Raw genomic sequence first — 115,343 nt, 5'->3', positions numbered from 1 at the left:
CCGGTGCCTTCGCCGGGACCGGAATCGACAAAGGTGATCGGGTTGCGATCTGGGCGCCCAATTCGGCGGAATGGATCATCGCCGCGTTCGGGCTGCTGACCGCCGGCGGCGTGCTGGTTCCGGTCAACACGCGCTTCAAGGCAGCCGAGGCGGCCGACATCATCGGACGCAGCGGTGTCAAGGCCGTGCTCGTCGAGAAGGGTTTTCTGGGACTGGATTTCGCTGTCCCCAACGCCGTCCCGGTGATCGACGTCAAGTCGGGCTTCCTCAACAGCGGCAAGCCCTTCGAGCGCGCGGTCAGTGGCTCAGACGTCGCCGACATCATCTACACCTCGGGAACCACCGGCCGGCCCAAGGGCGTGATGATGGACCACGCGCAAACGTTGCGGCACTACGCCGAGTGGTGCGACCGCGCCGACCTGCGCCAGGGCGACCGCTATCTGATCGTCAACCCGTTCTTTCATATCTTCGGGTACAAGGCCGGTTGCATCGCGTCGCTGATCCGGGGCGCCACGATCGTCCCGGTACCCGCATTCGACCTCGGCCGGGTGCTGGAATTGATTGAACGGGAACAGATTACGATGCTTCCGGGGCCGCCGGCGCTGTATCATTCGCTACTTGGCGCCCGGGGCGAGCGCGATTTGTCGTCGCTGCGGGCGGGAGTGACCGGAGCCGCCGACATTCCGGTGGAGCTGATCCGGCGGGTGCGCACCGAACTGCCCTTCCAAACCCTCATGACCGGCTACGGCCTGACCGAGGCGGGCACGGTGACGCTGTCCCGGCCCGAGGATTCGCTCGAGGACATCGCGACCACCGCCGGTGTTCCCTGCGACGGGATCGAGGTCGGCATCGCCGGTGACGGCGAGATCCTGGTGCGCGGGTACAACGTGATGAAGGGCTATCTCGACGACCCGGTCGCCACCGCCGAGGCCATCGACGACCAGGGCTGGCTGCACACCGGGGACCTTGGCAGCCTGGACCAGACCGGCCGGCTGCGCGTCGTCGGCCGCAAGAAGGACATGTTCATCGTAGGAGGATTCAACGCCTATCCCGCTGAGATCGAAGGCTTCCTGCTCGAGCACGAGGCGGTCGCTCAGGCCGCCGTGATCGGTGTTTGCGACGACCGGCTCGGGCAGGTGGGCAAGGCGTTCGTCGTTCGCAAAGGTGTTGTCAGCGCTGACGAATTGATCAGCTGGTGCCGAGAGCGCATGGCGGGTTTCAAGGTGCCGCGCTCGGTGCAGTTTGTCGACGCGCTTCCGCTCAATGCCACCGGCAAGGTCGTCAAAGACCGGCTGCGTTGAGCCCGGCGTCAACGGCGAGCCGCGTCGGCGAGTTTCGGCGAGGCTGCGAGCCCGGGCGATGTGCTCAATATGAGAATGCTATTTCCGCTGGATGTAGGATTGTTTGGCCGTGGCTGCGGCGTGACCTCGGGGTGGAAGGTGATGACTTGGCTCTCCACGACCCGGCGATGCCGAGGAGCCGGCGTCAGCACCTGGTCGGTGACCGCAACGTCGGCCCGGGTGCTCGCGTGATGCCGGCTTTGCCTAGTAGGGTTGCCCCACAGCGAGGTCTGGCTACTGGCGGACCAGGGGTAGAGGAGATCCGCGTTGAGTTACCCGAGCAGTTGCCCTGTCGAGCCGGTGGATCATGAGCGCCGGCCGCGACCAAAACGCCGCTGACACGAGATCGGTTCTGGTGAGCGACGACGAAACCGCCAGCACCGCAGCTGAATTGCGGGCATTGGCCGAACAGGCCGAGGCTGAGGCCGCCGAAGCCGAAGCCCTGGCCGCCGCCGCCCGCGCCCGCGCCCGCGCAATTCAGTTGCGCCGTCGGGCCGAAGTCGCCGACGGTGCGGACGAAGGTCCGGTCGCCGAAGAAGATCCAGCCACCGAAGAAGTCCATGCGGAGGTGTCCAAGGGTGAGCCGGATAACTCCGAGACCACCGTGGTGCCCGAAACCATCGAGGCCGAGCGTGGTTCGGACGTCGAGGACGAGGACCGCGACGCCGATGTGTCCGCCGCCGCCGATGAGGCGCTGCCGCGGCGCCGCCGCAGGCCGCGGCTCACCCGGTCCACGGTTGCCGCTGCGCTGGCCGCCATCGTCATTCTGGTTGCCCTGTCGGCCAGCGTGTATATGGTTGTGCAGCATCGCGATGCCATCCGCCACCGTGAGCGAGTGGCCGAGTTCGCCGCGGCGGCGCGACAGGGCGTCGTGACGTTGACATCGCTGGACTTCACCAACGCCAAGCAGGGCGTGCAGCGCATCCTCGACAACTCCACCGGGGCGTTCCGCGACGATATGGCAAAGGTGGCAGCCGATTTCATCAAGGTGGTCGAACAGTCGAAGGTGGTCGAGCAGGGCACCGTCCAGGCCGTCGCCGTCGACGTGGACACCATGACCGACGATTCGGCCGTCGTGCTGGTCGCCTCGACATCCGAAGTCACCAATGCCGCCGGAGCCAAGCAGGATCCTCGCAAGTTCCGGTTGATCGTGACCATCACCCGCGACGGTGATCAGCTCAAGATGTCGAAAGTCGAGTTCGTGCCATGACCGCAGAGGAAACGTCGGTCGAGGAGACTGCGGAGGCCGACTCGGCCTTGCCAAGCGACGATGACCGGCCCGCACGGCAGAAGCGCCGCGCCGGCTGGGTGAACAAGCTGTCGTCGGGCAAGGCGGTCGCTGCTCTGATGGCGTTGCTGGTGGCGGCCTCGGTGGCGCTGCTGGCTGGACTGTATTTCTTCTCCTACCGACCGGATCGCGAAGTCGATGACCAGGCCGCCAAGTCGGCGGTCGCGGCGGCTACCGATGGCACCATCGCCATCCTGTCGTACTCTCCGGATACTCTGGACCGCGATTTCTCTTCCGCGAGATCACATCTGACCGGCGACTTCTTGTCGTATTACGACCAGTTCACCCAACAGATCGTCGCACCGGCCGCCAAGCAGAAGTCGGTCAAGACGCGCGCGGTGGTGCTTCGCGCCGCCGTATCCGAATTGCATCCGGACTCGGCCGTCGTGCTGGTGTTCGTCAACCAAAGCACCCAGAGCGCCGACCGGCCGGAGCCGACGTTGACGTCCAGCAGCGTCATGGTCAAGCTGACCAAAGCCGACGGGAAGTGGCTCATCTCATCGTTCGATCCGGTGTAGATCCTGTGCAGGAGCCTCCGCGGGTGACGGGAATACGACCATGACCAACGACCTCCATTCGATGGTGATCGCGTCCGACTACCGGGTCCCGGATCCGAGCCGAGTGTGGCCGCTGTTGCAGCGCAAGAAGTCGGCGCTGGCCGCTATCGGAGCCCACCATGTTCTGGTCTATACCTCGACCCACGACTTCGGCCGCGTCCTGGTGATGATCGGAGTGCACAGCCGTGAACCGATCGTAGAGCTGCTGCGCTCCCGGGTCTTCTTCGAATGGTTCGACGCGGCGGGCGTCGAGGATATCCCGGCGGTCTTCGCCGGCGAGATCGTGGACAGGTTCATTGCCGATGCTCCGGCCGCGGGGGCCGCCGGCCGGGCACCGGGGGTCGTGGTAGCCGGAATCGCGTCGGTGGACGACGTGTCGACACTGACCGCCGAAGTCGGCCTTGCGATGGCGCGGTTCACCGCCGCCGGTATCCGAAAGACATGGGTTTTCCAGGCTTTCGACGACGAGCACGAGGTCCTGATCTTGCAGGAATTCCCGGACGAAGAGCGCGCCCGGAAGTGGATCGACCATCCCGATGCCGCGGCCCAATGGATGAGCCGCGCCGGAGTGGGCGCCTACCCACCGCTGTTCGTGGGCCGTTTTGCCGAGATGATGCGGATCGAGACGGATTGAGCGGAACGCTCGATGTATGTCTGCCTGTGTAACGGCGTCACCAGCCAGACGGTGGCCGAGGCCGTTGCGGACGGCGCATCGACCACCAAGGATGTCGCGCAGGCCTGCGGAGCAGGCGCCGATTGCGGGCGTTGCCGGCGCACCATTCACGCGATCCTTGGTGCTCGTCGAGGCGGTGCTGCCGCGGAGCGGACATCGCACCGGGACTGAGTCAACGGCGCGCGGTGCCATCCGGCGACGTGGGAGCGACGAGATCGCTGAGCAGGTGCGGGATTTCGAGCTGCGGCAGCACCGCTTCGACGAGCACCAAACGGTCCCGGTGCGCCGCGGCCGCGGTGAGCGCATCATCGAGTTCGCCGTACGTCCGCGCCTGAAACGCCAGGTGGTCGGTCACTCCCAGCGCGCGGGGGATCGCGGTCCAACTCCAGGCGGCGATGTCGTTGTAGGGGGCCGTCTCGCCGTGAATCGCCCGTTCGATGGTGTAGCCGTCGTTGTTGACCACCACGATGACGGGGGACAGGCCCTCACGGGAGAAGTTTCCGAGCTCTTGGACGGTCAATTGGGCAGCCCCGTCGCCGATGAGCAGCACCGTCCTGCGGTCACGATGGGCCACCGCGGCCCCGAGCGCCGCCGGCAGCGTGTAACCGATTGAGCCCCAAAGAGGTTGACCGATGAAGGTGACCCCGTGCGGCAACCGGTGGTCGGCCATGCCGTAGAACGAGGTGCCCTGCTCGGCCAGCACCACATTGCCGGGGGTGAGCGCGTCGTTGACCCGGTCCCATAACATCCGCTGGGTCAGCGGGTCATCGCGCTGCGGAGTCGATACCGGACGGTGGTCACCCAGCGCCGGCACGGGGGGCGAAGTTATCCCGCGCCCGGTCAAGATCTCGGCGAGCGCGCGCAGGGCGGCGCTCATCTCGAGCGGCGCGAACACCCGGCCCGCCACGGTGCTTTGGTACTGGCCGATGTCGATGGTGCGCGCCGGGTCGATCCGCTGGCTGAAGAATCCGCTGACCATGTCGGTGAACACCACCCCGGCCGTCACCAGCACCGGCGCCTGCTCGATCGCCGCGCGGACCCGCGCGCCGCTGGCGGCTCCGGCATAGATGCCCAGGAAGTTGGGAGAGCTCTCATCGAGCAGACTCTTTCCCCACATCAGCGTGGCATGCGGCACCACATCGGCGCCCAGCAACGCCTCCAGCTCGTCGACCGCCCGCAACCGATGGACCAGCAGGTCGGCGAGCACGGTCAGCTGGTGCTGGCCGATCAGTGCGGCGGCGGCCTCGGTGAACAGCGACAGCGCGCGCGGACTGGTGCCGCCGCCGTAAGGGGGTAGCGGGGCGCCGGGCGGTTCGGTGGGGAAGCGGGCCACGTCGGTGGACAGCAGCAGGTATCCGGGCCGCTTCAGCTCCCGCACCTCACACAGCACCCGGTCGATCTCCCGGCATGCCGTTGCCGGCATGAGATTGGCCTGGGCGCAGGTGATTTCGCGGCTGATCCGCAAGAAGTGCTCGAAGTCCCCGTCGCCGAGCGAATGGTGCAGCGCCCGCCGGGTGCCCTGGGCGTCTTTGGAGGGGCCGCCGACGATGTGGACCACCGGCACATGCTCGGCGTAGCTACCCGCGATCGCATTGGCCGCCGAGAGTTCGCCAACGCCGAATGTCGTTACCACAGCTGACATTCCGCGCAACCGGCCGTAGCCGTCGGCGGCATAGCCGGCGTTGAGCTCGTTGGCGTTGCCCACCCACCGAATCACCGGATGGGCGACGATGTGGTCGAGGAATTCCAGGTTGTAGTCCCCGGGTACGCCGAAGATTTCGGACACGCCGAGTTCGGCGAGGCGGTCCAGTAGGTAGTCGCCGACGGTGTATCCGGGTCCCCCGGGGTCAGCTGCACGATCGGTCACGCAGACGACGGTACGCCCGGTCGAAACCATTCCGGCCGAGGCGCGGTCGCGCTATCGTCGGCGCCATGGCAGTCAAGGAATCCCGCGAAGTAGTCATCGAAGCAAGTCCCAAGGAAATCCTCGACGTCGTCGCCGACGTCGAGGCAATGCCCGAGTGGTCCGACATCCATCAGAGCGCAGAAGTGCTCGAACGTCACGAGGATGGCCGACCGCGGCGCGCCCGGATGAAAGTCAAGACCGCCGGGGTCACCGACGAGATCGTGCTCGCCTACACCTGGCGCGACGACGGAGTCACCTGGACGCAGGAAAGCGGGAAGGCGTCGCGCAACCAAGAGGGGGGCTACACGCTGACTTCGGAGGGCGACAAGACACGGACGAAGTTCGACCTGAGCCTGGATCCGCTCGTGCCGCTGCCCGGCTTCGTGATCAAACGCGCCATGAAAGGGGTCATGGAGCTGAATACCGACGGGCTGCGCAAGCGGGTGCTCAAGGTCAAGAAGGGCTAACGGTCGCGGTGACTGGCGGGGGCCCGTTGGCCGGGGTGAAAGTCATTGAACTCGGCGGTATCGGACCCGGCCCGCATGCCGGGATGGTGCTGGCCGACCTCGGCGCCGACGTGGTGCGGGTGCGCCGTCCCGGCGGGCTGACCATGCCGTCCGAGGACCGGGATCTGCTGCACCGCGGCAAGCGGATCGTGGACCTGGACGTCAAGGCCCAGCCGGCTGCGTTGCTGGCGTTGGCCGCCAAGGCCGATGTGCTGCTGGACTGCTTTCGTCCCGGCACCTGCGAGCGGCTCGGCATCGGTCCGGACGACTGCGCGGCGGTCAATCCCCGGCTGATATTCGCGCGCATCACCGGCTGGGGACAGGACGGACCGCTGGCGGCGACGGCCGGCCACGACATCAACTACCTTTCGCAGACCGGTGCGCTCTCGGCGATCGGCTACCGCGACCGGCCGCCGCTGCCGCCGCTGAACCTGGTGGCCGACTTCGGCGGCGGCTCCATGCTGGTGCTGCTGGGCATCGTGGCCGCGCTGTACGAGCGGGAGCGGTCGGGCAAGGGCCAGGTCATCGACGCCGCGATGGTCGACGGGGTCAGCGTGCTGGCCCAGATGATGTGGACCATGAAGGCAATCGGGAGTCTGCGCGACGAACGCGAATCGTTCCTGCTCGACGGCGGCGCCCCGTTCTACGGTTGCTATGAAACCTCCGACGGCAAATACCTGGCGGTGGGTGCCATCGAGCCGCAGTTTTTCGCGGCGTTGCTGGCCGGGCTGGGTCTCACCCCACACGAGGTGCCCAACCAACTCGACGTCAGCTCGTACCCGCGGATGCGCGACATCTTTGCCGCGCGGTTCGCCAGCCGGACCCGCGCGGAATGGACCGAGGTCTTCACCGGCACCGACGCCTGCGTGACGCCGGTGCTGACCTGGAGCGAAGCGGCCGCCAACGCGCACTTGAGAGCCCGGTCGACGGTGATCAATGCCCACGGTGTGGACCAGGCCGCGCCGGCGCCGCGCTTCTCGCGAACCCCGGCCGGACCGGTCGCGCCACCACCGGCAGCGACCACGCCGATCGACGAAATAAATTGGTAGTCACCTATTCTTTCGAATTGTCCCGATCACGTCCGCGCGCAGGGCGGCGTTGCTAGCTTGAGCTTGGTGGCCGTCAAAGCATCGCGAGAGATCATCATCGATGCGCCTCCGGAAGTGGTCATGGAGGCGCTGGCAGATGTGAGCGTGCTGACATCCTGGTCACCGCTGCACAAACAGGTAGAAGTGATCGACTACTACCCCGACGGGCGCCCCCATCATGTGAAAGCCGTGGTCAAAATTCTGGGGCTGGTCGACAAGGAGATCCTGGAATACCACTGGGGCCCGGACTGGATGTGCTGGGATGCCGACCAGACTTTCCAGCAGCACGGCCAGCACATCGAGACCACCGTCAAGCCCGAAGGTGTCGACACGTCACGGGTGCGGTTCGACATCACCGTGGAACCGGCCGGCCCGATTCCCGGCTTCATCGTCAAGCGGGCCAGCGAACACGTACTGGATGCCGCCGCGAAGGGGCTGACCGAACTGATCAGCGGCCGTAACAACCGGGATCGTCTGACCTAGATTCCGTTTCCGCCGCACCGCACGCCGGACCGCGGTTGCTAACTTGGTGGCAGTGGCTGTCCAAGCGTCGAGCGAAATCGTCATTGATGCGCCCCCTGAGGTGATCATGGAGGCGCTGGCCGACATGGACGCGGTGCCGTCGTGGTCTTCGGTGCACAAGCGGGTCGAGGTCGTCGACACCCATCCCGACGGTCGACCGCACCACGTGAAGGTCACCGTCAAAGTGACCGGCATCGTGGACACCCAACTGCTCGAATACCACTGGGGGCCGGACTGGATGGTCTGGGACGCCCACAAGACCGCTCAGCAACACGGGCAGCACGGCGAGTACAACCTGCGCCGCGAGGGGGAAGACAAGACCCGGGTGCGGTTCACCCTCACAGTGGAGCCGTCGGCGCCGCTGCCCGAGTTCTGGATCAAGCGGGCGCGCAAGAAGATCCTGCACGCGGCCCTGGAGGGACTGCGAAGTCACATCATGGGCAAAACCGGGTAGCCCCGTCGCGCAGCGCGGCAAGTCGCCTGATGGCCTCGTCGAGGGTGTCCTCGCGTTTGCAGAAGGCAAAGCGCACCAGGTGATTCCACAGGTCGGCGTGCTGTGCCGCGGGGTCGCAGAACGCCGACATCGGGATAGCGGCCACCCCCGCCTTCTGCGGCAGCGCCGCGCAGAATGCCGCGCTGTCGTGGTAGCCCAGTGGACGCGGGTCGGCGCATACGAAGTAGGTGCCGTAGCTGTCGTGCACGTCGAAACCGATCTCGGTCAGTCCCGAGGCCAGCCGATCGCGTCTGGTCTGCAAAGAACTGCGCAGCGCGGCCACCCAATCGTCCTCGCTGTCCAGCGCAAGAGCCACCGCCGGCTGAAACGGCGCGCCGCCCACATAGCTCAGATACTGTTTGGCCGCACGCACCCCGGCGATGAGTTGCGCAGGGCCGCAAGCCCATCCGATTTTCCAGCCGGTGCAGTTGAACATCTTGGCCGCGCTCGAGATCGTGATCGTCCGTCCGGCCATGCCGTCGAAACCGGCCAGCGGCAGGTGATCGTGGCCGTCGAACACCAAGTGCTCGTATACCTCGTCGGTGATCACCACAAGGTCTGCGGCCACGGCGATCTCCGCGATGGCCGCCAGCTCGGCCCGGCCCAGCACGGCGCCGGTCGGATTGTGCGGAGAGTTGACGATCAACGCCCGGGTGCGCGGCGTCACGGCGCGTCGCAACGCGTCGGTGTCCAGGGCAAAGCCGCGGCCGTAGGCCACCAGCGGTACGGAAACTCGATGCGCGCCGGCCATCGCCACGACCGGCGAGTAGGAGTCGTAGAACGGCTCGATCAGCAGAACCTCCGAGCCGGGTTCGACAAGTCCCAGCACGGACGCGGCAATGGCTTCGGTGGCCCCGACCGTGACCAGCACCTCGGTATCCGGGTCGTACTCGATGCCGAAACGCCGGCGGCGCTGGGCGGCGATGGCCTGCCGCAGGGCCGCGATGCCTATCCCCGGCGGATATTGGTTGACGCCGCCGGCGATGGCGTCTTGCGCGGCCCGCAGCATCGCCGGTGGCCCGTCCTCGTCGGGAAACCCCTGCCCGAGGTTCACCGCCCCGACACGCGCGGCCAGCGCCGACATCTCGGCGAACACCGTGGTCGCGTAGGGCTGCAGCCGCGACACCGTCATGGCGATCGAGCTTAAGCGGGCGATGACGCCGGATGGTCTTTCGCCCGCTGTCCGCCGACCTGCAAAGTCCTGGCCAACCAACAGGTTGGCCGAGCACCCTGTTAGTGTTCCCCTACTGGACCTAGTCTTGAAGACGGATCTAGCCCTCCCTTTCCCCCGAACAGGAAATCGACATGCCCGAAGAAGCGTTTATCTACGAGGCCATCCGCACCCCGCGTGGCAAGCAGAAGAACGGATCGTTGCACGAGGTCAAGCCCTTGAGCCTGGTCGTCGGCCTGATCGAGGAGCTGCGCAAGCGACACCCCGACCTGGACGAGAACGTGATCAGCGACGTCATCCTGGGCTGCGTCTCACCCGTCGGTGACCAGGGTGGTGACATTGCCCGGGCCGCGGTGTTGGCGTCGGGCATGCCGGTCACCTCCGGCGGTGTGCAGCTCAACCGGTTCTGCGCCTCGGGCCTCGAGGCCGTCAACACCGCCGCGCAGAAGGTGCGCTCCGGGTGGGACGATATGGTACTGGCCGGTGGCGTCGAGTCGATGAGCCGCGTTCCGATGGGCTCCGACGGCGGCGCGATGGGGCTGGACCCCGCCACCAACTACGACGTCATGTTTGTTCCGCAGGGCATCGGCGCCGACCTGATCGCCACCATCGAGGGCTTCTCCCGCGAAGACGTCGACCGCTACGCGTTGCGCAGCCAGGAGAAGGCCGCCGCCGCATGGTCGGGCGGTTACTTCGCCAAGTCGGTGGTTCCGGTCCGCGACCAGAACGGCCTGCTGATTCTCGACCACGACGAGCACATGCGGCCCGACACCACCATGGAAGGTCTGGCCAAGCTGAAGCCGGCCTTCGAGGGCCTGGCGGCGATGGGCGGCTTCGACGATGTCGCGCTGCAGAAATACCACTGGGTGGAGAAGATCAACCATGTCCACACCGGCGGCAACAGCTCCGGGATCGTCGACGGTGCGGCCCTGGTGATGATCGGCAGCGAGAAGGCCGGGCAAGCGCAGGGCCTCACCCCGCGGGCCCGCATCGTGGCCACCGCCACCAGCGGGGCCGACCCGGTGATCATGCTGACCGGCCCCACCCCGGCCACCCTCAAGGTGCTCGACCGGTCCGGGCTGACCGTCGACGACATCGATCTGTTCGAGCTCAACGAGGCGTTCGCCTCGGTGGTGCTGAAATTCCAGAAGGATCTGAACATCCCCGACGAGAAACTCAACGTCAACGGTGGCGCCATCGCGATGGGCCACCCGCTGGGCGCCACCGGCGCGATGATCCTGGGCACTATGGTCGACGAACTGGAGCGCCGCAACGCCCGGCGGGCGCTCGTCACGCTATGTATCGGCGGCGGCATGGGCGTCGCGACGGTTATCGAGAGGGTTTAAACGTTATGCCCGACAATACAATCCAGTGGGACAAGGACGCCGACGGCATTGTCACGCTGACCCTGGACGACCCGTCGGGGTCGGCCAACGTGATGAACGAGGCCTACATCGAGTCGATGGGCAAGGCCGTGGATCGCCTTGTCGCCGAAACGGATTCGATCACCGGCGTGGTGATCACCAGCGCGAAGAAGACCTTCTTCGCCGGCGGTGACGTGAAGACCATGGTGCAGGCCAAGCCCGAGGACGCCGGCGATGTATTCGACACCGTCGAGACCGTCAAGAGGCAGCTGCGCACGCTGGAGACGCTGGGCAAGCCGGTAGTGGCGGCGCTCAACGGCGCCGCGCTCGGCGGCGGCCTGGAGATCGCATTGGCCTGTCATCACCGCATCGCGGCGGACGTGAAGGGGTCGCAGTTCGGCTTCCCCGAGGCGACCCTGGGCCTGTTGCCAGGCGCCGGTGGCGTCACCCGCACCGTGCGGATGATGGGCATCCAGAACGCTTTTGTCAACGTGCTGTCACAGGGCACCCGGTTCAAGCCGGCCAAGGCCAAAGAGCTGGGGCTGATCGACGAGGTGCTCCCGACGGTCGAGGAGCTGGTGCCCGCCGCCAAGGCCTGGATCAAGGCCAACCCCGACGCCCACGAACAGCCGTGGGACAAGAAGGGCTACAAGATTCCGGGCGGCACCCCGTCGTCCCCGGGATTGGCGTCCATCCTGCCGTCGTTCCCGGCGTTGCTGCGCAAGCAGATCAAGGGCGCACCGATGCCGGCGCCGAAGGCCATCCTGGCCGCCGCGGTCGAGGGCGCACAGGTGGACTTCGACACCGCCAGCCGCATCGAGAGCCGCTACTTCGCCTCGCTGGTCACCGGCCAGGTCGCCAAGAACATGATCCAGGCGTTCTTCTTCGACCTGCAGGCCATCAATGCCGGCGGGTCGCGTCCCGACGGGATCGCCAAGACCCCGATCAAGAAGATCGGGGTGCTGGGCGCGGGCATGATGGGCGCCGGCATCGCCTACGTGTCGGCGAAGGCCGGCTACGACGTGGTGCTCAAGGACGTCAGCTTGGAGGCCGCGCAGAAGGGCAAGGGCTACTCCGAAAAGCTGGAGGCCAAGGCACTGGAGCGGGGCCGCACCACGCAGGAGCGCAGCGATGCCCTGCTGGCGCGCATCACCCCGACGGGTGACCCCGCGGACCTCAAGGGTGTCGACTTCGTGGTCGAAGCCGTCTTCGAGAACCAGGAACTCAAGCACAAGGTGTTCCAGGAGATCGAGGACATCGTCGAGCCCAATGCGGTCCTCGGGTCCAACACCTCCACGCTGCCGATCACCGGTTTGGCCACCGGTGTCAAGCGGCAGGAAGACTTCATCGGGATCCACTTCTTCTCACCGGTCGACAAGATGCCGCTGGTGGAAATCATCAAGGGCGAGAAGACATCTGACGAGGCGCTGGCCCGGGTGTTCGACTACACGCTGGCCATCGGCAAGACCCCGATCGTGGTCAACGACAGCCGCGGGTTCTTCACCTCACGAGTCATCGGCACCTTCGTCAACGAGGCGCTGGCGATGCTCGGCGAGGGCGTGGAGCCAGCGTCGATCGAGCAGGCCGGTTCGCAGGCCGGTTACCCGGCCCCGCCGCTGCAGCTCTCCGACGAGCTCAACCTGGAGCTGATGCACAAGATCGCGACCGCTACCCGTAAGGGTGTGGAGGATGCCGGCGGCACCTACGAGCCGCATCCCGCCGAGGCGGTCGTCGAGAAGATGATCGAGCTCGGGCGGTCCGGCCGGCTCAAGGGTGCGGGCTTCTACGAATACGTCGACGGTAAGCGATCCGGGTTGTGGTCCGGCCTGCGGGAGACGTTCACGTCGGGGACGTCGGCACCGCCGCTGCAGGACATGATCGACCGGATGCTGTTCGCCGAGGCGCTGGAAACGCAGAAATGCCTCGACGAGGGTGTGCTGACGTCCACGGCCGACGCGAACATCGGGTCGATCATGGGCATCGGTTACCCGCCGTGGACCGGCGGTAGCGCGCAGTTTATCGTCGGCTACCAGGGACCGGCGGGTATTGGCAGAGAAGCCTTCGTGGCTCGTGCCAGGGAGTTGGCCGCCAAGTATGGCGACCGCTTTCTGCCGCCGGAATCTCTGACGTAGTTTCAGCCGCGAGCAGACGTAAAGGGCCCCGAAAACCGCGGTTTTCGGGGCCCTTTACGTCTGCTCGGCGCCCTGCTCGGCGCCCGCTGCGGCCTTGGCGCCCACCTCGGCGCCCGCTAACAGCTAACTGCGGGTGAGCTCGCTGTACTCCCTGAACCGCATCGAGTCATACAGGCGCACACCCTTGGTGTTCAGCTTCGCGACCGTCCTGGTAAGCCCCGCAGGTAGCAGTGAGACTAACTGCGCACCGCGGGTCAACGCCCACACTCCCGCCGTGGATCCCGGCACGATGCTCTTGGCCATGGCCTGCGCGAACCCGCGGCTGCGACGGACCGGATCCGCCATCTGCTGTTCGTAACCGGCGAACGCGCGTGCGTAATCGCCGCCCGACCGGGCCAGTTCGCCGGCCAGGATATAGGCGCCCAGCACCGCGATGCTGGTACTGCCGCCGACCGCCGGGCCCGGGCAGTATCCGGCGTCGCCGACCAGGGTGACCCGCCCGCGCGACCAGCTGTCGAGCTGCAACTGCGTGATCGAGTCGAAGTAGAAGCTGGGTGCGCGGTCGAGCTCGTCGAGCCAGACGTCCACCTGCGGGTGCATTCCGGCAACCGCGTCACGCAGTAACTTCTTCTGCCGCAAGACATCACGGTGGTGATAGCGTAGTTGCTCCTTGCGGCGGAACAGGAACAATGCGCGAGCGTCGTCGAGCGGGCGCGCGGTGTAGATCATCGCGACGCGGCCCGCGCCCAGGTGAGCTATCGACTCTCCTTCGCGGGCAAGTGTTTTCGGCACCGAATGCACCGCAAGGTAACCACCGAGGAACCGGCTCCGTCCGGCGTCCGCGCCGAAGGCCAGGCGCCTGACATTCGAATGCAGCCCGTCTGCGCCGACCACCACGTCGAACCTGCGCGGCTTACCGTGCTCGAAAGTGACCAGGCCGTCGCAAGATATGCCGGTGATGCAGTCGCCGAACAGGTACTCGACGTGGTCGCGGCCAGCGCGGTAATACACCTCGCTCAGATCGTCGCGCATGATCTCCACGTGCCGGTCGGACGCGGCGGCGACGATCTTGGTGAGGTCGACTCGCACCGGACATCGGGCGCCTTGGCGATAGAGCGTTAATCGGCTGGTTCCGGTGGCCAGTGCCTCGATTTGCGGCAATGCACCCATTTTCGCCGAGATTTCCATGGCCGGCCGGAACAGGTCGACGGCGTGGCCGCCGGTCTTTCGCAATTGCGAGGCGCGTTCCACCACGGTCACGTCAAAGCCGTACCGGGCGAGCCAGTACGCCAGGACCGGGCCCGCGATGCTGGCGCCTGAGATCAAGATACGCATAGCTTCCTCGCTTACTTAACGTTCGGTAAGGCTAACACCCGTGCTTACCAATCGTTAAGTCAGTTACCCTTGCGACGTGACCAAGCCCAGGTCGGACACCAGGCAACGAATCCAGGAGGTCGCCCGGGAGCTCTTCCTGCGCCAAGGGGTGCAGCGAACCAGCCTGCAAGACATCGCCGACGAGTTGGGAATTACCAAGCCCGCGCTCTACTACCACTTCGGCTCCCGCGAAGACCTGGTGCGCAGCATCGTGGTGCCACTGATCGAGGAGGGTGAGCGGTTCGTCGCCGATCGGGAAAACCGTGGCGACCGCGATGCCCGCGAGTTGCTGGAGGGCTATTTCGATTTTCACTACCGGCACCGCCAAGACCTCATGCTGGTGGCGGCCGAATTGACGATGCTCGCCGATCTGGGGCTCATCGACACGGTGCTGGGCTGGCGCGAGCGGCTCGGCAAGCTGGTATTCGGCCCGATGCCCACGCTCGCGCAGGCGGCTCGCGCGGTGCTTGCATTCGGCGGATTGCAGGACTGTTGTCTGCAGTTTCCCGATGCGCCGCGCCTGGAGTTGCGAACTTGCTCGGTGGAGGCGGCATTAGCCGCATTAGGTGTGTGACGCCGGGCTAAAGTCCCAGCTATGCGCTTTGGACTTTTCATCCCGCAAGGCTGGCGAATGGATCTGGTCGGCATTCCGCCCGAAAAGCATTGGGCTGTCATGCGCGACTTAGCCAACTACGCCGACGGCAGCGCCTGGGATTCACTGTGGGTCTACGATCACTTTCACACCGTCCCGCTGCCCACCGATGAAGCCACTCATGAGGCGTGGTCGCTGATGGCGGCCTACGCCGCCACCACGTCGCGGATCAAACTGGGCCAGATGTGCACCGCGATGAGCTACCGCAACCCCGTCTACCTGGCCAAGGTGGCGGCCACCGCCGATATCATTTCCGGCGGGCGGATTCAGATGGGCATCGGCGCCGGATGGTACGAACACGAATGGCGCGCTTACGGTTACGGGTTTCCGTCGGCCAGGGTACGGTTGGCGCGGCTGGACGAGGGCGTGCAGATCATGCGGGACGCCTGGCGCGACGGCAAGGTGACTTTCAGCGGCGAGCACTACCGGGTGGATGGGGCGGTAGTAACGCCAAAGCCATTGCAAGACGGCGGTATTCCGCTATGGATTGCCGGCGGTGGGGAAAAGGTCACGTTGCGCATCGCGGCGAAGTACGCCCAGTACACCAACTTCACGCCGGAGCCCACCGCATTCGCCCGCAAGTCGGAGCTGCTGGCGCAGCACTGCCGAGACCTGGGCACCGACTTCGACGCCATCGTTCGGTCGGCCAACTTCACCGCCGTCGTCGGCGCCTCCGACACCGATGTCAAAGACCGGTTGCAGCGGGTTCACGACCGCTTGGTCGGCTATGTGCCTGAGACCCTTGTGGATTCGATGGTCGGCAACCTTTCGGATGCGGCGACGGGCACGCCGGAACAGGTGATCGAGCAGCTGGCCAAGACCCGCGACCTGGGGTGTCACTACGCCATCTGCTATTTCCCCGAGGCCGCCTACGACCGTTCGGGCATCGAGCTTTTCGAACGTGAGGTGATTCCGGCGCTGAGTTGATTGCCTTGATGCCGCACCGGTAACTGGGCCGGTTCGCCGTCAGATGTCGGTAGTCGTGTACCTGGTCTTGACGGGAGGCGCGGCGAGCAGCGGCGGAAGCTCCGTCAGCCGGCCTTCGCCGGCGCGAAATCTGCGGTAGGCCTCGTCGTGCTCGACGGTGTCCCAGAGTTCGTAGATCAGCCAGTGGGCTTCGTCGTCCTGATCGACCAGCACGTCGGTACCGAGGTTGCCGTCGAACGCTCGGGTGTCTTGCAGTGCCCGGCTCATGACCTCGCGCGCCGCCGGCACTGCTTCGGGCTTTAGCCGGAGTTCAAGTATCACGGTGATCGGCATCGTGGTGTCCTCGCCTAGGTTGAGTTTGGCTGGTAGGGGCGATCTCAAGAAGATAGCGCCACGGCGGGTCGCCGGCGGCAGCGGCGGGTAAAACCAACGCTGCACGGCGATGAGAATGGTATTTCCGGTTTTCTCGAATACTGTTGTACTGTTTGGTAAAGCCTCTTATTCTGCGGCCGACGACGAAGGATCCCGCGATGCCGAAAGCACTGGCCCCCGACATCTCGACCTGGCCGAACGACGGCCCGCACTTGATCGGGAGCCGCTGCGGTGACTGTGGTGCCACGACCTTCCCGGTGCAGCAGTGGTGTCCGCGGTGCAGCGGTGCGGACATGGGCGAGGTGTTGTTGCCGCGCCGCGGCACCCTCGTGGCATGGACCACCCAGGGGTTCCCGCCCGGGCCTCCCTATGCCGGGCCGACCGGCACGGATTTCGTGCCGTTCGGCATGGGCCTGGTGCAGCTGGGCGACCTGATCCGAGTCGAGGGCCGGCTGACCGAAAACGACCCGGCCAAGCTGCAATTCGGCCAGGAGGTCGAACTGACCATGGTGCCGTTGACGACGGACGCCGACGGCGACGAGATCATGACGTTCGCGTTCCAGCCGGTCTAGTGGCGATCGCGAGCGCGGCGAAGCCGGGTGAAGCGGGTCGCCGGCATCAATGACAAAGGAGCCCAAGATGACCAATGATGTGGCGATCATCGGGGTGGGCCTGCATCCGTTCGGCAGGTTCGACAAGACCGCGATGCAGATGGGCGCCGAAGCCATCCGATCCGCGCTGACCGACGCCGGTGTGCAATGGCAGGACATCCAGTTCGGCTTCGGCGGCAGCCACGAGGTGTCCAACCCCGACGCGGTGACCCGGCTGGTCGGGCTGACCGGCATTCCGTTCACCGACGTGTTCAACGCCTGTGCCACCGCCGCCAGTGCCATCCAGCAGACCGCAGATACCATCCGGCTGGGCAAGTACGACATCGGCATCGCCATCGGCATGGACAAGCACCCGCGCGGTGCCTTCACCGACGACCCGGCCAAACTCGCGCTGCCGCAGTGGTATGCGCAGAACGGCCAGTTCGTCACCACCAAATTCTTCGGCATGAAAGCCAATAAGTATCTCCACGACCACAACATCTCTCGGGCGACCCTGGCCAAGGTCGCCGCCAAGAACTACCGTAACGGTGCTATTAATCCGAATGCCTTTCGTCGCAAGGCAATTCCCGAAGAAGAGATCCTCAACTCGGCGGTACTCAACTACCCGCTGACCCAGTACATGTTCTGTGCGCCCGACGAGGGCGCCGCCGCGGTCATCATGTGCCGCGCCGACATGGCGCACAAGTTCACCGACAAACCGGTGTACGTGCGCGCCTGCGAGATTCGCACCCGCCGCTACGGCGCCTACGAAGTGCACGCCACATCGGCTCCGCTGGACGAGGACGCCTCACCGACGGTGTACGCGGCCCGGGCAGCCTACGAGGCTGCGGGGATCGGGCCCGACGACGTCGACGTCGCTCAGCTGCAGGACACCGATGCCGGCGCCGAGGTCATCCACATGGCCGAGACGGGCCTGTGCGCCGACGGCGAGCAGGAGCAGCTGGTCGCCGACGGCGCCACCGAGATCCATGGCTCGATGCCGGTCAACACCGACGGCGGGCTGATCGCCAACGGTGAGCCGATCGGAGCGTCGGGGCTGCGCCAGATGCACGAGTTGGTGCGTCAGCTGCGCGGCGAGGCCGGCGAGCGTCAGGTGCCCGGCAATCCGCGCGTCGGCCTGGCGCAGGTATACGGCGCCCCCGGCACCGCCTCGGCCACCATCCTTTCGACCTAGCGCGAGCACACGCAAAAGGCCCCGAAAACCGCGGTTTTCGGGGCCTTTTGCGTCTCCTCGGCCTAAATTGCCGGGCCCAGCAGGTCGTCGGCGTCGCGGATGATGTAGCCGTAGCCCTGCTCGGCCAAAAACCGCTGCCGGTGCGCGGCGTATTCGGCATCGAGACTATCGCGGGCCACCACCGAGTAGAAGATGGCGCCGCCGCCGTCGGACTTGGGCCGCAGCAGCCGGCCCAACCGCTGCGCCTCTTCCTGACGCGAACCGAAAGTGCCCGAGACCTGAACCGCCACAGAGGCTTCCGGCAAGTCGATGGAGAAGTTGGCCACCTTGGACACCACTAGCGTCGAGATCTCGCCGCGGCGAAAGGCGTCGAACAACGCCTCGCGTTCGGTGGTTCTGGTCGATCCCTGGATCACCGGAGCGTTCAGCTCGGCGCCCAGCTCCTCGAGCTGATCCAGGTAAGCGCCGATGACCAGGGTCTGCTCGCCCGGGTGTTTGTCCAGAATCGACTTGACCACAGCGATTTTGGTGTGCACGGTCGAGCACAGCCGGTAGCGCTCCTCGGGCTCGGCCGTCGCGTACTGCATCCGCTCGTTGTCGGTCATCGTCACTCGAACTTCGACGCATTCGGCCGGCGCGATCCAGCCTTGGGCTTCAATGTCTTTCCATGGCGCGTCATAGCGCTTCGGGCCGATGAGCGAGAACACGTCGCCCTCGCGGCCGTCCTCGCGGATCAACGTGGCGGTCAGGCCGAGGCGCCGCTTGGACTGCAGGTCGGCGGTCATCCGGAACACCGGAGCCGGCAGCAGGTGCACCTCGTCGTAGATGATCAGCCCCCAGTCGCGGCTGTCGAAGAGCTCCAGATGCCGATACTCGCCCTTGGTGCGACGGGTGATCATCTGATACGTCGATATGGTGACCGGCCGAATCTCCTTGCGCTCTCCGGAGTATTCGCCGATCTCGTCCTCGGTCAGCGAGGTGCGGGCGACCAGCTCGCGCTTCCACTGCCGCGCGGCCACGATGTTGGTGACCAGTATCAGCGTCGTGGCCTGGGCTTTGGCCATTGCGGCCGCGCCGACCAGGGTCTTGCCCGCGCCGCACGGCAGAACCACCACCCCGGAGCCGCCGGACCAGAACGAGTCCGTGGCCATCTGCTGGTAATCGCGCAGCTGCCAGCCATCCTGGTGCAGACTGATCGGATGCGCCTCACCGTCGACGTAGCCGGCGAGATCTTCTGCGGGCCAACCAATCTTGAGCAGCAGTTGCTTGACCCTGCCCCGCTCGCTGGGGTGCACGACGACGGTGTCCTGGTCGATCCGGGCGCCGAGCATCGGTGCGATCTTCTTGTTGCGCAGCACTTCCTCGAGCACGGCACGGTCCAGGCTGAGCAAGGTCAGGCCGTGTGCGGGATTCTTGACCAGTTGCAGCCGCCCATAGCGGGCCATGGTGTCGACGATGTCGACCAGCAGCGGCTGCGGCACGGCGTAGCGGGAGAAACTGACCAGCGCATCGACGACCTGTTCGGCATCGTGTCCGGCGGCGCGGGCATTCCACAACGCGAGCGGGGTGATCCGGTAGGTGTGCACATGCTCGGGTGCGCGTTCCAACTCGGCGAACGGCGCGATGGCGGCGCGTGCGGCACCGGCCAGGTCATGGTCGACTTCGAGCAGCACCGTCTTGTCGGACTGCACGATCAACGGCCCGTCGGTCACAAGCGCGCTCCGCGGCAATCGGGTGGTCGGGTCATGTGTTCCATTATCGGTCGTCGACCGACAGCACCGAGGTGATGCGATGGATGGCGAAGTCGCGTAGCTTCCCCGTCGACGAGTCGAAGGCCATCAGCTGCCCACCGCGGACGGCGATCGGTGACACCACCCGCTGGGTGGCCACGCCGGCGGCGTCGAGGTAGCCGATCAACATCGTCGCCTCGTCCTTTATCGCGCGCTGCAGTAGCGACATGGCGACGGCCGGGTCGACGCGGATGTTGCCGAACGGCGCCGCCGTGACCTTACGCAACACCGCGACCACCGCGTGCAGCGTCTCGCTGCTGGGCCGTGGCGACGGGCGGTAGGGCCGACGTTGGTTCGGTGCGGGTACGCGGGCGCCGCGCGGCCGGACGTCGACGATCGCGCCGGTGGAATCTTCGGCGGCCGGGGCAAAGCCCGCGTGCCGCAACGCCGTCAGCACCTCGGCGACGGGCGCAGGTGACACCGCCACCGTCGGCGCCAGCGCCCGCAGCTGCAGGTCCCCGGCTACGGCCACGGCCTGGGCCAACAGTGCGGGGTCCTCACACCGCACGAATGACGCGGCCATGCCGATTCGCAGTTGCCCGTGACGGCGTGCGACGTCGTCGATCAGGTAGGTAAGTCCCTGTGGCACCGGTGTTTTGGAGTGGCCGGCGAAGAACGCGTGCATCCAGTCGCGGTTCTTTCCGACGTCGAGCGCGTGCCGGATGGATTGCTCGCTGACCCGGTACACCATGGCCGTGCCGGCCGATTCGACGATGGCGACCGTGGCCAGCTGATCGGCGAGTTCGCGTTGCAGCGGACCCGGTACCACGACGGTCAGGTCCGCTTGGACCAGGAAGTGGTCGATCGGCTTGGGCAGTGCCCGGGTCATCGCGTCGATTACGACGGCGGGGTCCCCGGCGTCCCGAGCGTCGTCGAGCAGCGTGCGGCCGGGCGTGCTGATCGCTCCGCGGCCCACCAGGCCCAGCGCGTGGGCTTCGGTCAGCAGATCCCCGACCGGCCCGGGCTGTAATCGCCGGCTCCAACGCGGGCGACGCCAGATCAAGGCTGCCGAGGCCGTTGCCGCATCGACACCGGCGCCGGCCGGCAGCTCGGCAAGCATACCCAGCAACAGGCGCCGATCCAGCGGCGCCGCCGTCGAGAACAGTGAATCACTCAAGGCGGCATACAGTTTGCCGTCGGGACCGCGGCTGCCCAGCAGCGCCGGCCGGCCCGGCAGGTCGAGCCAGGTGCGGGCCAGCAGGTGCCACCGCTCGGCCGCGGACATGTCGGTGAACCGGTCGGCGGCCGGCGTCGGCGCCCAATAGGGGCCTTCGCCGTGAGATGGCAGCGGCTCGGGCATGCCGCCCGCGATCAACCCGGCCGCGGCCACCACCTCGAGGATCAGACCCAGACGTGGTTCGTCGATCCCGGTTGCCTTGGCCAGCCGCTTGATTTCACGGACTCCGAGCCCGCCGGTGCGCAGCTCGGGAACCGGTGTGGCGCTCAGGTTCTGCAACAGGACGTCGATCTCGCGCAGCAGGTCGATGACGGCTCCGGCGGCCGCGGCGTCGACGTCGCCGGGCGCGGTGGTGGACACGACTGGATCGGGCGCGGTCAGCTGCGTCGGACCGGGTTCCTCGCCGCGGAGCACCTGCCCGACTTGGCGGGGCAAGATCACGGTCTCGGCATCGACGCGCCGCAGCAGCCCCGCGGCGAGCAGCCGGGGCACCGGGCGGTCGGAAGGAGCACCGGGTGCGGCGTCGCGAGTGCGTCCCATCGAGGATCCTTCGACGAGTTTCTCCAGCACGTCGCGCTGGGCCTCGTCGAGCCCGGCGATCAGCTCGACGATCTGGTCCCCGGTGGATGAGCCGTATTCGAGCGTGACCTGGCCCGGGTGCCACGGCAGCGCCGTGCTGGTGTCGGCGGCGACTCGCACCGCGCTGTCGCCCCAGACCAGGGCTCGTTGCTTGAGGTCGGCCAGCGCATCGGCCAGGTCGGCTTCGCCGGCGCGGTCGCCGATCAACGACAGCAGCTTGGCGATCGGTACGGGCGCGGTGTCGGCTTGCAGCACCAGCAGGGCGTCCAACACCGCCAGCCGCAGGAAGTCGAGGTCGTCGGTGGCGGCCTTTACCGACTGCCGGGCCTGGGCGCGCGCGGCGAGTGCGGCGATGCTGCCAGGTGGCGGCTGTGCCAGATCCGGACGAAACTCCAGCAGCTGGATGAGCCGCTCGTCGGGTAAGTCGGCCAGCCAGGACCCCAGCGGGATCTCCGGGGTGTGTTCGGTCGGGGCTTGCTCAGGCATTGCTGATCAGCGTAGGCCCGACCTGCGACCTTGCGCCGCGGACGGGAGGAAGACCTGTCAGAATGGGTGCCGTGGCTGACAATGCTGACGGCAAGGCGCGCAAAACCAAGTACGTGGACAACGGCTGGCCGACCACCGACCCGGACGATCATGCGGTAAGCGAACTGGTGACCGACCGCACGGGTGCGTTATCACCCTTCGGTGAGCTGGCGTTCCCGCTGGCCGCCGATGACCTCCCGTACCTCCATCCGGTGACGGTCGTCAACAGATAGGACTCCGCCGATGGCCAGGGGGTCCGACTTGCACTCGGGCGGACTGTCGCACCTGGATGAGCGAGGAGCCGCGCACATGGTCGACGTGACGAACAAGTCGGCCACCCGGCGCACGGCCGTCGCTGCCGGCGCCTTACGCACCTCGACGGAGGTGGTGGCGCTGATCTCCACCGGGGGCCTACCCAAAGGTGACGCGCTGGCGACCGCACGGGTGGCGGGCATTATGGCGGCCAAGCGCACCAGCGACCTTGTTCCGCTGTGCCATCAGCTCGCGCTCACCGGTGTCGACGTCGACTTCACCGTCGGCGAGTCGGACGTCGAGATCACCGCAACGGTTCGCAGCACCGATCGAACGGGGGTCGAGATGGAGGCGCTGACCGCGGTGAGCGTGGCGGCTCTTACGCTCTACGACATGATCAAGGCGGTGGACCCGGCCGCCCGGATCGACGACATCCGCGTGCTCCGCAAAGAGGGCGGCCGTAGCGGAAGCTGGCAGCGGTGACCGGCGCGCGTTCTGCCCGGGTCATCATCGCGTCGACTCGCGCATCGTCGGGCGTCTATACCGATGAATGCGGGCCCATCATCACCGAATGGCTGGCGCAGCGCGGGTTTCCGCCCGTCGAGCCGGAGGTGGTCGCCGACGGGAACCCGGTCGGTGAGGCGCTGCACAACGCCGTCGAGGCGAGGGTCGACCTGATCATCACGTCCGGCGGCACCGGTATCTCGCCGACCGACACCACCCCGGAACAGACCGTGGCGGTGCTGGATTTCGTCATCCCCGGCTTGGCTGACGCGATCCGTCGCTCGGGCCTGCCGAAGGTTCCGACGTCGGTGTTGTCGCGCGGGGTGTGCGGCGTCGCGGGCCAATCGTTGATCGTCAACCTGCCGGGTTCACCCGGCGGGGTTCGCGACGGCCTCGGCGTGCTCGCCGACGTGGTGGATCATGCACTCGACCAACTCGCCGGCCAAGATCACCGGCGATGACGCAGGTCCTGCGCGCCTCGCTGACCGACCAACCGATCGATCTGGCCGAGCATGAGGGTCTGGTGAGCCATCACGCGGCCGGAGCGGTCGTCGGGTTCGTCGGAGTGGTCCGCAACCACGACGGCGGACGGGAGGTGGTGCGGCTGGAGTATTCGGCGCATCCGTCAGCCGCCCAGGTTCTGGCCGACGTGCTAGCCGAGGTCGCGAAGAACTCCACCGGGGTGCGCGCGGTGGCGGCCAGTCACCGGATCGGGGCCCTACAGGTGGGGGAGGCGGCCCTGGTGGCCGCCGTCGCCGCCGATCATCGACAGGCCGCGTTCGCCACCTGCGCGCAGCTGGTGGACTCCATCAAGCAGCGGTTACCGGTATGGAAGCACCAGTTCTTCGGCGATGGTTCCGAAGAATGGGTGGGCTCAGCCTGAACCGTTCCTCAGCCGATGACGGTCGGTTGCGCGAGCGCGTCCAGCGCGTCATTTCCGCTGACGTTTTGCCCCACAATCGCCTGCCACAGTTTCTTCGTGTAGGCGACGGTCTCGACCTGGTGGATTTCCACCGGTGCGTTGCCGGTCTCAGCCGGCGGGGGCGCGTCGGCCGGGTCGGAAAGTGGCAAGGCTGCGTCGACGACTGCCGGCGCTTCCGGGGCGGGCGCTACCGGGTCGGCCGGTGGGGTCAAATCGGCGGGGGCCGGCGGCAGGTCGGCCGGTGGGGTCGAGTCAGCGGGGGCCGGCGGCAGGTCGGCCGGGGCCGGGGGCAGGTCGGCCGGGGCGGGCGCCAGGTCGGCGGGTGCCGGGGGCAGGTCGGCCGGGGCGGGCGCCAGGTCGGCGGGTGCCGGGGGCAGGTCGGCGGGTGCGGGCGCCAGGTCGGCGGGTGCCGTCAGCTCGGCGGGTGCTTGGGGAGCCGGCAGCTCATTTCCGGCGAATTGCACCTCGGGTGCCGGGTCGGCCGGCGGCGCGACGTCCGCGGGGTGCGGGGCGTCGGCCAGCGGGGCCGGTTCGCCGCTGACATCCGGCGCATCGACAGGCGCGTCCATCGCGGCCGGAGCGGGGACGTCGCGGGGAGTGGCAGACGACAGCCCGTGACCGCATACCGGCCAGGCACCGCGGCCCTGGGTGGCCAGTACTCGCTCGGCGACGGCGATCTGCTGTTCCCGGGTGGCCAGTTGGGCCGACGGGGCGAACTCGCCGCCGCCGTGGGAGGCCCAGGTGCCCGGGGTGAACTGCACGCCGCCGTAGTAGCCGTTGCCGGTGTTGATCGCCCAGTTGCCGCCGGACTCGCAACGGGCTACCTGGTCCCATTCCCAATCGGTGGCTGCGCTGGCCTGACCGGCCATGGCGATGCCGCCGCCACCAAGCACGGCGCCGGTAAAGGCGATCTTGGCGACGCTGACACTTGATGTCGTGGGCTTACGGTGACGTCCACTCATACGCTCGGTGATTCCTCTCTGTACACGCCTGCGAGGTCAGCTGTCGGGTTCGGGTTGGTTCAAAACCAGAGAGGTCACCCGGCCAGCGTCGTACTCCGGTGAGACGACGTCGGCTTCACCCCAAGGGCCGTAAACCGGCCCCGGTCCGATCTCGGCGGACCTGGTGGGTCCCCCGCCTCCATCCGCGGTCGGAACCCCTCACCTACTGGATGGAGCTCGGCGCGTGGTAGGCGGGGTGGGCAAGTCAGTGGTTCGTTGACGAGCCTTCGGAGACGGTAGCGGTTTCAGCCGATCTCGTCACGTGTGAGGTGAGCCGGCGTTTTGCTCACAGAAGCCCGCCAAAAGCCCAGGAAGCGCGCCTATTTGCGCAGGTCATAACACCCGACACCATGTCGTGTCCGGCTTGTTATCGTTCCGTTACGTGAGATATCTCACAAGGGTCAGCCCCCGGCGAAAGGGGGGAGTACGTCAACCGTGTCGCCGGCGGATAACGGTGTGGTGTCGTCTCGGACGGCAATACCGTCGCGCAGATAGGAGCATCGGCCCAACACCGCTGCCAGTCCAGTGTTGCGTGCGGCCAGGCCGTCGACCAATTCGCCCACCGTGGCGCCGGGCCGCAACGTGATTGTTTCCGACTCGATACCGGCGGCCGCCCGGGCCGCCGCGAAGTAGCGGACGGTCACGTGAATCCCGATGGCATCTGCCGTCGAGTTCGCCATCGAGTTCGCCGTCGAGTTAGCCACCGATGGCGCTCATCGGACGGTCGGGCTGCACGAAATCGGGATCGTTGATGCCGTGGCCGGCTGGCTTGCGCCACATCGCGTTCCGCCATGCCCGCTCGATCGCGTCGTCATCGGCCCCGCCGCGCATCAAGCCGCGCAAGTCGGTCTCCTCGCCGGAGAACAGGCAGCTGCGGATCTGACCGTCGGTGGTAAGTCGGGTGCGGTCGCAAGTCGAGCAGAAGGCGTGCGAGACGGAGGCGATGACCCCGAACTTCCCGGTCGGCGTGTCCGGGCCCGAGTCGACCAGCCAAAGCTCGGCGGGTGCCGAACCTCGCGGCGTCGGGTCGGGCCGCAGCCGGAAATGCGGGCGCAGCGCCGCCAGCACGTCGTCGGCGCTCAGCGCGGCGTTACGGCGCCATTGGTGGCCCGCGTCGAGTGGCATCTGCTCGATGACTCGCAGTTGGTAGCCGTGCTCCAGGCAGAAGCGCAGCAGTGCGACGACATCCGTGCGGCCGGTGGCGGGGTCGAGCACGGCGTTCACCTTGACCGGCGTCAGGCCGGCATCCTTGGCGGCGGCCAGGCCGTCCAGCACGTCGGTGAGCCGGTCCCGACGGGTGATGGCCGCGAAATGGGCGCGGTCCACGCTGTCCAGAGACACGTTCACCCGGTCCAGGCCCGCGCCGGCCAGGGCAGCTGCCCGCCGCGCCAGTCCGACGCCGTTGGTGGTCAACGAGATCTCCGGACGAGGCCGCAGGCCGGCCGTTACGGCGACGACCTCTTCCAGGTGACGGGCCAACAGCGGCTCGCCGCCGGTAAACCGCACGCTGGTGATCCCGAGCCGGGTGACGGCGAGATGGATCAGCCTGCCCAGCTCTTCGGGTCGCAGCAATTGATTCCCGGGCAGCCAGTCCAGGCCCTGCGCCGGCATGCAATAGTTGCACCGCAGATTGCAGCGGTCGGTCAGGGAAACCCGCAGATCGGTGGCGACCCGGCCGAAGCTGTCCAGCAACGGGCCTTCCACTGGAGCGGCGTCCGGCGGGGCCGCTGACTCCGGCAACCGGCCACGCACCGTCGGAACGCCCAGCGCCGTCACCGTCATGCGGTCACGCGTTCGATTCGAGCCGGCGCACCGACGGGAACGATCTCTTTGCCCAACGGCACCAACGACACCGGGATCAGTTTGAGATTGGCCAGGGCCAGCGGAATACCGACGATCGTGGCGGCCATCGCCACCGCGCTGACCACATGCCCGATTGCCAGCCAGATACCGAACAGCAGCACCCAGATGACGTTACCCAGCAGTGCCCCGGTCCCGGCGCTCGGCTTGTCGACAATCGTCCTGCCGAACGGCCACAACGCGTACGACGCGATGCGCAGGGCCGCGAAGCCGAACGGAATGGTGACGATGAGCAGGAAACAGACCAATGCCGCGACCAGGTACCCGATGGCCAGCCACAGGCCACCGAACACCAGCCAGATAACGTTCAGGATCAGGCGCATATCTCCTCCAGCGGTAGTGACAGCCTACTCAGTACGGGTAAACACGGATGCTCGGCGGGCGACGATCCGAGTAGGATCTGAGATCGTCATTGCGTCCTGCGCATGCGGGGCGCTTCTTGGTGTGGAATGCCCAGCGATCCGTCAGACAAGCAGGTGAGAGCAGTGCCGACCGGCAAGGTGAAGTGGTACGACTCCGAAAAGGGGTTCGGCTTCCTGTCGCAGGAGGACGGCGAGGACGTCTACGTCCGTTCCTCGGCGTTGCCGGCGGGTGTCGAGGGACTCAAAGCGGGGCAACGCGTGGAGTTCGGGATCGCGTCCGGGCGGCGCGGACCGCAGGCGCTGAGCCTCAAGCTGATCGACCCGCCACCGAGCCTGGCTCGCACGCGCCGCGAGGCGGTCGAGCACAAACACAGTCCCGATGAACTGCACGGCATGGTCGAGGACATGATCACCTTGCTGGAGAGCACGGTGCAGCCTGAGCTGCGCAAGGGCCGCTACCCCGATCGCAAGACGGCTCGGCGGGTCTCCGAGGTGGTCAAGGCGGTGGCGCGGGAGTTGGACGCCTAACCGCGCCGGCACCCGATGCTGCCGACGCGGCCATCCGCCGTCGACGTCGCGCGGTGGCCCTGTTGCCACACCACTGGTCGGTCTGATCGGCCGGGCCAGCGATTTGTGCCCCGGGCTGGCGGCTGAACACGCTTAGCACGCAACGATTTTCGTGGTGAGTAGTCGTCCTGCGACCATGCCTGTGTCATGCCCGGCGCGCCTGCCGGCAGGCAGCGCAGCGTTCTGCCCGCCGGTCCGGCGGCCCCAGCAGTGGGCGGGCTGTGCTGGGCGATCGCCCAGCTTTTGTTGAGACCCGGAAGCGGTCATTTGGGCCGCGCCGCGTCGTACTATCGGGCAGGAACCGGGTAATCAACCCCCATGTCGGTTCATCAGCGAGGAGGCCGCGATGGCGCAGCAAGTGCAAGTCACCGAACAGCAGGCGAGAGCGCTTGCCGAAGAATCGCGCGAAAGTGGTTGGGATAAACCATCTTTCGCCAAGGAAATTTTCCTTGGCCGCTTCCCGCTCGAACTCATTCACCCGTTTCCGAAGCCGTCGGAAGCCGAGGAGGCTCGCATCGAGGCGTTCCTGGGCAAGCTGCGGGAATTCCTCACCACCGTCGACGGCAGCGTGATCGAGCGCGACGCCCAGATTCCCGACGAATACGTGAAGGGCTTGGCTGAACTCGGTTGCTTCGGCATGAAAATCCCGGCCGAGTATGGCGGATTGAACATGTCGCAGGTTGCCTACAACCGTGCGCTGATGATGGCCTCGACGGTGCATCCGAGCCTGGGCGCACTGCTGTCGGCGCACCAGTCGATTGGTGTGCCCGAGCCGTTGAAGCTTGCCGGAAGCCCGGAGCAGAAGCGGAAGTTCTTGCCGCGGTGCGCCGCTGGCGCCCTGTCGGCCTTCCTGCTCACCGAGCCCGACGTGGGCTCGGACCCGGCGCGGCTGGCCGCGACGGCCACACCGATCGATGACGGCAAGGCTTACGAACTCGAGGGCCTCAAACTGTGGACCACCAACGGAGTGGTTGCCGAACTGCTGGTCGTCATGGCGCGGGTCCCCAAGAGCGAGGGGCATCGGGGCGGCATCAGCGCTTTCGTCGTCGAGGCGGACTCACCCGGGATCACCGTGGAGCGGCGCAACAAGTTCATGGGACTGCGCGGTATCGAGAACGGCGTCACCAGGCTGCACCGCGTACGGGTTCCGGCCGAAAACCTGATCGGTCGGGAGGGGGACGGACTGAAGATCGCGCTGACCACACTGAACGCCGGACGGCTGGCGATACCGGCGATGGTGACCGGATCGTGCAAATGGTCGCTGAAGATCGCGCGTGAATGGTCTCGTGAGCGCGTGCAGTGGGGCAAACCGGTAGGCAAACACGAAGCGGTGGCCGGCAAGATCGCGTTCATCGCCGCCACCACTTACGCGCTGGATGCGGTGGTCGAGCTGTCTGGTCAGATGGCCGACGAGGGCCGCAACGACATCCGGATCGAGGCGGCCCTGGCCAAGCTGTGGTCCAGTGAGATGACCTGTCGGATTGCCGACGAGCTGTTGCAGATCCGGGGTGGGCGAGGGTACGAGACCGCCGAGTCGCTGGCCGCGCGAGGTGAGCGCGCGGCGCCGGTGGAGCAGTCGCTGCGGGACATGCGGATCAACCGCATCTTCGAGGGATCCAGCGAGATCATGCGGCTGCTTATCGCGCGGGAGGCGGTGGACGCGCACCTGACAGCTGCCGGTGATCTCGCCAAGCCCGAGACCGATCTGCGCCAGAAGGCCGCAGCTGCGGTCGGCGCGAGTGGGTTCTACGCAAAGTGGTTGCCGCAGCTGGTATTCGGCGAAGGGCAACGACCCACGGCGTATCAGGAGTTCGGCCCGCTGGCGTCGCATCTGCGATTCGTCGAACGCTCAACGCGCAAGCTGGCCCGCAACACCTTCTACGGGATGGCGCGCTGGCAGGCCCGGCTGGAGCAAAAGCAAGGGTTCCTCGGGCGCATCGTCGATATCGGTGCAGAGCTGTTCGCCATGTCCGCGGCGTGCGTTCGGGCCGAGGCTCAGCGGGTTGCTGATCCGGTCGTCGGTCATCAGGCATACGAACTGGCCGAAATATTCTGTGAGCAAGCGACCCTCCGCGTCGAAGCGCTGTTCCACGCGTTGTGGGCCAACACCGACAGCAGCGACGTTCGCCTGACCAACGATGTGCTGGACGGCCGCTACACCTGGCTGGAGGAAGGGATCATCGATCAGTCGGAGGGCAGCGGACCGTGGATCGCTCCCTGGGAACCGGGTCCGTCCACCGAAACCGATGTGGCGCGGCGAATTTCGACGGTGTCCTCGCCCGGGCCGGTTGGGCGGACGCAAAGCGCGTGAGTTCCGCTGAGAAGCTCAGCATCGAATAGGCTCCAGCTCGGCCTGGAAACGACGATAACGTTCGGCGCGGCCCGGCCGGCGTCGGACGACCAGCCAACCGGCCGTAAGGAGCATGAGCCACAACGGGAACCACGCCAATGCGACCAATGTTTGGGTATTTGTGGTGAGCGTCCAGATGACGAATGCGAAGAAGGCGAGTACCGCCCAACACATGAATACGCCACCGGGAACCTTGTAGTTCGACGTCGCATGACGCTGTGGGTGCCGGCGCCGATAGGCAAGGTAGCTGAGGATGATCATCGCCCAGACGAACATGAACAGCAACGACGAGAGGGTCGTGACGAGGGTGAAGGCGCCGATCACTGAACCGCCGGCATAGAGCAGTGGGATGGCGGTGAGCAGTAACACCGCGGTCAGCATTAGAGCCGGGGCCGGTACGCCGCCGCGATTGAGTTTGCCGAAAAGCGCCGGGGCGCTGCCCTCCTCGGCCAGTCCGAACAGCATTCGTCCGGTGGAGAAGACCCCGGAGTTCGCTGACGAGGTTGCTGACGTGGCAACGACGAAGTTGACAACCGATGCCGCCGCGGCAACTCCGGCCAGGGAGAACATCATCACGAAGGGGGACTCGCCGCTGTTGACCTGCCGCCAGGGAACGATCGCCAGGATTGCCACCAGCGCGCCGATGTAAAAGATGGCTACCCGCAGCGGTACGGCATTGATCGCACGGGGCAGGGTGCGTGTTGGGTCGGCTGTCTCGCCGGCAGCGGCACCGACGAGTTCCACTCCGATGTAGGCAAAGAACGCTATCTGGAAGCCACTGGCCAGACCCATAAAGCCGGTGGCGAAGAACCCGCCGTCATTCCAGAGGTTGGCAATCCCGGCCCGGGCACCGTGCGGAGAAACGTAGTGTGTGGCCCCCAGGATCACCGCGACGACAATCAGGCAGCCAATCGCTACCACCTTGATCAACGCGAACCAGAACTCCATCTCCCCGAAACTGCTGACGCTGAACAAATTACAACCCAAGATCAGTGAGACCGTAATGACAACCGGTACCCACGCTGGTATCTCTGGCCACCAGAATTTCGAGTATCCGGTAATCGCCACCAGGTCGGCGATGCCGGTGACGATCCAGGCGAACCAGTACGACCAACCCACGACGAACCCCGCCGCCGGCCCCAACAGGTCGGCCGCGCAATCGACAAACGACTTGTAGTTCAAGTTGGAAAGGAGCAATTCTCCCATCGCCCGCAGAACGAAAAACACGAAGAACCCGATGATCCCGTAGACGACCACAACCGCCGGACCGGCCACCGAGATTGTTCGCCCGGACCCCATGAACAGACCGGTGCCGATGGCGCCGCCGATCGCGATCAACTGGACATGCCGGTTGGCAAGACCTCGGTGCAGCTGTGCGACGTCGGCGTCGGCGTCGGCGTCGGCGTCGGCGACAGGGTCCGTGATGTGTGAACTCTTCGGCACCGGAGTTGTTTTCGTCATCGCGCTAACCCGCAAACGGTGGTCGCACCATCACTTTGGGACGAAAACCGTATCGGGGAGCGCTGCCTGCCCCGCTGACTCCGGGGCCGGCCAGCGGCATGCCGCCCAGCATGTTGCTGCTTTCCGAAGCGGCCTCCGGCAAGGCGATATTGCTGACCAAGGGCGCGGATACCGAACCTACCGACGGACCTGGTACCGGGCCGGTCGCCGACCAACTGGGCGGTACCGATAACTTGCCGACGGCCGGCGCATTACCCATACCCGCGGCTATCGGTGCACCGCGGCCCAGCGTCCCCGCGGCAGCGTCCGCGGCCCCGCCCGCGGACGCTGCCGCCGCGCCGACCTCCGGGCCGATCGCTCCGACGGCTCTTGCCGTCGACGCAAGGCTGTTGGTGATGCCGATCCCGAAATAGGGCAGGCCTGTGACGTTGTACCAGGTACCGGTCAAAGGAGAAATCAGGTTCAAGAAATCCTCTAGCCACACCACCCAGGAGGGGGGCGTGGGGGTCGCTCCGGCGGAAGCCAACAGGGACGATAGTGGCGTAGCCAGATCAAGTAAGGCGTTGGGTGCCTGAGAAACCAACTTGGACAGCAGGTTCTGCGTCGTTCCGGCAGCGGTGCCGGCGGCATTCGCGGCGGCGGCGCCTTGCAAGGCGGACGCGGACGGGCTGGTGGTCTGCGTCGGCGACGTGAACGGCGTGAGTCGGGTGGCATTCGCCGAAGCGGCGGCATAGACATACATTGCCGTCGCATCCTGAGTCCACATGTCGCCGTACTCCGCTTCAAGAAGCGCGATCCGCGCGGTGTTTTGGCCGAAGACGTTGGTCGAGCTGAGCGAGGCCACCTGGACGCGATTGGCCGCAACCAGAGGTGGGGGAACGACAGCCGCTACCGCGGCCTCGTAAGCGGCGACCACCATGCGCGCCTGGGCGGCAGCTTGCTCGGCTTGTGCTGCGGTGGCTCGCATCCACGCCACATACGGTTGGACCGCATCGGCCATGGACGTCGCCGCCGGGCCGATCCAGTCCTCGCTCTGCAGTCTGGTCACTACGGTCTCGTAATCGTCTGCGGTAGAGGTTAATTCGGCAGCCAATCCGCTCCATGCCGACGCGGCGGCCAACATCGGCGCCGAACCCGGGCCGGAATACATACGGATTGAGGTGACCTCCGGCGGTAGAACGCCAAAATCAATCATTGCTCTGAACCCCTTATGTCGTTGCGATCGCTGTGGTGAATGAACTGTCCTCGAGCGCAGGCGCTTTCATGGATGGCGCGGAGATGGAGCCTGCGATGTGTGTCGTCCCGCTAGCCGATGGCCTTCGGGCTGATCACCGTAATGCGTGATCCTTGTTGACGTTTGACGAAGTGCGAATCTTCGCCCATGCCACCTACCCGCATGTTGGGAATCAGGCCGGTGGGCCCACTTCGCGGCACGGCGTCGTTGACAACCATTGGTGTGGCCCGCGAGGGTCCAACGTGTGGTGCTGACGCCGATGTAGCCCAGCTGGGCGGCGCCGACATCACCCCGATCTTGCCGGCTTGGCCAACGTTTGCCGACACTTGCGCGGTGCCGAGGCTGGCTAGCCCAGGGCCGGCCGGGTGCCCGTTGACACCGGCTGATGCTGCCGCAACACCGGTCGCTGCTTGAGCGGGTGCCCAGGCCAGCGACTGAATGAGCTGCAGGACATTCAATTCGTAGCCTTGGGTGTCGTAGATCAGGGCCCCATACATGTATTCCAGGTTCAGCAGCTGGTCCCACACCGGGATCGGGATACTCTTGAGGAAGTCCCAGATTCTGATGTACCAGGGCGGCGACGACGAAATATGTTGCAGCGCCTGTGTTGCAGTGGCAAGCTCGATCAATTTCGACGCCATTTTCGATGTTGCAGACGCACCGCTCCCAGCCTGCGTCGAGGCGGCGTGTGCGACCGCAGCCGCTTGCCGGGCCAAACCGTCGGAGTTGGCCGTTCGGGGCGGCGCGGTGAATGGGGGCAGCAGCGAGGCGCTCGCGCAGGAGGCGGCGTAACCGTACATCGCGGCGGCATCTTGAGCCCACATCTCGGCGTAGTGAAACTCGGTGGATTCGATCGCCGGCGTGTTCTGGCCGAAGAAATTCGTCGCAATCAGCGTCAGCAGCAAGCTCCGGTTGGCCGCGACGACGGGTGGGGGCACGGTCATGGCGTGGGCTGTTTCAAAGGCTGCGGCAGCTACCCTCGCCTGTATTCCGCTCAGCTCTGCGTTCCGGGCGGCCGCGGCGATCCAGGCTTGATACGGCGCGATTGTGGCCGCCATGGCCATCGATGCCGGCCCCAGCCACTGCGAGCTGGTCAGGTCCGAAATCACGGACGCGTAGGCAGTGGCCGCCGAGGTCAACTCTGCGGCCAGCGCGTCCCACGCTGTCGCCGCGGCGATCAACGTCCCCGATCCCGGTCCGCTGTAGATCCGAGCCGAGTTGATCTCGGGGGGTATGGCGCCAAAATCGACGGTCACCACCTGACATCGGGCAAGCAGCTGCGGCACGACGGCGTGGTTGCCACCGACGCCATCCGCGCTGGCCGCGGCCGCGGACACATCGGCTACGCGGGGAGCAAGGTGAGCCACCAAAGTCGCGCCGAGGGCGGGGACGGAGTCTTCGTCCACCGGAACGCAAGAAGTCATCTAGCCTCACCAGGTGTATGGGTCGGCTGCGTGGCGCCGTTGCCGGAGCAGGCCGAACGTTGCATAGAACAATAGTTCGTGAATGCATAACTATCTTGTTAGAATAATTTCTTACAAATGTTTTCGTCGTGTTACTTCTTGTGCCGTCCTGCCCAGCGGGAGAGGGCACACGACGGCATCAGACGGCTGCGAGGTCCAGCCCAGCCAACGGTCGGCCGTCAGGTGTCGAGTGCATCGCCAGTGTGTCCGCCAAGGCATCATGGTTACCATGGCGGCTTACGTTGCGGAAAAGGGCGAGTTCACCCGTGACGCCAACTACATCACCACCCGCATCACTGCGGACGGTCGCGATGGTTATCCGGTGGAGCCGGGCCGCTATCGGCTTGTCGTGGCCCGGGCCTGTCCCTGGGCCAACCGTACGATCATCGTGCGGCGGTTACTTGGCCTGGAGCCCGTTCTGTCTATTGGCTTTTGCGGTCCCACTCACGACGAGCGCAGTTGGACGTTCGACCTCGATCCTGGGGGCGTCGACCCGGTACTCAATATCCCACGTCTGCAAGACGCGTACTTCAAGCGATTCCCCAACTACCCCAAGGGCATCACTGTTCCGGCGATCGTCGACGTGGCGAGCGGGGCGGTAGTCACCAACGATTTCGCGCAAATCACCGTGGACTTTTCCACGGAGTGGACCGCATACCACCGCAAAGGTGCGCCGCAGTTGTACCCCGAGGCATTGCGGGACCAGATCGACGAGGTGAGCAAGAGGGTCTACACCGAAATCAACAACGGCGTGTACCGCTGCGGCTTCGCCGGTTCGCAGCAGGCTTACGACGCCGCCTACGACCGGCTCTTCACCGCGCTGGATTGGGTCAGCGATCGCCTGGCGGTGCAGCGATACCTGGTAGGAGACACCATCACCGAGGCCGACGTGCGGCTTTTCACCACGCTGGTCCGCTTCGACCCGGTTTACCACGGGCATTTCAAGTGCAACCGGTGCACGTTGAGCGAGATGTCGGTGTTATGGGCGTACGCCCGCGACCTTTTCCAGACACCCGGTTTCGGCGATACCGTTGACTTCACTCAGATTAAGCAGCACTACTACATCGTGCATGCCGACATCAATCCCACCCGCATTGTGCCTAAGGGGCCTGAGCTAGCCGGATGGCTCACGCCACATGGTCGGGAAGCCTTGGGCGGCAGACCTTTCGGTGACGGCACACCACCAGGCCCGCCGGTCCGGGGGGAGCGCGTGCCGGCGGGTCATGGGGCATAGGGTTTCTCCTCTGCCGCGTGGCTGATTGCGCTCATAGATGAGTCAAGAGCCGTTCGGCGAACGCCTCGGGATGTTCCCTGTGCATGAAGTGACCGCCGCGGACCTCCTCAACGATGTACTCGTTGCCGAACATGTGTGCAGCGCGTCGGTCTAGTCCGGCGAAGACCACCGTGGGCACTGCGATCCCCGTCTTCAGCCATGCGGGGAGTCGTGGCGAGAGTTTTCGGTAGTACCCGAACGCTGCATTCAAGCTCTCCGGGTGGGAAAAGCTCGCGCGGACGGCGTTGGATTCCTCGTACTTTGGGACCCAAGTTGGCGCCCACCGCCGATAGACAGCGGGCAGCGCCGCAAAGTCGTTACGCGCGAAGCGCTTCGGCGCACTTGGCAACTTGTATGCCACGACGTGGCGGACGTTCCAAATTTTTCTCGGCGACGGTTTCAGCGCCGCTGGGTGCGGAATGCCGATCACGATCAGCTTCTTCACCCGCTGCGGGCTGAGTGCTGCCGCGCCGTATGCGGCCGAGGCGCCCCAATCGTGGCCGATAATGACGGACTCACCCGCACCGAGCGCTTCCACCAGCGCAAGCGCATCACGCGCCAAGGTCTCTTGGTCGGTGTCGCGATCCGGGATGGCACTTGGGTAATACCCGCGCATGAACGGAGCCACCTGCGCGGTATCCCCTAGATGCGATCCGCGGGCGAAAATCATCCCACGTGTGTGCTGTGACCGGGAGCCCGTGAAGCAGTAGCACTAGAGGCCCGGAGCCGTCCTCCAGGTAAACGAACGTCAGGCCGTTCGCATCGACGAACTTGACCGCATCAGCAGCCACAGCTTGGCGACATTACGCGACATGAAGATCCGATGAAGGCAAATCAAGCGGTTATGCCGGGCCACTTCTGGTGGACGTCCGCCAGGCGGCCGTCTCCGCCGAGAAGCGCGCCGTCGACGGCGGCAGGCCTGAATCGACAAGCCCTGCGCCGCCGGGACGGCCGTAGCGTTGAGTTGGCCCGCCGCCGCGCCCCCAGCGCGTGGCCATGGCCCGCAGACCAGCGGTATCGACACGCAGGAGCTCCGGCATTGCGGCGGTGTAGGAATCCTCTTCGTTGCCCGCACTTCGGCGCTACGACCAGGCGCACCGACCATTCAGTCCGCGGCGTCACCTTTGAGCTTGTGGGCTTGCCGTTCTCCGGCGGGCGTGAGGCCCAGCCATATCGTGAATTCCCACAGATCAGGCTCATCGTATTTGCTGACAAACAGGTTGGAGACGCGCTCCATAGCAGCGTCCACCGAGAGGTCCCACCCTGCGAACCTTTCGCCCGGGTAGGGCAGGTCCCCAATTTGCATGAGCCCGTCTTCCAAGAGCGATCGGATGGTCCGCAGGGCGAACTGTTGTCGGGCGGGAATTGTGGTAGCGAGGTTGTCGCGGATGATGGCCGATTCGATCTGAGCCAGCGGCACCAGATCGTACAGCGCACTGATCAGCAGTTCCGCCTGCAGCCGGTCTTGCGCCGTTTCAATTGGCTGGGTCTCCGGCCGTCTATTCTCGTCGGGTCGAGTCATAATTCTCCGTCTTTGTGGGTGTGCTTGGGCTTTCGCTGGTCGGTGACCGGTCGGAGTCAACGTCAGGGCGTCATCCGGGGTTGAATTCGTCGAGGTCGGGTAATTCGTCCTTGCCCAGCACCGGGGGCCCGTGGTGGCTGTGGGGCGGGTGAACAGGGTGTGGGACGGATTCCGGCGGTACCGGGCCGATCCCGACCAGTGGCGGTGCGCGTTCGGGCGTCGGCGCGGCGGGTGGGCGTGTCACGGCTGGGGGCTCGACGGGCGCTTGGACCGCTGGCGCCTCGGGTGGCGCTGGCCTGGCAGGTGCGGGAATGTCTGGCACGCCCCCTTGCGGGTTGATATGCACCTTTGTGTAGTCACCTTTGCTGGGGAACCGGACATCAAGGACGGGCTTTCCGGTCGACTCGGCAGCCCAGCGTTGCCCAATCGTTGTGCCGTCCGGAAGTCGATATCGGGTGCCTTTGCTGGGATCGCCTAGCCGTTCGGGATTTCTACCCCGTTCTGTTGGGCCCACCTCCATAGGTTCTGAAGGTCTTCTGGTGAGCGGATCTCCCTGACATCAGGAGAATTACCGACGGGCAATTTGTCCAGCACCTTGCGGATATCGTCGGCGCTCGGACCGGTGGCAGGTTCCGGGGGCGGCGCCGGCGTCGGGTCCTGTTTCCAGGTGCGGTTGTCGACGGCCTGGATGCGGTTGCCCTGTGCCGGTGCGGCGGGGACAGGCATTGGCGGGACGGCGTGTCGGATGCCGGCCACGGCGGCGGTGACTTTGGCGGCGACTTGCTGATCGAGCCCGACCAGCTGGACGGCTCGTTGGCGGATGTCGCCGGCGAAGGCTTGTGCCTGGGCTTGCCGGGTGGCACGCTGCGCGGCCGACCCACCACTGCTTCGATCTGTGACCGACATGTCCTCGCCGACATCGAACCCCGCCGCGCGGGCATCCTGGACCGCGTAGCGCACCCGCGAGCGTGCCGCATACAGATCCGAGGCTCCGCTGCGGGCCACTTTGGCCGCCTCATGCGACTGGTCGGCCACCGCGCTGGTCGTCAGCATGTCGGAATGCGTCTCGGTGCGCAGCGTGTCCGCTGCCGCGCCTCGCCAATCCACCGCTAGCGTGTCTCGCCAGACCTGGTTGGCCATCCCGTAGCAGCGTCCGGCGACAGCCTCCCAGTGGTCAGCGGCCTCGGTGAGGTGCTCGGTGGGCCAGGCCAACTGCTGCGAAAGGGTGGGAAACGCCGCAACCACTGACATGTGCTAGGCGCGGATCACCGTACTGGCCACGGCGGCCAGCATGTTCGCCGAATCCGTCTCGTTGGCAACGTAGCGAGTATCAGCGTCGGCGACGTGGGCGGCCCGGGCGATCACCCGTGCGGCGAGCGCCGCCGAGAACGCCGTGACATCGGCGTGGGCGCCGTCGACCGCGACCGCGCTGGCTTGACCCGACAGACCCAGCCCCGTCGGGGCCGCTGTCGCGTTCAGTTCGCCCGCTGCGGCGCCCCAGCGGGTGGCCATGGTCTGCAGACCACCGCTATCGACACGCAGATTCTGCTGCATGGCGGCAGTGTAGGAACCCTCTTCGTTGCCCGCACTTCGGCGCTACGACCAGGCGCACCGACCATTCAGTCCGCGGCGTCACCTTTGAGCTTGTGGGCTTGCCGTTCTCCGGCGGGCGTGAGGCCCAGCCATATCGTGAGGTCCCACAATGCGCGCTCGTCATAGTGGCGGACGAAGAGGTCGTGGACGCGCTGCATGGCGGCGTCGATCGAGAGGTCCCAGCCTGCGAATTTTTCGCCCGGGTAGGGCAGGTCCCCAATCTGCATGAGCCCGTCTTCCAAGAGCGATCGGATGGTCCGCAGGGCGAACTGTTGTCGGGCGGGAATTGTGGTAGCGAGGTTGTCGCGGATGATCACGGATTCCACCTCCGCCAGCGGCACCAGATCGTACAGCGCACTGATCAGCAGTTCCGCCCGCAGCCGGTCTTGCGCCGTTTCAATTGGCCGGGTCTCCGGCCGTCTATTCTCGTCGGGTCGAGTCATAATTCTCCGTCTTTGTGGGTGTGCTTGGGCTTTCGCTGGTCGGTGACCGGTCGGAGTCAACGTCAGGGCGTCATCCGGGGTTGAATTCGTCGAGGTCGGGTAATTCGTCCTTGCCCAGCACCGGGGGCCCGTGGTGGCTGTGGGGCGGGTGAACAGGGTGTGGGACGGATTCCGGCGGTACCGGGCCGATACCGACCAGTGGCGGTGCGCGTTCGGGCGTCGGCGCGGCGGGTGGGCGTGTCACGGCTGGGGGCTCGACGGGCGCTTGGACCGCTGGCGCCTCGGGTGGCGCTGGCCTGGCAGGTGCGGGAATGTCTGGCACGCCCCCTTGCGGGTTGATATGCACCTTTGTGTAGTCACCTTTGCTGGGGAACCGGACATCAAGGACGGGCTTTCCGGTCGACTCGGCAGCCCAGCGTTGCCCAATCGTTGTGCCGTCCGGAAGTCGATATCGGGTGCCTTTGCTGGGATCGCCTAGCCGTTCGGGATTTCTACCCCGTTCTGTTGGGCCCACCTCCATAGGTTCTGAAGGTCTTCTGGTGAGCGGATCTCCCTGACATCAGGAGAATTACCGACGGGCAATTTGTCCAGCACCTTGCGGATATCGTCGGCGCTCGGACCGGTGGCAGGTTCCGGGGGCGGCGCCGGCGTCGGGTCCTGTTTCCAGGTGCGGTTGTCGACGGCCTGGATGCGGTTGCCCTGTGCCGGTGCGGCGGGGACAGGCATTGGCGGGACGGCGTGTCGGATGCCGGCCACGGCGGCGGTGACTTTGGCGGCGACTTGCTGATCGAGCCCGATCAGCTGGACGGCTCGTTGGCGGATGTCGCCGGCGAAGGCTTGTGCCTGGGCTTGCCGGGTGGCACGCTGCGCGGCCGACCCACCACTGCTTCGATCTGTGACCGACATGTCCTCGCCGACATCGAACCCCGCCGCGCGGGCATCCTGGACCGCGTAGCGCACCCGCGAGCGTGCCGCATACAGATCCGAGGCTCCGCTGCGGGCCACTTTGGCCGCCTCATGCGACTGGTCGGCCACCGCGCTGGTCGTCAGCATGTCGGAATGCGTCTCGGTGCGCAGCGTGTCCGCTGCCGCGCCTCGCCAATCCACCGCTAGCGTGTCTCGCCAGACCTGGTTGGCCATCCCGTAGCAGCGTCCGGCGACAGCCTCCCAGTGGTCAGCGGCCTCGGTGAGGTGCTCGGTGGGCCAGGCCAACTGCTGCGAAAGGGTGGGAAACGCCGCAACCACTGACATGTGCTAGGCGCGGATCACCGTACTGGCCACGGCGGCCAGCATGTTCGCCGAATCCGTCTCGTTGGCAACGTAGCGAGTATCAGCGGCGGCGACGTGGGCGGCCCGGGCGATCACCCGTGCGGCGAGCGCCGCCGAGAACGCCGTGACATCGGCGTGGGCGCCGTCGACCGCGACCGCGCTGGCTTGACCCGACAGACCCAGCCCCGTCGGGGCCGCTGTCGCGTTCAGTTCGCCCGCTGCGGCGCCCCAGCGGGTGGCCATGGTCTGCAGACCATCGCTATCGACACGCAGATTCTGCTGCATGGCGGCAGTGTAGCCACCCTCTTCGTCGCCCGCACTTCGGCGTCAAAAGACCAGGCGCACCGACCATTCCGCGTGCGGCGCCTCCCGTAACTCACCGGAGGAGGCGTCGACCACCAACGTCAACAATTGCACCACAATCCCGGTCAGTCGACCTCGATGCGGGTCGACGGTGGGGATGGTGACCGCGAGCCGGCTGTCGGGGCGAAAGATGGTGGCCGCGGTATTGGCGGGATCCTCGTAGAGCTGCAGGAGTCGCCACGGTGCCCGCGAAATGGCTTGCGGCACCGAAAGCTGCACCGGATAGCGCTCGCTCACCGGCAGTTCGCCCTGAGTCTGCGGTGTCTCACATTCGTCGAGTCGCAGCACGTTGCAATACATGTAGGGACCGACGCGGGTCAGGTGTCCGTGTGAGTACGCACTGATCTCAGGTCGCCGTGGATCGGGATCGCGCACCAATAGCCACGCGCCGAAACCTGCCCCGACGGACAACAGCAACACCACGACCGCGAGAAGCGCTACGCCCCAACGTTTCACTGCGGCATCATCGCCGGACCACGACGCGTGCTCTCCTGCTCGGCCAGGACCGGCCGATTACCGCCGAGACCCGGTATCAACGAGTCGCCCCGGAAGCTGACGACCGTCTGTGCCAGCCCCAGGATCAGCACGGCGCTGACGGCGGTGAACCCGACCCACAATTCGGTGTAGACCAACACGCCGACCGCGCCGCCGAGCACCCAGGCCAGCTGCAGCGTCGACTCCGAACGGCCGAACCCCGACGCCCGCGATTCCTCGGGCAGATCGTCTTGCAGCGAGGCGTCCAGTGAGGCTTTTGCGATTGCGCTGCAGCCCGACGTGATCAGGGTCGCGACGGCAGCCGCCGCGAGATTGCCGGCCACCGCGGCCGCCAGCGCGAACACCGTCACCACCACGGTGCAGCGCACGACCAGCACCGCCGGCCGGCCCAGTTGCAGGCGCGCGCTGGTGAAATTGCCGGCAAAGTTGCCGATCGCGGCCGCCGCGCCGATCAGACCCAACATGGCCAACTGAACCCACCCGTCGGCGTCGTGAGCTTTGGCGACGAACGCCGGATACAAGAACAGGAAGCCGACCATCACCTTGATGGTGCAGTTGCCCCACAGCGAGGTGATGATGTTGCGGCCCAACGGTTGGCGTAGTGTTCCGCCGAGGTTCTTGACTTCTTCCGGCCAGCTTCGCCGCAGCTTGCCGCTGTCGCGGTGGTAGCTCAGTGTGGCCGGCACCTCGCCGGTGGTCACTTCCACCCAGCTTGGGATCCGCATCGACAAGACGGCGCCGGCGATGGTGATCGCGACGACGACGAACAATGCGCCCGGGAGCTCAAACAGGTGGGTGCAGGCGAATTCGACCCCGGCGGCGACGGCACCGCCGGCCATGGTGCCGCCGAGCAGACCGAACACCGTCAGCCGGGAGTTGACCCGCACCAAATCGATCGTCGGCGGCATCACCCGCGGGGTCACCGCGCTGCGCAGCACGCTGAACGACTTCGAGAACACCATCATGGCCAGCGCGCACGGATAGAGCACCCACGACGGGAAGCTGCCGGTGGCGCCGTCGTAATTCATGATCAACACCAGTGCCAACGCGGTCCGAAGTCCGAACGATAGAGCCAGCGCCACCCGTCGGCCGTGCTGCAGCTTGTCCAGCGCGGGACCGATCAGCGGCGCGATCACGGCGAACGGTGCGATGGTGATCAACAGGTAGAGGGCGACGCGTGATTTGCTTTCACCGCTGGCCGCGGCAAAAAACAGCGTGTTGGCCAGGGCAACCGCCATCGCGGAGTCGACCGCGAAGTTGGCCATCACCGGCCAGGTCAGCGCGGTCAGGCCCGACTTGTCGGCGCCGTCGGCGGTGGCGGCGCGCTGCACCATCCAATACATCCGCGAGCCCATTTCGCGGCTGCGCATCGCCGCGGCCCGGGTGACGGTGATCCGTTCGCCGTTGCTGAACCCGCGCGACGGCGGCGGCTCGCTCTCGCGTGGAGGTTCCCGCTCCTGGCCCAGCGGCGGGAGATAGCGGTTGGCGCTCGACATGGGCGGCGGACGGCGCGGACGCCGATAGTCGGCGTGATCAGCGGGATAGTTGGCCATGCCGGGGTGCTCGTTGACCGTTCCGTTCCGGCTCCGGCGGCCCGCAGCCGGAGCCGTACGGCCCGGGTGATCACGCCGCCGTGCAGACACGCATCAATTCTGGCTTATCCCGTCTCCACGCGGAGGCAACCGGGTGTGGCTCGTCCACCGTGTCTTCCGGCAGTATGGATACGCACTGCAGAGAGGGAAGAGTGTGACCGGACCCTTGGAGAAGTCGGTGGAATCCGCCGTGGCGACCGTGACCGAATGGCCGCAGGACTTGGCGTCGCTGCTCACCGGCGCTGTGGACCAGGCCAGGGCGGCGGTCGTCGAGTTCAGTGGCCCGGATGCGGTCGGAGATTACCTCGGTGTCAGCTACGACGATCCCAATGCGGCGACACACCGGTTCCTGGCGCATTTGCCCGGCTACCAGGGATGGCAATGGGCCGTCGTGGTGGCTGCCTACGCCGGTGCCGACCATGCCACCATCAGCGAGGTCGTGCTGATCCCCGGTCCGACGGCCTTGCTGGCGCCGCCCTGGGTGCCCTGGGAGCGGCGGGTACAGCCGGGAGATTTGAGCCCGGGAGACCTGCTGGCGCCGGCCAAGGATGACCCGCGGCTGGTACCGGGCCAAAGCGCCAGCGGCGATCCGCATGTCGACGAGACCGCTGCCGAGATCGGATTCGGCCGACGCTGGGTGATGAGCGTGTGGGGCCGTGCCGGCGCGGCCGAGCGCTGGCACAGCGGCGACTATGGCCCCGACTCGGCGATGGCACGGTCGACCAAACGAGTATGCCGCGACTGCGGGTTCTTCCTGCCGCTCGCCGGAGCGCTGGGCGCAATGTTCGGGGTGTGTGGCAATGAAATGTCCGCCGACGGCCATGTCGTCGACAAGCATTACGGCTGCGGCGCTCATTCCGACACCCCGGCCCCGGCGGGTGGCGGCTCCCCGATGTATGACCCGTACGACGATGGGGTGCTCGACATCTGGGAGAAGCCGCCGCAATCGTCCGATTAGCCGTTTTCGGCGGCCGCCTTGATCTTTGCCAGCGAGGTGTTCATGCCGTCGACCAATTCGCGTTCGAAGTTGGCGGTGCCTCCCAAGAGGGCGTTGACCGACAAGTTGGAAAACGCGCTGACCCCGTTTTCGGCATGGCGGCTCTCGGTGACCCGGGTTCCTTCGCCATTCGGCTCCAGCTCGTAGCTCCAGATGCTGCGGTTGGTGTCGACCCGGAACGCCAGCTTCTTCTCCGGGATGACTTCGACGACGGTGCATGTCGTCGGCCAGAACAATCGATTGCGGCGGTTGAGGTTAAGGGTACGGGTGCCTTGGCGCAGCGGACCGAATTGGTGCGTCCAGCGACACTGCGGGCTCCATTGCGGCATTCGCCGCAAATCGGATATCAACGCCCAGACTTTCGAGGGTGGCGCATCGATATCAACCTGCGCCTGTAGCAGCGGAGCTACCATTCGTTCCTCCCGGATGTGTTGTGCACCACTATTTTTGGTCTTGTTGGTGGTCCAGATACGTCTCGAGTCCGGCTTGAGCGCCCCGTGCGCCGCGGCGGGCGGCGGCAAGCTGCCAGACGAATATTCCCGTGCCGAGCAAACCCACCGCCAGCCCGGCCACTGTCACCGGTCGCCATGTCTGAAGACTGGGCACGGCGAATGCGGCCACCGCGGCGGCCACCCAGCCGAGTGCGCCGACCATGATGACCGGCCACACTTCCAGTAGGGCTGCCGGTAATGGTGGTGGCTCGGGATTGTGGTCAGGTTCGTCACTCATCATCGGTTTCAACATAGCCCGCGACGATGCCGGCCGCCGTACGGGCGGAACGGGAGCGCCCGGGGTGCACGGCGCCCGGGGGTGCACGGCGCCGGGGTTGTCGCTGCTGACGGCGTCGAGCGTGCGTTGCGGGCGTCGAGCGTGCGTTGCGGGCGTCGAGTGTGCGTTGCGGGCGTCGAGCGTGCCGTCAGGGCGGGCCGCCGCGGATTTTTCCGCCCTACGCGCACGATCAAAGCCGTCCGTGCACACTCGATACGGCGGGCATGACCGTCGGCCTGGTGAGCCCGCGATTCTTCTGCTGTCCTGTCCCGAACGCCCGCCATCACAGAAGGTTTGAGCAAAGCCGCGAGCATCGGCGTGGCCGAAAACCGACGCCAAGGTGTGCGCGCAGCCCAAGCTACGGATGCCGACATCGATGACCGGCAGCCTTGTGGCCTCCGGAGGGCTTTGCATCGCCCCACAGATCACCGAACAAGATGGCGTACCTGGTAAGCGAGTCGACGCAGGACGCTAGAAGCCTCCTGGGCCTCTCGGGGGTCCGCCCGTGCAGCACCGATGTGACAGCTGGTATGGATGTGACGTTGCTGGACGATGCGACGCAACGGTTTCAAAATGCCGAGGGAGTGTGTCGACGGGGTGAGCGCTCAAGGCACGACCGCAATCGTTTGCCGTCGTTCTGATCGCGAGCATTGGGGTTCCGTTGTAACCTCGCGCTGTGCCTGACAGCGATGCGCAGCTGGCGAGCGACTTGTCGCTGGCGGTCATGCGTCTGGCGCGCCAACTTCGATTCCGGAACGCGTCATCTCCGGTGTCTTTGTCGCAGCTGTCGGCACTGACAACCCTGGCCAACGAGGGCGCGATGACTCCCGGCGCGCTGGCGATCCGGGAGCGGGTCCGCCCACCGTCGATGACCCGGGTGATCGCCTCCCTGGCCGACGTGGGTCTGGTGGACCGCGCCCCGCATCCCGTGGACGGCCGTCAGGTGCTGGTGTCGGTATCCCAAGCCGGCGCGGAGTTGGTCAGGGCTGCACGGCGAGCCCGTCAGGAGTGGCTGGCCGGACGGCTCGCGACGCTCGACAGCGGCAAACGCGACACCCTGCGCCACGCAGCCGACATCATGATGGCCCTGGTCGACGAAAGCCCGTGACTGTTCCCGACATCGACGTTCAAGACATCAGCGATCCCGACGATCCGCGCCTCGACGATTTCCGCGACCTGAACAGCGTCGACCGCAGGCCCGACCTGCCGTCCGGAAAGGGCCTGGTGATCGCCGAGGGCGTGCTGGTCGTGCAGCGCATGCTGGCTTCGCGTTTTACCCCGCGGGCAATGCTTGGCACCGACCGCAGGCTGGCCGAGCTCAGGGATGACTTGGCCGGCAGCCCGTCCCCTTACTATCGGGCCTCCGCGGAAGTCATGGCACAGGCTGTCGGGTTTCACCTCAACCGGGGGGTGCTGGCTTCGGCAAGCCGGTTACCGGAGCCCAGCGTTAGCGAGGTGGTCGACGGTGCTCGCACCGTCGTCGTGCTCGAGGGGGTCAACGATCACGAAAACCTGGGGTCGATCTTTCGCAACGCCGCGGGGCTGGGGGTGGACGCGGTGGTGTTCGGCAGCGGTTGCGCTGACCCGTTGTACCGTCGCGCGGTCCGGGTTTCGATGGGGCACGCTTTGCTGGTGCCCTACGCTCGAGCAGCCGACTGGCCCGCCGACTTGCTGATGTTGCAACAACGGGGCTTTCGGCTGTTGGCGATGACTCCGCGCGGCGACGCGCGCCGGCTGGGCGAGGCGATGGATGCGGTGCGTGACCAACCGATTGCATTGCTGGTGGGTGCAGAGGGGCCTGGACTGACAGCTGCCGCCTTGCGGATCAGCGATCTGCGGGTGCGGATCCCGATGTCGCGGGGCACCGACTCACTGAACGTGGCGACGGCGGCCGCATTGGCTTTCTACGAGCGGGCTAGGCTTGGCCCGTGAGCCGGGAGTTCGAAGCGCGCGACGAATCTGCGCCGTGGGCAACGGGTTTGGTGGTAGCCGGTTTCGTCGCTGCAGTGACCGGGGTCGGGATGGTGGTGCTCAGCCTGGGGCTGATCCGGGTGCACCCGTTGCTGGCGGTCGGGCTCAATGTCGTGGCGGTCGGCGGGCTGGCACCGACCGTCTGGGGCTGGCGGCGCACCCCGGTATTGCGCTGGTTTGTCCTGGGTGCGGGAGTAGGGGTCGCGGTGGCGTGGTTGACGCTGCTCGCGATGACCGGATTGGGGCGTGCTTAGCTCAGCGCTGCCCGCCGGAGCGCACCCCGAGCAGGACGTCCTCCCAGGCCGGGATGGCCGGCTTGCCCCGGCGATGGCTGGCTGGTGGTTCCGCCGCCGGGGCGGGTGCCGGCTTCGCCGGTTCGTCGAAGGCGAGGTGGGTCACCGGAGCCAGCTGCCGAGGTTTGAAGTCCGGGTCGATCAGCTCACTGGCCGCGTCGTCGATCGCGGTGACGGTGCCGCCATGAGCGCCCGGTGTGAAGCGGAAGTGCGCAAGGTTATCGGAACGGCCGGCCTGCCAGGCAAGCTGCACCGTCCAGCGGCCGTCTTCGTTGCGCCAGGCGTCCCAGCTGAGTTTCTCCGGGTTGAGGCCACGCGTCAGCAGCGCGGCGGTGATGGTTTCGAGCAGTGTCAGCACCGCTGGGCCGTCCGACAGCATGGGGTGCGCGGCCGTCGCCAGCTCGGCGGCGCGCAACCGTTCCAGCAACACCGGGTGGGCGAATCGCTGGATGCGCGCCAGATCGGAGCCCGACGCCGCGGCCACCTGCTCCACCGATGCTCCGGCGCGGATCCGGGCCTGAATTTCCTTGGGACTCAACATATTCGCTATTTCCATGTCCAGGTGCGGTTGAACCGGGTGCGCCGTATTGCCGCTCAGGACCGCCCGCAATCGGTCGTCGGCCGGCAGCTTGAATGTTTCGGCCGGTTTGGCGCCCTCGCAGATGAGGTATTTGCCGTCGGCATCCAGCCCAACCAGTTTGAGTTCCCGCATGGCTTCTCCTCGCAGGCTCCGCGCCTCTGAGCACCGGACCTGTTACCTGCGCACTTTAGTGCAGCCAACCCCGCAACCCGCGCTGACACGCGGGACGGTTGCGGGCGGATAACGACCAGGTTAAAGCCGCTCGACCACCCAGTCGATGCATTGGATGAGGGCGCTGACGTCATCGGGTTCGACGGCGGGGAACATCGCCACCCGCAACTGGTTGCGGCCCAGTTTGCGGTACGGCTCGGTGTCGACGATGCCGTTTGCCCGCAAGGTCTTGGCCACGGCCGCGGCGTCGACCTCGTCGACGAAGTCAATCGTGCCCACCACCTGGGAGCGCAGCTCCGGATCGGTGACGAACGGTGTGGTGTACGGCCGCTCCTGCGCCCACGAGTACAACCGCTGCGAGGAGTCCGCCGTCCGCTTGACCGCCCACTCCAGGCCGCCGTTGCCAAGCAGCCAGTCGAGCTGTTCGGCCAATAGCGCCAGCGTGCCGATCGCCGGCGTGTTGTACGTCTGGTTCTTCAGACTGTTCTCGATCGCTATCGGTAGCGACAAGAAGTCGGGAACCCAGCGCCCCGAGGCTGCGATGGCCTCGACGCGGGCCAGCGCGGCCGGGCTCATCAGCGCCAGCCACAGGCCACCGTCGCTCGCGAAATTCTTTTGGGGCGCGAAGTAATACGCGTCAGCCTCGGTGATGTCGACCGGCAGACCGCCGGCACCAGAGGTGGCGTCGATGACGATCAGCGCGTCGCCCGAGTCGGCGGGACGTCGCACCGGCACCGCCACCCCGGTCGACGTCTCGTTGTGAGCCCAGGCGATCACGTCCACCGACGGATCGGCCTGCGGCTGCGGCGCGTCGCCCGGGTCCGCCTTGATGATGATCGGGTCGCCCACGAACGGGTTCTTGGCGACGGCTGAGGCGAACTTCGAGCTGAACTCGCCGTAGGCCAGGTGCAATGAGCGCTTGTCGATCAGCCCGAATGCGGCGGCGTCCCAAAACGCAGTCGCCCCGCCGTTGCCCAAAATCACCTGGTAACCATCGGGCAGCGAGAACAGCTCGGCCAGGCCGGCGCGCACCCGCCCCACCAGATTCTTGACCGGCGACTGCCGGTGCGAGGTTCCGAACAATGCCGCCGCGGTGGTGGTCAGCGCCTGCAATTGCTCGGGCCGCACCTTGGACGGGCCCGACCCGAAGCGCCCGTCGCGGGGTTTGAGGTCAGCGGGAATCTCGAGGGCAGTCGTGAGCTGGTCGGCCATGGCAATCAGGGTAGTGAGCGATGGGGGACTGGCGACCACGCGGGCCGAATAATGCCGCGTCCAAGCCGGCCGGCGTGAGCAGCGTCACACTCCGCCGGTCGATACGGGCCCGGCCACAGCCCGTCCCCGGGTCTGGAGAATTCCCGGTACCAGCGGTACCGTGTTCATCAGACGTCCGAAAGTAAACCTCAACACAAACCTCATTGGGGAGGCTTCTCAGTGGACAAGACGCTCATGGTTCGGCGTTGGCGCCGCAACATGGAGGTTCGGGACGATACCGAGTACGTGGAGATGCTCGCCACACTGTCCGAGGGGTCGGTGCGGCGAAACTTCAACCCGTACACCGACATCGATTGGGAGTCACCGGAGTTCGCTGTCACCGACAACGATCCCCGGTGGATCCTCCCGGCGACGGACCCGTTGGGCCGCCACCCCTGGTATCTGGCGCAGCCCGACGAGCGCAAGATCAAGATCGGGATGTGGCGCCAGGCCAACGTGGCCAAGGTCGGGCTGCACTTCGAGTCCATCCTGATCCGCGGTCTGATGAACTACACGTTCTGGATGCCCAACGGGTCACCGGAATACCGGTATTGCCTGCACGAATCCGTTGAAGAGTGCAACCACACCATGATGTTCCAGGAGATGATCAACCGCGTCGGCGCCGACGTTCCGGGGATGCCGCGGCGGCTGCGCTGGGTCTCGCCGTTCATCCCGCTGGTGGCCGGCCCGCTGCCGGTGGCGTTCTTCATCGGAGTGCTCGCCGGCGAGGAGCCCATCGACCACACCCAGAAGAACGTGTTGCGCGAGGGTAAGACGCTGCATCCGATCATGGAACGGGTGATGTCCATTCACGTGGCCGAGGAAGCTCGGCACATCTCCTTCGCGCATGAATTCCTGCGTAAGCGGTTGCCGCAGTTGACTAAGCGGCAGCGATTCTGGACGTCGTTGTACTTCCCGCTGACCATGCGGATGCTGTGTAACGCAATCGTGGTGCCGCCCAAGGCGTTCTGGGAGGAATTCGACATCCCGCGTGAGGTGCGGAAAGAGTTGTTCTTCCGATCGCCGCAGTCGCGGAAGTGGTTGCGCGACATGTTCGCCGACGTGCGGATGCTCGCTTACGACACCGGCTTGATGGAAAGTCACCTGGCCCGGCTCATGTGGCGGCTGTGCAAGATCGACGGCGACCCGTCGCGGTACCGCAGCGAGCCGCAGCGTCAGCACCTGGCGACCGTGCCGGCCGCGTAATTCTTTATGCCGCACGTTATTACCCAATCGTGCTGCAATGACGCATCCTGCGTCTTTGCCTGCCCGGTCAATTGCATCCATCCCTCGCCGGACGAGCCGGGATTTGCGACGTCGGAGATGCTGTATATCGATCCGGTGGCGTGCGTCGACTGTGGCGCCTGTGTGAGTGCCTGCCCGGTGGGGGCCATCTCGCCGGACAGCAGGCTGGAATCGCGGCAACTGCCGTTCATAGAGATCAACGCCTCCTATTACCCGAAGCGGCCGGCCGACGCGAAACTGCCGCCGACGTCGAAACTGGCCCCGGTGATCCCGGCCGCCGAGGTGCGTACGCGCCGCCGTCCGCTGACCGTTGCCATTGTCGGATCCGGGCCCGCGGCGATGTATGCCGCCGACGAGCTCCTGGTCCAACCGGGCGTGCGCGTCAACGTCTTCGAAAAGCTGCCCACGCCCTACGGGCTGGTGCGCGCCGGGGTGGCGCCGGATCACCCGAACACCAAGCGGGTCACCACACTGTTCGACCGGGTCGCGCGCCATGACCGGTTCCGGTTCTACCTCAACGTCGAGGTCGGCAAGCACCTGACGCACGCCGAGCTGTTGGCCCACCACCACGCCGTGGTGTACGCAGTCGGTGCTTCCGACGACCGTCGCCTCGAGATCGACGGGATGGGGTTACCCGGCACCGGTACCGCGACGGAGTTGGTCGCGTGGATCAACGGGCATCCCGAGTTCGTCGATCTCCCAGTCGATCTCGGCCACGCCCGCGTCGTGATCATCGGCAACGGCAATGTCGCTCTCGACGTGGCGCGGGTGCTCACCACCAACCCCGGTGACCTGGCCCGAACCGACATCGCCGATCATGCGCTGCGGGGGTTTCGCGGCTCGGCGGTCCGTGAGGTGGTGATCGCTGCCCGCCGCGGACCCGCTCACTCGGCGTTCACCCTGCCCGAGTTGATCGGGCTCACCGCCGCATCGAACGTGATGCTCGACCGCGACGACCACCAGCGGGTCCTCGAGGACCTGGACACCGCCTCGGCGCCGCTGACGAAAGCCAAGCTGGAGATCCTGAGCGCCTTGGGCGACGGGTCGCCCAAGGCGTCGCACCCCCGAATCCGGCTGGCCTATCAGCTCACGCCCCGGCGCGTGCTGGGAACCCAACGGGCCACCGGCGTCGAGTTCTCCGTCACCGGCACCGATGAGGTGCGCCGCCTTGAAGCGGGCCTGGTGTTGACGTCAATCGGCTACCGCGGCACGCGAATTCATGACCTGCCGTTCGACGAAGCAGCGGCCGTCGTGCCCAACGACGGTGGTCGGGTCGTCGATCCCGGCACCGGGCAGCCGGTGCCCGGTACCTATGTCGCGGGCTGGATCAAGCGCGGGCCGACCGGGTTCATCGGTACCAACAAATCCTGCTCCTGGCAAACCGTTCAGGCGCTGGTCGCCGACTTCAATGCGGGCCATCTCACCGATCCGGCGGGCAAGCCGGCGGCGCTGGACCAGCTGGTGAGCACGCGTCAGCCCGACGTCATCGACGCCGCGGGCTGGCGTGCGATCGATGCCGCCGAGGTCGCCCGCGGCGGCGTCGACGGTAGGCCGCGCAACAAATTCACCGACGTCGCCGACATGGTTGCGGCGGCGACCGGCGCATCGCAGACGCCGCCACTGCGACGGCGCCTGCTGACGCGGCTGCGTGAGCTGGCCTGAACTAGCCGGTTGCCTGCGCGGACATGGCCTCTTGAATCTCGGCCACGCTGAGTTCCCGTACGGGTTGCCCGAGTGACCAGTGGTGGCCGAACGGATCGGCGACTACTCCGTATCGGTCGCCCCAGAACTGGTCTGCCAACGGGAGCACGACGGTGGCACCGGCGTCCACTGCCCGCTGGAACTTGGTGTCGACGTCGGTCACGGTCAGGTGGATGGTGACCGGGGTTCCGCCGAGTGACGTCGGTGTCGTCGACTTGCCGCCGCAGGTTTCCGGGAAGTCGTCGTTGAGCATCACCATGAAGCCGTTGATGCGCACCGCGGCGTGGATGAGCTTGCCATCGGGCCCTGGTATGCGGCCGAGCTCGACGGCGTCGAAGGCCTTGACGTAGAAGTCGATCGCCGCCGCGGCGTCGTCGACGACGAGGTGGGGGGACAGTGCTGGTTCCACGGTGATTGTCACGTTGTTCGCTCCCTTGGGTAGTTGGTGTCGCCCGCGCGGGGCTCACAGGTACTGACCGAACGTGGCGGCAATTTTCATCGCGTTTCATCGCGTTTCATCGCGCAGCGGGTTACGGCAGCGGCGCATACCCTCGCGAGCCTCCGCACGGCCGTGCGGCCGCGGGGAACAAATGGCGTGTGGCCAACGGGCGGGCCGCCTCTTGCGGTCTGACGTGGCGTTCTGATCTAGATGTGTCGACTGCTGTTGATACAATTGTTTCACCACATGTCTCAAACTGGCCGATAGCGATGCCCGCGTGTGCGCTGCCCGATTGACCATCCATCGCACGATGGACGCGCGTCAGCTGGAAGTGCGCACCCGGCTGCTTCAGGCAGCGCGACAGCTGATCCGCGAGCACGGTCATGAGGCCGTGGGCATGGAGTTGATCGCCACGACCGCAGGGGTATCGAGGGCGACGACGTACCGCTACTTCGCGTCCAAGGAACATGTCGTCTGCGAGGCCGCGTTGGCCTGGGGTCATGATGTTGCGGCGCGCTTACCGCAGGCCATCGAGGCGGCCGGGGAGACGGCCGGCGCCATCGACGTCGCGATCGAGCAGGTGGTGCACGAAGCAGCGTCGGATTTGTCGATGGTTCGGGCCACCATGGCCTCGGTGCTGGCGCAGGGCCCGGTAGCCGACGAGTTCCGCCGGGGCGTGCGTGAGATGTTCCGCGCGTTGCTGGCCGGTGGCGTCGACGACATCCCGGCGACCCTTGACCCGTCGATGACGTTGCTTGGGCGGGTCTTTTTCGCCGATCTGGCATTGCTGGGTGTCGGCGATATCAGCGTCGAGCAGTGCATCGAGGAGCTGCGGACGGCGGCGCAGCGCTTACTTACCGGCACTAATCACCACAACTAGGAGCAGACCCATGAGTCAGGTATCGCCTTTGCAACCGGTCTGGGATGAGCTATTGAACCTGTTGGGTGTCGGCTTCTTCGAATTTCCGCTGTATTTTCTGCCCGTCGTCGTCGCGGTCGTCTTGCTGGCCGGGATCGGCTTTTCGATAGTGGATGTCGCGATCTACCGGCGGATCTCGGCCAACGCGGCCACGAAGCTCGGAATTCGGATCATGTCGATGTACGTCGGCACGGGGATTTTGCTGTTCGTGCTGCACGCGACGTTCCACGTCTGGACGGCCGCGGTCCCGGGCGCCGCGCCGACGCTGCCGGTCTTTGTGGCCCAACTCATCGGTTTCATGGTGGTCGGCGAACTTCTGACCTATTGGTGGCACCGGCTAGAGCACGGCAACCGCTTTGTGTTTGAGAAGGTCCACTACGTGCATCACCGTGTCCAGTCGCCGTTGACCATCTGGACCAACTTCGTCGTGCATCCCCTCGAAGGCCTGATGGTGATGCTGTGCCTGTATGTTCCGCCGTTGCTGGTTGGTGCGCATCCGCTGGTGGTGGTCGCCTATGCGATCACGAACACGACCGCAATGGTGATCACGCACAGCGGATACGACATCACGTTCTATCCCCGCTGGTTGTTGCCGGCCGCGTCGGGCCATGAATTGCATCATTCCGAGCGGCGTCCCACCAACCTCTCGGTGGTGATGACATACGGCGACAAGCTGTTTGGCACATACAAGAATCCGGCCGGGTCATGCCAGCGACTCATGTCGCCGGCATGATCGGCACTCGCAGGGGGTGCTGGGCCATCCGGCGTGTATCCGGCCGACAGCCGACGCGTGATCGGTTGATTAGGAATACTTTTGGTATCACCATGAGTACTATCGGATCTCGACACGGATGCTTTTCGGTTTCAACACGAATACTTCTCCATCACAACGCCGGGTCGAATGAAACCACAAGCCGTGCCCGAATTCCCGACGGCCCTGCCTCACAGCGCCGTCCCCAGGGACCAACCGCCCATGGCCAAGGCTCGACAGGAGTGTTCCGCCGAGGCCCGACGGCCATCACGAATCGGCAACCCGGGCCGGCTCCGTGCCTGGTTGGGCAATCATGGAAAAGATGTTTGAGCAACCGCAGCTACCAGGCCGGTAGCGTAGCGAAACCCGCTGTGCGGCAGAGTACCTCAGCCGCAGTTCACACTCGGTACGTCGACCGGCCAAGGGTTCGCGTACGTAGCCGAGGGTTCCGCTGCGACGATGACCATCGTGTGTGAAACCGCTGGCTATCTGCGGAGTCGGCAGCCACATCGGTTTCCCTCCAACAGTATTCGAACGACACCGAACCAAGCGACAGCTGTCCACCGTTGATCGCCGGACAGATGGGCGCCAGCTTCGCACGCGTGCTTGGCCCAGCCTTTTTAGAGGCGCAACACAATGCCGTTGCATGTCAACATCTTTAACGAAGATTTGACGGCTTCTCGGTCACCCGAAAAGGGCTTGTCGAAACAGCGGGGGGTAGTCCCGGCGTCGAGATTGTCGAAGACGGGCGGTTGCGTGCCATGAGCGGCACCCGTCACCTCGCCTCCGAGCGGGTGCCTCGTCGAAGGCGGAAGCTTGTTGGAAGTGCCGGCGGGCCACCCGAAGGCGATTAGGTCAGCTAACCCAAAGTCGGATATTGACAATGGCTCTCGCGGCACGGCAAACTTCGCTCGGCATTCGCACCTTGGGGTCGAACACCTCTGATGTCAGGTGCGCAACGCGACCAAAAAATGCTACGGCAAGCGGCGACGAGCACCGAATTATCCACTGACAGTTGAACAATCACCGGCTCACTAGTGGATGCGCGAGGAGAATCCATGGGTTATGCCAGGCGTATCGGCGGCGTCTGGGCGATAACCGCTGTTCTGTTGGCTGGCAGCACGCCGACCAATCCTACGGTCGGCTACGCGTCGCCAACGGATTCGGGTTCCTCGGCCGGCGAGTGGGCAGACGTGCCGTCACCGCCTGGCGGGTCGGACACCGCGGTGGCTGCGGTACCGGGCGCGGCGGCAGCGGTGCCCGGCGCGGCCCTGCCGGGCGCGGCGGCAGCGGTGCCCGGCGCGGCCCTGCCGGGCACGGCGGCTGCGGTGCCGGGCGCGGCCCTGCCGGGCGCGGCGGCTGCGGTGCCGGGCGCGGCCCTGCCGGGCGCGGCGGCTGGGGCGCCGGGCGCGGCCCTGCCGGGGGCCAGCGCGCAACCGGTCGACCCCGCGAGCATTCCCGATGACCTGCTCAACGCCGTGATCGATTTTCTGGCCGCGGTCCGCAACGGGGTTGTGCCCGTCATCTTCAACCGGACTCCGGTCGCGACCCCCCAACAAGTCAGCATCCCCATCAACGGCAGCACCGGCCCCGTTCCATTCACGGCCTACGACCCCGACGGCAACAGGATGACCTTCAAGGTCAATCCGCGCGGTACACCTGGCGGACCGCAGCACGGCATCGTCAACATCAACCAACAAACAGCCAGCTTCACCTATACGGCCGATCCGGGTTTCGTCGGCAACGACACCTTCACCGTCGCCGTCAGCGACGACACCAGCCTGCACGTGCACGGCCTGGCGGGATATTTGGGTCCGTTCCATGGGCACGACGACGTCGCCACCGTGACCGTATTCGTGGGTGGCATCTCGACCACGACGATCACCGGTGACTTCAGCATCTTGACCTACAACATCGCCGGGCTGCCGTTCCCGCTGTCCAGCGCAATTCTGCCGCGCTTTCTGTACACCAAACAGATTGGGCAGCGGCTCAATTCCTACTATGTCGCCAACGTCCAGGAGGACTTCGCGTACCACGATTTCCTGGTCAAGAAATCGGATATGCCCAGCCAGACACCGCCTAGCCCACCCGCGTTGCTGTGGCCTATCGGCGTGCCCTTCTCCGACGGACTCAACACCCTCGCGCAGTTCAAGGTGAAAAGGCTCGACCGGCAGACCTGGTGGCAGTGCAATGCCGACAACTGCCTCACCGCCAAAGGCTTCAGCTACAGCCAGCTGCAGCTTCCGGGCGGCGAAACGATCGACCTCTACAACCTGCATACGAATACCGGCGGAGGCGTGTTGACGAACGCCAACCTTGCTCAGCTCACCAATTACATCCAGCAGAATTCCGGGGGCCGCGCGGTCATCGTCACGGGCGACTTCAACGCCCTATATTCCGACGACCAAAGCGCGCTTCTGCAATTCGCCTCGAACAACTCGCTGACCGATGCGTGGGTGCAGGTGCAGGGTGGTCCCACCAGCCCACCTTTCGCGCCCACGTGCAAGGTCGGCAACGAGTGCGAGCTGCTGGACAAGATCTTTTACCGAAGCGGTCAGGGAGTGACGCTGACTGCGACGGCCTACAGCAACGAGGCGCCAAAGTTCTTCAACTCCAACGGTCAGCCGCTGTCGGATCACAGTCCGCCCATGGTGACCTTCCAGTACACCGCCGACAATGTCGGTCCCTAGACTGCAACTGTCCCTAGGTCTTGACTGCCGGCTGTTGCCCTTCAGCGCCTGATGACGGTGGGCAACCAGCAGGAGCGGCTGCGCGGTGCGAGGGAAGTCCTTCCCGTCGAATCGCACGTCGAACAAGGAGTGGATTAAAGAGTCGATTCAAGCGGACGTGAGAACCTGGTCCCACCCTGCGACAGATTCGGGGCTGCGCGGACCCGGCCCGACATAAATGGCCGACGGGCGGACCAGCTTGCCGAGTCGCTTCTGCTCGAGGATGTGCGCACACCAGCCAGCGGTGCGCCCGCAGGTGAACATTGCCGGCATCATGTTCGCCGGCACTCGGGCGAAGTCCAGAATGACGGCGGCCCAGAACTCCACATTGGTCTCGATCGCCCGGTCCGGGCGCCGTTCCCGCAGCTCAGCCAGTGCAGCCTGCTCAAGCGCCATGGCGACGTCGTAGCGCGGCGCGCTCAGCCGTTCGGCCGTTGCCCGTAGTACCCGTGCCCGCGGGTCCTCGGCGCGGTAAACCCGGTGCCCAAAGCCCATCAGCTTGTCGCCCCGGTCCAAGATCTTCTTGACCAGACCACGTGCGTCGCCGGTGCGCTCGACTTCTTCGAGCATCGGCAGCACCCGCGCCGGCGCCCCGCCGTGCAGCGGTCCGCTCATCGCGCCGATCGCTCCAGACAGCGCTGCGGCGACGTCTGCACCCGTGGAGGCGATCACGCGCGCGGTGAACGTCGAGGCGTTCATGCCGTGCTCGGCGGCTGACACCCAGTACGCGTCGATGGCTTCGACATGTCTGGGATCCGGCTCGCCTTGCCACCGGGTCATGAAACGCGCTGTGACCGTAGAGCATTCGTCGATGACTCGCTGCGGCACGGCCGGCTGGTAGATACCGCGCGCGGACTGCGCGACGTAGGACAATGCCATCACCGATGCACGGGCCAGCTGCTCGCGGGCGGTGCGATCGTCGATGTCGAGCAACGGCGCGTACCCCCAGATAGGGGCCAGCATCGCCAGTCCCGCCTGCACATCGACCCGCACATCGCCGGTATGAATGGGCAACGGGAACGGTTCGGCTGGCGGCAGCCCATGGCCGAATTCGCCATCCACCAGCAGCGCCCACACGTCTCCGAATGTGACCCGTTGACTCACCAGATCGTCGATATCGACGCCGCGGTAGCGCAACGCGCCGCCGTCTTTATCCGGCTCGGCAATCTCGGTGGTGAAGGCCACCACGCCATCAAGACCAGGGACAAAATCTTCCGGGACCACAGTCATAGGCAAATTCTCGCACCCCAGCACCCCGCGGACGCTACCGGCTGGTAGCGACACCGTTAGCGTTGACACGATGACAGATCATCTGGCTGGGATGCGGGTTGACTACGGGTCCGTCGAGAAGGACGGAAGCCCCGACCTGGATGCGGACTGGCTCGCCGACGGGTGGCTGGCGTTGTTCCGCAAGTGGCTCGACGAGGCCGAACGCGCTGGCGTCGCCGAGCCGAATGCGATGGTGCTGGCCACCGTCGCAGCGGGCCGACCGGTCAGCCGATCGGTGCTGTGCAAGGGCGTGGACGAGGCGGGGATCACCTTTTTCACCAACTACGAGTCGGCCAAGGGCGCCGAGCTGGCGGCTGTGCCTTATGCGTCGGTGACATTTCCGTGGTATCAGCTGGGTCGACAGGTCCACATCCGCGGTCCGGTCAGCCGGGTTGATCCCCGAGTGACCGAAGACTACTGGTCCAAGCGGCCGCGCGGGTCACAGCTGGGAGCGTGGGCGTCGCACCAGTCGCAGCCGATCACGTCGCGCGCGGCGCTGCTCGATCAACTCGCTGAAGTGACTGCGCGGTTCGCCGACGCGGAGCGCATTCCGGTTCCGCCGGACTGGGGCGGTTATCTCATTGGTCCTGAGGTGGTGGAGTTCTGGCAGGGCCGGGAAAACCGGGTGCACAACAGGATCCGGGTCATCGGCGGTCATATCGAGCGTCTGCAGCCCTGATGCGACGAGGATGTTCGCCGACGCGGCGCCGCGAAGCGGTATAGGGGAGAGTAGTTCCCAGATCAAACCGCTGGCGGGCCGAGTGTGTAGTGGCGGTTTCGAATGTGAGCTCACGGTGGCCCAAAGGGCCTTGGGCCCGCCGCGGCCGCACGCTCGACGTCGTGACGGCACATTCGACGCCCTGCACGCATACTCGACGCCGCAGCTGCACACTCGACGCCGCAGCTGCACACTCGACGCCGCAGCTGCACACTCGACGCCCTGCACGCATACTCGACGCCGCAGCTGCACGCTCGACGCCGCAGCTGCACGCTCGACGCCGCAGCTGCACGCTCGACGCCGCAGCCGCACGCTCGAGACGGAGCTAGCGCGCGAAGGCCTACCCGCATGCGCGGACAAGCCCAGAAAGACCCGACATGCGCCGCACGACCTGCAGATTCGACCCCGGGCAGGCGCTCCGTCGTGTCAACGACTACCTTCACCTATACGCACCGAGTGGGGCTGCCATATCAGCCAGAGCGCAAAGGGGTTCTCGTGGCCGACACCGACGACACCGCAACTCTGAAGTACCCGGGGGGCGAGATCGACCTGCAGGTCGTCCATGCCACCGAGGGTGCGGACGGTATTGCGCTCGGTCCGCTGCTCGCCAAGACGGGACACACGACATTCGACGTCGGCTTCGTCAACACCGCCGCCTGCAAGAGCTCCATCACCTACATCGACGGAGACGCCGGCATTCTGCGCTACCGCGGGTACCCGATTGACCAACTGGCGGAGAAGTCGACCTTTATCGAGGTCTCCTACCTGCTGATCTACGGAGAACTGCCCACCCCCGACCAGCTGGCCGAGTTCACCGGCCGGATCCAGCGGCACACCATGTTGCACGAGGACCTCAAGCGGTTCTTCGACGGCTTCCCGCGCAATGCGCACCCGATGCCGGTGTTGTCCAGTGTGGTCAACGCGCTCTCGGCGTACTACCAGGATGCGCTGGACCCGATGGACAGCCGGCAGGTCGAGCTGTCGACGATTCGGCTGCTGGCAAAGCTTCCGACCATCGCGGCATACGCCTACAAGAAGTCGGTGGGCCAGCCGTTCCTCTATCCCGACAACTCGCTGACGCTGGTGGAGAACTTCTTGCGGATGACGTTCGGCTTCCCGGCCGAGCCCTACCAGGCCGACCCGGAGGTGGTGCGGGCGCTGGACATGCTGTTCATCCTGCACGCCGACCACGAGCAAAACTGTTCGACATCAACGGTGCGGCTGGTGGGCTCGTCGCGGGCCAACCTGTTCACCTCCATCTCCGGCGGCATCAACGCGCTGTGGGGCCCGTTGCATGGCGGCGCCAACCAAGCGGTGCTGGAAATGCTCGAGCAGATTCGCGAGAGCGGCGACGACGTGGGCGAATTCGTCCGCAAGGTGAAGAACCGCGAGGCCGGCGTCAAATTGATGGGCTTCGGCCACCGGGTCTACAAGAACTACGACCCACGCGCGCGGATCGTGAAGGAACAGGCCGATAAGATCCTGTCCAAGCTGGGCGGCGACGACTCTTTGCTGGGCATCGCCAAGGAGCTCGAAGAGGCGGCACTGACCGACGACTACTTCATCGAGCGCAAGCTCTACCCGAACGTCGACTTCTACACCGGCCTGATTTACCGTGCGCTCGGTTTCCCGACTCGGATGTTCACCGTGCTGTTTGCGCTGGGCCGGCTCCCGGGTTGGATCGCGCACTGGCGGGAGATGCACGACGAAGGCGACAGCAAGATCGGCCGGCCGCGCCAGATCTACACCGGCTACACCGAACGCGATTACGTGGCCATCGACGGGCGCTAGCCCATAGGGCTCGCGGGGTTAGAGGCTGGCCAACACCGCCATGGCGGCGTTGTGCCCGCCGATGCCCGATACCGCCCCGCCGCGGCGGGCGCCCGACCCGCACAGCATGATCCGTTCGTGACCGGTGGCCACCCCCCATTGCCGGGCCGGTGTATCCAGCGGTTCGTCGTCCTCGGCGAACGGCCACGACAGGGCGCCGTGGAAGATGTTGCCCCCGGTCATCAGCAGGGTGCGCTGCAGGTCGACGGTGGTCGTGGTCTCGAGGCACGGCCGGCCGTATGCGTCGGTCATCAAGAGGTCCTGAATAGGTTCGGCCAGAACGGAATTCAGTGACGCTAACACCGAGTGCGTCAGCTGCGCCCGTACCGCGTCCGGGTCGGTGCCGGAGCACAGCGAATGTGGCGTGTGCAAGCCGAACACGGTCAGGGTGTGCACTCCCGCGGCGCGCAGCCGGTCCGACAGGATGCTGGGATCGGTCAGCGAATGGCAGTACGCCTCGCACGGCAACGGGTCGGGCAACCGCCCGCCGGAAGCCTGTGAATACGCGGTGTCCAGTTGTGTCCAGGTCTCGTTGACGTGCAAGGTCCCGGCGAAGGCCTGCTCCGGGCTGACGCCGGTGTCCCGCAACCGGGGTAGTCGGCGTACCACCATGTTCACCTTGGTCTGGGCGCCCGGGGGCAGTGAGGGCTCCGGTTCGCCCAGCAGGCCGGCCAAGACCGCCGGTGTCACGCCGGCCAGTACGAACCGCCCTCGGATCGCATGCGCGTCGCCACCCGCGCGGTAGCGCACCTCCCCGGTCGGATTCACCGCGAAAACGTCTGCGCCAGTGATTATTTCGGCACCGTGGCGGGCGGCTGCCGAAGCCAGGGCCGACGTCACCGAACCCATGCCGCCGACCGGGACGTCCCAGTCTCCGGTACCCCCGCCCAGCACGTGATACAGGAAGCAGATGTTCTGCTTCAGCGACGGGTCGTCCAGTCGCGCGAAGGTGCCGATCAGCGCGTCGGTCGCAATCACCCCCCGGACCAGGTCGTTAGCCACCGCGCCGGTAATGGCGTGCCCGATCGGCTCGTCGATCATGGCCTGCCAGGCGCCCGCCGACGCCCGGCCGACGCGGTCCACGACGTCGCGGCGTGCCTGCTCGCGGGTGCGCAGCGGCTCGATCAGCGTCGGCCAGAGCCGTTCGGTCACCAGTCGGCACCGGCGGTAGAAGGCGTCGAAGCCATGCTCGTCAGCCGCGGCGCCGATCGCGGCGAATGTGCGTGCGCCGTTCGGCCCGACGAGCAGACCGGACCGCCCGGCGGTAGCCGGGTCCGGCGTATACGACGAATAGGGTCGACGGGCCAACCGTATGTGCGCGCCCAGGTCATCGACGATGCGCTGCGGCAACAGGCTGACCAGGTACGAATACCGCGATAGCCGGACCTCGACACCCGCGAAGGCCTGCGCCGACACCGCGGCCCCACCGGTGTGTGACAGCCGCTCCAGAACCCGCACCGTAAGCCCCGCCCGGGCCAGGTAACCGGCCGCGACCAGGCCGTTGTGACCGCCGCCGACGACGACGACATCGAAATCCCGCATGGTGTCGACAGGCAGCCCGGATGGGGGCTAGCTGAGGTACCCCTCGACTTGGCCGCCGGGACGCAGGTTCGCCTCGCGTGGGTCACCACCGGTTTCGCGCAGCGCCCGTCGCTGGCGCAACAGGTCCCAGCACTGGTCGAGTTCGATTCCGATGCGGCGCAGTTGCTGATGCTCATCGGACTCGGTGATGTCACCCTGCTGCAACCGCGTACGCAGCGCCTTCTCCTCGGCGACCAGGTCGCGGATCTGCGCCAGGGTCTCGCTGTCCGTTGGTTTGCTCCCGCTAGCCATTGCTCCAGTGTGCCTGACATTGGCAGTTTCGCCGCTGGACAGTCGGTAGGCTGCATATCGCCTGAGGGCGGGACAGACACTTTTCGACGGCGAGAGGCGGGGCGATGGTGGGTAGCCAGCCGGTCTCAGACATGGCGCCCGCACCCATCCGCGCGTGGAGATTTCGTCGGCACCGACTCGGCGTCGCCTGGCTGATCGCGCTGGCGATTATTCCGTTGCTGATAGCGGCAATCGGTTACGGCGCGTTCGAGCGCCCGACCTCCGTCACCGGGCCGGCCGGTGACCTGCCCACCCTGACAACGATCGGTAGCACGTCCAACGCCTCCGACGTGTCATGGTCGCTGCTTTCAATCAGCCGCAGCGGCAACACCATTACGCTAATCGGCGATTTTCCCGATGACAATTCCAAGGCGGCGCTGCTGGCAGCCCTCAGGAACGTGCTGACTCCGGGCGTCACCGTCATCGATCAACTCCGTATCGATCCCCTGGTCCGCGCCCTCGATTTCGCAAACGCGGAACCGGTTTTCACCGCCGGCGCCGCAATCCCGGACTTCAGCCTAAAGGTCGAGAGAAACGCCGTGACCTTGTCGGGAACCGCCGTATCGCCTGACCAGAAAGATGCGGTGGAGCGGGCGGCCAAAACTGCTTGGCCCGGAGTCAATGTCGTGAACAACATCGAGGTCAAGGCGCCGGCCCCGACGCCGGGCGCCGGTCCACCGCCAGGCTCCGGTGCCCCCGGCCCGTGCGCCGATCTACCAGCGGCCATCAATGCACTCACGGGCGGGGCGATTGCCTTCAAGAACGACGGGGTCAGCCTGACACCCGCCGACAACCAGATCCTGACCCAGGTAGCCGCCAAACTCAAAGCCTGTCCGGACGCACGAGTGACCGTCAACGGCTACTCCGACAACGGCGGCGGCGAGGGCATCAACTTTCCGTTGAGTGTTCAGCGAGCCACCACCGTCGCCGACTTCCTCGCCGCCCAGGGAGTTGCCCGCGATCACATCACCGCCCGGGGCTACGGTTCCGCCAACCCCATCGCCAGCAATGACACACCCGAGGGTCGCGCCAAGAATCGCCGCGTCGAAATCGTGGTCAGCTAAGGAGAATCCAGCGTGGATTTCGTGATCCAGTGGTTGTACTACCTGGCTGCCTTCGTGGCAGGTTCGGCTCTCGCATGGGTGATCGCTACCGCCTTCGTCAAGCCCGCCGGCCAAGAACAGCAAGAACAGCAACTGCACGAGGCGCAGGAGACGGAGGCAGCGCCGTGACGGGCCACGTGCACTGGTGGCTGGTGGGCGTGGCTTTCGCCCTCGGCATGCTGCTGACCTTTACACTGATGGTCGGTCCCGTCAAAGACCAACTGCCGCAACGCAAGTCGGGCACCGTGCCACGTCGGCCGGCGAAGAAGGCCACTGCCGCCGAGGTGCCGATCAAGAAGGCTGTCGCCCGCAAAGGGGCACCGGCGAAGAAGATCCCGGCCGCCAAGAAGGTACTCACACCCGAGACCCCCGATGCGGAAAAGGCGGCAACGCAAGAGATCGCACCCGCGAAAGTTACTCCGGCACAGCAGGTCCCGGACGTGACGGAGTCGGCTGAGCAGACCGTGGTAATCGGGGAACGTTCGCCGCAATCCCCAGCGCGGTTTGCCCCCTACGGCCCGGGCTCCGCGCGCGCCGGCGCCGACGGCAGCGGACCGGAGGGATGGCTGGTCAAGGGCCGCACGGATACCAGGCTCTATTACACCCCCGACGATCCCGACTACGACGCGACCGTGGCCCAGGTCTGGTTCCAGGACGAGGGCGCCGCCGCACGTGCCTTTTTCACGCCCTGGCGCAAGAGCGCGCGACGGGAGTGAGACCGCCGTTGGGTTAGCTCGGGCCGGGAAGCTTCAGCAGCAGCCGCGCACCGCCCAGTGGGCTGTCCTGCAAAGACGCGGTCCCGCCGTGCAGCTGGGCCTGCTGTGCCACCAACGCCAGCCCGAGACCGGATCCCGAGTGGGACGCTGTCGATCCGCGGGAGAACCGCTCGAACACCACCTGGCGCTCTTCTTCGGGTACTCCGCTGCCGTTGTCGTCGATGGCGATCTCGACGCCGGCCCGCGAACTGACGGCCGACAGCTGCACCCGGGTGGCGCCGCCGTGTTTGACGGCGTTGGCGATGGCGTTGTCGACGGCCAGTCGCAAGCCGGCCGGCAGCCCGACGATGATGCAGGTCGGCGACGGCACCAGCGAGACGTCGAGGTCAGGGTAGATGCGCATCGCATCGTGGGCCGCGCGGTCGAGCAGCTCGGTGATGTCGACCGGCACGTGATCGTCCGAGGTCGACAGTTCGCCCTGGGCCAGGCGCTCCAGCGCGGACAGGGTGGCTTCGATGCGCGACTGGGTCCGGATCACGTCGTTGAGCACTTCTTTGCGTTGGTCTTCGGGCAGGTCCAGGGTGGACAGCACCTCGAGATTGGTCCGCATCGCCGTCAACGGAGTGCGTAGCTCGTGGGAGGAGACCGCGGCGAAGTCGCGAGCCGACGCCAGCGCCTCCTTGGTGCGGATTTGCTCGTTCCAGATGCGCTGCAGCATGCCTCGCATCGCCTCGGCGATCTCGATGGCTTCGCTGGCGCCGTGCACTTCGACCCGCGGCGCCTCGTCCCCGGCGTCGATCGACCGCGTTTGTTCAGCCAGCTGTTTGAAGGGCCGCACCGCGAACACGGCCAGGAGCCAGGCGAACACCGCTGCCGCGCCGATGGCGAAGGCACAGATCAACAGCACCCGGCGGTGCAGGTTGTTGGTCTCGGCGACGGTGGTGTCATAGGTCGCGCCCACCGCTACCGACGTCGGCTCCGGCCCCGGGATCTCCACCGTGCGCACCCGGTAGCGCACTCCGCCGATGTAGGTGTCGGCGTAGTCCTTTTGCAGTTTGGGCAAGGTGATGTCGGAATTCGACTTGACCACGTCGCCGCGGCGGACCGTGATGAGGGCGTCGCGGTCGTTGGGGGAGCGCGGGATTTCGTCGAGGCCGCGCGGCACGAACGGGATCGCGAAGCCCGCCGCCTCGTCCAGGCGGCGGTCCAGCCGCTCTTTGCGGTCGTTGGTGATCCCCACCCAGACCACCGTGCCCACGATGAGCACCGGGATCGCGGCGCCGATCGCCGTCGCGACCACCACCCGCGTCCGCAACGAAGGGGTACGGGCAAAGATCCGCGACAGGATGTTCACTCACTGCATCCTGAGCACGAAGCCGACGCCGCGCACGGTGTGCAGCAGCCGGGGTCCGCCATTGGCCTCGAGCTTGCGCCGCAGGTATCCGATGAACACGTCGACGACGTTGGTGTCGGCGGCGAAGTCGTAGCCCCACACCAGCTCCAGCAGCTGCGCGCGGGACAGCACCGCGGTCTTGTGCTCGGCCAAGACCGCCAGCAGGTCGAACTCGCGCTTGGTCAGGTCGACGTCGACGCCGTTGACCCGGGCCCGCCGGCCCGGGATGTCCACCTCCAGCGGCCCTACCGTGATGGTTTCCGAGGAGGACGTGGCGGTGGAGCCGCGGCGGCGCAGCAGGGCCTTCACCCGTGCCACCAGCTCGGCCAGCACGAATGGCTTGACCAGGTAATCGTCGGCGCCGGCCTCCAGGCCGGCGACTCGGTCGTCGACCGAGCTGCGCGCTGACAGCACGCAGACCGGCACGTCGTTGTCCATCGCGCGCAGTGCCGTGACCACGCTGACGCCGTCCAGCACCGGCATGTTGATGTCGAGCACGATCGCGTCCGGGCGGGTCTCGGTGGCGCTGCGCAGGGCCTCAGCGCCGTCGACGGCGGTCGAGACCTCGAACCCGGACAGCCGCAGGCCGCGTTCCAATGAGGCCAGGACATCGGAGTCGTCGTCGACCACCAAGACCCGAGGTGAGCTCACACTAGTCTCCATGCCGCCATTTTGCCTGATTGTTGCCTGTGGCGGTGGGACGCCGCGCATCGGGTTGCTTGCGCCTGTCCGGCGGCTTACTTCCAGCCTGTCCGACCCACCTCGACGACGGGAGCCGCGCGGTGGCGGTGACACCGACGCGGCGCGGCAGTCCCCGGGACCCGAGCCAGTGGGCCGAGCATGATGCGGCTCACCGCTGGCGCGATCGTCGCTCCCGAAATTCACACCAGCGACCATGCCCGGCGACAACGCAGAAATTCCGCGCCGTCAGAATCACCGCCGAGGTCGCAACGGCTGCGGCCATCGTCCAGGTCGGCGCTCCTCGATTGTTGCCGGGGTCCGACCGGCGCAAGTCGATCCCGGATAGCCGCTGCTGCCGTCGCGGCAGGTGGCCGACGCCAACGTTGCCTGACGAAATCAGTTGGCAGGTCAAGACATTCGATGTCCTGACCGGCATTTGTCGTTGCGGGTTCGATATTTCGGCGCCATCTTTCCCGCAACGGGATCGGGAGACGAATTCTTCGTGACTGAAGTGAGGTGCGCGCCGGGGACAGCGGCGCGGCATTCGTTGTCGGTAATCGCCGCAGCGCCGGAGCGGCGCCGGGCGGCAACCGATCTCAAGCGGCTATTGCCGTACCTGATTCCCTATCGCGCCTGGATCGTCATCGTGGTAGCCGCGACTGCCAGCCTGGTTGCGACAGTGGGTATTCCGATCATGACCAGAGCCGTCATCGACGGGCCGGTGCGCCACCACGACCAACGCGGGCTGTGGGTACTGGGGTCCGCGGCGATGGGTCTGGGCCTGTCCGAGGCCACGGCCGCCATGCGCGTGTGCTGCTGAGCTTGCTGATGCGGCCGCACGCGTCGACCCTGTTGCTGCTACTACTGGTGGCGGTTCTGGAAAACGCTGCGCGACTTTCGGTTCCACTGCTTGTCCGGCGCGGCATCGACTACGGGATTCCCTCGATCACGCAAGGCGGCTCGGCCGGCACGCTGTTGCTCATCGTCGTCACGCTGTGCGCTGCGGTGCTCATTCACGGTATCTGCCGGTGGTTCTTCCTCAGCCGCGCCGGGGTGGTCCGCCTGACCGTCTTGCTGGATCTGCGGCGCAAAGTATTCCGGCACTTTCAGCGGCTCGACACCGCCTTCCACGACCGCTATACGACAGGCCGGGTGGTAAGCCGGCTGACCAACGACGTCGAGGCCGTCCAGGACATGCTTGCCGCCGGATTCGATCGCCTGATCACCGCGGCGCTCACGCCGCTGGGTATCGCCATGCTGCTGGTCGCGCTCGACTGGCAGCTGGGGTTGATCTGCCTGGCGGTGTTTCCGGCATTGCTGGGCCTGGGAGCGTGGTTTCGGGCCGAATCGTCGAAGACCTACCGTGAGGTGCGGGAGAGCACGGCGCTGGTCATCATGCAGTTCATCGAGTCGATGGCCGGCATCAAGACCCTGCAGGCTTACCGGCAGGAGCCGCGGAATCAAGCGGTGTTCGAAGACATCGCCGATCAGTACCAGGTGATCAACGAAAAGTCCTTCAAGCTGATGGCCGTCTTCACGCCGGGCGTGAAAGTGATCGGCGACCTGACCATCGCCATGGTGTCGCTCTACGGCGGCCGCCGGGTGCTGGACGGCGAGATGACGATCGGAACGTTCGCGGCCTTCCTGCTGTATTTGCCCATGTTCTTCGAGCCGATGCACGAGATCACCCATTTCTTCAACGCATTTCAGGCTGCGACGTCGGCGCTGGAGAAGTTGGCCGCAGCGCTGCGCCGGCGGCCCGCAATCGAATACGCGGGCACGCGCACGCTGGGTTCGGTGCGCGGAACGGTCGCGTTCAACAACGTCCATTTCGGCTACGTGCCGGGCCGTCCGGTCCTGTCCGGGGTGACCCTGACCGTGCCGGCAGGCCAGATGGTGGCGCTGGTTGGTCCGAGCGGCGCCGGCAAGACCAGACCACCATCGCCAAACTGATGGCCAGGTTCTACGACCCGACGTCAGGATCGATCACCCTGGACGGCGTCGACCTACGGGATCTGTCTTGCGCCGAGCTGCGGCGCCATGTCGTGCTGGTAGGTCAGGAAACCTGTTTGTTCTCCGGCTCGGTTGCCGACAACATCCGGTTCGAATCCGGTTCGGCCGCCCGGACGCCAGCGATGCGCAGGTCCGGAACGCGGCCGCCGCGGTCGGCGCGGACGACTTCATCGCCGCGCTGCCGAACGGATACCGCACCGAGGTCGCCGGCACCGGCGTGCCGTTGTCTGCGGGCCAGCGGCAACTCATCGCCCTGGCCCGGGTGTTGCTGGCCGATCCGGCGGTGCTGATCGTGGATGAGGCGACGTCGTCGCTGGACCTCCCTGGCGAGCGCGCGGTGCGGCGTGCATTGCGGACCGTATCGGCGGACCGGACCACGCTGGTGATTTCGCAGCGGCTCGACGCGGCCGAGGGTGCCGACCGGGTGCTGTTACTCGGTGATCAGGGCCGGATCGTCGCCGACGACGCGCCGGACGCCGTCGTCGGCCAAGGTCACCCAGCCTGCGTTTGAGATGGGTGGCACTTGGCACCACGCGCCGAAACTCAGACCACCGTGTCGTACTGCGGCGGTGTGCCGGGTGCGTGGTGTTGCGGCGGCAACCCGATGCGCCGATAGCGCGCCAACCGAGCGGCCATGCGTTCGGGGCCGGGAACCGACCGCAGCGCATGCACCTCGGCCGCGATGGCGCGCGACAGCCGTCGGGCGAACTCGACCGGCTCGGCTGCGGCGTCGGGATACTCGGGCACGATGACGTCGACAATGCCGGCGGCCAGCAGATCTGCCGACCGGACACCTTGGGCTACAGCAAGCTCGGCGGCGTGCGCGGTGTCGCGGAACACGATCGCGCTGGCGCCCTCCGGCGGCAGCGGGGCCAGCCAACCGTGCAGCGCGGCCAGCACCCGGTCGGCGGGCACCATCGCCAAAGCCGGTCCGCCGCTGCCCTGGCCTAACAGCACCGACACCGTCGGGGTATCCAGTGTGACGAGGTCGGCAAGGCTCTGGGCGATCTGCCCGGCCAGTCCGCCCTGCTCGGCTTCGGCCGACAATGCGGGTCCGGCGGTGTCGATCACCAGGACCAGCGGTAACCGCAGCTCGGCGGCCAGCGCCATTCCTCGCCGGGCTTCGCGCAGCGACGCCGGACCGACAAGACTGCCGACGACTCGTTGCTGGCCGAGGACGACCGCCGGCTGGCCGCAGAAGCGAGCCAACGCCAGCAGGGTGGTCGCTGCTTCGCCATAACCGGTACCCGAGAGCAGCACCCGGTCGGTGGCACCGTCGCGCAACAACCGCGCCACACCCGGCCGGTCGGGCCGACGCGACGCCACCACCGAGTCCCAGGTGGGCACGTCGGGCACCGGCTCGGGCTGCGCCGACGCCGGCGGCGGCTCGGGAACATCGGTGAGTACCGTCAGCGCCCGATCCACAGTGCGGCGCAGCTCGTCGAGCGCGACGACGCCGTCGATCACGCCATGGCGTTGCAGATTCTCCGCGGTCTGCACACCGGCGGGAAAGGGTTCGCCGTAGAGCAGCTGGTACACCCGGGGACCCAGGAAACCGATCAGGGCTCCCGGTTCGGCGACGGTGATATGGCCCAGCGAGCCCCACGACGCAAAAACCCCGCCGGTGGTCGGATTGCGCAGGTAGACGAGGTAGGGCAAGTGCGCCTGCCGGTGCAGCCTGACGGCCGCGGCGATCTTCACCATCTGCAGGAAGGCGGCCGTGCCCTCCTGCATCCTCGTGCCGCCGGAACTCGGCGACGCCAGCAGCGGCAGGCGCTCGGCGGTGGCGCGCTCGACGGCGGAGGTAATGCGTTCCGCCGCCGCGACCCCGATCGATCCGGCGAGGAAGTCGAACTCGCACACCACCACCGCCACGCGGCGCCCGAAGATGCGTCCCTCGCCGGTGAGCACCGATTCGTCGCGGCCGGTGGCGGCGCGGGCCCGGGCCAGATCGCGTGCGTAGGACTCCGATACCGGCACCGGCAGCGGGTCGGTGTCCCAACTGGTGAACGAGCCCTCGTCCAGCACCGCATCGCGCAGTTGGTCGGTCGTGATGCGACTCACCCGATGAGGCTATATAGGCTGGCGCAATGATCGGTATCACCCTGGCCGAGGCCGTGATGACAATTGAGTTGCAGCGCCCGGAGCGCCGCAACGCCCTGAATTCCCAGCTGGTGGAGGAGTTACGCGAGGCCATCCTCAAAGCCGGTGACGGGTCGATCCGCGCGATTGTGCTCACCGGTCAGGGCTCGGCGTTCTGCGCCGGCGCGGATCTGTCCGGAGACGCATTCGCCGCCGACTACCCCGACCGGCTCATCGAGCTGCACCGGGTCATGGACGCAACTCTGATACCGGTGATCGGCGCTATCAACGGTCCGGCCATCGGCGCCGGCCTGCAGCTGGCCATGCAGTGCGACCTGAGGGTTGTCGCGCCGGAGGCGTTCTTTCAGTTTCCGACATCGAAATATGGTCTGGCGCTGGATAACTGGAGTATCCGCCGGCTCTCGTCGCTGGTCGGTCACGGACGGGCCCGCGCGATGCTGCTGGCTGCGGAGAAGCTGACCGCGGAGATGGCGTTGCACACCGGAATGGCCAACCGGATCGGTACGCTGGCCGACGCGCAGGCCTGGGCCGCCGAGATCGCCGGCCTGGCGCCGCTGGCAATTCAGCACGCCAAGCGGGTACTCAACGACGATGGTGCCATCGAGGAGCCCTGGCCGGAGCACAAGGAACTTTTCGATCGGGCCTGGGGCAGCCAAGATGTCATCGAGGCACAGGTCGCGCGGGTGGAGAAGCGGCCGCCGAGGTTTCAGGGGGAATAGTCGTGGTGGTGCGCCGAGCGCTGCGCCTGGCCGCAGGCACGGCCTCGCTGGCGGCCGGTGGCTGGCTGGTGCGGGCACTGCACGGCGCACCGGCTGCGCTTGGGGCGAACCCCGCGACCATCCGCGCCATCTCGGAGGGGTCGCCGCATTACCGGGACGGCAGCTTCGTCAACCTCGACCCGGCGTCGATATACGTCATGGGGCGGGAGGAACTGCGGCTCATTCTCTGGGAGTTCGTGGGTAATCGCGGTGGCAGCCGGCCCGCCAAACCGATCCCGCTGGCCGCCCCGGAGATCTACAAAGGTGACGCCAGCCGACTGGCCGTCAGCTGGTTCGGTCACTCGACGGCGCTGGTGGAAATCGACGGATACCGGGTGCTGACCGATCCGGTGTGGAGCAACCGGTGCTCGCCCTCGGACCTCGTCGGGCCGCAGCGGCTGCATCCGCCGCCGGTGCAATTGGAGGGCCTTCCGGCCGTCGACGCGGTGGTGATCAGCCATGACCACTACGACCATCTCGATATCGACACCATCATCGCTTTGACCCGGACCCAGCGCGCGCCATTCTTCGTGCCCCTCGGCGTCGGTGCCCATCTGCGGGCGTGGGGGATTCCCGAGCAGCGCATCGTCGAACTCGACTGGCAGCAAAGCGGCCAGGTTGACCAGCTCAGGATCGTCTGTATGCCGGCACGGCACTTTTCGGGACGCTTTCTGAGCCGTGATAACACCTTGTGGGCGTCGTGGGCGTTCATCGGTCCCAGCCATCGCGCCTACTTCGGCGGTGATACCGGCTACACCAAGAGCTTCGCTCAGATCGGCGCGGACCACGGGCCGTTCGACCTGACGCTGATGCCGATCGGCGCCTACAACTCCGCGTGGCCGGATATTCACATGAACCCCGAGGAGGCGATCCGAGCGCATCTGGACGTCACCGATTCCCGGGCGGGGCTGTTGGTGCCGGTGCACTGGGGCACGTTCCGGCTGGCTCCGCACCCGTGGTCAGAACCGGTCGAGCGGCTCTTGGCGGCTGCTGAGCCCGAGCAAGTCAAGGTGGCGGTGCCGCTGCCGGGTCAGCGGGTGGATCCGGCCGGGCCGTTGCGATCCAGCCCGTGGTGGCGGCTTTAGCTGAGCGTGCATCGCACGCGCCTAGTGCGCTCGGCATCCAGCCACTGGCACCTGGCCGCATGCCAACAACTTCCAAATCTAAACCTGCGACAACTACACCACCGCAACCGAATTCCGGGATGTCCTCGCCGGGCAATCTCGCCGACGTTCACGCCCCGGAAACGGACGTCGAAGCGCCGTGGTTGGACCGGCGACGACGCCTGCCACAAACCGTGTCGCACATGCCTGTTCGGGGGATTCAGGGTGAGCACATTCGGCCGGCGGGGTGTTCGCCAACGCGGTGATGCTGGGTCGACACGGTGCTCGTTGAAGCCACAACGAATAGCAAGCAGCCGGCAAACACTCCCGCCTCGAAACCATCCTGGACTCCTACGCCACTCTCCTTAACCGACGAAATCGACGCAGCCGCAGCCGCACTCACGCGTGGTGAGAATTCCAGGGCCCCAGACCGGGCCAGCCAAGTTCAAGACTTACCCGCCCTAAGGTCGGGTTACCGATGCAGCCTGGCTGATGGCTGGAATTTTGCCCATCGTGCGCGCCGTTATCGCGACTGACCAGCACATTTCATCGTTGCCGAACGCTTGCTCAAAGCTGGCCCAGCACAGTCTTACCGGAACTGTTCGTAGCTCCGCGATACCCGACTTTTGGTTCCCGAGTACGGCTGTGCATTCCACGAAGTGCGATCAATGGAGGCAAGTTATGCCCGAAATTCGGCCCTTATGGCCGCTCAGCTTCGGCCTCGGCGCGGCGATGTCGACGACTTCAGGTAACCGTTAGCGTGGATGATACTTACCAATCGCCGATGTGGGACAACGGTGACGACGATGTTCCCGCCAGCGCCGTGGAGCCTACTTTGGCACGCGGTGGCGACGATCAGGCCAGTCTTGATTTCTTGGCGGTCGACTATGGCGGCAGCCAAGATTCGACCGACATAGATTTTCTGGTCACCGACAATGACGGCGGCGAGGATGGGCCCCGCGATGCGCTGCCGCCGTGCGCGGATAGCGAGCCACCGGAAACCGGAACTGGCCTAGACGCCATCTGCCCGCGCACTGAGCACGACGACGAAGAGCCTGCAGTCTCGACCTTCACCGTGACCAACCCAAGCGGGACGGTGTCGGTGTCGGCGCTTATCGACGGCGCAGCCCACGAGGTCGAACTGTCCGCGGCACTGACACATTTGACTGAGTCCGAGCTCGCGGACGAAATACTTGTGATCGCCGGACTGGCTCGGCAAAAAGCGCTATCTGCCCAGCGCACTTTCATTTTCGAATCCATCGGCCAACTAGAGGGAGAAACCGAGAAATTTCGTGACCTCATGGAGCAGTTCCTCGATCTGCCGACCCCCGAACAGGCCGCAGCGGAAGAAGCAGCGGTGTTCGCGAGGCGATATGTACACGACGATAAGTGATCGCCTGGTGAGTTTGTTGGCATGTGCGCCGGACGACGGTCGATGGAGGCCGCCACGTGTGGTGCATGCTAACCAGCATTGCGGCAAGGCCGCGGTGTCCCGCCACGACGTCCAGCAACTGGACGTGAACTATCCACAAGATGTGCTCCGCGCAAACCACACCGAGGCGATCGCCGCGGCGCACGCAGATCTTGACGGTGCCGAGTGAATCATGGCAGGTCTGCGGCTTACCACCAAAGTTCAGGTCAGCGGCTGGCGCTTTCTGCTTCGCCGGCTTGAGCATGCCCTCGTGCGGCGCGACACCCGGATGTACGACGATCCACTGCACTTCTACAACCGATCGGCCGGGCTTGGCATCGTTATTGCGGTAGTCATCCTGGGCGGCGCCGCGATGCTGGCCTACGTTAAACCGGAGGGCGACATCGGCGGCACAAGCCTTATCGCCGACCGCACCACCAACCAGCTCTATGTAATCCTCTCGGGCCGAGTGCATCCCGTCTATAACTTGACGTCAGCGCGGCTGGCGTTGGGCAACCCGGCCAGCCCGTCCGCTGTCGACCCCGCTCAGCTGAGAAACATTTTCAACAGCATGTCGAGAGGCCAGCCGATCGGCATTCCGGGTGCCCCATACGCCACTCCCGTCTCGAAGGGCGACGTGTCGGTCTGGACGGTGTGCGACACGGTCGCAGACGCCAACAGCGATGTTCCCACGCTCCAGACGGTGGTGACAGCAATGCCGCTGCAGATCGATCCCACGCTCAAATCTATGCAGCCGAATGAGGCGCTGTTGGCGTCCTATCGGGACCAAGCATGGGTTGTTACGTCAGACGGGCGCCACGCTTTCGATATCACCGACCGTGCCCTCACCCTGGCGGTCGGGATTCCCATGACCGCCAAGCCGATCCCATTGTCGGAAGCCATGTATAACGCACTTCCGGACGTTGGGTCCTGGCAGTTGCCGCCGGTGCCTGGCGCGGGCGCGCACAACTCTTTGGGACTGCCGGACGACCTTGTTGTCGGATCGGTATTCCAAACGTATGCGGAGAGCGCGCCGCAGCTCTTTGTCGTGCTGGCCGACGGCGTCGCTCAGGTGAATGCCCCCACTGCTGACGCGCTGCGAGCGATGGAATCGGACGGACTAGTAACTCCACCTTTGGTGGAACCGAGTTTGGTTGTCAGGATTCCCGAACGGATTTACGCCTCGCCGCTGCCCGACGAACCGATCAAGATATCGAACCGGCCGGATGAGCCCTTTCTGTGCTGGTCATGGCAACGGGGAACCGGCGATAAGTCGCCGAAGAAGACGGTGCTGTCCGGCCGACATCTGCCGCTTCAACCAACGCAAATGAACGGTGGCGTCAACCAGATTCGAGGAGGGGCAACTGTTTTCATCGATGCCGGCAAGTTTGTGTCGCTCCAGTCCCCAGATCCTCGGTACGGCGAGTTGATGTACTACATCGACGCCGATGGTGTGCGTTACGGCGTGCAGGACACCGATTCGGCCAGGGCGCTCGGCATGGGTTCGCCGGACGCCGCGCCATGGGAGATCATTCGACTCTTGGTTGACGGTCCGGTGCTGTCCAAAGATGCCGCATTGTTAGAGCACGAAACGCTACCCGCTGACCCAAGTCCCCGGAGACTTCCGGTCAGATCCCCCGGGACATCCTGATGACAACAAGCACATTGACCTCCACGGTCGCCCGCTCCCACGAGTTGGGCCACGGTGAGATCAATCTCGAGAATCGGCGGAGTTTGGCATCTCGATGGTGTATGCCGATCCCGCGATGTAAGCGGACATCGAAAAAGGCATCAAGAGCCTTCTGCGATTAAAGGTCAGCTAAAGCGTTTGGAAGTATCAACCCTTTGTTTAGGAGAAATACCGCAAATGCATCAGATGTCATACGAATTGGTCGTTGCCGACATAGGTGCCCAAGTGATCGAAATGGCTTTGAGCGGACTGCAGTCAGCTGCATCCGTGTCGACGGCGGTAGCCGCGCTGGTGCCCGCCGGGGCTGATGAGGTTTCGGCACAGGCGGCGGCGGCTTTCACCGCAGAGGGAATGCAAATGGCTGCGGTGAACACTTTGGCACAAGACGAGCTGAAGCGGACGGGCCAAGCATTCGTGGACATCGCTCGCATTTATACCGAAGTCGATGATGACGCCGCCGGCACGATGGCGTAGCCGGTCCGGCACAGGAAAGCGAGGAGGCTCTCGGTGAACAAGTCAAGCTGCGGCGGTCGCTGTGATCAGCCCGAATCTTCCGAAACTAAGCAGTGAATCATGCTGTGGCATGCGTTGCCGCCGGAATTGAACACCGCACGGCTCATGGCCGGGGCGGGTCCAGCTCCAATGCTGGCGGCCGCGATGGGGTGGGAATCGCTGGCCACCTTCCTGGAAGCTCAGGCCACTGAATTGGCTTCGCGGCTGAGCCTTTTGGGTGAGGCATGGACCGGAGCAAGCAGCAGCCGTGCAATCGCTGCTGCCATGCCGATGGTGACTTGGCTGCACACTGCGGCAGCGCAGGCACAGACGCGCGCGGCGCGGGCTACGGCACAGGCCGCGGCATACACCCAGGCGATGGCAACAACACCTGCGTTGGCCGACATCGCGGCAAACCACATCACGTACGCGGTCTTGACTGCCACCAATTTCTTTGGAATCAATACGGTGCCGATCGCCGCAAAGGAATTCGATTATTTCGTCCGTATGTGGCACCAGGCTGCCGTCGCGATGGATATTTACCAGGCCGAAACGATCATCAACACCAACTTCGAGAAGCTGCAACCAATGACCGCGATCCTTGGTGCCGGCATAAACCAGACCGTAACAACCGCGGCGCATCAGCTCTCGGAAATTGGCTCGCAAGTCGCTGGACTTCCCGTCGGCGACATGCTCCAGCAGGCAGTCCCGGAGGCCGTGGCGATGATGTCCCCGATGCAGCAGCTAACCCAGCCGCTGTCGGAGCTGACATCTCTGTTCAGCCAGATGGGCAGCACCGGCGGGCCTGGCAGTGGGTTGGCTGACGGTGACGGTGTCCAGATGGGACTGCTCGGCGCGGGACCGCTTTCTAGTCACCCGCTAGCGGGTGGATCGGGCCCAAGCATCGGTTCGGGACTGCTGCACGCGGGCTCGCTGCCCGGTGCAGATGGGACGTTGGCGCGCACATCGCTGGTCAGCCAGCTACTGGATAAGGCCGATACGCCTCCGACGGTGCCGAACGCCGCCGGATCCCCGGCGACAGGTGGTGCGGCTCCCGTGGCCGCTGGCGGGATGGGTAGGTCGACACCGCCCGGCGCCGGGACCCGGCCAGGCCGCTTAATGCCCGCGCTGCTCGCCAAAGAGGACGACAACGACGACGAAGAACCCCGTGAGGACTGGCACGACCAGGAGGACTGGTGAGCGTCGAAAGTGACAGACTTCCCGGCCGGAGGGGCCGGAAGGCTCGCCGTCATTTGGCGCGAGCAACGGCAAGAGAGGGAGTATCAGCATGGCGCAGATGAACACCGATGCCGCTGTCCTAGCAAAGGAGGCGACCAACTTCGACCGGATCTACGAGGAGCTCACAACTGTCATCGCAAAGGTGGAGTCCACAGCTAACTCGTTGTCCGGCGGATGGCATGGTCAAGCTGGCCACGCGGCACAGGGCGCGTTGCAGCGCTTCCACGAGGCAGGTAGCAAGCAGATCAGGGCACTCACCGAAATCTCGAACAAGATCCATGCCGCTGGCGGGCGCTACTCGTCAGCCGACGACGAGCACGCGGGTTCGCTCGCCTCGGCGATGAACTTCTAATCCCTACCGCCAGCAGAAATTGGAGCAGACAAAATGACAAATCAGCTATGGAATTTCGCCAGTATCGAAGCGGGAGCAACGGAACTCCAGGGGTCTGTCACAACAACCCAGGGACTTCTCGATGAGGGGAAGAAGTCACTCGCCTCACTCGCGACAGCATGGGGCGGCAACGGGTCGGAAGCTTATCAAGCGGTACAGCGAGAATGGGACAACGCTGCTACAGAACTGAACAGCTCGCTGCAGAATTTAGCCCGGACGATCAGCGAAGCCGGTCAGGCAATGGCCCAAACCGAATCACGCGTCACCGGTATGTTTGCTTAACAGTGGAAGGGGCGAGTTCGACAGGAACTCGCCTCTTCGTTTGCTCTCCTGCGTAACAAATAAGATTCAACGAGGCTTCCCAAAATGGTGACTGTCGAGGCCGAACAGGCGCAAGAAAGCATCTTGAATCACGCGTGCAGTTGGACTCGCACAGCGAGTAAATCAGGTGGCGACTCAAAACTGTAACTACGAGCCATTGAGCAGGAGATCGGATGACTTTAACGGCAACCTTGGCCCAGATTTTGGAGGTGCAGAGGAGATGAGCGTTCCAAGGCCGACGGGTGAGTACGCCGAGCAGATGCTCGAGTCGGGGGGGTGGCCGGGCCTTGATGAGGATGCCTTTCATGATCGAGCGCAGAAATTGACGCAGGTTCTGCGGCAGGTCTCCGATGTCTTGCAAATTTGCCAGCAGCAGCGGAGCGAGATCTTTGATGCCGGCATCTGGTCAGGCGGCGCCGCCGACGCCGCTAATGGCGAAGTCGACGGGCATATCGAGCAGTTGAGAACCCTTCAAGACAATGTAACCGCGGCGATTGCCTGGCACGCCCAAGTCGCCGGGTTGAGCGCACAAGCCAAGTCAAACATCAGTGACAATGTGGAGGGCGCTCTACGGGAGATCAACATCCTCGAGCACGACCCCAAGCTGGACATTGAAGAACGAAGAACCGCTATCAATGCTTTGGTCAGTGAAGCGCGCGGGGTGAATCTGAGTGTGGTTGCTGATACCGCCGAGCAGATTTTGGCATCTAAGGCTTGGAAAGCTGCACCCAGTGCGCTGCAGTATCTGCTTGACCGCAAGACGCCACCACCAGCCACAAATCCCGAGGTGAGTGCGCGCATATCGGCTGCTCCGACAGTACCGACCGAGGAGCGCGCTGATTTGCTCGCAGTTGTCCCCGCGGAATTTGGCGTTCGGCAGCCGGTTTCGGAAACGTTTGGGTCAGCGCACTGGGGATCGTTATCGGCAGCAGAGTCTCCCGGCCGTGTCCGGCAGTCGGCGGTGCACGGCCCGGGGGCTGAGTCGGGCACTCCGGTGACGCCGACGGCGGTGGGGGAGCAGCCCCCGCGTGCGGGCGGACCGGAGAAGCGGTTGGACGCGGCAGCGCCGCAGCCGCTCAGTCCGCGACTTGCTGGGAACGCACCACGAGTTCTGCCCGCGGGCGTCGGTGGCCGATCGCCCCTGCCCGCGGCACCGACCGGCGACATGGTGCGGCTTGGCAACGCGAGCCCAGGTGGCGCCGATGACGGCGGGCCTATATCAAGTGGTTGGCCAGCGGGATCAAGTGCGGGCGCGGGCTGGGGGTTGGGCCCTGCTGCCGGGCCGGCGCCGTCGGGTCCGCCACCCGTCGCACGAACGGTGCCGCCGGACGGCGGAGCGGGCCGGGCGCGGTCCGTTGTGCGCACCGAGCTTGGCAACGGGACTCCACCGGAAATCGCCGCCGCGGCGATGGTTCCTGTTTCAGCGGCGCGGGCCGCACGGGACACCATTGCGGCGGCTTGCACTGCTGAAGCGTTGCGCCGCAAACGCGGCGGGGCAGATCCACTTCGGTTGGCGCGGCGGATAGCAGCGGCATTGAATGCGCCCGACGGTGGCGGCGCGGACGACCTGGACTTCTTCTGGATCACGGCGGTGACCATCGACGGCGCGATCGTGGTGGCCAACAGCTATGGGTTGGCCTATATCCCTGACGAAGTGCGGCTACCCGATCAGATACAACTAGCCAGTGCCGATGACTCGATCCCAGTTGCCGAGCGGGTGCGCTGTGCCACCTATCCGATGCTGGCTGTGCAGGCCTGGGCTGTCCATCACAACAGGCGGCTGCGCGCGGTGATCGGCACTGAAGAGCAGTTGAGCAATTGCGATTCTGGCGCGGCAAAGGTTGTGCTGGAACCAGACGACATCCCCGACAGCGGCAGAATGCGCGGCCGGTCCCGTCTGGAGGTAATAGATTCTGTGGGAGCGGCTCGCCTGGCAGATACCAGTGATTTGCGTTTGGTCGACCTATTACCCCCGGCGCCGGTGGCTGCCAATCGGCCATCCGATGAGCGCGTCAAGCTATGGTTCCGGGTGATCGAGCCCATGGCCAGCGAGGCCTCCGGGCGCACGGAGGCGCACCTGCGGGCCTTTCACATCTATGCTGCTCACTCGCGAGAGCTCGCCCTGCATCAAGCGCACAGTGCCGCGGCGCCGGCTGCTCAGCGTGCCGCCGTGGCTGATTGGCTCTACTGGCAACACCTCAACGGTCTACTCGACAGGGCACTGTCCCACGCGCGCTGAACCTTGCAGTAGGGCGACCACGACCGCGAGTCCGTCGGAGTTCAAGGGGGCTAATGCGGACATCGGGTATCGCGTCGTGGCCTCGGTGTCGTTGCGTGGTCTTAGACCGGGGGTTCGTTGGATGATCAGAATCCAGTTGGGTGGACCGCCTGGTGCCGGGTTGTGGCTGTGGCTATGGCGACGCGACCCCGGCAGCTGATTCCTTGGTGTCTTTGCTGTCGGATGGGTCCCGGCGTCGACGTTGACCGATCACGGACTCGGTGTGGGGCCGATCCTCGGTATACAGCGACTCCTCGCCCTTCACCCTGGGCTTCCCCTTGCGGGCTCCCGGCTCGTCACCACCGCCGCGGCCCAGCGGCGGCACACCCATGCCACCACCGCCGGCTAGTGCCCCGGGTGTCGCCGGATTCACTGGATTAGGCCCTGGCAGGCCACGGCTCGCTGCAAGTCGTGAGCCGCGCTGAGCCTCCGCATCAGAGTGTGGGGGCGCTGCCTCCAATGGCAGGCCCGGTACGCCCCCGCCGGCTCCGCCTGCTCCGACCGACGCCGGTTTGATCGGGGGAAGCTTCGGCCCACCGGCCGCTTTGGCACCGTTGGGCGAGTCCGGCATCCCGGTGTGCGGCGGCGAAGGCAGCTGCGGCGGTGAGGGCAGCTGTGGCAGTGAGGGTAGCTCTGGTGACCCGTCGCCACCCGATACGTCAGGAGCGCCAACAGGATTCGACGTGTCCAGCGTATCGGGGGGCAGCACGGGAGCAATGGGCACCGCCGACGAGGTGGACAGCGCGGGTCCGGTGATGCTGCCCTGTGCGCCGGGCGGCGACGACGGTTGGATGTCTAAGATAGCCGACATTTGGGCGTACTTGGCTTGCGCATTATCGGACTCTTGTTGGTACTTGCGGTACCACCGCCCCATGTAATGCTTGGTTGTTTCAGTAAAACTTTGCTCTTTGGGGCCATCGCTAAAAAAATCACTGTGATAGTACTCAAAATACCAACCAACCTGGCTACCAGAATTTTGGAGCTTAACAAGGTTCTCGTAGGCGCGTTTGTAACGTTGGTCGTTTGTCGGGGTGGGGTGATGGTGGATGAGCGTCCCCTGTGCCGCTTTGACTGCTTGGGCCTGGAGGGCGAGTTGATCGCATTTTTGCGCCATGTCTTGCAACCACTGCCGATGTGTATCAAGGGCCGCCTGCGCAGCCGCGGCCGCATCGCCGTTCCAGGATTGAAAGGGCCGCAATGCCAAAATAATATCTTCCAACACCAGTTTGTAATTGAGCCACTCATCCGAGATTTTGGCCAATGACGCGCCTTGGTCTCCTTCACGGATGCGCCACACAGCCTTTTGCCATGGCAAATAATCGGATGAGCCGGCGGCGGCCAACGCGCGCTGGGCCTGCGCTACGTCGGCGTAAGGCAGCAGGATAAAGTCTCGGTTACCATCGCCGGGCAGGGGGGTCGCCGACACAGAGCCGCCGGTATTCACCGCCTGGGTAGCGTTGGTGTCGACGCCCTCATAAGCTCGGGCCGCGCTGCGCAGGGCTTGCGCTAAACGTCGCCGTTCCTGCTCACCTGCGTCCAGGTAGATCTGCATGGACTTGACAGCCAGCGCAAGTTCCAGATTCGCCTTGTAGGCGGCTTCAAGGTGGCATGTGGGTTGGGGGCCGCCAGATGGCCGTCCGGGTCTGGGAGCGTCTAGCTCGTCGGCTCGTTCTAGGAGTTCCTTTATGTCTACTTGAACGGTTTGCGGTTGAGTCATGTCGAATCGGTCTCCCTAGTGTTACAGCACGATTGGCAAAACGGAATCACCATCGGTGCGGTCCGCGGGTCGATGCTGGGGATCGCCGAGCCGGTTTTGCCAGCCGTAATGTGTGGTAAGACCGGCAGAGTTTCCTGCCGGGTGCTTGAGCGGATTACCTTTCACAGCTCAACCTCTGGAGGTGTCCTGGGCGCCCGGCCGGCAGTCGGTGGGCCGGCCGGCGCTTCGAGCGGATCTGACTGCGGACGGCCACCGGTTGCGCCCTGACTGGCATTGTCCTGCAACATGTTCTGGTTTGGTACAGCGCCCTGGGTGACGGCCTGGGCATCTGCATCGGCCCGGTGGTCGTCGTCCGCTGTGGCTGCGTCGCCTCTTTGCGCGTCGTCGCCGGGCGGCTGGTCGGAGGCGGTGCCGGTGTTGGTCAGCTGCGCGGGTATTGCGCCGCCGCCGCTTGAAGCGCTGCCGATCGCCCCCTGCATGGCCTGAGCGGCGCCTGGCACGACAGAGGATAATTGCGATGCCCCCTGGATCGCCGTCGGCACAACCAGCTGTCCCAACGGCGTCCTTGTGAATGAAGCGAGCTGGCTCGAGACGCTGCCCACTTCCCCCTGCACGCCGGCGATGATGTTTTGTGCATCGGCAGATAATTGAGATAGCTCTGCGACCCCTACGGGAGAAACCAGCTGGCTCACCGGGGTGGTCACCAACTGGCCGAGCTGGCTGATTTTTTTGCCCAGCGTCTCATCACTTTCGGTATACATCGAAGCCGCGGTCGCAAGGTTGGATCCCGTGCGCGTCAGGGCGGCCTTGATGTTGTGAAGTCGGTCGATGATCAGCGCTTCAATTTCTGGCATGACTGTATTGACCGCTGTCGCGGCCGAATCCTTCCCGGCTGCGGCGATCGGCGGCGGCAGCGGCGGAAGAACCAAGCTTTCTAATTTGTGCGCCGCGGTAGCCAAACCGGAAGGATCAACGGCCAGTTCTTTAGCCATCGCCGACCTCCTGTCCACATTCTTTGTTGGGAATCACTTTTCCCGACGCAGCGTATTCGTATTGCGACAATTGGCACCGATTCGGGCCGGCGTTGAAGTGCATCTGTTCTGATTGTCATCAGGGGTCCAAATGGTTTCGGCCGAAATCCTTCAGTCAATGCGCAGGTGGGCGCTCTGGCATTTCGGAACCTTTAGGCAACACCGGATCGCGAACATAGAAAAGCAACGACCTCCCACGGCGGTCTTGACGTAAGCCCGGCCCCGCGCCGTTGTTTCCTGACCGCCCCAGCACCCATAGCACACCCCTTAGGGAGCGATGTTGACCTTGAGCGGTTCCTCGGGCAGAGATGAGGCGCACACCCAGGCCCGGCCGCAACCGCCTGGTATGTCGCCAGCGCGTCAAAACACACACCGTCGCAGCTGTGATGCCCGATGGCCACGACGACGAGGCCGGTTGCATCCTCACCGCAGGCGCCGGCGAGGAGCCGCTCTTGGCGGCCTACGGCGGCCCGATCCGCACCGGCGACAACATCGTCGTCGTCGCTCCAGCACTGGTACTGCGTGACAGCCTCCACGAGGTCGCCTATCGGCACGTATCGACACCGGCCGACGCCCACTGCTGTTCGTAAGCCATACCCGTCTCCTCACGTGGCGCGGCTAGCACATCCGCGATTGCTTCGCACCCTTCGAGTCTCACCTGTGGTCACCGCAGGACGTGGCGGTGAGTTGGTTGTATTTTGTCCGCCCAACAGTGCCCGACTGGCTTACAGGAATCTTTGGACAATCATGAAATGCGCCAGTCATCCAAGCCCTGCACTTAAGACTTGACGTTGTCGACGGCATCTGAATTTTGACCCCCTGGCGGCACTCGGGTTCAACCGGGGATTCGCGCGGTCGTCGCAATACCGGACGAATTTCATGGTCCCAGCTCGGATTCGAAGACCTCAGCCGGGGTACGCCAGCCGAGGATCTTCCGCGGGCGGGTGCTGAGCAGTTGGTGTCGTAGCCGCCCAACAGCCGGCCGGGCACGGGGCGTTGGTCAAACCAGCTCAGCGCCGCTGGCGGCTGGTCAACGCACCCCACCCGGCCGCCCTCGTCCGTGCTGGAGCCGAATTCAAGACGGCAAGCTCGTCGAACGACCCAAGGAATCAGGAGGTCAAGCTCGGGCCGCATAACACTCGGTTCACAGGTATTGACTATTGCTCGGTCAAACGCTCACTTCGCGACTATTCCGATGCCGTGATGCACTATGAGGGTTAGGTATGTCAGATCTGATTCAAAGCAGTCTATATGCCGCGTAAGGCCAGTTTTCGCATGCCGTTGACAATCCGGTCGGGAGCTGTGACGTGCGGATTTCATCGCTGCCGAATGATCGTCCAATTCCGACTACCTATGATTGACGGGGTTAAGCGACCTACTTGTCCAAGCTAATCTGCCCGCTCGCAGCAATTACCAGCGTGCGAGCAAAGGAAGACAGCCAACTTTAAATAGCGACTGGCGTGCACGCTTTTGTCCGCCAAACACTTCGCACCGCGACCGGCGAAAGGATGCACAAAATTTTTAACGGCGACCCACCACCGTCCGCAGACGATTACTTGGCCCCAGGCGACGAAGATCCCAACATGATACTTACCGACCTTCTTTGGGAGAGGGGTCCGGTGCTAAGTAATGTTGAACACGTTGGCACAGACCCGGAAACCGGTCAAGCCATGATAAGAGTAACCCTTTTCGATGGGTCCCAGGTCCAAAGCTCTAGTGCAAAGTTCAGAAATCTTCACGATCAATGGCAAGAAATCCAAAGATCTAGGTCCGTCGACCCCGCGAATGCCAACAATAACGATAGAAGTGAATCGACCAGTGACGTTGAACGTAGCGCGTCCGATGAAGAACCATTGGAACGTAAGACATCAGAGCAGCCGCATCGGGATTCAGACGGCACGGTTCGCAACGAGAATCCGAAGGAAGAAACTGAAGAATCTCAGCAGATGCGGGAAAGACTAGACCACGGAGAAGAACCTAAGGCAGAGTATACGTTCTCTGAAGAAACGCCGAAGAAAGAGTTTGAATCTGACAAAGAAGGGAGAGAAGAACCTGAAGAATATCAGGAACAGGCGGAAAGACTAGATAGGCAAGGCAATCCTGAGCCAACACCGGAAGATCGCGCAGGTGAATCAGAGCCGGACGACCTGGTAGATCGAGAAATTCGTGTGGCAGAAGACCCGGAACCGTCAGAAAACCAGGTCGATTACACGTTTAGCGAAGACGAACCTAATGTAGGGCCCAAGGGCGAGTTTGAACAGTTTGAGGTTGAGGATGGCGCGGAGAACTCGGAAAACTCGACACACGATCCGCTTCAGGGGGGTAAGGGGCGTTGGCCGGGTGGGTGGATTATTCAGGGGACGGTGGCGGTGTTGACGGGGTTGGCGTTGTTGGATGGGTTTGGTGATGAGAAGGGGAGGAAGTTTGCGGTTGGGGGGGAGCGGTTTGAGCACATTGCCCAGGAGTTAGCGAAGGCGGTTCCGGGGCAGGGTTGGCAGGGGGTGGCCTCGCAGGCGTATGCGGCTCGAATCGGTGATGTGCGCCGGGTGGTGGAGCAGATGGCTCAGGCCGATAAGGGGATGGCGCAGTTGGTGGATCGTCATGGTCGGCAGGTCGATATCACCCGTGAGGTGTTGGCGACGTTTGCGGCGTTTTTGGGTTTGGTGTGTCTACGGATTGCGCTGCTGTTGGAGGAGGCGGGTCAGTTTAAGGCCTCGCTGATTTTTCAGCTCAGTGTGTGCTCGCCGGCGCTGGCGGCGGGTGGGACAGCCCAAAGTGTGTTGATGGAGCATTCGAGGATGACTGCGGCCAAGATCCATGGCGCTATCGGCGGTTATCGGCGGGTTGAGTCGGTTCAGGCCGGTTCTGGGGTCGGTGGGGTGGGGCAGGTGGGGTCGGTTGGCGCTGGGGCCAGGCAGTGGGTGGTTGATGCTGACGGCGGGCCGCATCTGCAAGGCCCGGGCGCAGTGTCGGGGACGGCTCCCCTGGTGGGCGACGATGCGGCGGTGCCGGTGTCGTTGGTGGATCCAGCGGGCGGTGAGGGCACCCACCGCCCTGCCGGGGTGTTTGCTCAACGTGGATCGGTCCGCGCCGATGCCCCCACGCCCCATCCCCCGCTGAGCCCGTGGCCTGGCACGGCGCCCACGCCACACCTCACCGCCTCCCCACCGTCGGCACCGGCGGCGACACCGGCGGCGACACCGGCGGCGGCGGAAGGGTCCCCGCCGGATCCCGTTGGTGCTGGTGTGCAGGCCTACCCCGGAGCAACAGCCGGGTCGGCTCGCCCGCAGGCCGTGGGCGGCTCCCACCGCGGCGGGCGCCGCGGCGCTGGCGATCCTCGCCTGGCCCCGCCACCGGTGGGCAGCCCCATCAAACGCTCCGATTCCCCCGACCACGACGCCTACCAAGAGCAACAATCCGGAGCCGCCAGCGCCACAGCCGCAGCACCCCGGGTACCCCTGACCGCGACCGCCGCCACCCCTCCTGACGACACCCCACATCCCGGCTAACACCACCACCAGTTGGCGTCACCGTGGCTCTCAGCCGCCGCAGCGGCGACCCGACCAACCACCACCAAGAAGGAGTCAATCCATGACAAACCTTGAGGTCAACACCGCACACCTACAGCAACTCGCAGCACGAAACGATGATGTGGCACGCCAAATCGCAGCCGCGACCCGCAGCACCCACAACATCGGCCACGACGTTTGGCTGGGCCATGGCCCCAGCAGTGGATCCTCCAACAACGCTGTGGTCGCGGCTCAAGCTGCACGCCACGCCGCGGGTAAAGCGCTGCAGGCCGCCACCACCATCCTGGCCCGCAACCTCACCGCCGCCGCGACCGCCTACGACCACACCGACCACCACAACGCCGAGCACCTCCACCACCAACTGCCCTAACCACCTCCGCCCGCACGGCACCGATTCAACAAAACACCCAACCCCCTCCTGCGCCATCCCGGTGCCCGCGCACGCCCTCACCGCGATCCCAAACGTCATAGCAGAGCGGGGCCGTTGTCAGGGCTAAGCGCTGGCATGGCCACCTCTTGGGCCAGTTGCCCAGTTCCCGATCGGCGCTCTGCTCATCCTTCGGCGTGCCGCGATGACCATGACCACCATGACCAACCCGATCACCTGAGCTGGCGATAATGGCGACGACCGCGGCGAGCCTCATACCGGCCGCGACCGCCACACCCACAAAGCAGACTCGAAGCGTTTCAAGCCGTGACCCTGCGCGGCGCAGCCAGCCCCGTACTGTCGCCGCCGGTATCTGCAGGCCGGCGCCGATCCGGCGATGCCCCGCGCCGGTAGCGCGGGCGGTCACCACAGCCCAAATCCGTTCCGCCGCATAGGCTCTACGTAACAACACCGTCACCGGCAACAACACATGGGTGACCGCGCAGGATCGACAACGCCCACGCCGCGGCCGCAGCGGATCACCGATTCCATCGATCTGGCGGACACGGGCATACCCGCACTTACCCAACACACCATCACGGCACGTCGGGCATCCGATCCCCCCAACTGCCAACCGCGACTCGACGCGGACAGGATCAGCCTCTACCGTCACCATCAGTGCCTCCAAGCACTACAGCGCGGCACCCCGCAAGCCAGCCAAGACTTTGGCGGGGTGCCGCGCACCCATCAGTTCCTCGTCACACTGATGGTGCACACGAACCAGATCAACCCCGCCAGCACACCGGCCGCCGCATCGGCAACCTCAATGACGAATGCCTACCCAGTGGTCGTCATCCCAAGAGATGGCCAACAAACGGGTCACCCTGACCGTCGGACGCTGTGATGTGGGTATTTGATCGCTGCCCAGATTTGGCCTACGGCTTCTGTGGATAGCGCGATCGGGGCGCGATCTTGACTGCGAATGCAAGGTGCTGATGCTCGGCCTGCCTTGGCAGTGCACCGCACTTCGCCATCGGCATCGGTTCCCGAGGGGATCCGCGCCTTTGCCGCAATCGATGCGAAGCAATCAGGACCCCGGCTGTTCTGCCTCGATCGGCAATCACGCCTCTGGTCGGCGCCGAGCTATATATGCCGGCCGCCAATGTATCTAGCGCCCTGAATTAAAGAGCCATGTTCCGGAGCACAGCTCAATCGGCCGTCGGACGCCGAGCTGGGCGTCTCGAATGCGGTGTGCGGTACCGGGGTGGCGCCTGGCAACCGTGTGTCTGCAAAGGTTCCAGCTGCGTGTTTCATCGACGCCGAAAGATTCCTGAAAGCCTACCTGTCACCTTGGTGGGCAACGATCGCGGGAGCGGATTGCCGGCTCTCTCGGACCAAATTACCTTGGCCGCCACGCCGTCGAATGCGCGAAAGGACGCCCACCATGCTGGAAAACGAAGAAGGATACGAAAGCAACAATTCCAATTCCATAGGTAGCAGTGATCCTGAACAATACCGCGATGGTTGTACCGATCGCGATATTACTCAGGGCGCGCTTGACCAAGTGATCCAAGGTCGAATCGCCAGCCCTAATGCTCACTTGATAACGAATGTTGAAGCTCTTGGACAACCCAACGAACAGGGGCGCCACAGCTGGGGACGACGATGCAGTCGACGGGTTCGGCTGTGATTCACGTTTCAGCAACGCGCAGAGCGGCCTGGGGTGCTGGGGTCCGGGCGACGGCCGGGTGGTGGCGATCTTCTGGACGAAGATTATGTCCATGATGAGGGCGAATCCGATGCTTTTGCTTTCGGCGGCAGAGGATTTGGCGGGCATCGGCTCAGCGATCGGCGTTGCCAACTCGGCGGCCGCCGCTCCCACCATAGGGCTGGTGGCCGCCGCTGGAGATGAGGTATCAGCGGCCGTGGCGGCGTTGTTTTCCACGTACGCCAGGGAATACCAAGAATTAAGCACCCGAATTTCAGCGTTTCATGATGAATTTGTGCGGGCGCTGACTGCGGGCGCTGGGGCATATGCAGGCGCAGATGCTGGAAACGCTACACCGCTGAGCGGCTTGCTCAATCTGATCAATGCTCCTACGCAGACTCTATTGGCGCGCCCACTGATCGGTGATGGCGCCGACGGATTGCCGGGACAGCCAGGGGCACCTGGCGGGCTGCTTTACGGCAACGGCGGCAATGGTGGAGCCGGGCTACCTGGTATGGCGGGCGGCCACGGCGGCGCCGCCGGTCTGATCGGTAACGGTGGTGCTGGCGGAGCTGGTGGTGTCGGCGGCGCCGGCGGCAGCGGCGGGGCGGGCGGCTGGCTCTTCGGCAACGGCGGCAACGGTGGAGCCGGTGGAGTCGCCACTGTAGCTGGCGCCAACGGCGGTAACGGTGGCAATGGCGGAGCCGGTGGCTGGCTCTTCGGCAACGGCGGCGCCGGAGGTGCCGGTGGAGCCGGCGCCAACGGCGCCAATGGCGAGAATCCCACTCCGCTTGCCGCGACCGATCGTGCGACTGACGGCACTCCCGGGAACAACGGGACACCCAATGGCCAAAATGGCATCCCCGGCACCGATAGCACTACCGACACTCAGGCGGGCGGTACCGGCGGCGCGGGCGGAAACGGCAGCGGCGGCCCTGGTGGTGACGCTAAAGGCGGAGGCGGCGGTCACGGCGGCGACGGTTTCGGCGCAACCGCCGGCACCGACGGGGGTGTTGGGGGCACGGGCGGCGACGGTGAGGGCGGCGCGAACGCCGGAATGGGTGGTGGACGGGGAGAAGGCGGCACAGGGGGAAACGGTGGCGTCGGTGGAGGCGGTGCCCGTGGCGGCAACGGCGGTAACGGCGGATCTGGCACTGGCGGGGCTGGCGGCGGAACCGGCACCACCGCTGCCGGGCCGGGTGTCGGCGGGGCAGGCGGCGCCGGCGGCAACGGCGGCACCGGAGGCGGAAGCGGGGGCACCGGTGGCAACGGCGGCCACGGCAGCGTGGGCGCTCCCTCTGATTATTCGGGCGCTATCGGCGGCGCAGGTGGCCGCGGAGGCAACGGCGGCGCCGGCATCGCTGGTGGTAGCGGTGGCCACGGCGGCGCCGGGGGCGCGGGTGGCCGTGGCGGGCTGCTATTTGGAGTCGGCGGCGATGGTGGTCTGGGCGGGTCCGGCGCGTTCGGCGGTAACGGCGCTATGGGCGGTCAGGGCGGCACCGGCGGCATCGGCGGAAATGGCTCTAGCAGTGGCGAAGGAACCGTCGGTAAGGGCGGTTCTGGCGGTCAAGGCGGCGATGGCGGTCGTGGCGGCGCTGCCGGCAACGGCGGCAACGGCGGCATTGGCGGCGACGCCGGAGCCGGCGGGCTGTTCGGCCACGCGGGAAGTTCCGGCGCCGGCGGTCAGGGCGCAAACGCCGGGACCCCGGGAACCGGAGGTGATTTTGGCATCGGAGGCAAGGGCGGCAGCGGATTCGGGGGTTTCCTTTCCATCGACGGCATTGATGGAGCTGATGGCAACCCCGGCCAACTGGGCGCGACCGGCGTCAACGGCGTTAACGGCGCTCCGGGTCGACCCGCGTAGGCGGACGCCTCGCGGTGCCTAACGCCAGTGCGATAAGACCTGGCTACCGATGGCATGCTGCTTGTCGCGAAACGCACCATCGAAGCCACCGTCGCGCCCGCCGGAACAGACCGATCACTGCCCTGACGGCGATTGCCGCAGACGCTAGCCCAGTCCACGGCAAAGCCGGTTGTCACTGCCTTGGTGAGCCGCCCATGTGTTCGCTGATGGCGTCGCGGCTCGGTCACGAGGAACTGGGTGATTAATTTCAGCAGAACAATTGCTCAACGCCTGCTCGCCATTGCGGATTGCCTAGCCACAGCGCCCTTATCCGGCTAGCCCGCCGACTCGACCTCGACCTGATCACAGCACGCCCGACATCCGTTGACCAAACATTGTCGAATCCAACAGCGTGCCGCACTACACGCCCCACCACAATTGCATACTCGCACGACTCTAAAAGGGCACGTTGGATTCGATGGAAGGCTACGAATGCAGCATCTTCGCGGCTCCGAACTTCATGCACTCGGTCATGACTCGATCCTGCTCGGGTCGCCGATGAGTCGACGTGCTTCGTGCAGGTACGTGCGCTGACTACCGCTGCGAAAAGCGCATTTTATGAATCGCGAACATTTGCTTAAGGTCCGCTTCGCACAATCGGGTCTGCGTCACAACTGCACCCGGAAAGCCGTTGTGGCGACCCACGCGAAGAAACAAACCCGGATTTGATCGTGATCGACTGAAAAACGAAGTACCGATCTGAAGTACCGATCTGAGTTCCGCGCGCAGGCGCCCACGTTTTTCCGGTGTGGGGATGATGCTGCTGGTTTTGCTAATGCACCGGAGGATTCGAATGTCTTTGGTTATCCTGGCGCCGCAGATCATGGCGGCAGCGGCTTTGGATATGGCAATTATCGGTTCGACAATCAGCGAGGCCAACGCCGCCGCAGCGGTCCCGACGATGGGCTTGTTGGCGGCCGCCGAGGATGAGGTGTCGGCGGCGATCGCGGCGCTTTTCGATAGCTATGCCCGCGAATATCAGGCGCTGAGCGCCCAAATGTCGACGTTTCATGATCAGGTTGTGTGTGCTCTGACTGCGGGCGCGGCCTCGTATGCGAGTGCCGAGGCGGCCAATATGTTGCCGATGGAGGAATTGCTCAATCTGGTGAATGCGCCCACGCAATTGTTGTTGGGTCGCCCGCTGATCGGTGACGGCGCCGATGGCAACGCAGCGAACCCCAACGGGCAGGCCGGGGGATTGCTGTTCGGCAATGGCGGCAACGGGTACAACAGCAACAGCGCCAGGGTGGCCGGCGGCGCTGGCGGTAACGCCGGGTTGTGGGGCAACGGTGGCCTCGGCGGTTCCGGTGGGGCGGGCGCGGCCGGCGGACCCGGCGGTCACGGCGGGTTGCTGTATGGCGACGGCGCTGCCGGCGGCAACGGTGGGTCCGGTGTAGCAAGTGTTGCCAGCGGTACCAATGGCGGCAGCGGCGGGTCCGGCGGGTCGGCCGGGCTGTGGGGTAACGGCGGGCATGGCGGGGCGGGCGGCAACGGCACAGGCTCCACCGGCACCAGCGGGGCGGTCGGCGGTAGCGGCGGCGCTGGAGGTAGCGGCGGCAACGGCGGCTGGCTCTACGGCTCCGCCGGTGCCGGCGGGGAAGGCGGCAGCGGTGCCGCAGGTTTTAGCTCCGGCATTGGACTTGGCGGCGGGGGCGGCAGCGGCGGGGCCGGCGGAACGGGCGGGGCGGCCGGACTGTTCGGCACCGGGGGCGACGGCGGTTCTGGCGGCAGTGGCGGTGACGGCGCCGGCGGCAGCGGCGGTGGCGGAGCCGGCGGCAGCGGTGGCACAGGCGGTAGCGGCGGTAGCGGCGGATGGCTGAACGGCGCTGCCGGCGCAGGCGGCACCGGCGGGATCGGCGGCCATGGCAGCGGTAGTAACCTTGGCGAAGGCGTGGCCGGAGGGGCTGGGGGGGCCGGCGGGGCCGGCGGGGCCGGCGGGTCAGCCGGGCTCTTTGGTGCTGGTGGGAACGGCGGTGCCGCCGGGCATGGTGGGCATGGCGGAAGCGGCAGTGACGCCATTGTCAATGACGGGTTCGGGGGGGCCGGCAACAGCGGCGGCAACGGCGGGGCCGGCGGGGCCGGTGGGTCCGGCGGCCTTCTCTATGGCGTCGGCGGCATCGGCGGCGTCGGCGGCGTCGGCGGCGACGGGGGAAACGGCGGAAAGGGCGGCCCCGGGGGGTTGTCAGGCGTCGGCGGGCTCGGCGGCAACGGTGGCAGTGGCGGTATCGGCGGGTCCGCCTCCCTCATCGGGAACGGCGGGACCGGTGGGTCAGGCGGGGCCGGTGGGGCCGGCGGCACCGGCGTGTTCAGCACGAGTTTGAGCGGTTCGCGCGGGCTAGGCGGGCCGGGCGGCACAGCAGGGCGGCTGTCCGGCATGCCCGGGGCGAATGGCTAGCGACCAAAGGTCGCTAGCCGTGCTCTCGTACCGTCCATCGCTACTGACCTCAGCGCGTCGCGCCGACGCGCATCATGATGTGTGCCCCGAACAGATGATGCCCTGATGCGTACCACTTTCAACATCGACGACCACCTGCTCGCGCAGGCCGAGATTCTCGCTGTCGAGGCCTTTCTGAAGACCCAGGGCGTCCGGCGCTGCGACCGGGACATTTCATCGCCGCTGAACAATCACCCAAACCTGCCAACCATCCTGGATTGGGAGACCATTTTGGCCGGCTCGCCCATCGATAACACCCTTATGTGATCAGTACACACCGCACCTCTTGACAAGAGAATCTGAAGGCCACTGGATTCCTCGACACGCCTACGCGCCCAAGCCTCACACCGGCGAAAGGACTAGACCAAATGACGTTGTCAATGCGCGGTCGTGGTGATGGGCTGTGTTTCCGGTTATCGCGTGCGATTTTCGCTGGTGCGGGTATAGATGACGTTGGTGCGTCGCATCGCCTGGCCCGCCATGAACACAGTCCTGGTCACGTCTGGTACCGAAATCCCAAACAACAACGCAGTCAGCAACTCTTTGAACATGCGATCAGTAACCCGACGAATACGGCAGGCCGGATCGCCAACCGCTCCCAAGCGAACCAGCGTTCGGCTACACCCATCCCGCCTTACTCCACCCAACCCGGTCTCAGCGCATCCTAACAACACCAACAACCTGAACAACAACCCAAGGAGAACTTCTGTATGGGCAATTGGCGACCTTGGGATGGCAAACTTCCAGATGCAAGAAGGCAATTTGTCGACGATTCAGATTCAGATTTTGGATCTGAATCTGAATCAACGGTGACTCAATGGAGTTACATCAGCAGTAGTTCTGATGGCGGCAATGCAACTGCCATTGTTAATGTCGAAGCGATGGGCAGTCCGCATCCCGAAAACGGCTTGCAGTTCGTTAAAGTAACATTTAACGATGGAAGCACCGACATCCAGCAAAGCCAGGAATTTAATGACTTGCTGAACGATTGGAATGACGCGTCCGAAGGTAATGCTATTACTCAGCCGCCGAACAGCGATGTGACTTCGGCTGCACCTGTTGAATCAGAATCAGATGAGGAAGATAGCGAACTGCTAACTAGAGAAGAAGATGAGCGGCTAACTGCGGCGCAGGGTGGGAAAGAGGAAACGCAAGAATCTAGAGAAGCGTGGGCAAGGCAGCAAGAGAGCTTTGAAGAATCGAAAAAAAATGGCCAAAATCTGATACAGGAAGAATCGGAGGAATCAGAATCTGCGCCGGAGAATGTCGGCGATGAGATACGGCTGGCGGAGGAGAATCCTGACGTAGGGGAAAAGTCTGACTTAGAGTACGAGTTTTCGGAAGGGAAGGAGGTAGCTCCGGGGGAGCAATCTTCACCGGCGCTTGAGGAGCTGGATGTTGTTGATGGGCCTGGAGAAAAGGCTTTTCAGCTTTCTGAGAAGGGGTGGGGTAGGGGTCTGCTGGAGGCGTGGATTATTCAGGAGACGGTGGCGGTGTTGACGGTGATGACGTTGTTGGATGGGTTTGGTGATGAGAAGGGCAAGAAGTTCGCTGCGGGTGCGGCGCAGTTTGATCGGGTGGCGGAGGAGTTGGCCAAGGCGGTTGCGGGTCAGGGGTGGCAGGGTGTGGCCGCGCAGGCGTATGCGACCCGAAACAGTGAGGTGCACTGGGTGGCCCTGCAGATGGCCGATGCGGATAAGCGGATGCGGCGATTATTGGAGCGCCATGGTGAGCAAGTCACCGAAACGCGTGAAGTGTTGGGAACGTTTACCGCGTTTTTGGGCACGGTGTGCATGGCGGTTGCGGTTGGTTTAGCGAAGATGGGCCGGTATGAGGCCTCGCTGATTTTTCAGATCAGTGTCTGCTCGGCGGCGCTGGGGGCCTGTGGGGGAGCCCAGGGAAAATTGATCGCGCATTCGAAAAAGACGGCCGCCGGGGTGGATGGCGCGATCAGCAGCTATCAACGGCTGGCAGCGCAGCTGCGTTCTGGCGCGCGCGGGTTTGGGTTGCCCCACGGCGGGGATAAGGGGTGGGTCATCGATGCTGGGGGCGGGCCCAGTCGGCGCCGCGGTGGCGGGGCCAGCGACCGCGGCGCGCAGCTGGGCCAGGCCGCGGCGGTGCCCGGTTCGCTGGTGGCGCCTGTCGGCGATGCCCAGGCCCCGGCCGGGGCGCCCACTGATGCGCACGCTGCGCAAGCCCCGCTGTCAGCAGCCGCGCCGGCGCCGTCGGGCGCGCCGGCGCCGGCCGGCCACCGGATCGGGCAGCAACCCAGCAACCCGCCCATCGACGCGGGCGTCGACGGCGCGCCCACGCCATCCTCGGGTGGCGTCGTTGCTGCCCCGCTGTCATCGGGACTCGACGGTGACGGTGCACCCACCCCGGTAGGCCTGGGCGCAGCAGCGCGCCCAGCTGCCGCGGGGGCCCCCACCGCGTCGCTGCCGCGCCGTGGTGGTGATCAGCGCCGCACCCAACCCCCCCAGCCCCCCGCAGCCAAGGTTGGGGGCCCCCAAGACTCCACAGGCCCCAACCACGACACGCACGCGGCCCAAGGCGCACCCGGGGCACAGCGGGCACCCCTGAACACCCACGACACCACCACCACCACCGACACCGCCCGCACCCCACCCAGCACTGCCCACCCCACCCCACCACCCACCCACTAACACCCCACCCAGACCCGAAACGCCACAACCAGAGCCCGCAACCCCCGGAAAGGACCAGATCACCCATGACAGAACTGGTGGTCAATACCGCACACCTGCAGCAGCTGGCCGCTCAACACGACACCCTGGCCCGCGAGATCGCCGCCGCGACCCGAGTCACCCACGGTATCGGCCAGGACGTGTTGATACGCCACGGCGTCAGCAGCGGATTCTCCAACCACGCCGTGGCCCAGGCCCAAGTCGCCCGCCACGCCGCAGGCACCGCGCTGCACACCGCGGTCAGCGACCTGGCCGACAACCTCAACACCGCCGCAACCGCCTACGACACCACCGACCACCACAAAGCTCACCACCTCAACCATCAACTGCACTGACCACTGTTGACCGGCCTCAGGATGAGCGTGATGGCGGCGTTGACGGGTCGACTCGTGTTGCATCGGCTCCCGAGCCAACCGGGCGTCAATAGCCGCCCACCTGAGACCGCCACCACCGTCTCTGCCAGCCACACTCTGGGCACCAAGAAACGGCGCGCGATCGCCGCCGCCAGCGTGACAATCGCGCTCACCGCGCCGGCGAATGCCCTGCCGCGCCGCATCGGGCATCACCGGATCAGGCGCCACAGCGGCCAGCCACATGGTTAATACCGAGCGCCCTGCCCCCGCCCGTCCGGCGAAGCGGCGCAGCCAACCCCGCGCGGTCTCGGCTGGGCGAGCCACCTCCACGCCGATGCGGCGAAACCCCGCCCCGGCCTTTGCCGCCTACGCGACGGGGCCACCGCCCCCGCGTCGGCACGAGGCAGCAGGCTGCTCACCGGCATCAACAATATGCGTCACCCGCATCCGGTGCACCGCGACCGGCGAGGAGACAACTCCACCGGCCCGTGCGAGCTACACAACTGCCGCATCGCGGCGCCCCCAACCAGCCCCCGCCCTACACGACGTGCAGTTCAGCTCATCGCCGCCAACCGGCGCTCGACCTGAAAGACACTGCTTCTACGCTGACTGCTCTTACGGTGACCACGGCGCCTCCGAGCGGACGCGAACGGCCCTCCCGTGGCGCTCGGCCAAGTGACGACGGAGCGCTGTCGCCTACCAATGACTTGAACACCGTGCCGCCCCGGCACCACACACAAAGCCGGGCACGACTGGATTCCATACGCTGTTCACCGTCAGCGCCGGAACCCTGCCCTACCCCCAGGACGTACCCGAATGCCCGCCAACATGGTGATGGCAAACCAGTCGTCACTTCCTCGTCGCGAATGACACTAGTTACTTCGACCTGAAAAAGTGACCGGGCGGCCTGTCGGCCTTCGGCGGTGAGGAGCGGATCCCGATTTTCGGGAGCATGGAGAGCACCCGTTGACCGGTCATGCGGCGAGGGCGCTGATCTTGACCAGGTTGTGGGCGAAGACGCCGTGTCCGGTCTAGATTCGGGTGCCTGTGGTGGTATCGATGCGGGCGCGGTCCCAGCCGTAGCCGCGTTTGAGGTGGCTGATTCGTCCTTCGCTGCCGGTTCGCCATTTGACGGTGCGGCGGAATGCTTTTCGGTGTTCTTCGGCGCGTCGGGCCTGAGAGGTTTTGCCTTTGCGTGGGATCACCACGTTGGTGACACCGAGGTCGGTGAGCTGCTTGTCGACCCCGGCTTCGCGGTAGCCGCGGTCGGCGGTGACGGTGCGCGGCGTGCGCCCGGCGCGCTTGGTCACCCGTTTGACCGCCGGAGCCAGTTGCGGCGCATCGGGCGGATTGCCCTGCTCCACAGTGTGATCCAGCACGATCCCGTCGTCGTTGTCGACGACCTGGCCCTTGTGCCCGAACTCCACCGGCTTTCCCAGGCGTCCTTTGCGGATCGGGCGGGCATCGGGGTCGTGCAGGCTGACCCGCCGGGTCGCGCCGTCGGGGGTGATCCCGGCGACCCGTTGCCGGGTCTGCGCGACGATCTGGCGGGTCGCGGCCAGCAGGTGGGTGAGGTCGTTGACCGCGCGGGCCAGTCGCCCGCGCCGCCGCCCCGCCGCCGCATCGCGGATGCCGCGTTCGCGCAGCTCGTCGGCCTTCGCCTGCGCGCGGCGCAGTGCCCGTTTGGCGTTGGCAAGCACCCGCTGGGCCTCGTCTGCGGCGGTGGCGGCCAGCTCGGCGAGCTCACCGGTGACGCGCATGACGGCGGCCTTGGCGTCGTCACGACCGGCCGCCGACCGCAGCCGCAGTTTCGCCCCGATCGCATGCGCGCGTTTACCCGCCGCACGCGAGCGGTCTCGGATCTTGGTGCGCGTCGCGCCGCCGGCGGCCTGAATCCGCTTGGCCGCCGCGCCGATGCGACGCACCGCCTTGCCCAGCAGGCCCGAATCGGTCGGATAGGCCACGTTCGCCGGCACCACCGTGGTATCCACCCGGATCCGGTTGGTGCGCAGCAGCTTCGCCTGCGCCGCCTTGGCCAGCAGCGCCTCGTTCAGCCCATCGATGGCCGTCGGCCCGCACCGGGTAGTCAGCTTCATCAACGTGGTCGGATGCGGCACCGACCCGTCCAGTGGAATCCGGCAGAATCGCCGCCAGGTGATCGAATCGGTGACCTCCCGACACAGCGACTCATAGCCCAGCCGATAGTGAAACTTCAAGAACATCAACCGCAAATAGGTCTCCATCGGTGTCGACGGCCGACCCAGAGGATGTCCCGAGTTCCGTGGAACTTCGGTGGCGGTCCGGTGAGCATCAGGCTGCGCTCACCACGTCATTGTGCACGATGGGTGCGACAGGTTCGGCGAATTCCCGCTCGAGTGCGGCGCGCAGCGCCGGTAGGTGCAGGTGGCCGTTGACGCGGCGGAACTGCTTGCCGGCCTCGACCATGCCGGCCGCACACCAGCGCAGCGCCATCTTGCCGTCACGCCAGCGCTTGACGTTGCCGGCGTGTTCACGACACACCGAGATCATCGACTCGATGGTGTTGGTCGAGCGCACGGTGCGGGCCAGGGCGGGTGGCACACCCAGGCGCAGCACGGTCAGCGTCTCCTCGAGCCCTTCGCGCAGGGACGCGGCCGCGCCGGGGTGGGTGCGGTCCAACTCGGTGGCCAACGCCTGCAGCGCGGCCTGGGCCTCCAACGCCGACTCGGCGTGGTGGGCATCGGTCATCCTACGGCCTACAATGGACCGAAGTCGTTGCGGCAGATGATCTTTGACATTCCTGACCTTGTGGATTTGGCAGCGTTGGATCACCGGGCGCTCGAGCACGTCGACCACGGCTTTGCGCAGCGCTTTGGATCCGTCGATGCCGACCAGTATCGGGCGGGCCACATTCAGGCCGCGGTCCCGCAGGCCCACCAGCAGGTCGCTCACCAGGGTCGCGTTCTCGGTGGAGCCCTCCACCACCGCCAACGGGTGCTTGACGCCGTCGATGTCGATGCCCAACGCGACCACGCAGCACGACTCGGCGAAATGCACGCCGTCGACCATCAGCGCCACCACATCCAGCCCGGACAGGTCCTTGGCCAGCAGCTCGGCCAGCGCGGTTTCGGTCATCGCCACGAACTTCCGCGATACCGCAGACTTGCTTGTGGCAGAGGCAGTTTCATTCACCTGCTGACCGACGGGCTCAAGCCCAACCGGGTAACGCCGGGTGGACAGCCCAGCCAGCATCTTCTCCATCGCCATCCGTCCCAGGATCTCGGTGGACGAAAACAGCTCATAGGAGGCCACCGGCAGCTCGCCGGACCCGTCGACGGCACGCACCCGCGGACGGCTGACCGGCACGCGTCGCCCACCAAGGGTCACCGAGCCGTTCTCATGGCCGTGTCGCACCGCGGTGCGTGCCGGATCGTGTTTGCCTTTCGGCCCGGCAGCTGCGGTCACGTCGGACTCCATCAGAATCTGCATCACCTGCAGCCCCGCTCCGATGGCCAGCGCCAGCAACCCCTCGGACATGTTTCCGGCGATCTCGGCCATCGCCACACTGACGTGCTCTGGAATCGCGACCATCGTCGCGTCTTCGGCCCTGTCCTGACTACTGTTCTTCATTGGTGGTCCCCTTCTCGATGGTGTTCTTGGCGAAACGCCCGACACCTACCACACGGCAGGTCACGAGCGGGGGACCGCCACCTCAATTTCTACGAGACCCGGGACAACCTCGCCGACCCATCCGCGGATCGAAGAACGCCACGAACGGGGCGAAGAACGCCGCATCGTCCAACAGCGCGTCCACCCGCGCCAACTCTTCGGGCAGCCGCAGCAGCTCTTCCGGCAGCATCGACTCCCACAACGAGCATTGATCGCCTACAGTACGAAACACGATGGCCTCAATCCCTTCCGTAACAAGGGCTTGAGGCCATCCTTCCAGCTCAGCGTCATCCGACCGCGGATCAACGCGCCGACTTTTTCAGGTCGAAGTAGCTTAGCCTGAATCCACCGATGTACTTGGTGTGACGGTTTGCGACCGGATTGAGTTGAGGCCGCTGGGTGGTGGCGCGTTTGAGCTGCTGGCCTCTTCTGCCAGCTTGTCCAGTTGGGATTGGCCCCTGAAGTAGGGCGGTTTGGTCAGGGCGGGCGGTGACGGAGCGCGGTTTTCTTTCAGGCGGCCAGCGCTGGTGGTCCGCGGTGGGTGGCGTGAAAGGCGTTGAGCCAGTGTTGTTCCCAGGGCCAGTCGCGGGGTAGGTGCCAGGTGATCGTGTCACGTCCGGCGCGGGCGGGGCGGGCGGCGACGTTAATCAGTTGGGTGCGGATGGTGGCACCGCGGGCCAGGGCGTGTTCGGGTGAGGCCAACACACCCAGGGCGCGGGTGAGCGCGTGGGCGGTGGCGGCCAGGGCCAGCCAGGCGGCATTGGCATTGAACTTGCCCGAAGGTAGATGGGCGAGTGGCCCGGCGAACAGGTCGGCGAAGACCTGTTCGATGATGGCGTGGGCGCGGTGTTGGGATTCGGCCTGCACGAGTTGAAACGGGCTGTTGGTGAATACCGCGTGATAGCGGTGGGCGGCAAACAGCTCGCCCTGGCCGTGGCCGGCGGGGCTTTTGGCCAGATCGCGCACCCGGCGCACGATCAACCGCCCCTCGGTGGCATGCGCTGGGGTGGAGGTGAACGCGGTGTAGGGGACTTCGGCGATCTCGGCGTCGGAGATCCATTGCCCGGCCTGCTCGTCGAACACCGCGTTGGGATAGGCGATGGCGGTCCAGGCGTCCTCGTCGATGGCGGCGATGGCACGGCGGATCTTGGGATCCATGCGCACGGTGACCGAAAAATGTGCCCCATTGCGGCGGCAGGCGGCCACGAACGCCCCGTTGTAGAAGGCCGAGTCGACGCGCACCACGATCAGCCCGGTAATCCCGGCGGCGCGGGCAGTGCTGATCGCCTCGGCCACTAGCGATGCCGCCCCGCGTGCGGAGGCGGCGTTGCCGCCGCGCAGCCGGGTGGTGGTGATCACCGGGGCGGCGATCGGGGTACTCACGGTGGCGATCAGCGCGTTAAGCCCGCGCACCGTCAGCGATTTGGACGCGATCTTGGCATGCCCGAACGCCGCGCCCTGCTTGTCCGGCCCGAATACCCGCTTCTGCGTCGAGTCGACATCGATGAATGCCAGCTGATCGGCGCCGGGCAGCAGCGGGGTGCGCGCGGCCAGCTCGGCCAGCACCATGCGGTGCGCCGCTCCTAGTTGACGCACGTGGCCGTGGGTGAACGCGCGCAGAAACGACCCCAGCGTGGAAGGGGCGCGGATCCCGCCGAAGGTGTCCGGCAGCGCGCCGTGGCGCAACAGGTCCATGCCGTCGATATCGTCGGCGCCGGCGATCATCCCCGCGATCAGCGAGCCGACCTTCACACCTGCGTTGGCGCCCACCTCGGCGTTGAGCCGAACATGCTGGGCGACAAGCTCTTCCAGCCCCACCAGCTGGGCCAGCCGCATCACCGGCACCAGCCCGGCATGCGACACGAGATTCGGGTCATCGAAGCTGGCGTGCGTCTTGGCCGCGGCATGTAACAATTGCACTTACGAGGTGCCCTTTCCTCGGGACGGATTGAAGCTTCACCAACTCCGATCTTCCCAGGTCAAAGGGCACTTCTGCTGTTACGACACACTCAAGGCGCCAATTGCATCGGTGCATTCAGGCTAAGCTAGTCTCGGGCTTTCACACTGAGTGATCTTGATTGCGTGTGTTGAACGAAGAAAGGTGCTCTGAGCTGGGATAATTTGGCTTGCTGAAGGACCAGATCATCGCAAGAATCGGAGCACCAATCTGGTGGGCAAGTCTAGGTCGTGTTACCCGTCGTTGGCGTTGGATGGTCGTGCAACCGGTGTCGTGTCGCATGCTGGTGCGGTTGTGCTGCTGCGTGCCGCCGAGCGGGTGAGGCTGACCGGGGCGTTGTCGGGCGCGTTGGCGCCGTGGCGTAAACCGCTGGCCAGCCACGACCCCGGCAAGATCGTGCTCGATGTGGCTATCGCGCTGGCGCTCGGTGGGGACTGCCTGGCTGATGTCGGCCTGCTGCGCGCCGAACCCGGGGTGTTCGGTACGGTCGCATCCGATCCCACCGTGTCGAGGTTGATCACTTCGTTGGCCGCAGATGCCCCGAAAGCGTTGGCGGCCATCGGCTCTGCGCGGGCCGCCGCACGTGCCGCGGCGTGGGCGGCTGCTGGACAGGCCTCGCCGGGTCATGGGATCGATGCCGATCACCCGTTGATCATCGATTTGGATGCGACCCTGGTCACCGCGCACTCGGAGAAGGAGAAAGCCGCACCAACATTCAAGCGTGGCTTTGGGTTTCACCCGTTGTGTGCGTTCGTCGATCACGGCAGTGCGGGAACGGGGGAGTCGCTGGCGATCTTGCTGCGGGCCGGCAATGCCGGCTCTAACACCGCCGCCGACCACAAAACGGTCCTCGCGTGCGCGCTGGAGCAATTGCCCTTTCAGGTCGGCTATCGGGTCGGCAAGAAAGTTCTGGTGCGCACCGACGCCGCCGGGGCCACCCACGAATTCCTCAACTACCTGAGCGCGCGCCGGCTGTCCTACTCGCTGGGATTTGCCCTCACCGAGACGATGGCCACCGGCATCGACGCGATTCCCCAGACGGCGTGGACCCCGGCCTACGACGCTGATGGGCAGGTCCGTGACGGGGCGTGGGTCACCGAGGCAACCGGGGTCGTTGACCTGTCGGACTGGCCCGCGGGGATGCGGCTGATCGTGCGCAAAGAACGCCCTCATCCGGGCGCCCAGCTACGTTTCACCGACCGCGACGGGTTACGGCTGACCGCGTTCGTCACCAACACCACCCGTGGGCAGCTGCCCGATCTCGAACTGCGCCATCGCCGCCGCGCCCGCTGCGAAGACCGCATCCGGGTCGCCAAAGACACCGGCCTGGCCAACCTCCCCCTGCACGGATTCGACCAAAACCGGATCTGGTGCGCATTGGTGCAGCTGGCCATGGAGCTGACCGCCTGGTGCCAAATGCTGGCCTTCGAGGAGCACCCGGCGCGGCGCTGGGAACCCAAACGACTACGGCTGCGGCTGTTTTCGATCGCCGGCCGCCTGGCCCGCCACGCCCGCCGAACCCGGCTGCGCCTCGCCGCGCACGCACCCTGGGCCGACGTGTTGACCACCGCGTTGGCCCGCCTGCAACCCGGCTGACCAACTACCCAACCGTCCCCACGACCCCAAGAAAGGACCACCCGGGCCCAAGGAACCCCGCAGAAGCCGCTGACCCGGGCCCACCACCGCACCCCCCAACCGAAAATCAAGATCCAAAACCACAATCCGACCCGATCAGGCCACCACGTCAACCCCACGAAACATCCGGGCTAGTAGCCACGCATCGTGGCAGTGTCCGCGCTGCTACCTGCATGTTTCATTGCTGCTGAATAATCACCGAAGATCTGTTGTTTATTTTGGCCCTGGCTACTCAAACTAGCGAGTGACGCCCCCAAATGGCGAAATTTCCTACAAGTGATCAAGGAAGACCATGGCCGCGGATAAACGGTTCTGAGCTTACGTGTCTGTGCATTTTATGCGCCTGAGCGGTAGCCCGACGTCCGGAACCGGGCGACAGATGCCAGGAGACAACATTCGAGTCTTGCGGTGGAGAAGAGGTAGACAACGAGGTCTTTCAGAATCACAATTAACAAGTGGTTCCGTGGCGGGATTCGGACAGCAAGGCATAAGTGAATATCGCCTGAACCTGCAACTAGCAGGGCCCCGTCAAATGTCGCCCGCTGATCCACGACTATCAGGAGAATAGGATACCTGAATGTTGAATCCGGATGGATCTTCATCGGATATACCTCCTCAGTGGGGCGATGAACTGACTTATTCTAATAGCAGTGATACCAGTTCGACTGGAGGTCCTCCGAATCCCCCTGCCTTACCTGATGGGTGGGCGAACCCTGATATCAATAATAATAGTCTTCTTCCACCGCTGAGTAATAGTAATGCTAACGACGTTTGGGTTAATGACAGCATAGTCGGCATTGAGGCGGGACCTCCTGATGCAGAGGGATATTCTTGGGTTACCGTACGATATGCGGATGGCACGGTAGAACAGGGAAATACCGATAGCTTTAATGAACTATACCGTCAAAATCCAGATCTTCATCTCAATTCGGACAGTAATTATGCTGATCGCGACGCTACCGATAACGAAGTAGAAGAGCTACCCAGAGATGAAGAACAGGAACCTGAAGATCTAGGCGGTCACCAAGAAGTTTCGGAGCCTCATGATATTCAGGAGGGGAATGTCGACGACGAAATATGGCCGGCGGAGGAAAATCCCGATGGGGAGGAAGATCCGGACCTAACTGCGGCGCAGGGTGGGAAAGAGGAAACGCAAGAATCTAGAGAAGCGTGGGCAAGGCAGCAAGAGAGCTTTGAAGAATCGAAAAAAAATGGCCAAAATCTGATACAGGAAGAATCGGAGGAATCAGAATCTGCGCCGGAGAATGTCGGCGATGAGATACGGCTGGCGGAGGAGAATCCTGACGTAGGGGAAAAGTCTGACTTAGAGTACGAGTTTTCGGAAGGGAAGGAGGTAGCTCCGGGGGAGCAATCTTCACCGGCGCTTGAGGAGCTGGATGTTGTTGATGGGCCTGGAGAAAAGGCTTTTCAGCTTTCTGAGAAGGGGTGGGGTAGGGGTCTGCTGGAGGCGTGGATTATTCAGGAGACGGTGGCGGTGTTGACGGTGATGACGTTGTTGGATGGGTTTGGTGATGAGAAGGGCAAGAAGTTCGCTGCGGGTGCGGCGCAGTTTGATCGGGTGGCGGAGGAGTTGGCCAAGGCGGTTGCGGGTCAGGGGTGGCAGGGTGTGGCCGCGCAGGCGTATGCGACCCGAAACAGTGAGGTGCACTGGGTGGCCCTGCAGATGGCCGATGCGGATAAGCGGATGCGGCGATTATTGGAGCGCCATGGTGAGCAAGTCACCGAAACGCGTGAAGTGTTGGGAACGTTTACCGCGTTTTTGGGCACGGTGTGCATGGCGGTTGCGGTTGGTTTAGCGAAGATGGGCCGGTATGAGGCCTCGCTGATTTTTCAGATCAGTGTCTGCTCGGCGGCGCTGGGGGCCTGTGGGGGAGCCCAGGGAAAATTGATCGCGCATTCGAAAAAGACGGCCGCCGGGGTGGATGGCGCGATCAGCAGCTATCAACGGCTGGCAGCGCAGCTGCGTTCTGGCGCGCGCGGGTTTGGGTTGCCCCACGGCGGGGATAAGGGGTGGGTCATCGATGCTGGGGGCGGGCCCAGTCGGCGCCGCGGTGGCGGGGCCAGCGACCGCGGCGCGCAGCTGGGCCAGGCCGCGGCGGTGCCCGGTTCGCTGGTGGCGCCTGTCGGCGATGCCCAGGCCCCGGCCGGGGCGCCCACTGATGCGCACGCTGCGCAAGCCCCGCTGTCAGCAGCCGCGCCGGCGCCGTCGGGCGCGCCGGCGCCGGCCGGCCACCGGATCGGGCAGCAACCCAGCAACCCGCCCATCGACGCGGGCGTCGACGGCGCGCCCACGCCATCCTCGGGTGGCGTCGTTGCTGCCCCGCTGTCATCGGGACTCGACGGTGACGGTGCACCCACCCCGGTAGGCCTGGGCGCAGCAGCGCGCCCAGCTGCCGCGGGGGCCCCCACCGCGTCGCTGCCGCGCCGTGGTGGTGATCAGCGCCGCACCCAACCCCCCCAGCCCCCCGCAGCCAAGGTTGGGGGCCCCCAAGACTCCACAGGCCCCAACCACGACACGCACGCGGCCCAAGGCGCACCCGGGGCACAGCGGGCACCCCTGAACACCCACGACACCACCACCACCACCACCGACACCGCCCGCACCCCACCCAGCACTGCCCACCCCACCCCACCACCCACCCACTAACACCCCACCCAGACCCGAAACGCCACAACCAGAGCCCGCAACCCCCGGAAAGGACCAGATCACCCATGACAGAAGGCCCGCGAAACGCGGCGCCGAGCGGGGCTGGATTCGCAAGCAGGCCTGATGGGTGCGTGGGCTTCTCGAACAGGCGAGCATGACCAGGACGGTCAGATCCGTCAGGACCGAGTTGACGTCGACGCAGTCAATGCGCACGCCGCTACGGCAGGGCGGGGCTATTCACTGTCGTCGAGGCGGTACTTGGTCTTGTACGTGGATGGTTTCCGAGTCTAAATCCAAAAACTTTATTCCGGTCAGGTTTTCAGACATAGCCCACAGGTCTGCGGCAAGTCCTGAGTCCTGGGATTGTCCACTGGGAATTTGAATTTCGGGGTAACCGCGGGTATGGGCTCGTGACCGCGGGCTGTAGTACTGTCCGCCGGTAGCCTTGGGATCAGTGGCTGCCCGCAGGATCGGGAGTGCGCCCATTGCGGCATTCTGCTCAAATGGACTAATGAAGGGCTTGAGACCCCATCTGACTGCGGTCGGTAGATAACGTCCCACTTCTGCCTTCGCAATGCCGGGAACGGCCGCGAGCGCAGTCGTATTAGTGTTTCTTGCGGCGAGCCGGCGTTGAAGTTCGAAGGTGAATAGCAGATTAGCCAGTTTAGATCGTGCATACGCAACGACGCGACTGTAGTTGGCCTCATACCCAGGGTGGTCCAGGAATCTGGTGGATGCACGGCGATGCATCCCGCTGCTGACAGTCACAATCCGTGATGCCTGCGCCGCTAGAATGTTTTTTAGCAGCAAGCCGGTGAACGCAAAATGGCTGAGATGATTAGTGCCGAAATGTAGTTCAAAACCATCCTGAGTAAGAGTCTTTGGCGCCAAGGATACGCCAGCATTGTTAATCAACAGATCAATGCGCGGGTACCTGGAATTCAGTTGATCAGCAGCGGGGCGCACCGATGCCAGAGATGTAAGGTCTAGCTGTTGCAACGATAAACTTGCAACCGGATACTCAGCTCTGATGGTGTCGATTGCTTGCTGCCCCTTCGCGAGGTTCCGTACCGCAAGAACCGTGATCGCTCCACGAATAGCAAGTGACCTCGCGACCATGAATCCCAGACCAGTATTCGATCCGGTGACAATAGCAATACGACCGGTCTGGTTAGGAATACTGTGATCGCCTATGGGCAAGATCGGTCACCAGGTCGTGAATGACTCCGTGAGCGCTGAACCGTTGCAGATTGGCTGGACCCGGTGGACCAATTCACGAGGTCCAGCCAATCACTGAAGCGTGCCCTCAAAGCACGGAAATCGATTGCAATTCGCGAAGGTTCCGCCGCCACCCCGACTATCTCAGTTGGCCACCGGGCTGAACCGCTCGACCCGTTCGGCATACACATCACGATGGAATTCTTACCGTGACTACGCCATGAGCAGGCGATAAAGCCCGATCAGGCCGACCACGACGATCGTTGCGCGCAACACTTTCGGAGATAGCCGACGCGCATAACGAGCGCCGAGCGATCCCCCGAGCAGCGAGCCCGCCGCGATCGCTCCGGCAACCGGCCAGCTGATGCGATCGCAGGCGACGAACGTATATCCAATGGCTGCGACAAGATTCACCACGAGACTGAGGGCGTTCTTCGCTGCGTTCATACGCTGGACCGACTCTGGCAACAACGCGCCCATCACACCAACGAGCAGGATTCCCTGCGCGGCGGTGAAGTAGCCGCCGTATAAGCCGACGGCGAAGGTGCCAAGGACCACCGCAGCCATCCGGCCCACTGCAATGTGTTCAATCGAACGCCCGGCCTGCTCGGCTCGACGGCGCGCCCACGACTGAATCCATGGTCCGACAACGACAAGTAACAGAGCCAGCACCAGGAGCGCGGGAACGACCATGCCGAAAATTTTCTCGGGCATGTGCAAAAGCAGCAACGCGCCCAACGCAGCTCCGGTGATGGCGGCAGGGATCTGCCAGCGCAACCAGTGCCACTGACCACGCAACTCGGCGCGATAGCCCCAGGTGCCTGACATGTGGCCGGCCACCAAACCAATCGTGTTAGACATGGTGGAGGTCACCGGCGCATAACCAATAGCCACAAGCGTCGGGAAGGTGATCAAGGTACCTGATCCCACCAAAGCATTGATCGCTCCGGCGCCGAATCCGGCGAATCCAATCATGAGCATCTGCACGCCGGCGGCCCCCAGTATGTCCGGGGTTGTAATCACAAATGACATCTGGTGCCTCTCGGAAGCTGGACCTGAGACTATGCCGCGCGCGCATTGCCGGCTGCCTGATGGTGAACACCTCGCTTACGCGACTACGATGCCGGGGGTTCTTTCAGCGATCCTTCGTCGATCGTGAAATGTGCTGGTCTCCCGCGTTTTGTTGTTGTCCGCAGAACCCTGGGCGCGCGCATCGCGCATTGCAGATCGCGTCGACAACGCCGTGTTGCTACCCGGAGCAACTCATAACGCGAGACAGTTCTCGATTCCCAATTCTGATATCGCTGGTGTCCTGCACCGGGAGATCATTTTTATAATCGTAGCTACTGGTTGTCCACCCTGTTCAGCGGGAATTCCATTGATGAATTCGATGATTCGAGTGCGACGAGGGAGGGCGACCGAAGGCGGAGCTGGTGCTGAACAAGTCCACCATTGGACGGATCTGGAAGACGTTTCCGCTCTAACCGCACCTAGTCGACACCTTCAAGATCAGCAATGCCCCCGTTGTTCACGGAAGAGGTCCGCGACGTGGTCGGGCTCTACTCTTGGCCAATCGGAGAACGCGCTGGTGCTGGACAACCCGACTAACCAACACCCCACTCGTCATCCCGACGACCACGAAAGCAATCCACTCCGTGCCCAAGGAACCCGGCAGAACCCGCGCCCGGGCAACCTGGCCATCCCGAAACAACAAAATTCAAGATCAACAAACCAATCCGAAACGCTTAGGCCGCTCACCAGGCATGTGAAAGATTCGGGCTAGCATCCGCCGGCCTGGTGCGCTATCTATTGCCCTTGCGGCGCTCTTGGGCGCGCATGCTCAATCATGTCATGTCAATCATCTGGAGCCATCGCGGCGGCGTTTCACAACATAATTGGTCGCACGTCGACATCGCTGGCGAGGCAGGTAATGCGTTGCAAGGTCAGACTCTTGGGTGAATACACCCATCCAAGCATTGTTGGGCTTTCCCCAACTGGAGGCGGCGCCCACAGCGCCGCTATCACCGGGCAAGGCGGCGAGTCCGGTGGGATATCGACCGGCAAATGGCGGGTCCGGCGGTCATCGGCGGTACCGGAGCCGCCGAGACCAACCCGTTGAGTAGCCTGCGGCGAACGGCGCGCTGACGACTACACCAACCCCAGCTCGGCATGGGATAGTAGTTGAAGTCATTGTCTCGCATAGGGCAAGTCGTCATTCAGTTCGCCAGTTGGACTCGTAATGGCGCTGGTCCTCAACACAGATAAGGGGTAAGGGGCGAAAGGTTCCGCGAGTCCCGCGCCCTTGACTGAAAATGACAAAACGCACGGCGACGGCCGCAGTCGTGACGATGTTTCTGACACTGGTCGGTTGTGGTCCGTCACAGCCGGTGTCCGGCCCATCGGCCGCGCTATCCAAAGTTCCGCCCAATGAGGTTTCGGGCCTGGACATTCCGGCCGGGCGCATCGACAAGGCGGTGGCGAAGCTCGACGGCCTGGTCGCCGAGCTGATGAAGACCAGCGGCATCCCCGGCATGGCCGTGGCCGTTGTCCACGGTGGAAAGACGTTGTACGCGAAGGGTTTCGGCATCAAGGATGCCAGCAAGGCCGACGGTCCAGACAACCGGGTGGACGCCGACACCGTCTTCCAGCTGGCATCGGTGTCCAAGTCGGTCGGTGCGACGGTGGTGGCGCACGCAGTCAGCACCAACGTGGTCACCTGGGATACGCCGGTCGTCACGAAGCTGCCGTGGTTCGAACTCGGCGATGCCTACGTCACCAGCCATGTGACCATCGCCGACCTCTACTCGCATCGCTCCGGATTGCCGGACCATGCCGGTGACCCGCTGGAGGATCTGGGTTACGACGGGCAGCAGGTGCTGGAGCGGCTAAAGTACTTGCCGCTGGCCCCATTTCGGATCAGCTACGCCTACACCAACTTCGGCGTGACCGCCGCGGCCGACGCGGTGGCGGCCGCGGCCGGCAAGCCCTGGGCGGACCTGTCCGACGAGGTGCTCTACCGTCCGCTGGGAATGACAGCCACCAGCTCGCGGTTCGCCGATTTTCTGGCCAGACCCAACCACGCGGTCACCCACATCAAGGTCGGAGATAAATGGGAGGCCCGCTACCAACGGGATCCCGATCCCCAAACGCCCGCCGGCGGCGTGAGCTCCTCGCTCAACGACATGACGCGCTGGCTGACCATGGTGCTGGCCAACGGCACCTACAACGGTCAGCAGATCACGTCGCCGGAGGCGCTCCTGCCGGCCATCACACCGCAAGTGATCTCGACGCCCGCGCGGTTGCCCAAGGCGCGAGCGGGCACCTACGGCTACGGATTCAACGTGTCGGTGAACTCGTCGGGTCGCACCCAATACGGCCATTCCGGGGGCTTCGGGCTGGGGGTCGCCACGAATTTCACGGTCCTACCCTCTGAAGACCTCGCCGTCATTGCTCTGACCAATGCCGCGCCCTACGGAGTGCCGGAAACGCTGACGGCCGAATTCATGGACCTGGTGCAGTACGGTCAGGTCCGCCAGGACTGGGCGACCCTGTATGAACAGCAACTTGCCCCGCTGAACAACCCGGAGGGGTCGCTGGTCGGCAAACAACCTCCGGTCGGCCCCGTGCCGGCACGGCCGTTGAGCGACTACGTCGGGGTCTATGCCAACGACTACTGGGGCCCGGCCACCGTGACCGAACATGACGGCCAGCTGCAGCTGTCGCTGGGGCCGAAGAACCAGACGTTCACGTTGACGCATTGGGACGGAGACACTTTCACTTTCCCGCTGTCGACCGAAAACGCCTTACCCGGATCAATTTCCAAGGCTGTGTTCGCCGGCTCTCCCGTCGCCACGCTGAACCTCGAATACTACGACGCCGACAAGCGGGGAACGTTTACCCGATGAGTGCCGCGCCCGGCTTGACCGATGCCGAAGTGGCACGACGGTTAGCCGAGGGCAAGAGCAACGACATCCCGGAACGGACCACCCGCAGCGTCGCGCAGATCATCCGGGCCAACGTGTTCACCCGCATCAACGCGATCCTGGGCGTGCTGCTGGTGATCGTGTTGGCGACGGGCTCGGTGATCAACGGGCTGTTCGGTCTGCTCATCATCGCCAACAGCATCATCGGCATGATCCAAGAGCTTCGGGCGAAGCAGACGCTGGACAGCTTGGCGATCCTGGGGCAGGCCAAACCCCTGGTGCGCAGGCGATCCGGCACTCAGACCCGGTTGCCGAGCGAAGTCGTGCTGGACGACATCATCGAACTCGGGCCGGGAGACCAGGTTGTTGTCGACGGTGAGGTCGTCGAGGATAGGAATCTCGAGGTTGACGAATCACTGCTGACCGGTGAGGCGGACCCGATCGCCAAAGACCCCGGAGACGCGGTGATGTCGGGCAGTTTCGTCGTCTCCGGAACCGGAGCGTACCGCGCGACCAAGGTGGGCCGGGAAGCGTACGCGGCCAAGCTGGCCGCCGAAGCCAGCAAGTTCACTTTGGTGAAATCCGAACTGCGCAACGGTATCAACAGGATTCTGCAGTTCATCAGCTACCTGTTGGTGCCGGCGGGACTGCTGACCGTCTACACCCAGCTATTCACCACGAAGGCAGGGTGGCGCGACTCGGTGCTGCGGACGGTCGGTGCCCTGGTGCCGATGGTGCCCGAAGGTCTGGTGTTGATGACGTCGATCGCGTTCGCGGTCGGCGTCATCCGGTTAGGCCAACGCCGATGCCTGGTGCAGGAATTGCCCGCCATCGAGGGACTGGCCCGAGTCGACGTGGTGTGTGCCGACAAGACCGGCACCCTGACGGAAAGTGGCATGAGGGTATCCGAGGTCAAGGGATTGGGCGCTGCTGACGATCGTGTCGTGGACGTGCTGGCTTCCCTGGCTGCTGCCGATGACCGACCCAACGCCAGCATGCAGGCGATCGCCGCGGCCTGTCATTCCCCGCCCGGCTGGGTCCCAACTGCGACAGCGTCTTTCAAATCTGCGACCAAGTGGAGCGGCGCCTCGTATCGTGACCACGGCAACTGGGTGATCGGCGCGCCCGATGTGCTGCTCGACCCGGCGTCGGCAGCCGCCGAACAGGCGGAGCGCATTGGGGGGCGGGGGTTGCGGGTGCTGCTGCTGGCTGCTTCGGAGGTCGCCGTGGACCATCCCGACGCGCCCGGACGGGTCAGCCCGGTCGCTCTCGTGGTGCTCGAGCAGAAGATCCGCCCCGACGCCCGCGAAACGCTTGAATACTTTGCCGACCAAGGCATTTCGGTCAAGGTGATCTCCGGCGACAACGCCGCGTCCGTTGGCGCGGTCGCCGGCAAGCTCGGGCTGCAGGGCGAGGTGCTGGATGCGCGTCAACTCCCTACCGAGCCCGCCGAACTGGCCGACACCTTGGAATCCTTCACGACGTTCGGCAGGGTGCGTCCCGACCAGAAGCGAGCCATTGTGCATGCCCTGCAGTCGCACGGGCATACCGTGGCGATGACCGGCGACGGCGTCAACGACGTGCTGGCCCTCAAGGACGCTGACATCGCCGTGGCGATGGGGGCCGGTAGCCCGGCGTCGCGTGCGGTAGCGCAAATCGTCTTGCTGGACAACAGGTTTGCCACCCTGCCCTACGTGGTCGCCGAAGGCCGCCGGGTGATCGGCAATATCGAACGGGTCGCGAATCTATTTCTGGCCAAAACGGTGTATTCGGCGCTGCTGGCGTTGCTGGTGGGGATCGAGTGCTTGCTTGCCAAACCGCTGGGGGCCGATCCGCTGCTGTATCCGTTCCAGCCGATCCATGTGACCATCGCGGCGTGGTTCACCATCGGCATTCCGTCCTTCATTCTGTCGCTGGCACCCAACAACGAGCGCGCCTATCCCGGCTTCGTTCGGCGTGTGTTGACGTCTGCACTGCCCTCCGGGCTTGTCGTGGGCACGGCGACGTTCGTCTCCTACCTTGCCGCCTATCCCGGCCGTCACTCGACATGGCAGGAACGAACGCAAGCCTCGACGGCAGCCCTGATCACGCTGCTCGTCACCGCGCTATGGGTGCTCGCCGTGGTGGCACGGCCCTACCAATGGTGGCGCCTGGGACTGGTCATGGCCTCCGGCGCGGCCTATTTGGTGATCTTCAGCCTTCCGCTGGCGCAGCAGAAGTTTTTCCTGGACCCGTCGAACCTCGTTGTGACGTCAATTGCCTTGGGCATCGGCGTGATCGGGGCCGGGGCGATCGAGGCGACCTGGTGGATTCGGGCCAGGGTGCTCGGCGTCAAACCGCAGGTATGGCGGCGTCCGGAAAAGTAAACGGCCAAGGCGTCAATATGGGCGGAAGTCAAAGGCGTGGCATACCGGACTGCATGTGTATAAATACTTTACATTTCGCGGCTATCTAAGAATGTTTTTTTGTCTCAGTCTATTTTTGCCCGAAAACGCGAAATTCCTACCGCGCTCGCCGTATGCTGACGGGAAAATCCGCTTGACGGCAACCGGCTGAATCCCGGTGACCGCCGGATTGTCGCAGGCAGTGATCGATGGGTGGCCCCGATGCGACGGCCACCCGGGAGAGGTTGCCGCGAATGAACTTTTCGGTCTCGCCACCGGAGATCAATTCGGCCCGCATATTCAGCGGTGCCGGAGCAGGCCCGATGCTGGCCGCAGCGGCGGCCTGGGACCAGTTGGCCGGCGAGCTCGGATCGGCCGCAACCGCGTTCTCGTCAGTGACCTCGGCGCTGGTGAGTTCTTCCTGGCAGGGCCCGGCGTCGGCGGCGATGGCAAGCGTCGCCGGAGGCTATCTCGGATGGTTGTCCTCGGCCGGAGCGCAAGCGGCGCAGGCGGGTGGTCAGGCTCGGATTGCCGCGGCCGCGTTCGAGGCGACCCGCGCGGCCACGGTGCACCCGGCAGCGGTTTGGGCCAACCGTTCTCAGCTGGTGTCGCTGGTTGCCTCCGACCTGCTGGGTTTCAACGCGCCCGCGATCGCCGCCGTCGAGGCCGCATATGAGCAGATGTGGGCTCAGGATGTGGCGGCGATGTTCGGGTACCACGCCGGTGCTTCGGCGGCGGCATCGGCGTTGACGCCGTTCATCCAGTTGGTGCAGAACCCCGTCGCCTCCGGTGAGGCATTGGTCGCGGCCGCGCAGGCCGCCATCTTGAGCCCGCCGGGTCGGGTGAGCATTTTTAATGCGGGGTTGGCGGATGTGGGGGTGGGCAATGTTGGGTTTGGGAGTGTGGGTGATGGGAATGTGGGTGCGGGGAATGTGGGTGGTAGTAATGTGGGGTTCGGGAATCTGGGGAGTTTGAATTTTGGGTCGGGGAACCTGGGGAGTTTCAATGTGGGGTCGGGGAATATCGGATTGTATAACTTCGGGCCGGGGAATCTGGGGTCGTACAATGTCGGGTTGGGGAATGCCGGGGACTACAACTTTGGTTTCGGGAATACCGGGATCGGTAATATCGGGTTCGGGAACACGGGTAGCCATAATATTGGGATCGGGTTGACCGGTGATGGTCAGGTCGGGTTCGGGGGCTGGAATTCCGGTAGCGCCAATGTGGGGTTGTTCAACTCGGGTATCGGCAATGTGGGGTTGTTCAACTCCGGGACCGGGAACTGGGGGGTGGGCAACTCCGGTGAGCTCAATACGGGGTTGTTCAACCCGGGTCGGTTGAACACCGGGGTGTTTAACACCGGGTTGCTCAACACCGGGGTGGGTAATGCGGGTTCCTACAACTCGGGCAGTTTCAATGTGGGGGCCTCCAACACCGGCTCGTGGAATGCCGGGGACACCAACACGGGCTGGTTTAACCCCGGGGATGTGAACACCGGGATCGGCAATACCGGTGATGTCAACACCGGCGGGTTCAACCAGGGCAACCTCAACAACGGCTTCTTCTGGCGCGGTGACGGCCAAGGCCACGCCGGCTTCGACTACACCCTGACCATCCCGGCGATCGGGCTGAACCTAGGCGCCGACGTCCCGCTCGGTATTCCCGTGACCGGCACCATCGGAACCATCGTCAACGGCGGGCCCCCCGAAATCACCGTTCCGGGCTTCACGATCCCGACCTTGCATCTGACCGGGGATGCGCTGTTCGGCACTATTGGGCCGATTGTGGTGGATCCGATCACGATTACGGGTCCGTCATTGAATCTGACCGTCGGCGGCGGGCAGTCGTTGCAGTTGGGTTTTTCGGGTCCGGGTGTCGGTCCGGTGGTGATTCCGGTGTTGCAGGTGGCGGCGGGGCCGGGGGTGGGGAATTCGACGGGTGTGCCGTCGTCGGGGTTCTTTAATAGTGGTGTTGGTGGTGCGTCGGGGTTTGGGAATGTGGGTGGGGGTTCGGGGTGGTGGAATTTTGGCCGGTCTTCGGGTGTGGGGAATGTGGGGGTGTTGGGTTCGGGGGTGTTGAACCTCGGTGATGGGGTGTCGGGGTGGTTTAACACGATTCCGAGCATGGGTTCGGGTGTGGGGAATGTGGGGGAGCAGCTGGCGGGGTTGTTCTCGGCGGGTCCGGGTGGGCCGAGTGTGTTCAATCTTGGTTTGGGTAATCAG

At 65.2% G+C, this 115,343-nt stretch carries 101 protein-coding genes, 5 pseudogenes and 1 riboswitch (2 of these 107 only partly in view); of the genes and pseudogenes, 62 read left to right on the top strand and 44 right to left on the bottom strand.

Features of this window, described 5'->3' with window-relative positions:
- The 5 genes from EET10_RS23490 to EET10_RS23470 form a co-directional block, all read left to right on the top strand.
- Nucleotides 1-1,301 carry the 3' portion of a FadD3 family acyl-CoA ligase gene (locus tag EET10_RS23490; protein ID WP_122502542.1) on the top strand. The gene continues 160 nt to the left of window position 1, outside the view, so only the last 1,301 of its 1,461 coding nucleotides appear in the window; the start codon falls outside the window, past its left edge; the stop codon is at nucleotides 1,299-1,301.
- Between the two features lie 346 nt (nucleotides 1,302-1,647).
- A complete protein-coding gene (locus EET10_RS23485) occupies nucleotides 1,648-2,550 on the top strand; it encodes a hypothetical protein (protein ID WP_036393725.1) in 903 nt (300 codons plus the stop codon).
- Complete coding sequence (locus EET10_RS23480) at nucleotides 2,547-3,146, top strand: hypothetical protein (RefSeq protein WP_036393722.1); 600 nt, start codon at nucleotides 2,547-2,549, stop codon at nucleotides 3,144-3,146. The genes EET10_RS23485 and EET10_RS23480 overlap by 4 nt, the downstream gene beginning before the upstream one ends.
- Nucleotides 3,147-3,186: 40 nt before the next feature.
- On the top strand, nucleotides 3,187-3,819 hold the full coding sequence (locus tag EET10_RS23475) for a hypothetical protein (protein WP_036393718.1): 633 nt from the start codon (nucleotides 3,187-3,189) through the stop codon (nucleotides 3,817-3,819).
- A gap of 12 nt (nucleotides 3,820-3,831) precedes the next feature.
- Nucleotides 3,832-4,029: a (2Fe-2S)-binding protein gene (locus EET10_RS23470; RefSeq protein ID WP_036393716.1), complete on the top strand. Its 198-nt coding sequence runs from the start codon at nucleotides 3,832-3,834 to the stop codon at nucleotides 4,027-4,029.
- A gap of 1 nt (nucleotide 4,030) precedes the next feature.
- On the opposite strand, the gene EET10_RS23465 is transcribed toward EET10_RS23470, so the two are convergent.
- The gene (locus EET10_RS23465) at nucleotides 4,031-5,755 is read right to left on the bottom strand and encodes an alpha-keto acid decarboxylase family protein (RefSeq protein WP_080692184.1); all 1,725 of its coding nucleotides are present in this window, start codon (nucleotides 5,753-5,755) and stop codon (nucleotides 4,031-4,033) included.
- A 35-nt stretch (nucleotides 5,756-5,790) separates the two neighbouring features.
- Between EET10_RS23465 and EET10_RS23460 the strand changes: the two genes are divergently transcribed.
- The 4 genes from EET10_RS23460 to EET10_RS23445 all read left to right on the top strand — a co-directional run bounded on the left by EET10_RS23460 (nucleotide 5,791) and on the right by EET10_RS23445 (nucleotide 8,334).
- The gene (locus EET10_RS23460; RefSeq protein WP_036393714.1) at nucleotides 5,791-6,231 is read left to right on the top strand and encodes an SRPBCC family protein; all 441 of its coding nucleotides are present in this window, start codon (nucleotides 5,791-5,793) and stop codon (nucleotides 6,229-6,231) included.
- Nucleotides 6,232-6,239: 8 nt separating this feature from the next.
- Entirely contained in the window at nucleotides 6,240-7,319 is a 1,080-nt protein-coding gene (locus tag EET10_RS23455) for a CaiB/BaiF CoA transferase family protein (protein ID WP_036393711.1), read from the top strand.
- A 66-nt stretch (nucleotides 7,320-7,385) separates the two neighbouring features.
- Nucleotides 7,386-7,841, top strand: coding sequence for an SRPBCC family protein (locus EET10_RS23450; protein ID WP_080692187.1), 456 nt, complete (start codon nucleotides 7,386-7,388; stop codon nucleotides 7,839-7,841).
- Between the two features lie 52 nt (nucleotides 7,842-7,893).
- Entirely contained in the window at nucleotides 7,894-8,334 is a 441-nt protein-coding gene (locus EET10_RS23445) for an SRPBCC family protein (RefSeq protein ID WP_036393710.1), read from the top strand.
- Here the strand turns inward: EET10_RS23445 and EET10_RS23440 are convergent.
- Nucleotides 8,315-9,505 carry a pyridoxal phosphate-dependent aminotransferase gene (locus EET10_RS23440; RefSeq protein WP_036393708.1) on the bottom strand — a complete coding sequence of 397 codons (1,191 nt, stop codon included), beginning with the start codon at nucleotides 9,503-9,505 and terminating at the stop codon, nucleotides 8,315-8,317. The two genes, EET10_RS23445 and EET10_RS23440, sit on opposite strands and share 20 nt — an antisense overlap.
- Nucleotides 9,506-9,678: 173 nt before the next feature.
- Between EET10_RS23440 and EET10_RS23435 the strand changes: the two genes are divergently transcribed.
- Together EET10_RS23435 and EET10_RS23430 are read left to right on the top strand one after the other, a co-directional pair.
- Entirely contained in the window at nucleotides 9,679-10,890 is a 1,212-nt protein-coding gene (locus EET10_RS23435; protein ID WP_036393706.1) for an acetyl-CoA C-acetyltransferase, read from the top strand.
- A gap of 5 nt (nucleotides 10,891-10,895) precedes the next feature.
- Nucleotides 10,896-13,040: a 3-hydroxyacyl-CoA dehydrogenase NAD-binding domain-containing protein gene (locus tag EET10_RS23430; protein WP_036393701.1), complete on the top strand. Its 2,145-nt coding sequence runs from the start codon at nucleotides 10,896-10,898 to the stop codon at nucleotides 13,038-13,040.
- Nucleotides 13,041-13,163: 123 nt separating this feature from the next.
- On the opposite strand, the gene EET10_RS23425 is transcribed toward EET10_RS23430, so the two are convergent.
- Nucleotides 13,164-14,375, bottom strand: coding sequence for an FAD-dependent monooxygenase (locus EET10_RS23425; RefSeq protein WP_036393699.1), 1,212 nt, complete (start codon nucleotides 14,373-14,375; stop codon nucleotides 13,164-13,166).
- A 76-nt stretch (nucleotides 14,376-14,451) separates the two neighbouring features.
- Between EET10_RS23425 and EET10_RS23420 the strand changes: the two genes are divergently transcribed.
- A complete protein-coding gene (locus tag EET10_RS23420) occupies nucleotides 14,452-14,988 on the top strand; it encodes a TetR/AcrR family transcriptional regulator (protein WP_036393694.1) in 537 nt (178 codons plus the stop codon).
- A 21-nt stretch (nucleotides 14,989-15,009) separates the two neighbouring features.
- Nucleotides 15,010-15,993: an LLM class F420-dependent oxidoreductase gene (locus tag EET10_RS23415; RefSeq protein WP_036393692.1), complete on the top strand. Its 984-nt coding sequence runs from the start codon at nucleotides 15,010-15,012 to the stop codon at nucleotides 15,991-15,993.
- A gap of 39 nt (nucleotides 15,994-16,032) precedes the next feature.
- Here EET10_RS23415 and EET10_RS23410 read toward each other — a convergent pair whose 3' ends face one another.
- Nucleotides 16,033-16,326 carry a putative quinol monooxygenase gene (locus EET10_RS23410; protein WP_036393928.1) on the bottom strand — a complete coding sequence of 98 codons (294 nt, stop codon included), beginning with the start codon at nucleotides 16,324-16,326 and terminating at the stop codon, nucleotides 16,033-16,035.
- A 197-nt stretch (nucleotides 16,327-16,523) separates the two neighbouring features.
- On the opposite strand from EET10_RS23410, the gene EET10_RS23405 reads away from it, so the two are divergent.
- Together EET10_RS23405 and EET10_RS23400 are read left to right on the top strand one after the other, a co-directional pair.
- Nucleotides 16,524-16,937 carry a Zn-ribbon domain-containing OB-fold protein gene (locus tag EET10_RS23405; protein ID WP_036393690.1) on the top strand — a complete coding sequence of 138 codons (414 nt, stop codon included), beginning with the start codon at nucleotides 16,524-16,526 and terminating at the stop codon, nucleotides 16,935-16,937.
- Between the two features lie 67 nt (nucleotides 16,938-17,004).
- Nucleotides 17,005-18,150, top strand: coding sequence for a thiolase family protein (locus EET10_RS23400; RefSeq protein ID WP_122502541.1), 1,146 nt, complete (start codon nucleotides 17,005-17,007; stop codon nucleotides 18,148-18,150).
- 62 nt (nucleotides 18,151-18,212) lie between these two features.
- Here the strand turns inward: EET10_RS23400 and EET10_RS23395 are convergent, their stop codons facing one another.
- Entirely contained in the window at nucleotides 18,213-19,862 is a 1,650-nt protein-coding gene (locus tag EET10_RS23395; protein ID WP_083134920.1) for a DNA repair helicase XPB, read from the bottom strand.
- Nucleotides 19,863-19,905: 43 nt separating this feature from the next.
- Nucleotides 19,906-22,182, bottom strand: coding sequence for a helicase-associated domain-containing protein (locus tag EET10_RS23390; RefSeq protein ID WP_122502540.1), 2,277 nt, complete (start codon nucleotides 22,180-22,182; stop codon nucleotides 19,906-19,908).
- Between the two features lie 71 nt (nucleotides 22,183-22,253).
- On the opposite strand from EET10_RS23390, the gene EET10_RS23385 reads away from it, so the two are divergent.
- The 4 genes from EET10_RS23385 to EET10_RS23370 are packed head-to-tail and all read left to right on the top strand — an operon-like array spanning nucleotide 22,254 to nucleotide 23,860.
- On the top strand, nucleotides 22,254-22,454 hold the full coding sequence (locus EET10_RS23385; RefSeq protein ID WP_099188535.1) for a hypothetical protein: 201 nt from the start codon (nucleotides 22,254-22,256) through the stop codon (nucleotides 22,452-22,454).
- Between the two features lie 10 nt (nucleotides 22,455-22,464).
- Nucleotides 22,465-22,956, top strand: a complete 492-nt coding sequence (gene moaC, locus EET10_RS23380) for a cyclic pyranopterin monophosphate synthase MoaC (RefSeq protein WP_036393679.1) — start codon at nucleotides 22,465-22,467, stop codon at nucleotides 22,954-22,956.
- On the top strand, nucleotides 22,953-23,438 hold the full coding sequence (locus EET10_RS23375; protein ID WP_063468098.1) for a MogA/MoaB family molybdenum cofactor biosynthesis protein: 486 nt from the start codon (nucleotides 22,953-22,955) through the stop codon (nucleotides 23,436-23,438). The genes moaC and EET10_RS23375 overlap by 4 nt, the downstream gene beginning before the upstream one ends.
- Nucleotides 23,435-23,860 (top strand): molybdenum cofactor biosynthesis protein MoaE, encoded by a 426-nt coding sequence (locus tag EET10_RS23370; RefSeq protein WP_036393674.1) that lies wholly within the window; start codon nucleotides 23,435-23,437, stop codon nucleotides 23,858-23,860. Before EET10_RS23375 ends, EET10_RS23370 begins: the two co-directional genes overlap by 4 nt.
- Before the next feature lie 8 nt (nucleotides 23,861-23,868).
- Here EET10_RS23370 and EET10_RS23365 read toward each other — a convergent pair whose 3' ends face one another.
- The 4 genes from EET10_RS23365 to EET10_RS23350 all read right to left on the bottom strand — a co-directional run bounded on the left by EET10_RS23365 (nucleotide 23,869) and on the right by EET10_RS23350 (nucleotide 27,083).
- On the bottom strand, nucleotides 23,869-24,861 hold the full coding sequence (locus EET10_RS23365; RefSeq protein WP_122502539.1) for a transglycosylase family protein: 993 nt from the start codon (nucleotides 24,859-24,861) through the stop codon (nucleotides 23,869-23,871).
- A gap of 9 nt (nucleotides 24,862-24,870) precedes the next feature.
- Nucleotides 24,871-25,093, bottom strand: a riboswitch (cyclic di-AMP (ydaO/yuaA leader).
- A 208-nt stretch (nucleotides 25,094-25,301) separates the two neighbouring features.
- Entirely contained in the window at nucleotides 25,302-25,580 is a 279-nt protein-coding gene (locus EET10_RS23360; RefSeq protein WP_036393671.1) for a MoaD/ThiS family protein, read from the bottom strand.
- Between the two features lie 16 nt (nucleotides 25,581-25,596).
- Nucleotides 25,597-26,682, bottom strand: a complete 1,086-nt coding sequence (moaA, locus tag EET10_RS23355) for a GTP 3',8-cyclase MoaA (protein ID WP_036393668.1) — start codon at nucleotides 26,680-26,682, stop codon at nucleotides 25,597-25,599.
- The gene (locus EET10_RS23350) at nucleotides 26,679-27,083 is read right to left on the bottom strand and encodes a YccF domain-containing protein (RefSeq protein WP_036393664.1); all 405 of its coding nucleotides are present in this window, start codon (nucleotides 27,081-27,083) and stop codon (nucleotides 26,679-26,681) included. Before EET10_RS23350 ends, moaA begins: the two co-directional genes overlap by 4 nt.
- A gap of 162 nt (nucleotides 27,084-27,245) precedes the next feature.
- Here EET10_RS23350 and EET10_RS23345 point away from each other — a divergent pair, with 162 nt between their 5' ends.
- Nucleotides 27,246-27,650: a cold-shock protein gene (locus EET10_RS23345; RefSeq protein WP_036393661.1), complete on the top strand. Its 405-nt coding sequence runs from the start codon at nucleotides 27,246-27,248 to the stop codon at nucleotides 27,648-27,650.
- Nucleotides 27,651-28,035: 385 nt separating this feature from the next.
- Nucleotides 28,036-30,000 carry an acyl-CoA dehydrogenase family protein gene (locus EET10_RS23340; RefSeq protein ID WP_036393658.1) on the top strand — a complete coding sequence of 655 codons (1,965 nt, stop codon included), beginning with the start codon at nucleotides 28,036-28,038 and terminating at the stop codon, nucleotides 29,998-30,000.
- 15 nt (nucleotides 30,001-30,015) lie between these two features.
- Here EET10_RS23340 and EET10_RS23335 read toward each other — a convergent pair whose 3' ends face one another.
- The 3 genes from EET10_RS23335 to EET10_RS31800 form a co-directional block, all read right to left on the bottom strand.
- A complete protein-coding gene (locus EET10_RS23335) occupies nucleotides 30,016-31,500 on the bottom strand; it encodes an amino acid permease (protein WP_122502538.1) in 1,485 nt (494 codons plus the stop codon).
- A 4-nt stretch (nucleotides 31,501-31,504) separates the two neighbouring features.
- A complete protein-coding gene (locus EET10_RS23330; RefSeq protein ID WP_036393923.1) occupies nucleotides 31,505-32,692 on the bottom strand; it encodes a PPE family protein in 1,188 nt (395 codons plus the stop codon).
- A gap of 113 nt (nucleotides 32,693-32,805) precedes the next feature.
- The gene (locus tag EET10_RS31800) at nucleotides 32,806-34,158 is read right to left on the bottom strand and encodes a PPE family protein (protein WP_081260767.1); all 1,353 of its coding nucleotides are present in this window, start codon (nucleotides 34,156-34,158) and stop codon (nucleotides 32,806-32,808) included.
- Between the two features lie 268 nt (nucleotides 34,159-34,426).
- Here EET10_RS31800 and EET10_RS23320 point away from each other — a divergent pair, with 268 nt between their 5' ends.
- Nucleotides 34,427-35,431 (top strand): glutathione S-transferase family protein, encoded by a 1,005-nt coding sequence (locus EET10_RS23320; protein WP_036393654.1) that lies wholly within the window; start codon nucleotides 34,427-34,429, stop codon nucleotides 35,429-35,431.
- A gap of 31 nt (nucleotides 35,432-35,462) precedes the next feature.
- On the opposite strand, the gene EET10_RS23315 is transcribed toward EET10_RS23320, so the two are convergent.
- The 11 genes from EET10_RS23315 to EET10_RS23275 form a co-directional block, all read right to left on the bottom strand.
- Nucleotides 35,463-36,140 (bottom strand): alpha/beta fold hydrolase, encoded by a 678-nt coding sequence (locus tag EET10_RS23315; RefSeq protein ID WP_063468193.1) that lies wholly within the window; start codon nucleotides 36,138-36,140, stop codon nucleotides 35,463-35,465.
- A gap of 435 nt (nucleotides 36,141-36,575) precedes the next feature.
- On the bottom strand, nucleotides 36,576-36,992 hold the full coding sequence (locus EET10_RS23310) for a hypothetical protein (protein ID WP_122502537.1): 417 nt from the start codon (nucleotides 36,990-36,992) through the stop codon (nucleotides 36,576-36,578).
- 70 nt (nucleotides 36,993-37,062) lie between these two features.
- Nucleotides 37,063-37,236: a hypothetical protein gene (locus EET10_RS29770; RefSeq protein WP_167480098.1), complete on the bottom strand. Its 174-nt coding sequence runs from the start codon at nucleotides 37,234-37,236 to the stop codon at nucleotides 37,063-37,065.
- A gap of 230 nt (nucleotides 37,237-37,466) precedes the next feature.
- Nucleotides 37,467-38,243 (bottom strand): hypothetical protein, encoded by a 777-nt coding sequence (locus EET10_RS23305; protein WP_122502536.1) that lies wholly within the window; start codon nucleotides 38,241-38,243, stop codon nucleotides 37,467-37,469.
- A 3-nt stretch (nucleotides 38,244-38,246) separates the two neighbouring features.
- Nucleotides 38,247-38,546 carry a hypothetical protein gene (locus tag EET10_RS23300; protein ID WP_036393642.1) on the bottom strand — a complete coding sequence of 100 codons (300 nt, stop codon included), beginning with the start codon at nucleotides 38,544-38,546 and terminating at the stop codon, nucleotides 38,247-38,249.
- 65 nt (nucleotides 38,547-38,611) lie between these two features.
- Entirely contained in the window at nucleotides 38,612-39,028 is a 417-nt protein-coding gene (locus EET10_RS23295) for a hypothetical protein (RefSeq protein WP_036393645.1), read from the bottom strand.
- Between the two features lie 70 nt (nucleotides 39,029-39,098).
- Nucleotides 39,099-39,272 (bottom strand): hypothetical protein, encoded by a 174-nt coding sequence (locus EET10_RS29765; protein ID WP_167480098.1) that lies wholly within the window; start codon nucleotides 39,270-39,272, stop codon nucleotides 39,099-39,101.
- A 230-nt stretch (nucleotides 39,273-39,502) separates the two neighbouring features.
- Nucleotides 39,503-40,279 (bottom strand): hypothetical protein, encoded by a 777-nt coding sequence (locus EET10_RS23290; protein ID WP_122502535.1) that lies wholly within the window; start codon nucleotides 40,277-40,279, stop codon nucleotides 39,503-39,505.
- A gap of 3 nt (nucleotides 40,280-40,282) precedes the next feature.
- Nucleotides 40,283-40,582: a hypothetical protein gene (locus EET10_RS23285; RefSeq protein WP_122502534.1), complete on the bottom strand. Its 300-nt coding sequence runs from the start codon at nucleotides 40,580-40,582 to the stop codon at nucleotides 40,283-40,285.
- Nucleotides 40,583-40,624: 42 nt separating this feature from the next.
- On the bottom strand, nucleotides 40,625-41,116 hold the full coding sequence (locus EET10_RS23280) for a DUF2771 domain-containing protein (RefSeq protein WP_036393639.1): 492 nt from the start codon (nucleotides 41,114-41,116) through the stop codon (nucleotides 40,625-40,627).
- Nucleotides 41,113-42,708 carry an MFS transporter gene (locus EET10_RS23275; RefSeq protein WP_099187687.1) on the bottom strand — a complete coding sequence of 532 codons (1,596 nt, stop codon included), beginning with the start codon at nucleotides 42,706-42,708 and terminating at the stop codon, nucleotides 41,113-41,115. The genes EET10_RS23280 and EET10_RS23275 overlap by 4 nt, the downstream gene beginning before the upstream one ends.
- A gap of 193 nt (nucleotides 42,709-42,901) precedes the next feature.
- Here EET10_RS23275 and EET10_RS23270 point away from each other — a divergent pair, with 193 nt between their 5' ends.
- Complete coding sequence (locus tag EET10_RS23270) at nucleotides 42,902-43,705, top strand: DUF3027 domain-containing protein (RefSeq protein WP_036393633.1); 804 nt, start codon at nucleotides 42,902-42,904, stop codon at nucleotides 43,703-43,705.
- Here the strand turns inward: EET10_RS23270 and EET10_RS23265 are convergent.
- The gene (locus tag EET10_RS23265; RefSeq protein ID WP_036393630.1) at nucleotides 43,702-44,157 is read right to left on the bottom strand and encodes an SRPBCC family protein; all 456 of its coding nucleotides are present in this window, start codon (nucleotides 44,155-44,157) and stop codon (nucleotides 43,702-43,704) included. The genes EET10_RS23270 and EET10_RS23265 overlap by 4 nt on opposite strands.
- A gap of 28 nt (nucleotides 44,158-44,185) precedes the next feature.
- Complete coding sequence (locus EET10_RS23260) at nucleotides 44,186-44,473, bottom strand: DUF2530 domain-containing protein (protein WP_036393912.1); 288 nt, start codon at nucleotides 44,471-44,473, stop codon at nucleotides 44,186-44,188.
- 715 nt (nucleotides 44,474-45,188) lie between these two features.
- Here EET10_RS23260 and EET10_RS23255 point away from each other — a divergent pair.
- From EET10_RS23255 to EET10_RS23245, 3 genes are read left to right on the top strand one after another with little or no spacing between them, the layout of a single operon-like run.
- Nucleotides 45,189-45,620, top strand: a complete 432-nt coding sequence (locus EET10_RS23255; RefSeq protein WP_036393628.1) for an Rv0880 family HTH-type transcriptional regulator — start codon at nucleotides 45,189-45,191, stop codon at nucleotides 45,618-45,620.
- Nucleotides 45,617-46,444 (top strand): TrmH family RNA methyltransferase, encoded by an 828-nt coding sequence (locus tag EET10_RS23250; RefSeq protein ID WP_036393625.1) that lies wholly within the window; start codon nucleotides 45,617-45,619, stop codon nucleotides 46,442-46,444. Before EET10_RS23255 ends, EET10_RS23250 begins: the two co-directional genes overlap by 4 nt.
- Nucleotides 46,441-46,737, top strand: a complete 297-nt coding sequence (locus EET10_RS23245) for a DUF2537 domain-containing protein (RefSeq protein ID WP_036393623.1) — start codon at nucleotides 46,441-46,443, stop codon at nucleotides 46,735-46,737. The genes EET10_RS23250 and EET10_RS23245 overlap by 4 nt, the downstream gene beginning before the upstream one ends.
- Before the next feature lies 1 nt (nucleotide 46,738).
- Here the strand turns inward: EET10_RS23245 and sepH are convergent, their stop codons facing one another.
- Nucleotides 46,739-47,488: a septation protein SepH gene (gene sepH, locus EET10_RS23240; RefSeq protein WP_036393621.1), complete on the bottom strand. Its 750-nt coding sequence runs from the start codon at nucleotides 47,486-47,488 to the stop codon at nucleotides 46,739-46,741.
- A gap of 120 nt (nucleotides 47,489-47,608) precedes the next feature.
- On the bottom strand, nucleotides 47,609-48,739 hold the full coding sequence (serC, locus tag EET10_RS23235; protein ID WP_122502533.1) for a phosphoserine transaminase: 1,131 nt from the start codon (nucleotides 48,737-48,739) through the stop codon (nucleotides 47,609-47,611).
- Nucleotides 48,740-48,958: 219 nt separating this feature from the next.
- On the opposite strand from serC, the gene EET10_RS23230 reads away from it, so the two are divergent.
- Nucleotides 48,959-49,984, top strand: coding sequence for an AurF N-oxygenase family protein (locus EET10_RS23230; protein WP_036393615.1), 1,026 nt, complete (start codon nucleotides 48,959-48,961; stop codon nucleotides 49,982-49,984).
- Nucleotides 49,985-49,990: 6 nt separating this feature from the next.
- Complete coding sequence (locus EET10_RS23225) at nucleotides 49,991-51,685, top strand: FAD-dependent oxidoreductase (RefSeq protein WP_122502532.1); 1,695 nt, start codon at nucleotides 49,991-49,993, stop codon at nucleotides 51,683-51,685.
- Between the two features lies 1 nt (nucleotide 51,686).
- Here the strand turns inward: EET10_RS23225 and EET10_RS23220 are convergent, their stop codons facing one another.
- Nucleotides 51,687-52,145 (bottom strand): VOC family protein, encoded by a 459-nt coding sequence (locus EET10_RS23220; protein ID WP_036405174.1) that lies wholly within the window; start codon nucleotides 52,143-52,145, stop codon nucleotides 51,687-51,689.
- A 328-nt stretch (nucleotides 52,146-52,473) separates the two neighbouring features.
- Between EET10_RS23220 and EET10_RS23215 the strand changes: the two genes are divergently transcribed.
- From EET10_RS23215 to EET10_RS23205, 3 genes are all read left to right on the top strand, one after another.
- The gene (locus tag EET10_RS23215; protein ID WP_051490624.1) at nucleotides 52,474-53,043 is read left to right on the top strand and encodes a TetR/AcrR family transcriptional regulator; all 570 of its coding nucleotides are present in this window, start codon (nucleotides 52,474-52,476) and stop codon (nucleotides 53,041-53,043) included.
- Nucleotides 53,044-53,053: 10 nt separating this feature from the next.
- The gene (locus EET10_RS23210; protein WP_081260769.1) at nucleotides 53,054-53,815 is read left to right on the top strand and encodes a sterol desaturase family protein; all 762 of its coding nucleotides are present in this window, start codon (nucleotides 53,054-53,056) and stop codon (nucleotides 53,813-53,815) included.
- 1,076 nt (nucleotides 53,816-54,891) lie between these two features.
- Nucleotides 54,892-56,523 (top strand): Ig-like domain-containing protein, encoded by a 1,632-nt coding sequence (locus EET10_RS23205; RefSeq protein ID WP_122502531.1) that lies wholly within the window; start codon nucleotides 54,892-54,894, stop codon nucleotides 56,521-56,523.
- A gap of 147 nt (nucleotides 56,524-56,670) precedes the next feature.
- Here the strand turns inward: EET10_RS23205 and EET10_RS23200 are convergent, their stop codons facing one another.
- The gene (locus tag EET10_RS23200; protein WP_036405178.1) at nucleotides 56,671-57,792 is read right to left on the bottom strand and encodes a citrate synthase 2; all 1,122 of its coding nucleotides are present in this window, start codon (nucleotides 57,790-57,792) and stop codon (nucleotides 56,671-56,673) included.
- A gap of 91 nt (nucleotides 57,793-57,883) precedes the next feature.
- On the opposite strand from EET10_RS23200, the gene pdxH reads away from it, so the two are divergent.
- Both pdxH and EET10_RS23190 read left to right on the top strand, forming a co-directional pair.
- The gene (pdxH, locus tag EET10_RS23195; RefSeq protein ID WP_099187685.1) at nucleotides 57,884-58,510 is read left to right on the top strand and encodes a pyridoxamine 5'-phosphate oxidase; all 627 of its coding nucleotides are present in this window, start codon (nucleotides 57,884-57,886) and stop codon (nucleotides 58,508-58,510) included.
- Between the two features lie 534 nt (nucleotides 58,511-59,044).
- Nucleotides 59,045-60,340, top strand: coding sequence for a citrate synthase (locus tag EET10_RS23190; protein WP_036405182.1), 1,296 nt, complete (start codon nucleotides 59,045-59,047; stop codon nucleotides 60,338-60,340).
- Nucleotides 60,341-60,358: 18 nt separating this feature from the next.
- Here the strand turns inward: EET10_RS23190 and EET10_RS23185 are convergent, their stop codons facing one another.
- Nucleotides 60,359-61,921, bottom strand: coding sequence for a phytoene desaturase family protein (locus EET10_RS23185; RefSeq protein WP_036405184.1), 1,563 nt, complete (start codon nucleotides 61,919-61,921; stop codon nucleotides 60,359-60,361).
- A gap of 27 nt (nucleotides 61,922-61,948) precedes the next feature.
- A complete protein-coding gene (locus EET10_RS23180; RefSeq protein WP_036405186.1) occupies nucleotides 61,949-62,212 on the bottom strand; it encodes a DUF2630 family protein in 264 nt (87 codons plus the stop codon).
- 104 nt (nucleotides 62,213-62,316) lie between these two features.
- On the opposite strand from EET10_RS23180, the gene arfA reads away from it, so the two are divergent.
- Genes arfA through arfC form a run of 3 tightly spaced genes read left to right on the top strand, consistent with a single transcriptional unit; the run spans nucleotide 62,317 to nucleotide 64,070 of the window.
- On the top strand, nucleotides 62,317-63,315 hold the full coding sequence (arfA, locus tag EET10_RS23175) for a channel-forming protein ArfA/OmpATb (RefSeq protein WP_081260827.1): 999 nt from the start codon (nucleotides 62,317-62,319) through the stop codon (nucleotides 63,313-63,315).
- Between the two features lie 12 nt (nucleotides 63,316-63,327).
- Nucleotides 63,328-63,483 carry a channel accessory protein ArfB gene (gene arfB / locus EET10_RS29760; RefSeq protein WP_099187683.1) on the top strand — a complete coding sequence of 52 codons (156 nt, stop codon included), beginning with the start codon at nucleotides 63,328-63,330 and terminating at the stop codon, nucleotides 63,481-63,483.
- Nucleotides 63,480-64,070, top strand: coding sequence for a channel accessory protein ArfC, sunset domain variant (gene arfC, locus EET10_RS23170; RefSeq protein WP_036405188.1), 591 nt, complete (start codon nucleotides 63,480-63,482; stop codon nucleotides 64,068-64,070). The genes arfB and arfC overlap by 4 nt, the downstream gene beginning before the upstream one ends.
- A gap of 13 nt (nucleotides 64,071-64,083) precedes the next feature.
- Here arfC and prrB read toward each other — a convergent pair whose 3' ends face one another.
- Together prrB and prrA are read right to left on the bottom strand one after the other, a co-directional pair.
- Nucleotides 64,084-65,424 carry a two-component system sensor histidine kinase PrrB gene (gene prrB / locus EET10_RS23165; RefSeq protein WP_036405190.1) on the bottom strand — a complete coding sequence of 447 codons (1,341 nt, stop codon included), beginning with the start codon at nucleotides 65,422-65,424 and terminating at the stop codon, nucleotides 64,084-64,086.
- Nucleotides 65,425-66,126 (bottom strand): two-component system response regulator PrrA, encoded by a 702-nt coding sequence (prrA, locus tag EET10_RS23160; protein ID WP_036405192.1) that lies wholly within the window; start codon nucleotides 66,124-66,126, stop codon nucleotides 65,425-65,427.
- 529 nt (nucleotides 66,127-66,655) lie between these two features.
- On the opposite strand from prrA, the pseudogene EET10_RS23150 reads away from it, so the two are divergent.
- Both EET10_RS23150 and EET10_RS23145 read left to right on the top strand, forming a co-directional pair.
- A pseudogene (locus EET10_RS23150) lies at nucleotides 66,656-66,937 on the top strand (ABC transporter ATP-binding protein); the annotation flags it as partial.
- A pseudogene (locus EET10_RS23145) lies at nucleotides 66,892-68,668 on the top strand (ABC transporter ATP-binding protein). The pseudogenes EET10_RS23150 and EET10_RS23145, both read left to right, overlap by 46 nt.
- A 32-nt stretch (nucleotides 68,669-68,700) precedes the next feature.
- On the opposite strand, the gene EET10_RS23140 reads toward EET10_RS23145, so the two are convergent.
- Nucleotides 68,701-70,221 (bottom strand): acetyl-coenzyme A carboxylase carboxyl transferase subunits beta/alpha, encoded by a 1,521-nt coding sequence (locus tag EET10_RS23140; RefSeq protein WP_051490626.1) that lies wholly within the window; start codon nucleotides 70,219-70,221, stop codon nucleotides 68,701-68,703.
- Nucleotides 70,222-70,247: 26 nt separating this feature from the next.
- Here EET10_RS23140 and EET10_RS23135 point away from each other — a divergent pair, with 26 nt between their 5' ends.
- The 10 genes and pseudogenes from EET10_RS23135 to EET10_RS32435 all read left to right on the top strand — a co-directional run.
- Nucleotides 70,248-70,979, top strand: coding sequence for an enoyl-CoA hydratase (locus EET10_RS23135; RefSeq protein WP_036405197.1), 732 nt, complete (start codon nucleotides 70,248-70,250; stop codon nucleotides 70,977-70,979).
- A 5-nt stretch (nucleotides 70,980-70,984) separates the two neighbouring features.
- Nucleotides 70,985-72,103, top strand: coding sequence for an MBL fold metallo-hydrolase (locus EET10_RS23130; RefSeq protein ID WP_099188527.1), 1,119 nt, complete (start codon nucleotides 70,985-70,987; stop codon nucleotides 72,101-72,103).
- An 802-nt stretch (nucleotides 72,104-72,905) separates the two neighbouring features.
- Nucleotides 72,906-73,514, top strand: coding sequence for a hypothetical protein (locus EET10_RS23125; RefSeq protein ID WP_051490627.1), 609 nt, complete (start codon nucleotides 72,906-72,908; stop codon nucleotides 73,512-73,514).
- 58 nt (nucleotides 73,515-73,572) lie between these two features.
- The gene (locus tag EET10_RS29755) at nucleotides 73,573-73,722 is read left to right on the top strand and encodes a hypothetical protein (protein WP_167480214.1); all 150 of its coding nucleotides are present in this window, start codon (nucleotides 73,573-73,575) and stop codon (nucleotides 73,720-73,722) included.
- Between the two features lie 3 nt (nucleotides 73,723-73,725).
- Complete coding sequence (eccB, locus tag EET10_RS23120; protein WP_036405198.1) at nucleotides 73,726-75,183, top strand: type VII secretion protein EccB; 1,458 nt, start codon at nucleotides 73,726-73,728, stop codon at nucleotides 75,181-75,183.
- Nucleotides 75,184-75,360: 177 nt separating this feature from the next.
- The gene (locus tag EET10_RS23115) at nucleotides 75,361-75,696 is read left to right on the top strand and encodes a PE domain-containing protein (protein WP_280177839.1); all 336 of its coding nucleotides are present in this window, start codon (nucleotides 75,361-75,363) and stop codon (nucleotides 75,694-75,696) included.
- Nucleotides 75,697-75,795: 99 nt separating this feature from the next.
- Complete coding sequence (locus EET10_RS23110; RefSeq protein WP_036405200.1) at nucleotides 75,796-76,914, top strand: PPE family protein; 1,119 nt, start codon at nucleotides 75,796-75,798, stop codon at nucleotides 76,912-76,914.
- An 88-nt stretch (nucleotides 76,915-77,002) separates the two neighbouring features.
- Entirely contained in the window at nucleotides 77,003-77,305 is a 303-nt protein-coding gene (locus EET10_RS23105) for a WXG100 family type VII secretion target (RefSeq protein WP_036405202.1), read from the top strand.
- A 33-nt stretch (nucleotides 77,306-77,338) separates the two neighbouring features.
- Complete coding sequence (locus EET10_RS23100) at nucleotides 77,339-77,626, top strand: WXG100 family type VII secretion target (RefSeq protein ID WP_081260828.1); 288 nt, start codon at nucleotides 77,339-77,341, stop codon at nucleotides 77,624-77,626.
- A gap of 1,210 nt (nucleotides 77,627-78,836) precedes the next feature.
- A pseudogene (locus EET10_RS32435) lies at nucleotides 78,837-79,904 on the top strand (secretion protein EspK); the annotation flags it as partial.
- Between the two features lie 172 nt (nucleotides 79,905-80,076).
- Here EET10_RS32435 and EET10_RS29310 read toward each other — a convergent pair.
- Nucleotides 80,077-81,660: a PPE domain-containing protein gene (locus EET10_RS29310; protein WP_136623015.1), complete on the bottom strand. Its 1,584-nt coding sequence runs from the start codon at nucleotides 81,658-81,660 to the stop codon at nucleotides 80,077-80,079.
- A 161-nt stretch (nucleotides 81,661-81,821) separates the two neighbouring features.
- Nucleotides 81,822-82,652: a hypothetical protein gene (locus tag EET10_RS23080; RefSeq protein WP_099187678.1), complete on the bottom strand. Its 831-nt coding sequence runs from the start codon at nucleotides 82,650-82,652 to the stop codon at nucleotides 81,822-81,824.
- Nucleotides 82,653-83,074: 422 nt separating this feature from the next.
- Here EET10_RS23080 and EET10_RS23075 point away from each other — a divergent pair, with 422 nt between their 5' ends.
- The 4 genes from EET10_RS23075 to EET10_RS29750 all read left to right on the top strand — a co-directional run bounded on the left by EET10_RS23075 (nucleotide 83,075) and on the right by EET10_RS29750 (nucleotide 87,492).
- The gene (locus EET10_RS23075) at nucleotides 83,075-83,281 is read left to right on the top strand and encodes a hypothetical protein (protein WP_136623014.1); all 207 of its coding nucleotides are present in this window, start codon (nucleotides 83,075-83,077) and stop codon (nucleotides 83,279-83,281) included.
- 1,080 nt (nucleotides 83,282-84,361) lie between these two features.
- Nucleotides 84,362-86,200, top strand: coding sequence for an EspA/EspE family type VII secretion system effector (locus EET10_RS23070; RefSeq protein ID WP_136624757.1), 1,839 nt, complete (start codon nucleotides 84,362-84,364; stop codon nucleotides 86,198-86,200).
- Between the two features lie 82 nt (nucleotides 86,201-86,282).
- Nucleotides 86,283-86,591 carry a type VII secretion target gene (locus EET10_RS23065; protein WP_036405216.1) on the top strand — a complete coding sequence of 103 codons (309 nt, stop codon included), beginning with the start codon at nucleotides 86,283-86,285 and terminating at the stop codon, nucleotides 86,589-86,591.
- A gap of 487 nt (nucleotides 86,592-87,078) precedes the next feature.
- Nucleotides 87,079-87,492: a hypothetical protein gene (locus EET10_RS29750; RefSeq protein ID WP_167480212.1), complete on the top strand. Its 414-nt coding sequence runs from the start codon at nucleotides 87,079-87,081 to the stop codon at nucleotides 87,490-87,492.
- 495 nt (nucleotides 87,493-87,987) lie between these two features.
- On the opposite strand, the gene EET10_RS31165 is transcribed toward EET10_RS29750, so the two are convergent.
- On the bottom strand, nucleotides 87,988-88,533 hold the full coding sequence (locus EET10_RS31165) for a hypothetical protein (RefSeq protein WP_244602066.1): 546 nt from the start codon (nucleotides 88,531-88,533) through the stop codon (nucleotides 87,988-87,990).
- Here EET10_RS31165 and EET10_RS23055 point away from each other — a divergent pair.
- The 5 genes from EET10_RS23055 (at nucleotide 88,415) to EET10_RS23035 (ending at nucleotide 95,670) form a co-directional block, all read left to right on the top strand.
- Complete coding sequence (locus EET10_RS23055) at nucleotides 88,415-90,160, top strand: PE family protein (protein ID WP_244603535.1); 1,746 nt, start codon at nucleotides 88,415-88,417, stop codon at nucleotides 90,158-90,160. The two genes, EET10_RS31165 and EET10_RS23055, sit on opposite strands and share 119 nt — an antisense overlap.
- An 832-nt stretch (nucleotides 90,161-90,992) precedes the next feature.
- Entirely contained in the window at nucleotides 90,993-92,594 is a 1,602-nt protein-coding gene (locus tag EET10_RS23050; RefSeq protein ID WP_122502530.1) for a PE family protein, read from the top strand.
- Between the two features lie 105 nt (nucleotides 92,595-92,699).
- Complete coding sequence (locus EET10_RS23045) at nucleotides 92,700-92,900, top strand: DUF2191 domain-containing protein (RefSeq protein WP_036402142.1); 201 nt, start codon at nucleotides 92,700-92,702, stop codon at nucleotides 92,898-92,900.
- Nucleotides 92,901-93,343: 443 nt separating this feature from the next.
- A complete protein-coding gene (locus EET10_RS29305) occupies nucleotides 93,344-95,296 on the top strand; it encodes an EspA/EspE family type VII secretion system effector (RefSeq protein WP_136624756.1) in 1,953 nt (650 codons plus the stop codon).
- 65 nt (nucleotides 95,297-95,361) lie between these two features.
- Nucleotides 95,362-95,670 carry an ESX-1 secretion-associated protein gene (locus EET10_RS23035; protein ID WP_099318673.1) on the top strand — a complete coding sequence of 103 codons (309 nt, stop codon included), beginning with the start codon at nucleotides 95,362-95,364 and terminating at the stop codon, nucleotides 95,668-95,670.
- Between the two features lie 1,049 nt (nucleotides 95,671-96,719).
- Here the strand turns inward: EET10_RS23035 and EET10_RS23025 are convergent.
- From EET10_RS23025 to EET10_RS23010, 4 genes and pseudogenes are all read right to left on the bottom strand, one after another.
- Nucleotides 96,720-97,952 (bottom strand): annotated as a pseudogene (locus EET10_RS23025) (ISNCY family transposase); the annotation flags it as partial.
- Between the two features lie 46 nt (nucleotides 97,953-97,998).
- Nucleotides 97,999-99,297: an IS256 family transposase gene (locus EET10_RS23020; protein WP_036402127.1), complete on the bottom strand. Its 1,299-nt coding sequence runs from the start codon at nucleotides 99,295-99,297 to the stop codon at nucleotides 97,999-98,001.
- A 100-nt stretch (nucleotides 99,298-99,397) separates the two neighbouring features.
- Nucleotides 99,398-99,568: pseudogene (locus EET10_RS23015) on the bottom strand (ISNCY family transposase); the annotation flags it as partial.
- A gap of 278 nt (nucleotides 99,569-99,846) precedes the next feature.
- A complete protein-coding gene (locus EET10_RS23010) occupies nucleotides 99,847-101,256 on the bottom strand; it encodes an IS1380 family transposase (RefSeq protein ID WP_036402124.1) in 1,410 nt (469 codons plus the stop codon).
- Between the two features lie 250 nt (nucleotides 101,257-101,506).
- Between EET10_RS23010 and EET10_RS23005 the strand changes: the two genes are divergently transcribed.
- Both EET10_RS23005 and EET10_RS29300 read left to right on the top strand, forming a co-directional pair.
- Nucleotides 101,507-102,889, top strand: coding sequence for an IS1380 family transposase (locus EET10_RS23005; protein WP_036400547.1), 1,383 nt, complete (start codon nucleotides 101,507-101,509; stop codon nucleotides 102,887-102,889).
- 1,528 nt (nucleotides 102,890-104,417) lie between these two features.
- Nucleotides 104,418-105,596, top strand: coding sequence for an EspA/EspE family type VII secretion system effector (locus tag EET10_RS29300; RefSeq protein ID WP_136624755.1), 1,179 nt, complete (start codon nucleotides 104,418-104,420; stop codon nucleotides 105,594-105,596).
- A gap of 237 nt (nucleotides 105,597-105,833) precedes the next feature.
- Here the strand turns inward: EET10_RS29300 and EET10_RS22995 are convergent, their stop codons facing one another.
- Nucleotides 105,834-106,796, bottom strand: coding sequence for an oxidoreductase (locus EET10_RS22995; protein WP_246013680.1), 963 nt, complete (start codon nucleotides 106,794-106,796; stop codon nucleotides 105,834-105,836).
- A gap of 231 nt (nucleotides 106,797-107,027) precedes the next feature.
- Entirely contained in the window at nucleotides 107,028-107,795 is a 768-nt protein-coding gene (locus tag EET10_RS22990) for a sulfite exporter TauE/SafE family protein (RefSeq protein WP_099188525.1), read from the bottom strand.
- A gap of 1,331 nt (nucleotides 107,796-109,126) precedes the next feature.
- Between EET10_RS22990 and EET10_RS22985 the strand changes: the two genes are divergently transcribed.
- From EET10_RS22985 to EET10_RS22975, 3 genes are all read left to right on the top strand, one after another.
- Nucleotides 109,127-110,719, top strand: a complete 1,593-nt coding sequence (locus EET10_RS22985) for a serine hydrolase (RefSeq protein WP_036402115.1) — start codon at nucleotides 109,127-109,129, stop codon at nucleotides 110,717-110,719.
- Nucleotides 110,716-113,103, top strand: coding sequence for a cation-translocating P-type ATPase (locus EET10_RS22980; RefSeq protein WP_122502527.1), 2,388 nt, complete (start codon nucleotides 110,716-110,718; stop codon nucleotides 113,101-113,103). Before EET10_RS22985 ends, EET10_RS22980 begins: the two co-directional genes overlap by 4 nt.
- Nucleotides 113,104-113,375: 272 nt before the next feature.
- Nucleotides 113,376-115,343, top strand: partial view of a PPE domain-containing protein gene (locus EET10_RS22975; RefSeq protein WP_122502526.1) — the 5' end (the start) only. 7,041 nt of this gene lie beyond the right edge of the window; the window shows 1,968 of its 9,009 coding nt (coding positions 1-1,968); its start codon is at nucleotides 113,376-113,378; its stop codon lies off the right edge, out of view.

This window comes from Mycobacterium pseudokansasii, assembly GCF_900566075.1.
Taxonomy (GTDB): Bacteria; Actinomycetota; Actinomycetes; order Mycobacteriales; family Mycobacteriaceae; genus Mycobacterium; species Mycobacterium pseudokansasii.
The sequence above is the reverse complement of the archived record's forward strand: the minus strand, read 5'-3'. Positions and strand labels throughout refer to the sequence as shown.

Excerpts from the sequence above, each read along its gene's own strand:
- EET10_RS23485 (WP_036393725.1), top strand. The coding sequence starts at position 1,648 with ATGAGCGCCGGCCGCGACCAAAACGCCGCTGACACGAGATCGGTTCTG.
- EET10_RS23480 (WP_036393722.1), top strand. The coding sequence starts at position 2,547 with ATGACCGCAGAGGAAACGTCGGTCGAGGAGACTGCGGAGGCCGACTCG.
- EET10_RS23475 (WP_036393718.1), top strand. The coding sequence starts at position 3,187 with ATGACCAACGACCTCCATTCGATGGTGATCGCGTCCGACTACCGGGTC.
- EET10_RS23470 (WP_036393716.1), top strand. The coding sequence starts at position 3,832 with ATGTATGTCTGCCTGTGTAACGGCGTCACCAGCCAGACGGTGGCCGAG.
- EET10_RS23465 (WP_080692184.1), bottom strand. The coding sequence starts at position 5,755 with ATGGTTTCGACCGGGCGTACCGTCGTCTGCGTGACCGATCGTGCAGCT.
- EET10_RS23460 (WP_036393714.1), top strand. The coding sequence starts at position 5,791 with ATGGCAGTCAAGGAATCCCGCGAAGTAGTCATCGAAGCAAGTCCCAAG.
- EET10_RS23440 (WP_036393708.1), bottom strand. The coding sequence starts at position 9,505 with ATGACGGTGTCGCGGCTGCAGCCCTACGCGACCACGGTGTTCGCCGAG.
- EET10_RS23435 (WP_036393706.1), top strand. The coding sequence starts at position 9,679 with ATGCCCGAAGAAGCGTTTATCTACGAGGCCATCCGCACCCCGCGTGGC.
- EET10_RS23430 (WP_036393701.1), top strand. The coding sequence starts at position 10,896 with ATGCCCGACAATACAATCCAGTGGGACAAGGACGCCGACGGCATTGTC.
- EET10_RS23425 (WP_036393699.1), bottom strand. The coding sequence starts at position 14,375 with ATGCGTATCTTGATCTCAGGCGCCAGCATCGCGGGCCCGGTCCTGGCG.
- EET10_RS23415 (WP_036393692.1), top strand. The coding sequence starts at position 15,010 with ATGCGCTTTGGACTTTTCATCCCGCAAGGCTGGCGAATGGATCTGGTC.
- EET10_RS23410 (WP_036393928.1), bottom strand. The coding sequence starts at position 16,326 with ATGCCGATCACCGTGATACTTGAACTCCGGCTAAAGCCCGAAGCAGTG.
- EET10_RS23405 (WP_036393690.1), top strand. The coding sequence starts at position 16,524 with ATGCCGAAAGCACTGGCCCCCGACATCTCGACCTGGCCGAACGACGGC.
- EET10_RS23400 (WP_122502541.1), top strand. The coding sequence starts at position 17,005 with ATGACCAATGATGTGGCGATCATCGGGGTGGGCCTGCATCCGTTCGGC.
- EET10_RS23390 (WP_122502540.1), bottom strand. The coding sequence starts at position 22,182 with ATGCCTGAGCAAGCCCCGACCGAACACACCCCGGAGATCCCGCTGGGG.
- moaC (WP_036393679.1), top strand. The coding sequence starts at position 22,465 with ATGGCCAGGGGGTCCGACTTGCACTCGGGCGGACTGTCGCACCTGGAT.
- EET10_RS23370 (WP_036393674.1), top strand. The coding sequence starts at position 23,435 with ATGACGCAGGTCCTGCGCGCCTCGCTGACCGACCAACCGATCGATCTG.
- EET10_RS23365 (WP_122502539.1), bottom strand. The coding sequence starts at position 24,861 with ATGAGTGGACGTCACCGTAAGCCCACGACATCAAGTGTCAGCGTCGCC.
- EET10_RS23360 (WP_036393671.1), bottom strand. The coding sequence starts at position 25,580 with ATGGCGAACTCGACGGCAGATGCCATCGGGATTCACGTGACCGTCCGC.
- moaA (WP_036393668.1), bottom strand. The coding sequence starts at position 26,682 with ATGACGGTGACGGCGCTGGGCGTTCCGACGGTGCGTGGCCGGTTGCCG.
- EET10_RS23350 (WP_036393664.1), bottom strand. The coding sequence starts at position 27,083 with ATGCGCCTGATCCTGAACGTTATCTGGCTGGTGTTCGGTGGCCTGTGG.
- EET10_RS23340 (WP_036393658.1), top strand. The coding sequence starts at position 28,036 with ATGGCGCAGCAAGTGCAAGTCACCGAACAGCAGGCGAGAGCGCTTGCC.
- EET10_RS23335 (WP_122502538.1), bottom strand. The coding sequence starts at position 31,500 with ATGACGAAAACAACTCCGGTGCCGAAGAGTTCACACATCACGGACCCT.
- EET10_RS31800 (WP_081260767.1), bottom strand. The coding sequence starts at position 34,158 with ATGACTTCTTGCGTTCCGGTGGACGAAGACTCCGTCCCCGCCCTCGGC.
- EET10_RS23320 (WP_036393654.1), top strand. The coding sequence starts at position 34,427 with ATGGCGGCTTACGTTGCGGAAAAGGGCGAGTTCACCCGTGACGCCAAC.
- EET10_RS23315 (WP_063468193.1), bottom strand. The coding sequence starts at position 36,140 with ATGATTTTCGCCCGCGGATCGCATCTAGGGGATACCGCGCAGGTGGCT.
- EET10_RS23310 (WP_122502537.1), bottom strand. The coding sequence starts at position 36,992 with ATGACTCGACCCGACGAGAATAGACGGCCGGAGACCCAGCCAATTGAA.
- EET10_RS23305 (WP_122502536.1), bottom strand. The coding sequence starts at position 38,243 with ATGTCAGTGGTTGCGGCGTTTCCCACCCTTTCGCAGCAGTTGGCCTGG.
- EET10_RS23300 (WP_036393642.1), bottom strand. The coding sequence starts at position 38,546 with ATGCAGCAGAATCTGCGTGTCGATAGCGGTGGTCTGCAGACCATGGCC.
- EET10_RS23295 (WP_036393645.1), bottom strand. The coding sequence starts at position 39,028 with ATGACTCGACCCGACGAGAATAGACGGCCGGAGACCCGGCCAATTGAA.
- EET10_RS23290 (WP_122502535.1), bottom strand. The coding sequence starts at position 40,279 with ATGTCAGTGGTTGCGGCGTTTCCCACCCTTTCGCAGCAGTTGGCCTGG.
- EET10_RS23285 (WP_122502534.1), bottom strand. The coding sequence starts at position 40,582 with ATGCAGCAGAATCTGCGTGTCGATAGCGATGGTCTGCAGACCATGGCC.
- EET10_RS23275 (WP_099187687.1), bottom strand. The coding sequence starts at position 42,708 with ATGGCCAACTATCCCGCTGATCACGCCGACTATCGGCGTCCGCGCCGT.
- EET10_RS23265 (WP_036393630.1), bottom strand. The coding sequence starts at position 44,157 with ATGGTAGCTCCGCTGCTACAGGCGCAGGTTGATATCGATGCGCCACCC.
- EET10_RS23260 (WP_036393912.1), bottom strand. The coding sequence starts at position 44,473 with ATGAGTGACGAACCTGACCACAATCCCGAGCCACCACCATTACCGGCA.
- sepH (WP_036393621.1), bottom strand. The coding sequence starts at position 47,488 with ATGCGGGAACTCAAACTGGTTGGGCTGGATGCCGACGGCAAATACCTC.
- serC (WP_122502533.1), bottom strand. The coding sequence starts at position 48,739 with ATGGCCGACCAGCTCACGACTGCCCTCGAGATTCCCGCTGACCTCAAA.
- EET10_RS23225 (WP_122502532.1), top strand. The coding sequence starts at position 49,991 with ATGCCGCACGTTATTACCCAATCGTGCTGCAATGACGCATCCTGCGTC.
- EET10_RS23215 (WP_051490624.1), top strand. The coding sequence starts at position 52,474 with ATGGACGCGCGTCAGCTGGAAGTGCGCACCCGGCTGCTTCAGGCAGCG.
- EET10_RS23210 (WP_081260769.1), top strand. The coding sequence starts at position 53,054 with ATGAGTCAGGTATCGCCTTTGCAACCGGTCTGGGATGAGCTATTGAAC.
- EET10_RS23205 (WP_122502531.1), top strand. The coding sequence starts at position 54,892 with ATGGGTTATGCCAGGCGTATCGGCGGCGTCTGGGCGATAACCGCTGTT.
- EET10_RS23200 (WP_036405178.1), bottom strand. The coding sequence starts at position 57,792 with ATGACTGTGGTCCCGGAAGATTTTGTCCCTGGTCTTGATGGCGTGGTG.
- pdxH (WP_099187685.1), top strand. The coding sequence starts at position 57,884 with ATGCGGGTTGACTACGGGTCCGTCGAGAAGGACGGAAGCCCCGACCTG.
- EET10_RS23185 (WP_036405184.1), bottom strand. The coding sequence starts at position 61,921 with ATGCGGGATTTCGATGTCGTCGTCGTCGGCGGCGGTCACAACGGCCTG.
- EET10_RS23180 (WP_036405186.1), bottom strand. The coding sequence starts at position 62,212 with ATGGCTAGCGGGAGCAAACCAACGGACAGCGAGACCCTGGCGCAGATC.
- arfA (WP_081260827.1), top strand. The coding sequence starts at position 62,317 with ATGGTGGGTAGCCAGCCGGTCTCAGACATGGCGCCCGCACCCATCCGC.
- prrA (WP_036405192.1), bottom strand. The coding sequence starts at position 66,126 with ATGGAGACTAGTGTGAGCTCACCTCGGGTCTTGGTGGTCGACGACGAC.
- EET10_RS23135 (WP_036405197.1), top strand. The coding sequence starts at position 70,248 with ATGATCGGTATCACCCTGGCCGAGGCCGTGATGACAATTGAGTTGCAG.
- EET10_RS23125 (WP_051490627.1), top strand. The coding sequence starts at position 72,906 with ATGTGGGACAACGGTGACGACGATGTTCCCGCCAGCGCCGTGGAGCCT.
- eccB (WP_036405198.1), top strand. The coding sequence starts at position 73,726 with ATGGCAGGTCTGCGGCTTACCACCAAAGTTCAGGTCAGCGGCTGGCGC.
- EET10_RS23110 (WP_036405200.1), top strand. The coding sequence starts at position 75,796 with ATGCTGTGGCATGCGTTGCCGCCGGAATTGAACACCGCACGGCTCATG.
- EET10_RS23105 (WP_036405202.1), top strand. The coding sequence starts at position 77,003 with ATGGCGCAGATGAACACCGATGCCGCTGTCCTAGCAAAGGAGGCGACC.
- EET10_RS23100 (WP_081260828.1), top strand. The coding sequence starts at position 77,339 with ATGACAAATCAGCTATGGAATTTCGCCAGTATCGAAGCGGGAGCAACG.
- EET10_RS29310 (WP_136623015.1), bottom strand. The coding sequence starts at position 81,660 with ATGACTCAACCGCAAACCGTTCAAGTAGACATAAAGGAACTCCTAGAA.
- EET10_RS23080 (WP_099187678.1), bottom strand. The coding sequence starts at position 82,652 with ATGGCTAAAGAACTGGCCGTTGATCCTTCCGGTTTGGCTACCGCGGCG.
- EET10_RS23070 (WP_136624757.1), top strand. The coding sequence starts at position 84,362 with ATGATAAGAGTAACCCTTTTCGATGGGTCCCAGGTCCAAAGCTCTAGT.
- EET10_RS23065 (WP_036405216.1), top strand. The coding sequence starts at position 86,283 with ATGACAAACCTTGAGGTCAACACCGCACACCTACAGCAACTCGCAGCA.
- EET10_RS29750 (WP_167480212.1), top strand. The coding sequence starts at position 87,079 with ATGGGTGACCGCGCAGGATCGACAACGCCCACGCCGCGGCCGCAGCGG.
- EET10_RS23050 (WP_122502530.1), top strand. The coding sequence starts at position 90,993 with ATGTCTTTGGTTATCCTGGCGCCGCAGATCATGGCGGCAGCGGCTTTG.
- EET10_RS23045 (WP_036402142.1), top strand. The coding sequence starts at position 92,700 with ATGCGTACCACTTTCAACATCGACGACCACCTGCTCGCGCAGGCCGAG.
- EET10_RS29305 (WP_136624756.1), top strand. The coding sequence starts at position 93,344 with ATGGGCAATTGGCGACCTTGGGATGGCAAACTTCCAGATGCAAGAAGG.
- EET10_RS23035 (WP_099318673.1), top strand. The coding sequence starts at position 95,362 with ATGACAGAACTGGTGGTCAATACCGCACACCTGCAGCAGCTGGCCGCT.
- EET10_RS23020 (WP_036402127.1), bottom strand. The coding sequence starts at position 99,297 with ATGAAGAACAGTAGTCAGGACAGGGCCGAAGACGCGACGATGGTCGCG.
- EET10_RS22990 (WP_099188525.1), bottom strand. The coding sequence starts at position 107,795 with ATGCTCATGATTGGATTCGCCGGATTCGGCGCCGGAGCGATCAATGCT.
- EET10_RS22985 (WP_036402115.1), top strand. The coding sequence starts at position 109,127 with ATGACAAAACGCACGGCGACGGCCGCAGTCGTGACGATGTTTCTGACA.
- EET10_RS22980 (WP_122502527.1), top strand. The coding sequence starts at position 110,716 with ATGAGTGCCGCGCCCGGCTTGACCGATGCCGAAGTGGCACGACGGTTA.